This window comes from Sporolactobacillus spathodeae, from assembly GCF_016908935.1.
GTDB lineage: Bacteria > Bacillota > Bacilli > Bacillales > Sporolactobacillaceae > Sporolactobacillus > Sporolactobacillus spathodeae.
In genome coordinates this window covers 1-115,343 of the sequence record NZ_JAFBEV010000001.1, presented here as the reverse complement: position 1 = coordinate 115,343, position 115,343 = coordinate 1, and the positions used below count along the sequence as shown (strand labels likewise).

The 115,343-nt window shown below is 45.8% G+C and carries 96 protein-coding genes, 1 tRNA gene, 1 pseudogene and 2 riboswitches (1 of these 100 running past the window's edge); of the genes and pseudogenes, 29 read left to right on the top strand and 69 right to left on the bottom strand.

Annotated elements, in window-relative coordinates:
- The 9 genes from JOC27_RS00490 to JOC27_RS00450 form a co-directional block, all read right to left on the bottom strand.
- Nucleotides 1-225 carry the start of a YitT family protein gene (locus JOC27_RS00490; protein WP_205005129.1) on the bottom strand. The gene continues 639 nt to the left of window position 1, outside the view, so the window shows 225 of its 864 coding nt (coding positions 1-225); its start codon is at nt 223-225; its stop codon lies off the left edge, out of view.
- 367 nt (nt 226-592) lie between these two features.
- Nucleotides 593-3,826, bottom strand: coding sequence for an efflux RND transporter permease subunit (locus JOC27_RS00485; RefSeq protein WP_205005024.1), 3,234 nt, complete (start codon nt 3,824-3,826; stop codon nt 593-595).
- Nucleotides 3,827-4,044: 218 nt separating this feature from the next.
- On the bottom strand, nt 4,045-7,446 hold the full coding sequence (locus JOC27_RS00480; RefSeq protein WP_205005023.1) for an AAA family ATPase: 3,402 nt from the start codon (nt 7,444-7,446) through the stop codon (nt 4,045-4,047).
- The gene (locus tag JOC27_RS00475) at nt 7,433-8,635 is read right to left on the bottom strand and encodes an exonuclease SbcCD subunit D (RefSeq protein ID WP_205005022.1); all 1,203 of its coding nucleotides are present in this window, start codon (nt 8,633-8,635) and stop codon (nt 7,433-7,435) included. The genes JOC27_RS00480 and JOC27_RS00475 overlap by 14 nt, the downstream gene beginning before the upstream one ends.
- Nucleotides 8,632-12,381, bottom strand: coding sequence for a helicase-exonuclease AddAB subunit AddA (gene addA, locus JOC27_RS00470; RefSeq protein ID WP_205005021.1), 3,750 nt, complete (start codon nt 12,379-12,381; stop codon nt 8,632-8,634). The genes JOC27_RS00475 and addA overlap by 4 nt, the downstream gene beginning before the upstream one ends.
- Nucleotides 12,368-15,862, bottom strand: coding sequence for a helicase-exonuclease AddAB subunit AddB (gene addB / locus JOC27_RS00465; RefSeq protein WP_205005020.1), 3,495 nt, complete (start codon nt 15,860-15,862; stop codon nt 12,368-12,370). The genes addA and addB overlap by 14 nt, the downstream gene beginning before the upstream one ends.
- Before the next feature lie 342 nt (nt 15,863-16,204).
- The gene (locus JOC27_RS00460; RefSeq protein WP_205005019.1) at nt 16,205-16,498 is read right to left on the bottom strand and encodes a thiamine-binding protein; all 294 of its coding nucleotides are present in this window, start codon (nt 16,496-16,498) and stop codon (nt 16,205-16,207) included.
- 116 nt (nt 16,499-16,614) lie between these two features.
- Nucleotides 16,615-17,052 (bottom strand): peptidylprolyl isomerase, encoded by a 438-nt coding sequence (locus JOC27_RS00455; RefSeq protein ID WP_205005018.1) that lies wholly within the window; start codon nt 17,050-17,052, stop codon nt 16,615-16,617.
- A gap of 85 nt (nt 17,053-17,137) precedes the next feature.
- Nucleotides 17,138-17,773: a phosphatase PAP2 family protein gene (locus JOC27_RS00450; protein WP_205005017.1), complete on the bottom strand. Its 636-nt coding sequence runs from the start codon at nt 17,771-17,773 to the stop codon at nt 17,138-17,140.
- Between the two features lie 447 nt (nt 17,774-18,220).
- On the opposite strand from JOC27_RS00450, the gene JOC27_RS00445 reads away from it, so the two are divergent.
- Nucleotides 18,221-18,682 carry an OsmC family protein gene (locus tag JOC27_RS00445; RefSeq protein WP_205005016.1) on the top strand — a complete coding sequence of 154 codons (462 nt, stop codon included), beginning with the start codon at nt 18,221-18,223 and terminating at the stop codon, nt 18,680-18,682.
- A 24-nt stretch (nt 18,683-18,706) separates the two neighbouring features.
- On the opposite strand, the gene JOC27_RS00440 is transcribed toward JOC27_RS00445, so the two are convergent.
- Nucleotides 18,707-19,021 carry a hypothetical protein gene (locus JOC27_RS00440; protein WP_205005015.1) on the bottom strand — a complete coding sequence of 105 codons (315 nt, stop codon included), beginning with the start codon at nt 19,019-19,021 and terminating at the stop codon, nt 18,707-18,709.
- Between the two features lie 186 nt (nt 19,022-19,207).
- Here JOC27_RS00440 and fabL point away from each other — a divergent pair, with 186 nt between their 5' ends.
- Nucleotides 19,208-19,963: an enoyl-[acyl-carrier-protein] reductase FabL gene (gene fabL, locus JOC27_RS00435; protein ID WP_205005014.1), complete on the top strand. Its 756-nt coding sequence runs from the start codon at nt 19,208-19,210 to the stop codon at nt 19,961-19,963.
- Nucleotides 19,964-20,107: 144 nt separating this feature from the next.
- On the opposite strand, the gene JOC27_RS00430 is transcribed toward fabL, so the two are convergent.
- Nucleotides 20,108-20,662 carry a superoxide dismutase family protein gene (locus JOC27_RS00430; protein WP_205005013.1) on the bottom strand — a complete coding sequence of 185 codons (555 nt, stop codon included), beginning with the start codon at nt 20,660-20,662 and terminating at the stop codon, nt 20,108-20,110.
- A gap of 105 nt (nt 20,663-20,767) precedes the next feature.
- Here JOC27_RS00430 and mscL point away from each other — a divergent pair, with 105 nt between their 5' ends.
- Together mscL and JOC27_RS00420 are read left to right on the top strand one after the other, a co-directional pair.
- Nucleotides 20,768-21,229 (top strand): large conductance mechanosensitive channel protein MscL, encoded by a 462-nt coding sequence (mscL, locus tag JOC27_RS00425; protein ID WP_239529239.1) that lies wholly within the window; start codon nt 20,768-20,770, stop codon nt 21,227-21,229.
- A 220-nt stretch (nt 21,230-21,449) separates the two neighbouring features.
- Nucleotides 21,450-21,734, top strand: coding sequence for a hypothetical protein (locus tag JOC27_RS00420; protein ID WP_205005012.1), 285 nt, complete (start codon nt 21,450-21,452; stop codon nt 21,732-21,734).
- Nucleotides 21,735-21,740: 6 nt separating this feature from the next.
- Here JOC27_RS00420 and JOC27_RS00415 read toward each other — a convergent pair whose 3' ends face one another.
- Complete coding sequence (locus JOC27_RS00415; protein WP_205005011.1) at nt 21,741-22,247, bottom strand: NUDIX hydrolase; 507 nt, start codon at nt 22,245-22,247, stop codon at nt 21,741-21,743.
- Nucleotides 22,248-22,578: 331 nt separating this feature from the next.
- On the opposite strand from JOC27_RS00415, the gene JOC27_RS00410 reads away from it, so the two are divergent.
- The 3 genes from JOC27_RS00410 to JOC27_RS00400 all read left to right on the top strand — a co-directional run bounded on the left by JOC27_RS00410 (nt 22,579) and on the right by JOC27_RS00400 (nt 25,185).
- The gene (locus tag JOC27_RS00410; RefSeq protein WP_205005010.1) at nt 22,579-22,875 is read left to right on the top strand and encodes a YdbC family protein; all 297 of its coding nucleotides are present in this window, start codon (nt 22,579-22,581) and stop codon (nt 22,873-22,875) included.
- Between the two features lie 370 nt (nt 22,876-23,245).
- Nucleotides 23,246-24,160 carry a 1,4-dihydroxy-2-naphthoate polyprenyltransferase gene (locus tag JOC27_RS00405; protein ID WP_205005009.1) on the top strand — a complete coding sequence of 305 codons (915 nt, stop codon included), beginning with the start codon at nt 23,246-23,248 and terminating at the stop codon, nt 24,158-24,160.
- Nucleotides 24,161-24,220: 60 nt separating this feature from the next.
- A riboswitch (FMN riboswitch) is annotated at nt 24,221-24,349 on the top strand.
- Between the two features lie 230 nt (nt 24,350-24,579).
- Nucleotides 24,580-25,185 (top strand): ECF transporter S component, encoded by a 606-nt coding sequence (locus JOC27_RS00400; RefSeq protein ID WP_239529237.1) that lies wholly within the window; start codon nt 24,580-24,582, stop codon nt 25,183-25,185.
- Nucleotides 25,186-25,331: 146 nt separating this feature from the next.
- Here JOC27_RS00400 and JOC27_RS00395 read toward each other — a convergent pair whose 3' ends face one another.
- Both JOC27_RS00395 and JOC27_RS00390 read right to left on the bottom strand, forming a co-directional pair.
- On the bottom strand, nt 25,332-25,427 hold the full coding sequence (locus tag JOC27_RS00395) for a YjcZ family sporulation protein (protein WP_205005008.1): 96 nt from the start codon (nt 25,425-25,427) through the stop codon (nt 25,332-25,334).
- A 104-nt stretch (nt 25,428-25,531) separates the two neighbouring features.
- Entirely contained in the window at nt 25,532-26,047 is a 516-nt protein-coding gene (locus tag JOC27_RS00390) for a hotdog domain-containing protein (protein WP_205005007.1), read from the bottom strand.
- Between the two features lie 385 nt (nt 26,048-26,432).
- Between JOC27_RS00390 and JOC27_RS00385 the strand changes: the two genes are divergently transcribed.
- On the top strand, nt 26,433-27,368 hold the full coding sequence (locus JOC27_RS00385; protein WP_205005006.1) for a 3D domain-containing protein: 936 nt from the start codon (nt 26,433-26,435) through the stop codon (nt 27,366-27,368).
- Nucleotides 27,369-27,683: 315 nt separating this feature from the next.
- On the opposite strand, the gene JOC27_RS00380 is transcribed toward JOC27_RS00385, so the two are convergent.
- From JOC27_RS00380 to JOC27_RS00370, 3 genes are all read right to left on the bottom strand, one after another.
- Complete coding sequence (locus tag JOC27_RS00380; RefSeq protein ID WP_205005005.1) at nt 27,684-28,784, bottom strand: D-alanine--D-alanine ligase; 1,101 nt, start codon at nt 28,782-28,784, stop codon at nt 27,684-27,686.
- A 406-nt stretch (nt 28,785-29,190) separates the two neighbouring features.
- Complete coding sequence (locus tag JOC27_RS00375) at nt 29,191-30,450, bottom strand: M48 family metallopeptidase (RefSeq protein ID WP_205005004.1); 1,260 nt, start codon at nt 30,448-30,450, stop codon at nt 29,191-29,193.
- A gap of 219 nt (nt 30,451-30,669) precedes the next feature.
- Nucleotides 30,670-31,659, bottom strand: a complete 990-nt coding sequence (locus JOC27_RS00370) for a lipoate--protein ligase (RefSeq protein ID WP_205005003.1) — start codon at nt 31,657-31,659, stop codon at nt 30,670-30,672.
- A gap of 217 nt (nt 31,660-31,876) precedes the next feature.
- On the opposite strand from JOC27_RS00370, the gene JOC27_RS00365 reads away from it, so the two are divergent.
- On the top strand, nt 31,877-32,533 hold the full coding sequence (locus JOC27_RS00365; RefSeq protein ID WP_205005002.1) for a histidine phosphatase family protein: 657 nt from the start codon (nt 31,877-31,879) through the stop codon (nt 32,531-32,533).
- Nucleotides 32,534-32,797: 264 nt separating this feature from the next.
- Here JOC27_RS00365 and JOC27_RS00360 read toward each other — a convergent pair whose 3' ends face one another.
- The 7 genes from JOC27_RS00360 to JOC27_RS00330 form a co-directional block, all read right to left on the bottom strand.
- On the bottom strand, nt 32,798-35,236 hold the full coding sequence (locus JOC27_RS00360; RefSeq protein ID WP_205005001.1) for a YhgE/Pip domain-containing protein: 2,439 nt from the start codon (nt 35,234-35,236) through the stop codon (nt 32,798-32,800).
- Nucleotides 35,237-35,348: 112 nt separating this feature from the next.
- A complete protein-coding gene (locus JOC27_RS00355; RefSeq protein ID WP_205005000.1) occupies nt 35,349-35,930 on the bottom strand; it encodes a TetR/AcrR family transcriptional regulator in 582 nt (193 codons plus the stop codon).
- A gap of 96 nt (nt 35,931-36,026) precedes the next feature.
- Entirely contained in the window at nt 36,027-37,421 is a 1,395-nt protein-coding gene (gene hemG / locus JOC27_RS00350) for a protoporphyrinogen oxidase (RefSeq protein WP_205004999.1), read from the bottom strand.
- Nucleotides 37,414-38,361 (bottom strand): ferrochelatase, encoded by a 948-nt coding sequence (hemH, locus tag JOC27_RS00345; protein WP_205004998.1) that lies wholly within the window; start codon nt 38,359-38,361, stop codon nt 37,414-37,416. Before hemH ends, hemG begins: the two co-directional genes overlap by 8 nt.
- Before the next feature lie 13 nt (nt 38,362-38,374).
- Nucleotides 38,375-39,406 (bottom strand): uroporphyrinogen decarboxylase, encoded by a 1,032-nt coding sequence (gene hemE / locus JOC27_RS00340; protein WP_205004997.1) that lies wholly within the window; start codon nt 39,404-39,406, stop codon nt 38,375-38,377.
- 370 nt (nt 39,407-39,776) lie between these two features.
- Nucleotides 39,777-42,005: a transglycosylase domain-containing protein gene (locus JOC27_RS00335; RefSeq protein WP_205004996.1), complete on the bottom strand. Its 2,229-nt coding sequence runs from the start codon at nt 42,003-42,005 to the stop codon at nt 39,777-39,779.
- Between the two features lie 330 nt (nt 42,006-42,335).
- Nucleotides 42,336-43,748, bottom strand: a complete 1,413-nt coding sequence (locus JOC27_RS00330) for an amino acid permease (RefSeq protein WP_205004995.1) — start codon at nt 43,746-43,748, stop codon at nt 42,336-42,338.
- Between the two features lie 298 nt (nt 43,749-44,046).
- Between JOC27_RS00330 and JOC27_RS00325 the strand changes: the two genes are divergently transcribed.
- A tRNA-Ala gene (locus JOC27_RS00325) sits at nt 44,047-44,119 on the top strand.
- Nucleotides 44,120-44,398: 279 nt separating this feature from the next.
- On the opposite strand, the gene JOC27_RS00320 is transcribed toward JOC27_RS00325, so the two are convergent.
- Together JOC27_RS00320 and JOC27_RS00315 are read right to left on the bottom strand one after the other, a co-directional pair.
- A complete protein-coding gene (locus JOC27_RS00320; protein ID WP_205004994.1) occupies nt 44,399-44,692 on the bottom strand; it encodes a YggT family protein in 294 nt (97 codons plus the stop codon).
- 415 nt (nt 44,693-45,107) lie between these two features.
- The gene (locus tag JOC27_RS00315) at nt 45,108-46,463 is read right to left on the bottom strand and encodes a glucose-6-phosphate isomerase (RefSeq protein ID WP_205004993.1); all 1,356 of its coding nucleotides are present in this window, start codon (nt 46,461-46,463) and stop codon (nt 45,108-45,110) included.
- Nucleotides 46,464-46,713: 250 nt separating this feature from the next.
- Here JOC27_RS00315 and JOC27_RS00310 point away from each other — a divergent pair, with 250 nt between their 5' ends.
- Nucleotides 46,714-46,944, top strand: coding sequence for a DUF378 domain-containing protein (locus JOC27_RS00310; RefSeq protein ID WP_205004992.1), 231 nt, complete (start codon nt 46,714-46,716; stop codon nt 46,942-46,944).
- 56 nt (nt 46,945-47,000) lie between these two features.
- On the opposite strand, the gene asnB is transcribed toward JOC27_RS00310, so the two are convergent.
- Together asnB and JOC27_RS00300 are read right to left on the bottom strand one after the other, a co-directional pair.
- Nucleotides 47,001-48,887: an asparagine synthase (glutamine-hydrolyzing) gene (asnB, locus tag JOC27_RS00305; RefSeq protein ID WP_205004991.1), complete on the bottom strand. Its 1,887-nt coding sequence runs from the start codon at nt 48,885-48,887 to the stop codon at nt 47,001-47,003.
- 144 nt (nt 48,888-49,031) lie between these two features.
- Complete coding sequence (locus JOC27_RS00300) at nt 49,032-49,271, bottom strand: helix-turn-helix domain-containing protein (protein WP_338062745.1); 240 nt, start codon at nt 49,269-49,271, stop codon at nt 49,032-49,034.
- Between the two features lie 145 nt (nt 49,272-49,416).
- Here JOC27_RS00300 and JOC27_RS00295 point away from each other — a divergent pair, with 145 nt between their 5' ends.
- Nucleotides 49,417-49,797: a helix-turn-helix domain-containing protein gene (locus JOC27_RS00295; RefSeq protein ID WP_205004989.1), complete on the top strand. Its 381-nt coding sequence runs from the start codon at nt 49,417-49,419 to the stop codon at nt 49,795-49,797.
- A gap of 304 nt (nt 49,798-50,101) precedes the next feature.
- On the opposite strand, the gene JOC27_RS00290 is transcribed toward JOC27_RS00295, so the two are convergent.
- The 5 genes from JOC27_RS00290 to JOC27_RS00270 all read right to left on the bottom strand — a co-directional run bounded on the left by JOC27_RS00290 (nt 50,102) and on the right by JOC27_RS00270 (nt 53,940).
- Nucleotides 50,102-51,319: an NAD(P)/FAD-dependent oxidoreductase gene (locus tag JOC27_RS00290; protein ID WP_205004988.1), complete on the bottom strand. Its 1,218-nt coding sequence runs from the start codon at nt 51,317-51,319 to the stop codon at nt 50,102-50,104.
- A 560-nt stretch (nt 51,320-51,879) separates the two neighbouring features.
- Nucleotides 51,880-52,245, bottom strand: coding sequence for an iron-sulfur cluster insertion protein ErpA (erpA, locus tag JOC27_RS00285; protein WP_205004987.1), 366 nt, complete (start codon nt 52,243-52,245; stop codon nt 51,880-51,882).
- A 141-nt stretch (nt 52,246-52,386) separates the two neighbouring features.
- Nucleotides 52,387-53,253 (bottom strand): diaminopimelate epimerase, encoded by an 867-nt coding sequence (dapF, locus tag JOC27_RS00280; protein ID WP_205005126.1) that lies wholly within the window; start codon nt 53,251-53,253, stop codon nt 52,387-52,389.
- Nucleotides 53,254-53,282: 29 nt separating this feature from the next.
- Nucleotides 53,283-53,516, bottom strand: a complete 234-nt coding sequence (locus JOC27_RS00275) for a hypothetical protein (protein WP_239529235.1) — start codon at nt 53,514-53,516, stop codon at nt 53,283-53,285.
- Nucleotides 53,517-53,622: 106 nt separating this feature from the next.
- Complete coding sequence (locus JOC27_RS00270; RefSeq protein ID WP_205004986.1) at nt 53,623-53,940, bottom strand: DUF1462 family protein; 318 nt, start codon at nt 53,938-53,940, stop codon at nt 53,623-53,625.
- A gap of 291 nt (nt 53,941-54,231) precedes the next feature.
- Between JOC27_RS00270 and JOC27_RS00265 the strand changes: the two genes are divergently transcribed.
- The gene (locus JOC27_RS00265) at nt 54,232-54,453 is read left to right on the top strand and encodes a NifU family protein (protein ID WP_205004985.1); all 222 of its coding nucleotides are present in this window, start codon (nt 54,232-54,234) and stop codon (nt 54,451-54,453) included.
- Nucleotides 54,454-54,478: 25 nt separating this feature from the next.
- On the opposite strand, the gene JOC27_RS00260 is transcribed toward JOC27_RS00265, so the two are convergent.
- The 5 genes from JOC27_RS00260 to JOC27_RS00240 all read right to left on the bottom strand — a co-directional run bounded on the left by JOC27_RS00260 (nt 54,479) and on the right by JOC27_RS00240 (nt 57,304).
- A complete protein-coding gene (locus tag JOC27_RS00260; protein ID WP_205004984.1) occupies nt 54,479-54,631 on the bottom strand; it encodes a hypothetical protein in 153 nt (50 codons plus the stop codon).
- The gene (locus JOC27_RS00255; protein WP_205004983.1) at nt 54,607-55,563 is read right to left on the bottom strand and encodes a protein kinase family protein; all 957 of its coding nucleotides are present in this window, start codon (nt 55,561-55,563) and stop codon (nt 54,607-54,609) included. The genes JOC27_RS00260 and JOC27_RS00255 overlap by 25 nt, the downstream gene beginning before the upstream one ends.
- Before the next feature lie 110 nt (nt 55,564-55,673).
- The gene (locus tag JOC27_RS00250) at nt 55,674-56,441 is read right to left on the bottom strand and encodes a TIGR01457 family HAD-type hydrolase (RefSeq protein WP_205004982.1); all 768 of its coding nucleotides are present in this window, start codon (nt 56,439-56,441) and stop codon (nt 55,674-55,676) included.
- Nucleotides 56,442-56,473: 32 nt separating this feature from the next.
- Nucleotides 56,474-56,923 (bottom strand): DUF86 domain-containing protein, encoded by a 450-nt coding sequence (locus JOC27_RS00245; protein ID WP_205005124.1) that lies wholly within the window; start codon nt 56,921-56,923, stop codon nt 56,474-56,476.
- Between the two features lie 69 nt (nt 56,924-56,992).
- Nucleotides 56,993-57,304 (bottom strand): YutD family protein, encoded by a 312-nt coding sequence (locus tag JOC27_RS00240; protein ID WP_239529234.1) that lies wholly within the window; start codon nt 57,302-57,304, stop codon nt 56,993-56,995.
- 135 nt (nt 57,305-57,439) lie between these two features.
- On the opposite strand from JOC27_RS00240, the gene JOC27_RS00235 reads away from it, so the two are divergent.
- Nucleotides 57,440-58,447, top strand: coding sequence for a M23 family metallopeptidase (locus tag JOC27_RS00235; RefSeq protein ID WP_205004981.1), 1,008 nt, complete (start codon nt 57,440-57,442; stop codon nt 58,445-58,447).
- Nucleotides 58,448-58,568: 121 nt separating this feature from the next.
- On the opposite strand, the gene yunB is transcribed toward JOC27_RS00235, so the two are convergent.
- The 3 genes from yunB to JOC27_RS00220 all read right to left on the bottom strand — a co-directional run bounded on the left by yunB (nt 58,569) and on the right by JOC27_RS00220 (nt 61,268).
- On the bottom strand, nt 58,569-59,384 hold the full coding sequence (gene yunB / locus JOC27_RS00230) for a sporulation protein YunB (protein WP_205004980.1): 816 nt from the start codon (nt 59,382-59,384) through the stop codon (nt 58,569-58,571).
- Between the two features lie 76 nt (nt 59,385-59,460).
- Nucleotides 59,461-59,766, bottom strand: coding sequence for a YunC family protein (locus JOC27_RS00225; RefSeq protein ID WP_205004979.1), 306 nt, complete (start codon nt 59,764-59,766; stop codon nt 59,461-59,463).
- 104 nt (nt 59,767-59,870) lie between these two features.
- Nucleotides 59,871-61,268 (bottom strand): bifunctional metallophosphatase/5'-nucleotidase, encoded by a 1,398-nt coding sequence (locus JOC27_RS00220; RefSeq protein WP_338062744.1) that lies wholly within the window; start codon nt 61,266-61,268, stop codon nt 59,871-59,873.
- 260 nt (nt 61,269-61,528) lie between these two features.
- Here JOC27_RS00220 and JOC27_RS00215 point away from each other — a divergent pair, with 260 nt between their 5' ends.
- The gene (locus JOC27_RS00215; protein ID WP_205004978.1) at nt 61,529-61,960 is read left to right on the top strand and encodes a DUF4395 domain-containing protein; all 432 of its coding nucleotides are present in this window, start codon (nt 61,529-61,531) and stop codon (nt 61,958-61,960) included.
- A 273-nt stretch (nt 61,961-62,233) separates the two neighbouring features.
- Here JOC27_RS00215 and sufB read toward each other — a convergent pair whose 3' ends face one another.
- The 12 genes from sufB to JOC27_RS00155 form a co-directional block, all read right to left on the bottom strand.
- Complete coding sequence (gene sufB / locus JOC27_RS00210) at nt 62,234-63,637, bottom strand: Fe-S cluster assembly protein SufB (RefSeq protein WP_205004977.1); 1,404 nt, start codon at nt 63,635-63,637, stop codon at nt 62,234-62,236.
- 47 nt (nt 63,638-63,684) lie between these two features.
- A complete protein-coding gene (gene sufU, locus JOC27_RS00205) occupies nt 63,685-64,143 on the bottom strand; it encodes a Fe-S cluster assembly sulfur transfer protein SufU (protein WP_205004976.1) in 459 nt (152 codons plus the stop codon).
- Nucleotides 64,133-65,353: a cysteine desulfurase gene (locus tag JOC27_RS00200; RefSeq protein WP_205004975.1), complete on the bottom strand. Its 1,221-nt coding sequence runs from the start codon at nt 65,351-65,353 to the stop codon at nt 64,133-64,135. Before JOC27_RS00200 ends, sufU begins: the two co-directional genes overlap by 11 nt.
- The gene (gene sufD / locus JOC27_RS00195) at nt 65,353-66,660 is read right to left on the bottom strand and encodes a Fe-S cluster assembly protein SufD (RefSeq protein WP_205004974.1); all 1,308 of its coding nucleotides are present in this window, start codon (nt 66,658-66,660) and stop codon (nt 65,353-65,355) included. Before sufD ends, JOC27_RS00200 begins: the two co-directional genes overlap by 1 nt.
- A 29-nt stretch (nt 66,661-66,689) precedes the next feature.
- The gene (gene sufC, locus JOC27_RS00190) at nt 66,690-67,472 is read right to left on the bottom strand and encodes a Fe-S cluster assembly ATPase SufC (protein ID WP_205004973.1); all 783 of its coding nucleotides are present in this window, start codon (nt 67,470-67,472) and stop codon (nt 66,690-66,692) included.
- A gap of 532 nt (nt 67,473-68,004) precedes the next feature.
- Nucleotides 68,005-68,832, bottom strand: coding sequence for a MetQ/NlpA family ABC transporter substrate-binding protein (locus JOC27_RS00185; protein WP_205004972.1), 828 nt, complete (start codon nt 68,830-68,832; stop codon nt 68,005-68,007).
- A gap of 54 nt (nt 68,833-68,886) precedes the next feature.
- Entirely contained in the window at nt 68,887-69,552 is a 666-nt protein-coding gene (locus JOC27_RS00180) for a methionine ABC transporter permease (RefSeq protein WP_205004971.1), read from the bottom strand.
- Nucleotides 69,549-70,538: a methionine ABC transporter ATP-binding protein gene (locus JOC27_RS00175; protein ID WP_205004970.1), complete on the bottom strand. Its 990-nt coding sequence runs from the start codon at nt 70,536-70,538 to the stop codon at nt 69,549-69,551. Before JOC27_RS00175 ends, JOC27_RS00180 begins: the two co-directional genes overlap by 4 nt.
- A 168-nt stretch (nt 70,539-70,706) precedes the next feature.
- Nucleotides 70,707-70,814, bottom strand: a riboswitch (SAM riboswitch).
- Nucleotides 70,815-71,188: 374 nt separating this feature from the next.
- A complete protein-coding gene (locus JOC27_RS00170) occupies nt 71,189-71,911 on the bottom strand; it encodes a hypothetical protein (protein WP_205004969.1) in 723 nt (240 codons plus the stop codon).
- A gap of 100 nt (nt 71,912-72,011) precedes the next feature.
- Complete coding sequence (gene sigI, locus JOC27_RS00165; RefSeq protein WP_239529233.1) at nt 72,012-72,773, bottom strand: RNA polymerase sigma-I factor; 762 nt, start codon at nt 72,771-72,773, stop codon at nt 72,012-72,014.
- Nucleotides 72,774-73,387: 614 nt separating this feature from the next.
- Nucleotides 73,388-73,774 carry a glycine cleavage system protein GcvH gene (gene gcvH / locus JOC27_RS00160; RefSeq protein WP_205004968.1) on the bottom strand — a complete coding sequence of 129 codons (387 nt, stop codon included), beginning with the start codon at nt 73,772-73,774 and terminating at the stop codon, nt 73,388-73,390.
- Nucleotides 73,775-73,865: 91 nt separating this feature from the next.
- Nucleotides 73,866-74,237 carry a Spx/MgsR family RNA polymerase-binding regulatory protein gene (locus JOC27_RS00155; protein WP_205004967.1) on the bottom strand — a complete coding sequence of 124 codons (372 nt, stop codon included), beginning with the start codon at nt 74,235-74,237 and terminating at the stop codon, nt 73,866-73,868.
- A 362-nt stretch (nt 74,238-74,599) separates the two neighbouring features.
- On the opposite strand from JOC27_RS00155, the gene JOC27_RS00150 reads away from it, so the two are divergent.
- The 4 genes from JOC27_RS00150 (at nt 74,600) to JOC27_RS00135 (ending at nt 77,147) form a co-directional block, all read left to right on the top strand.
- Complete coding sequence (locus JOC27_RS00150; RefSeq protein ID WP_205004966.1) at nt 74,600-74,872, top strand: hypothetical protein; 273 nt, start codon at nt 74,600-74,602, stop codon at nt 74,870-74,872.
- Nucleotides 74,869-75,204, top strand: coding sequence for a spore coat protein (locus tag JOC27_RS00145; RefSeq protein ID WP_205004965.1), 336 nt, complete (start codon nt 74,869-74,871; stop codon nt 75,202-75,204). The genes JOC27_RS00150 and JOC27_RS00145 overlap by 4 nt, the downstream gene beginning before the upstream one ends.
- Nucleotides 75,205-75,437: 233 nt before the next feature.
- Nucleotides 75,438-76,262, top strand: a complete 825-nt coding sequence (locus JOC27_RS00140) for a CAP domain-containing protein (protein ID WP_205004964.1) — start codon at nt 75,438-75,440, stop codon at nt 76,260-76,262.
- Between the two features lie 231 nt (nt 76,263-76,493).
- The gene (locus tag JOC27_RS00135) at nt 76,494-77,147 is read left to right on the top strand and encodes a GDSL-type esterase/lipase family protein (RefSeq protein ID WP_239529231.1); all 654 of its coding nucleotides are present in this window, start codon (nt 76,494-76,496) and stop codon (nt 77,145-77,147) included.
- Nucleotides 77,148-77,196: 49 nt separating this feature from the next.
- Here the strand turns inward: JOC27_RS00135 and JOC27_RS00130 are convergent, their stop codons facing one another.
- The 8 genes from JOC27_RS00130 to gltB form a co-directional block, all read right to left on the bottom strand.
- The gene (locus JOC27_RS00130) at nt 77,197-77,832 is read right to left on the bottom strand and encodes a YpjP family protein (RefSeq protein WP_205004963.1); all 636 of its coding nucleotides are present in this window, start codon (nt 77,830-77,832) and stop codon (nt 77,197-77,199) included.
- Nucleotides 77,833-78,209: 377 nt separating this feature from the next.
- Nucleotides 78,210-79,190 (bottom strand): class 1b ribonucleoside-diphosphate reductase subunit beta, encoded by a 981-nt coding sequence (gene nrdF / locus JOC27_RS00125; RefSeq protein WP_205004962.1) that lies wholly within the window; start codon nt 79,188-79,190, stop codon nt 78,210-78,212.
- A 193-nt stretch (nt 79,191-79,383) separates the two neighbouring features.
- Complete coding sequence (gene nrdE, locus JOC27_RS00120) at nt 79,384-81,489, bottom strand: class 1b ribonucleoside-diphosphate reductase subunit alpha (protein ID WP_205004961.1); 2,106 nt, start codon at nt 81,487-81,489, stop codon at nt 79,384-79,386.
- Entirely contained in the window at nt 81,452-81,835 is a 384-nt protein-coding gene (gene nrdI / locus JOC27_RS00115) for a class Ib ribonucleoside-diphosphate reductase assembly flavoprotein NrdI (RefSeq protein WP_205004960.1), read from the bottom strand. Before nrdI ends, nrdE begins: the two co-directional genes overlap by 38 nt.
- 864 nt (nt 81,836-82,699) lie before the next feature.
- Nucleotides 82,700-84,856 (bottom strand): RNA degradosome polyphosphate kinase, encoded by a 2,157-nt coding sequence (locus tag JOC27_RS00110; protein ID WP_205004959.1) that lies wholly within the window; start codon nt 84,854-84,856, stop codon nt 82,700-82,702.
- A gap of 7 nt (nt 84,857-84,863) precedes the next feature.
- Nucleotides 84,864-86,381: a Ppx/GppA phosphatase family protein gene (locus JOC27_RS00105; protein ID WP_205004958.1), complete on the bottom strand. Its 1,518-nt coding sequence runs from the start codon at nt 86,379-86,381 to the stop codon at nt 84,864-84,866.
- Nucleotides 86,382-86,685: 304 nt separating this feature from the next.
- Entirely contained in the window at nt 86,686-88,143 is a 1,458-nt protein-coding gene (locus JOC27_RS00100; RefSeq protein WP_205004957.1) for a glutamate synthase subunit beta, read from the bottom strand.
- A 69-nt stretch (nt 88,144-88,212) separates the two neighbouring features.
- A complete protein-coding gene (gltB, locus tag JOC27_RS00095) occupies nt 88,213-92,757 on the bottom strand; it encodes a glutamate synthase large subunit (protein WP_205004956.1) in 4,545 nt (1,514 codons plus the stop codon).
- Between the two features lie 193 nt (nt 92,758-92,950).
- Between gltB and gltC the strand changes: the two genes are divergently transcribed.
- Nucleotides 92,951-93,874, top strand: a complete 924-nt coding sequence (gene gltC / locus JOC27_RS00090) for a glutamate biosynthesis transcriptional regulator GltC (RefSeq protein WP_205004955.1) — start codon at nt 92,951-92,953, stop codon at nt 93,872-93,874.
- Nucleotides 93,875-94,168: 294 nt separating this feature from the next.
- Here gltC and lipA read toward each other — a convergent pair whose 3' ends face one another.
- Both lipA and JOC27_RS00080 read right to left on the bottom strand, forming a co-directional pair.
- On the bottom strand, nt 94,169-95,080 hold the full coding sequence (gene lipA, locus JOC27_RS00085; protein WP_205004954.1) for a lipoyl synthase: 912 nt from the start codon (nt 95,078-95,080) through the stop codon (nt 94,169-94,171).
- A 21-nt stretch (nt 95,081-95,101) separates the two neighbouring features.
- Nucleotides 95,102-95,920: a lipoate--protein ligase family protein gene (locus JOC27_RS00080; RefSeq protein ID WP_275587752.1), complete on the bottom strand. Its 819-nt coding sequence runs from the start codon at nt 95,918-95,920 to the stop codon at nt 95,102-95,104.
- 350 nt (nt 95,921-96,270) lie between these two features.
- Here JOC27_RS00080 and JOC27_RS00075 point away from each other — a divergent pair, with 350 nt between their 5' ends.
- The 5 genes from JOC27_RS00075 to thrB all read left to right on the top strand — a co-directional run bounded on the left by JOC27_RS00075 (nt 96,271) and on the right by thrB (nt 103,590).
- On the top strand, nt 96,271-99,318 hold the full coding sequence (locus tag JOC27_RS00075; RefSeq protein WP_205004952.1) for a DEAD/DEAH box helicase: 3,048 nt from the start codon (nt 96,271-96,273) through the stop codon (nt 99,316-99,318).
- Nucleotides 99,319-99,879 carry an SWIM zinc finger family protein gene (locus JOC27_RS00070; RefSeq protein WP_205004951.1) on the top strand — a complete coding sequence of 187 codons (561 nt, stop codon included), beginning with the start codon at nt 99,319-99,321 and terminating at the stop codon, nt 99,877-99,879.
- A gap of 438 nt (nt 99,880-100,317) precedes the next feature.
- Nucleotides 100,318-101,604 (top strand): homoserine dehydrogenase, encoded by a 1,287-nt coding sequence (locus JOC27_RS00065; protein WP_338062743.1) that lies wholly within the window; start codon nt 100,318-100,320, stop codon nt 101,602-101,604.
- A 4-nt stretch (nt 101,605-101,608) separates the two neighbouring features.
- Nucleotides 101,609-102,673, top strand: a complete 1,065-nt coding sequence (thrC, locus tag JOC27_RS00060; RefSeq protein WP_205004950.1) for a threonine synthase — start codon at nt 101,609-101,611, stop codon at nt 102,671-102,673.
- Nucleotides 102,670-103,590 (top strand): homoserine kinase, encoded by a 921-nt coding sequence (gene thrB / locus JOC27_RS00055; protein ID WP_205004949.1) that lies wholly within the window; start codon nt 102,670-102,672, stop codon nt 103,588-103,590. The genes thrC and thrB overlap by 4 nt, the downstream gene beginning before the upstream one ends.
- Nucleotides 103,591-103,832: 242 nt before the next feature.
- Here thrB and JOC27_RS00050 read toward each other — a convergent pair whose 3' ends face one another.
- Nucleotides 103,833-104,675 carry an SIS domain-containing protein gene (locus JOC27_RS00050; protein WP_205004948.1) on the bottom strand — a complete coding sequence of 281 codons (843 nt, stop codon included), beginning with the start codon at nt 104,673-104,675 and terminating at the stop codon, nt 103,833-103,835.
- A 536-nt stretch (nt 104,676-105,211) separates the two neighbouring features.
- Between JOC27_RS00050 and hisC the strand changes: the two genes are divergently transcribed.
- The 3 genes from hisC (at nt 105,212) to serA (ending at nt 109,570) form a co-directional block, all read left to right on the top strand.
- Nucleotides 105,212-106,294: a histidinol-phosphate transaminase gene (gene hisC / locus JOC27_RS00045; protein WP_205004947.1), complete on the top strand. Its 1,083-nt coding sequence runs from the start codon at nt 105,212-105,214 to the stop codon at nt 106,292-106,294.
- Nucleotides 106,295-106,815: 521 nt separating this feature from the next.
- Nucleotides 106,816-107,973, top strand: a complete 1,158-nt coding sequence (locus JOC27_RS00040) for a pyridoxal-phosphate-dependent aminotransferase family protein (protein ID WP_205004946.1) — start codon at nt 106,816-106,818, stop codon at nt 107,971-107,973.
- The gene (serA, locus tag JOC27_RS00035; protein WP_205004945.1) at nt 107,966-109,570 is read left to right on the top strand and encodes a phosphoglycerate dehydrogenase; all 1,605 of its coding nucleotides are present in this window, start codon (nt 107,966-107,968) and stop codon (nt 109,568-109,570) included. Before JOC27_RS00040 ends, serA begins: the two co-directional genes overlap by 8 nt.
- 323 nt (nt 109,571-109,893) lie before the next feature.
- Here serA and JOC27_RS00030 read toward each other — a convergent pair whose 3' ends face one another.
- The 4 genes from JOC27_RS00030 to JOC27_RS00015 form a co-directional block, all read right to left on the bottom strand.
- Nucleotides 109,894-111,039: an HAD family hydrolase gene (locus JOC27_RS00030; RefSeq protein WP_205004944.1), complete on the bottom strand. Its 1,146-nt coding sequence runs from the start codon at nt 111,037-111,039 to the stop codon at nt 109,894-109,896.
- Between the two features lie 42 nt (nt 111,040-111,081).
- A complete protein-coding gene (locus JOC27_RS00025; protein ID WP_205004943.1) occupies nt 111,082-112,032 on the bottom strand; it encodes a hypothetical protein in 951 nt (316 codons plus the stop codon).
- Nucleotides 112,033-112,124: 92 nt separating this feature from the next.
- A complete protein-coding gene (locus JOC27_RS00020) occupies nt 112,125-112,919 on the bottom strand; it encodes a TIGR00266 family protein (RefSeq protein WP_205004942.1) in 795 nt (264 codons plus the stop codon).
- A 250-nt stretch (nt 112,920-113,169) separates the two neighbouring features.
- The gene (locus JOC27_RS00015) at nt 113,170-113,955 is read right to left on the bottom strand and encodes a methyltransferase domain-containing protein (RefSeq protein ID WP_205004941.1); all 786 of its coding nucleotides are present in this window, start codon (nt 113,953-113,955) and stop codon (nt 113,170-113,172) included.
- 161 nt (nt 113,956-114,116) lie between these two features.
- Here JOC27_RS00015 and JOC27_RS00010 point away from each other — a divergent pair.
- Nucleotides 114,117-114,710, top strand: a pseudogene (locus JOC27_RS00010) (manganese efflux pump); the annotation flags it as partial.
- A gap of 83 nt (nt 114,711-114,793) precedes the next feature.
- Here the strand turns inward: JOC27_RS00010 and JOC27_RS00005 are convergent.
- On the bottom strand, nt 114,794-115,072 hold the full coding sequence (locus tag JOC27_RS00005) for a hypothetical protein (RefSeq protein WP_205004940.1): 279 nt from the start codon (nt 115,070-115,072) through the stop codon (nt 114,794-114,796).
- Nucleotides 115,073-115,343: the final 271 nt, after the last annotated feature.

Here is a 115,343-nt window from a genome sequence, read left to right as displayed (position 1 = left end):
GACATATGCAACAGGAATATTAAAGAGAAGCAGCAAGATACCTGTGCCTACATGCATCGGCGTTTGCTCCAATAATGTTGAAAGCAGCTGAGCAATACCGGTGACGCCACCTGAAAGAACTTTTGCTGGTATCAAAAAAATATTCAGCGCTGCGGCATTCAGCAAGGCCCCAAGGGTGACAATTGTCAGCACTTTAGAATCCTGATAAAACGAGTTCCATTTTATTTTCAAAATTTTATTGCTCCTATCGATAACTTTACGTATAAATTACCATATTTAAACGGAAGGCTTCAACTCTATAGAAGAATTCTTTAACTTATTTGTTTGATAAGATGAACTTGGCGTAACAAAGTCCTTCTTAAACAATTGCGCTTCGGCTGCTCATTTGCCGCGGGTGCGGTGTATCTCCTTAGACGGTTGGATGGTTGGATCTACGGGACCCATCTGGCACGCTATTCTCGCAACGTGTCAGAACAATTGTGCTATGTTTTTCAGGAATAGCATTTTCTTTATAGCTGAAATAAAAACCCTGAAGCGGCATTTTCACCGCATTCAGGGTTTTTGTTAAGCTTATTCATTATTTTTCAAGAGATTAAGCTTCGATCTTTTTTCTTCTGAACTTTGATCGAATTTTCATTAATGTCTCATAAACAATTGGAACAATAAACAAAGTGAGTATTGTCGAGCTCGTAATGCCACCAATAACTGTAACGGCCAACCCTTTGGAGATCAAACCACCACTTCCTTCCATGCCACTCGCGAGTGGCATTAATGCACAGATAGTGGCAATTGCCGTCATCAGGATTGGACGGATACGCGTTCCAGCTGCCTCGAGTAATGCTTCACGTGTCCCATGCCCGGCTTTTTCACGGTGAATCACGCGATCGATCAGCACGACCGCATTGGTGATGACAATGCCGATTAGCATCAGAGCACCGATCATCGATGAAACACTGATTGTTTCACCGCTGATCAGAAGTGCGATAAGGCTGCCAATAATCGCGAACGGGAGCGAAAAGAGAATCGCAAACGGCGCGAGACCGCCACCGAATGTCACAACAAGTACGAAATAAACGATCAAAATAGCAGCCAACATCGCCATACCTAATTGGCTGAACGAGTCATTCATCTGCTCAGTGACGCCTGAGAAAGAAACGCTGGCACCATCCGGTTTAGCCACACGGTCAATTTTTTTCTGTAATGTCTGAGTCACAGCGGAAACATTCTTCGCCGTCACTTTTGCGGTCACTTCCGCGTACAATTTTCCATCGCGTTTGGTTATCGACTGCGGCGACTGTCCTTTTTCAACAACGGCAATATCGCTAATTTTCACTTGTTTGCCCATCGGCGATTGAATCGTCTGTTTCGTCAGATCCTTAATACGCTTCAAATTATTGTCTGATACCTTGACGAAGACATCTAAATCTTGACCATTACGTTTAATGGTTGTCAGCGCATCATTATTTGCGGTACTGCTTGAGGTCATTAATTGCTGAGCAATCTGTCCAGCAGTTATACCGCTTTCGCCGAGCTTTTTCTGATCGGCCGTAATCGTATATTGAACATAACCTTTTGAGATGCTTGAGGATACCTGTGCCAGACCAGATTCCCTCTTAGTCAGCGCAAGTACTTTATTCGTCAATGTTTTCAATTGACTTTGCGTATTGCTATAGACATATAAAGTCAGCTGATTGCTTGAGCTACCCGATCCGAAATTCTGAATCGCCCATTTACCTTTATATCCCTGTTTATTCAGCTTATCCAACGTTTTATTCTGTAAATCTGTAAAGTTCGGTGTACTGTCTTTATAAGAAACAAAGAACATCGCTTGATTATCCGCAGATTGGAACATTGCCGATGTACTCGATCCACCAATAGAGTATTGAATTTTATTCAAATCCTTATTGGCTTCAAGCAGATGTTCCGCACGTGCTGCTGTTTTTTTCGTGTCATTAACCGTCTGTCCCGGATTCGGATTATAGGTGAAAATCACTTCTTTTTGCTGATCATCCGGTAGGAAGCTGGCACCAATATGCGGCACGAGGAAAAGACTTGCGACAAATATCAGAACTGCCAGTCCGAATGAAATCAGTTTGTGATTAAGGACACCATTCAGGGCGCGCCGATAAACCGCTGCAAGTTTTCCTGCCTGTTCCTCAGCATGCTTTCTTTTCAAACCATTCGGAAAGAGACTGTTTGCCATCATCGGTACAATTGTAATGGCTACAAGAAGCGAAGCCAGCAGTGAAAAGACAATTGTCATGGCAAAAGGCAGGAAAATCTGGCCAACGACACCCGTTACAAGCGCCATTGGCAGAAAAACAGCGATTGTGACAATCGTCGATGACATTATTGGAAGAAACATTTCGTGTGTTGCTTCGCGGATCAATTCTCGCCCGGACAGCTTTTCATCAGAAAGTGACATACGTCGATATATGTTTTCAATAACAACGATTGAGTCGTCAACCACACGTCCAATTGCAATCGTCATTGCCCCGAGCGTCATTATATTCAGCGTGACGTTCATTTGCTTCAGAACAATAAGTGCGATAAGCAGCGATAAAGGAATTGATAGAACGGAAATTAACGTCGTCCGTATATTTCTCAAGAAAAGCAGGATAATCAACATGGCAAAAAGAGCGCCTAAGATCGCTTTTTCAAACATTGCCGAGACAGATTGCTGAATCGGCTTGCCTTGATCATACATCGAGACAGCATGGATGCCGGTATGCGATTTTTCAAAGCTTTTTATTACGCTTTTTGCACGATTTACTACATCAACCGTGTTCGCATCCTGACCTTTGACAACGGAAAGACCGATGGATAATTTGCCATTTGTACGTGAAATGGATTCTGCCTTTTTCTGAATCGTGACATTCGCTACATCTGATAGCTGAACAACCGTCATCCGAGATGGAATAAGCTGCGCACTTGACTGACTGGAAGACGCAGTCTGGCTCGTGGATGAAGCAGACGAAATCGAGCTACTCGCTGAGGCAGATGGCATCGTCTTTAGTTTGGCAGCAGACGCGGATGAAGCAGTCCCGGCTTGAGACAAACCTTTTTGTGACGTTGCGGCTGTCTCAACAGGAATCCGCATGCTCTTCAAGTGATTGATTGAATCGATATGACCGCTAACAACGACCGAACGCTGATTCTTGCCAATGGTGTAGAGTCCAAGTGGCGTCGACACATTATTCGCCTTGATCAAAGCGACGACTGTATCTTGGGTCAATCCATATTTTTTAAGTTTGTTTGCTTTAAAAGCGATCTGAACATTTTCTTTCTGCTGCCCTGCAAGCGTGACAGAAGAAACACCGTCTATCTGTTCTGCTTTAGGAAGCAAATCATCTTTAACAGCTTGGCTCAATTTGTCCAGATTCATTTGTTTCGATCCTGTGATGCTGACACTGTATACTGGCATCGCATCCAGGCTGATCCGCATGACGGATGGCTTTTGTGCATTATCCGGAAGAGTTACTTGGTCAAGCGCTTGTTTGATATCATTGACTGCTTTGTCCATATCCTGGCTATAGTCGTATTCAACAACTACCGAGGATATTCCGGAAGCGGATGTCGAGCTGACATCTTTGACACCGGCAAGGGATTGAAGCTTCTGTTCGATCGGTTGCGTTACCTGATCATCTATCGCAGATGGCGTGCCGCCTGGATAAACAGTCGTTACACTAACAACCGGAATCGTGAAGTCCGGCATCGTTTCCATCTTCATATGCGTACCAGCATAAAGACCGCCGACGACAACAAGCAACGTCAACAGCCAAACCGCCAGCTTATTATGCATTGAGAAGGAAATAATTTTTCTCATTCTTTCAACTCCTTTTCATCGATAAAAATGATGATCTAATAATACATCTTCACAATCCTAAATAAAATCTGACAACTGTCATTTTAAATGGCTAATATGTACAACGTGTGAACGCATTTTGTAGCAATAAAAAATTTTTCATTTTCACCTACTTGTATCGACCATTTTCCGAAGAGATGTACCCAATCGATGAATGGAAGCTTAAATCGATCATTGCATTAAAGCATTTCAAGATGCAAATGGCTTCCCGTTCCCGAGGGTTCTGCTGGCTCGACAATTAATTGACGCGGCAGGCGTTCCCTCATTTCAGGAACATGACTGATCACGCCGATCGCCAAGCGGCGCATATGCAGTTTCTCAAGAGCGGTTAAAACGGTATCCAGAAGTCCCGGATCGAGCGTTCCAAACCCTTCATCGAGAAAAAAGAACTGCAGCGGCACATTGCCGTTTAGTTGAATTTGTTCGGAAAGTGAGAGGGCCAACGCCAACGAAGTCAAAAAAGTTTCGCCACCTGAAAGCGAGGATACCGGTCGACGCACACCGCCATTGCCATTGTCGCAAATAAAAAAATTTCCATAAGTATCGGATTCCAGAGCGTAACGACCGTGTGTCAGATCGCCAAGCCGATCTGAGGCGGCGATACAGACTTGCTGCAATTGTTCGCCAGCGACATAGGCGACAAAAGCATTACCACGAAAAACACGCTGTAATTTTTCAAACTGATCCGCCGCCTTTTCTGACTCGCGGCGCTCGGTTTGCAGCGTTTGATAAATCTTATGGCGTTGCCGCAAGTCAGTCAACTGATTCGCCAGAGCACCTGATTCCTCAGTCAATGTCTGAACGCTTTTTTTCAATGCTTCAACTTTATCTCTGCTATATCCAACAGCTTCTTTGTCTACGTGTTGCCCCGCAAGCTTTTCCTCAAGAGTCCTGATCTCGGTGATCAGAGCTGCCTCCCTTTCTTCGAATCTAGCAACGTCTGATTTGAAGTTTTCACGTAATGCAGGTTCCATCACTGCATCTTTTACCGCGCCCGAGCTCACAAAATTTGAAGCCCTCAACTTTTCTGTCCACTGGTTGGAAAGCTGACTTAACGTCCCCTTTGCACGTTGAAGCCGTTGTTTGGCGCTTTCCAAAGCCTTTTCTAATTGAACAAGGATGCGCCAAGCACCGCGCCACTCGCTTTCCGAGTTATCCTTTTTTTCACGAAGCTGGCGAAGATGCGTCTCTGTCTGTTTTAAAATTTCATCGAGGTTGTCCGCAACAGAAAAACCTGATAAAGTCCATTCGTCGACTCGGCGATTGTACTGCTCCTCATCAGTTTCGTTTTGTCCTTGCAAACGATTCAATTCTAAAGCCATTGCATTGTTCTTATTGTGGCAGGCGCTCCGCTTTTCATCTAAATCGCTGCAAACCTTACGTAAATCTTGAATCGCTTTCTCGAGTTTTTCCCGTTGCCTATCTTTTTGCTGTATCGTTTGAAAAGCGGATTCGGCCTTTTCAATCGGCGGATACGCTTCCGGCCAAGCGTTTCGCAGCGCATCGTACGTCGTCTTTAACTTCATTGCTTGGCGCTCAATTTCCTCTTTTTGTTCTTGATAGAATGATAGACGTGCTTCCTGATTCGATTGTGACAATTTCAGCTGCTGCACGCGTTCATGGTAGAGCTCGATGACGCGACAGGATTCGATTATATCTTGTCTGAGCGCTTTGGCATTGGCGTTCAACTGATGCGCCCTACGAGACAAGGCGCCTTCTTGCTGTATGGCATTGAAGTTTTCTGACGGGTCATACTGTTCAATCGCATCGGAAGTCGGCTCGGAAACGATGAGATCTGCAAAGTTACGGGCAAGTTGCTCCATTTTAGATAAATCAACGCGGCATTCCTGTTCTGCTTTGCTCATCGCTTGTTCGGCATCCTGATAAATAGATAGTAGGAGGTTCCAGTCGTCTTCGTCCAAATCCGTCTCATGCGACAGATCCGGATGATGCAAAGAACCGCAGACGGGACAAGGATCACCGTCTTTTAAATTCATCGCCAAGGTATATGCGAGCGACTGAATCGCCTGCTGCTCATGTGATTTGCGATCCCGTTCCTTCTGTAAGGCTAATTCTCGCAAGGAGCGGCTTAGCTCATCGAGAAGTGCAGACACGCGGAAATAGTCGCGTTCGAATCGAGAAAAAACTTTTTTCGTCTCATCACCATTTGGATTCAAACTAATTTTCAGCTGTTCGATCGATTGCTTGCTTCTCAGCCATTCTTTATGACTCGCGCTCCACTCGCCTCGTTTTGTCTTGATCTGCTCCTCGAGATTTTCAAGCTCTTTTTTACAGTCGCGGGCCTTTTGAAGCCTGTGCCGCTCTTCCGAAGAAAGGAAGAGGGACTCCCTCTGTTTTTCAGCAGTTTTCAGATCCGCGCCATTTTCTTCTATCTGCTGGGTGATTTGTTGCTCAATCTCTTTGCCTTCTTCGATCTGCCGGGTAAGAAGCTCTGTACGCTGGTGCCGCTCATGAATTGAAGTCTCCAAGTCACGTATCTGTTGCTGCAAACTTAAGCTGTTTTGAATTTTTTTTACAGATTCATTAATTAATGGTTCCTGTTCATCAAACTTCTGAACATTTGCGTCAAAAATATGCTTTTTGGCTTGTTCATCCTCTTTCGCTTTACGGTAGCGTTCACTCAAATTCTCCGCTTCTGATGCGGCATCACTCTGTTCTGTCTCGGCGCGATTCAATGCATCGAGATAAGGCATAAGCTGTTCAGCGGCCTGATCCAGAAGCAACTGTTGCTTCTTCTGCTGAATCGAACCACGCCTTGTCTCAAGCAATTTTCGATCATCTTGTTTCTCATCCCGTTCCTGCTCCATCTCCGATATTCTGAGCATTGTGTTATAAACCTGCTGCTCTTTTTCCATCGCCACACGTTGTGTCATGAGTGTTGCCTTTGTCTGCTGCGTCTGTTTGCTCAATGCGTCAAGCGCTTCCCTCGATGCATCGCCAAGAAGCGTTTGTCTTTCAAGAATCGATTCAAGCTTCTGTTTTGTTTCTTCGGCGTGCGCTTTCAACCGTGCATTCAGCGCATCTCCGTACTTCTCTAAGTGAAACAAACGCTGAAGCATCTTGCGGCGCTCATTCCCCTTCAATGATAAAAATTCAGCAAATTTGCCTTGTGGAAGGACAACCGCACGTGTAAAATCGTCATGCGTCAATCCGAGAATTTCCTGAACTTTTTGCGTCACGTCACGTTCTTTATCGGCAAGCACTCTTGTTTCTGTATCAAGCCGCAGAAGCCGGCAGGAAGCAAGACGTAGGCCATTATTTTTCACCCGCTTGTAATTGCGAGCCACTTGGTAACGCCTCGTACCAGCACCGTTTAATTCAAATGTAAAACTTACAGATAATTGATCTTCCAATTGATTGAGAATGCCTTGTGTATTATTAGCCGCTCTTTCGACTGTGCCGTATAGTGCGAGTGTAATCGCATCAAGAATCGTTGATTTTCCGCTGCCGGTCGGTCCAAAAATACCAAAAATGCCATCAGCGCACAGTGTTTCAAAATCAATATGTTGCTCTTCACGAAAACTGTTCAAGCCTCGCAGTGTCAGTTCAATCGGTTTCATACGGAATACCTCCTGCCGCAGCTTCCGACATTGCATGTTCTTCCTCGATCATCTGTAAAAACAAATGAATTAAATCAGCGCCAGGCTCCGCCCCCTGAGTCTGTTCTTTATAGAAGCGGATAAACAACTGATCGATCGGAAGACGACTGGCAGGTGTTTCTTCTACGGATGAATCTTTTGCGAAGATCGGTCGAATCGTCACGAAATGATCATTACGTCTGCGCAGTTCCTGAATGTCATGCATCGATAAGGCTTCATCAAGTGTCAGCTCAAGATCAATCCAAGCATCTGCATCACGTCCCTCATCGAGCCAACGTTGTACCTGTTCCACACCTTGATCTGCTTGCCAACGGACGAGCCGACGTCCTGCCGATAGTGGCAGTTCTTCAAGAAGCGGTCTTTCCCCTGGTGAAACATCGATCACAGTAACAGACTTGGCTTGTCCCGCCTCGGAAAAGCTGTAAGCAAGCGGTGATCCAGCATAGCGTGCTGGAGAAGGCGCATGACCAATCGTCTGCGGTCGGTGCAGATGTCCCATGGCAATGTATTGTGCTGTTTTCGGGAAAGATGAAGGAAATACCGTGTAGGCACCACCAACTTGAATCGGCCGTTCTGAAGCAGACTCTTGCCCCCCTGCGACAAATAGGTGCGTCATCAATAAATTGACTGTGTCACTTCGAAAAAATTGTGCATGTTGCTTAAAAAGAACGGCGACTCGCGCATTATACGCACTTTGAATCGCTTCTTCCTCGTTCATCTCGCTCAACACTTCATTAAGCCGTGATTCGGATGGATAAGGGATACAGCCAATGACAAGTTTCTCGTCAGTCCTTGGTACAGGCAAGACCAAAGGTTGCGGAACAGGTCGTCCAATAATATCAATCCCTTGTCTGCCCGCGAGCGGTTTTGATGCTTCGAGTCGATCAGGACTATCATGATTACCGGCAATAACAAGTAGCGGTCTCTTTCCTCCTAAAGACAAACGTTGGGCAGTTTCATAAAAAAGGGCTTCAGAACTTGCCGGCGGATTGACTGTATCAAAAACGTCACCGGCCATCAGAACCGCATCGACCTTTTGATCCTCAGCAATGCAGCAAATTTCATCCATAACAGCGATCTGCTCGTCTTCTCTTTTCCGCCCTTCAAGAGTCCGGCCCAGATGCCAGTCGGCTGTGTGCAGGAGTCTCATTTCAGAATCCCTCTCTCTCCGCTAAAATCCACATATAAGTCGCAGTCAAACGCATAAAGTCCTACTTTATCGACCTTCTGCTTCCAAATACGCTCGATTGCTGTTCGATACAGCGACAATTGAACTTGGTATTTTTGCTTCAGCTCTCGAGCCGCTTCGCGTGGCTCGGGATAGAGATGGCGCAAATGGTCGGTTTTATAATCGATCAGTATCAATCCCGAATGCGTTTCTATGATACAGTCAATAACTCCCTGAATCAGCACCTTGTCTTTTTCACAATTTTTCATGTGATCCCCAGAAGGATAAACGGATGCGGCATCTACAGACAAACTAAATGGACATTCGCGAATAACTTTATCGGCGCGCAGCATTTCTTGACCAATCGCCGATTGAAAAAAGCGAGTAATCGCTAGATAAGGGAGCTCCTCTTCCTGCTGCGCGGTCAAAATCTCCTTATGAACGAGCAGCTGTCCTTGCTGCCGAATGGACGCCTCGGACAACACCGCCTTTAAATCCAAATGCTGCATCAGCAGATGAACCGCTGTTCCGCGCTCAGCCGCTGTCAGTCCATTCTGTTGAAGAAAACGTGGACGTTCACCGCCAATCATGGAAGTATCTGCGTGAAGCAGACGATTATCCTGCCCTTCGCTGAAATAATCCTGTTGTACTTTGATTTCTGTGACCGTTTGCTTCGCCATCGAATAGGCAGCTGACTCAAACGGATAAGACCAATTAAGACGCCGGACCACCTCGTCTTGATAGCCTGAGAAGGAAACGACCGTTTTCCACTGTTTGATCCGGTCGATCCTTCCCGCATCCCGCTCCGCTTGAACCGCTTCAGCCGGTTGAATGGATTCAGCGGACACACAACTGATCAACCATGCGGACGGATCACGCGTGATCGCCGTCTTTTCAGGCGCATCAGCGCGCGCCTCATGCAGCGACCCTGCCGATGCATGACGGATCACTGCCGGGCCAAGCCAATCGATAAAGGCAGAAGTTGATCGACGCATAGCATCAGGCAGTAGCCATTCCGAACGACTCAGCACACGCTGCCATTTAGAAGCAGACTTTTCTAGGTCGCGAACGGTTCCGATCAGGATAAGTTTTTCTCGGGCTCGTGTGAGCGCGACGTAAAGAACGCGCATTTCTTCTGCAAGCGCATCGGCGCGAATCCTTTCCTTGATTGCTAAGTACAACAAAGTTGGTACGCTGATCCGCTGCTTCGGATCGATCCACCGTGTACCAAAACCCATGGATTTATGCAATAGCGCAGGTGCTACTGTGTCCCTCATGTTGAAATGCTTCCCAAGTCCGGCGACAAAGACGACCGGAAATTCAAGTCCCTTACTTTTATGGATCGTCATGATTCGAACGACGTCCGCCTGTTCGCTTAGCGCGCGCGCTTCACCCATATCGCCGCCTGTTTCTCTCATTCGGTTGATGAAGCGAAGGAAGCGGAATAGTCCCCGGAAAGAAGTCTGCTCATATTGTCTCGCGCGATCATACAGCGCACCAAGGTTGGCTTGTCGCTGCGTGCCGCCTGAAAGACCGCCAACATAATCAAAATAGCCTGTGTCTCGGTAAATCTGCCAGATTAATTGAGAGACGGATTGTTTCTTAGATAAGGCGCGCCAATCGTTTAGTTTTTCCAAAAAATATAAAATGCGTTCAGCTAATGGATCCTTTTTCTCTAGACTATATTTCTTTAACGCTTCGAAATAACCTGAATGTTGATCGGCGATACGAATAGCTGCTAGCTCGTCACCGCTGAGACCGAATAACGGCGAGCGGAGTACAGAAGCCAGCGGAATATCCTGATAAGGATTATCAATAATCTGTAAAAGAGAAAGCATGACGGTGACCTCGATCGTGTCGAAGTAACCACTGGATATTTCTGCGTACGCAGGAATATTTCTGACCTGCAGCGCTTCTTTGACGACTGCCGCCGAACCGCTCGTCGCTCGCATTAGAATAGCAATGTCGCGATACCGTAGCGCGCGCATTTGCCCACTGCTCTTATCGCATACCTGATAGGCACCCGTTTTTCCGTCACCAATCATCGCCGCAATTCGATCGGCGATTGCTGTCGCCTCGATTTCAATACTTTCACGGCTATCATCCGAATCGTCCTCGTTATCAACTGTTTTTTTGTCGATTATCTCCAATTCGACCGGCGATGGATACTCCGGATAAGTTGCACCATATCTCAACTCAGCAGCCGGGTCATAAGCAACACCGCCAACCGATTCATCCATAATCTGCCGGAAAATAAAATTTGTGCCATGGATAATTTCCTGTCTACTTCGAAAATTGCTCGATAAATCAATTTTTTCACCTGACGTGGATGCTTCGGAAAACAGTTTATATTTGTCAAGAAAGAGTCCCGGTTCCGCTAAACGAAAGCCATAAATACTCTGCTTAACGTCACCAACCATAAACCGATTGCCACCGCGCGATGCATCCCTTGAAACAAGCGAGAGGATCGACTCTTGAACCCGATTGGTATCCTGATATTCATCGATGAGAATTTCAGAAAACTTCGTCTGATAATACTGAGCTGCCTCTGAGGGAATTTCACGTCCCGGCACTGAATCAACACTGCGCAGAACCGCCAAACAATTATGTTCCAAGTCGTTAAAATCAAGCAACCCTTTCTTCCGCTTTTCTGCCTGATAAGCCTTGGAAAAATCAGCAATGATTGCACGCATCATCTTGACTGATCCAGCCATATCCGCTAAATCCGCAAGGCTTTCATCTGCAGTACGGCGAAACCAGTCGTTCTGCAAGTCGGCGATTATTGTTTTGACCCGATCTCGCGCTTTTTTGACCTGTTCTTTCAGCACCTCATCAACAGATTTATCGCGGCATATTTTTAATTTGCCAAAGGTAAGCGCTAGGACTGCCGAGCGGATGTCTGACCATTTTGACATGGCGACATCTGGCAAACTACTCAAATTCACCAAATCCGCTTCGATTGTTTCCGCATAGACTGCAGGACCTTGCGGATCATGGCAGAGATTAAGCGCTTCGCGCAGTTCAGAAACGGCTTCTTGCAAATGTATCGCTGCTGATCGTTTTAAATCTTGTGCCCAGCTGAAATCGTCGATTAAGCGTTCTTCATTCTGACGATATGCTGCTGCCATTTGGTCCAGCCAGTTCTCTGGCCATGGATCGCTGCGCGAAAAGTCATAGAGCCTGAAAATCAAGCTACGAAGCGCATCATCGCTCCGATCACCTGAATAACGTTCCACCAACCGGAAAAATTCAGTGTCACCTGTCTGATAGTAATTCTCCAAAGTGGTGTCAAGGACTTCTTCGCGAATTAATGCGGCTTCTACTTCATCAACAAGCCGAAAATTTGGATCGATTTCTCTTTTATAATAAAAACGACGAATCACTGAGCTACAAAATGAATGGAGCGTCATGATTGACGCTTTTCCGAGCAATGCCTGCTGACGGCGCAAATAAAGATCGGCAGGGTTTTCACTCAGTTTCCGATCGATTGCCCGACTAATCCGCTCCCTCATTTCCGCTGCCGCTGCTTTCGTAAACGTTACAACGAGCAAGCTGTCCAAACTTGTCCGCTGCTGCTGATCCATGATTTTACGGATGATTCGTTCCACAAGAACAGCCGTTTTTCCCGATCCGGCAGCTGCGGCAACGAGCAGATCGTGCCCTTCAGCGGTTATCGCCCGCCACTGCGCCTCGGTCCAGTGGCTATTTTCCGGTTTACTTTTCGTCATCTGCTCGTGCCCCCTCTTCTATCTGCCGCATCAGCCATTCATCCGGTTTCTGCTGCAAGTTACGGTAACCACTGCCGTTCTGCGACTGATCAAACTGGCAGACAGCCCGGAACGTACACATCGTACAAGGCACCTGCTGTTTGAGCCGATAAGGCGCAATTGAAATATTTCCTTCAGTTATCTGATTACCCGCTTCTTCGATTTTTTTCTGCGTATAGCGCTGCATCGCCTCGAATTCATCAGACGTGGCGACCGAGGAACTTTTATACAGATCACCGCTCTTTTTAAAGCCAAAGGGGGCAATCATTGATGTCGCCCCGTCAGCAATTTGATCCATCTGAAGCAGGGTCGCGCGGTCGGCAAGAAGCAAGCCTTTCATTTTGAAAGACTTAAATAATTGATCCTCAATTTCGGTCTCACTCATTTTCTCTGTCAGACTAAGGAATGGATTGTGGACATGAAAATAAAGGATACCGGCCGGATTTGCTTTCTTCCCTAGCCATTTCTCGGAATTGGTAACCACAACATCAAGATAGGTAAGCATTTGCAGAGCAAGCCCATAATAAACATCGGTCAGGCTTAAATCTCTTGTGCTTGATTTATAGTCAACAATCCGTAGCATCAGCCGGTCGTCCACTTCAGCCTTATCCACGCGATCAATCCGTCCAACAATTTGCATTGTGCTTCCGTTTCGTAGTTTAAAAACGAGCGGCGGAATCGGTTGACCTGGGCCAAAAGGCATTTCGAGACTGAGCGGCGTAAAGCGACTTGTCTCTGCCTGGCGCTGCATCACGCGAGCAACGCGGGCAATCACTTGCTCCAATTTATATTCAAGATATTGATAGCGGCTCGAGCTGTTTAGAATCTGACGCTGTAGTTGTGGCGCAAGGCGTTGCACCGTGGCTCGTGCCAGCTGATCGCATAATTCAGGCGTTAAATCTGCCCAACCGTTTGCACGCTCCATGACTTTCTCCGTCATTTGCTTGATTGCGAGATGGAACAGTTGACCGATATCTGGAGCAGCGAGCTGATACACTTCCCGCTCGCGAAGCTTCAATCCGTAAGAGGCAAATTGTGAGAATGGACAAGCATTGAATAATTCCAGCCGCGAAACACTGCCTCTAAGTGAGTCACCGTACAATTCCTGCGCGGTCGCTTCGCTTAACTTCTCATCATTTGTCGCAAACAGGCTCGATAAAACCAAGCGGCTGATCGTCGCCCACTCACCGTGCGCGTTCAGCCAATTATAACTGTCCCACCAGATATCCGAAATTGGATAGCCACGCTGCCATTCGCGGATTTGGGCGGCAAGATAACTGAGTGTTTTTCTTGGCTGGTTGATAAACATGATCTGTTCTTTTTCATCAAGCATTCGCGGCTCTGAAAGCGCAACGTTAACTGCCAAATCGGGGAACAACCTTTGGATTCTTCCGATAAGTGGCGAAGGTTTGAGCGACTCACCGTCTTCGGATGCCAACGGATAGGAGAGAAAAAGTGCGGCGGATGGCAAGGTGAATGCACGATATATCCATTCATTTTCCAATGCCATTTGCTCCTCATCACCTTCTGCCACATGCATGCCGCTCGCTTCCAAGAGGTTGCGATCCTCATCGGAAAACAACCCTTGCTGCACCGGTTTCGCAGGTATAATGCCTTCATTAATTCCCAAGACAAAAACCGCCTTCCAGTCGGCGGCTCGTAGACGATCCATCGTGCTGATCTGCACCTGATCGAGTGCCGGGGGGACCTGGGCAAACTGCAACTGATCGAGACCTGTGTCCAAAACGTCGCAAAACCATTGCAGCGGCATCGCTTCTTCGCCTGCGCCTTCGACGCATTGATCAAGAAGATTCATCAATGCGTTCCATGCCTGACGATGCGCTTTTGCGTCTTCTAATCGGTTCTGCGCTTCCGCTTGATGCGCCCAAAGACTCAGCTTTTGCGGAACCGCTAAATCACTCAGAAACTGATAAACTGCGGCGCATTGATCGCTTACTGACGTTGCCTTTCGCAGTGCATCTTCAAAAGCAGCTAGTGGTTTAGCAATAAGGCGTCGCGCGCGATTTAGTTCATTTTGCATCGCCCGTTCTTCTGGCGTTTCCTGACGCTGCTTTTCCTCAAGTCCACGGTACTGCCGGCAATTCCAGGTTTTTGCCCCGTTCCATCTCTTTCTTCCATAGATACCGTAAGCCATCACGTAATTCTCCAGACGATCAAAAGCTTCCCGTTCCTCTTCGTCACTGCTGCCCGCAGGAATAAATAAATCAGTTTTGATACAACGGAATACGGGTTCATACCGCCAGTTCTGTTGAATCACTTCAAGTGCGGAGCGAACGCATTCAATTAAAGGATGATGGTGCATCGGTTTCTTTTGGTCGATAAACAGCGGAATGCGATAATCTGAAAAGACAGTCTCAACCAAGTCACGGTAATCTTGTAGATGGCGGACGACCACGGTCATTTCCTGATAGCGGATAGCTTTATCACGGGCAAGGCGGATGATGGCGCGCGCGGTCTGTTCCACTTCTTCGCGACGGTTGATCGCTTCTGTCAGTGTCAGTCCAACCGTCTGGTAGACTGGTTTTCTGGAAAAATTACCGAATGCTGTGTTCAAATGTTCCAAAGCAGAATCTTTGCCCCGCAAAATCTTAGTTTTCAATCGGATCGGCTCGATGGCTATACCGTCTGATTCGGCTCTTTCTTTTAAACTGAGAAAAAGTTTTGCAGGATGACGGAAAGGGGAAAAGTGATCAGGGGCTCGATCATATATCTGGTCGCAGCCAAGCAGAATCGTGACGCGCGGTGCGGCCGTCATCAGACATTCAACCGCCAATTGTTCTTCGGGCGTCATTGTCTGAAAACCATCGATCCAGATTTCTGCATTTTTCAGAAACGCAGCATCAGGAATCTTCTCACACATCAGTTTTATATAGTCTTCACCATCTACATATTTGCCGAGTAGCGACTGTTCAAATTCCTGATAAATGAGCGACAGATCATAAAGTTTATCCCGCACGTCTTGATTGCCGCTTGGTGCTTCCAACGTTTCAGCGTGTCCATGCACCTGATCCGGTGTTAAGCAATATTGTTTGAATTCGGCTAATGTATCTGCCAGCAGCTTAAAAAAGCCATTTTGTTCAGCCGCATTGCCGAAAAGGCGAAAATCGTTGCCGCGTTTCATTACAATTTTGCGTAGTAGCATAGCAATACCGGCTTCATCCAAATGCAAACGCGTCATACCACCCGCGTGTTGAAGGACGCGTAGCGCGAGACGCGGAAAGCTATAAACATTTAGCCGCGTCATTCCGCCTAAATCCGGCGTCGACGCAAAGCCATATTCTGCAGCAAAGGTCATATGTTCGGGAACAAGATAAATTAGTGGTGAACCCGTTGGACGATCATGCAGCTTTTCGCGAATTTCATTCATGCATTCGCTCGTTTTTCCGGTTCCCGCTCTGCCAAGGATAAAGCGCACCGACATAACTCTCTCCTCCGTTCATTGAAATGATGTATCATTATTATAGCATACAAGAACATTTGTTCGTACAACGGCATTCATTTTTTATTTCCTTGGCTTTGCTAAAATCTGCTGCTGTGTTTAATCGTTTCTTCCCCATGTGTTCGCTTGCCGCAGGCGCAACGCGAACCTCCTCAGACAAGCTAGAATCTGCGGGGCTTCGCTGGCACGCTATTCCCGCAGGTGTTTGGTGCCTTCGCTACAGTTCTTGCGCAAGAGCTTATCCATTATTATCCTTGAACAAAAGCAACGGCTCCCACCAGTTGAGCGTTTTCAACAATAGGAGCCGTATTAAATCCATACTTATCAATTCTTGCGATATTTCCCCACTTTTTCTTCAATCGATGTTCCTTGCGGACGATAGTGAATTTTTACCTCAGCCGCGACTTCATCTGCCCCTGCTGCTACCGTCGCCAGCACCGTTTGTTTCACAACGTCCAGTAGCGTGTCCAGCTCTCCTTCAAGAATGGTTTCCAACGCCGTAACCTCATATTTGACACCGGACTGTTGAATTGTTTCGATCGCCTTATCCACGAGCGCGTATGTATCTTTATTCTTAGAAAATGGCAGAATCTGCAAACCGACATTACAAGTTGGCATCGTATCACTCCTCATCAATATATTTATAGTTCTAGCATACCTGATTCGGCGCTCAGGGTAAAAAAAAAGAGCCTGCTCGGCTCTTTCCTCAGGCGAAAATAACGTTTTGAATTCTATCAGTCATCAATGACTTCGACTTTTTCCATAACATCGCCGTTTTTCATTTCAAGCACTGCTTCCATACCACTTGTAACCTGTCCAAAAACCGTGTGAACGCCATCAAGATGCGGCTGCGGTTCATGGACAATAAAAAATTGGCAGCTGCCTGTATCTCTACCCGCATGGGCCATCGAAATGGCACCTTGAATATGCTTATGCGGATTGCCCTCTGTCTCGCATTTGATTGTGTAACCTGCATCGCCTGTTCCATCACCGCGCGGACAGCCCCCTTGGCTGACAAAGCCCGGGATTACTCGGTGAAAGGTTAACCCGTTATAAAAACCGGAGTTTGCCAATTTCTCAAAATTTGCCACAGTGTTCGGTGCTTCATTAGGAAAGAGGTCAAATTCAACCTTCTTGCCATTCGCTAAGAGAATATATCCTTTTTTACTCATTTTAATCACTCCTGTAATTGGCACGACTAGATATCTATTTTATCATATTGAAAATAAAAAAAGCCAGGAAGCGTCTACCCGAATTTCAGTCAGCTAAGTAGAGAACAATCATTGAAAATCCGATCAGGACCGCGCTCACCGCGTAACCAGCGAGAATATCTGTCAGAAAGTGAACCCTCAAAAACGGGCGGCTGAATCCGATAAGCAAAATGGTCAAGATGCCCGTTGCCAGACAAAGTCTTTTCATCCACTTCTTGTGAAGATGCGGCAGAAGCAGCAAGATAATCAGTCCAAAAGTTGTTGCCGCATTCATCGCGTGACCGCTTGGGAAGCTATAACCGGTCGCATGAACCAAATGTGTCAAATCGGGTCGGTCGCGCATCACCTGGTTCTTCAGAAAATCGTTGAGCCAGCTTTCCAGAAAAAACATCAACGGCAAGACAAGCGCCGCAATAAATCGCTTCTTAATTAAAAAAAAGAGCGAAATAGCGAAAATCAAAGGCAATAGAAAATTTGCAGATCCAAATTGTGTCACATGTCGCATCAAAGGTATCATCCAGCCAACGCGTAGCGGATCTAGCGAAACGAGAAATCCTCGATCAAAGCGGTTGACGGACGGCCAATGGATGACTATCTCTAAAACAAGATAAACCAATAGCCCACTCAGAATAAACCATAGACTTGTGAGAATGGGTTGCGGCGTGTTCCGTTTCTGATTCAAAAGATCAGATCCTCTCAGCTTTTTCTTCATAGAACCATTGTATTATTTGTCCTATTTCCGCATACTCATTTTTTCAACTGCTGAACTTGAAACAAGTGGAAAAAATTAATTTCGTAATTCTTGCCGACATTTTGATAATTTGCTAATCTTTGGATTGATGAAATGTGTGCTGCCCCAAAAGAGACATAGTATAATAAAGTCAAGCAAGCGCATACAAGTAATTGATATTTCTCTATTTTTAAAGCCTTTGCTAAAATATGCGGTTGTTTTTAAACGTTAATTGCCATGTGTTCGCTTGCCGCAGGCGATCCGTGAGCCTCCTCAAACAGGCTGGAATCTGCGGGGGCTCACTTAGCTCGCTTTTCCCGCAAGCGTCTCAAACATTGCCATTGGTCAGAAAAACAACATTAAATTTAAACTTAGTTTTTCTAAAGAGGAGGCATTCTCATGAAGGATTTCACGTTTACGACAAACGGTTCTTGGCATGGATCCTGGAACGGAAGCGGACAAATCCAAACGAAAAGTTTCGCGACCGGTCTTGCGGTTGATTCCGCCATGGGCGGTACAGGTGCGGGCACAAACCCGGATGAACTCCTGTTAAGTGCTCTTGCTTCATGTTATGTCATCACGCTCGGCATCGGTCTTGACAAAGAAGGCATCGATTATCATCATATTTCAATCCACTCCAGAGGAATCGTCACAAAAATGGGCGGTCTCCATTTTGAAAAAGTAATTCATTATCCAGTCATCCATTTAAACAGACAACCAAGCGAGCACTTGCGCGAAAACTTGCTCCGATGCATCCATCATGCAGAACTGAACTGCATGATTGCGAAAGCTGTTCATGGAAACCTAAAAATCGACATTGAACCCACATTTGAAGTCGTCCCTACTCGTGATACTGAATAGAGAAAGCATGAACCATAAATCGATTCATGCTTTCCTTTTTATTGCTTTCTTCAGTTTGTACACATCATCATGTGTTAAATTGGTAAATTGCTGCACCTGCCGGGACGTCCGCTGCATCTTCTCTTTATCGGAAACCAGATTCAATTTGATTAATGAAAGTGTATGATCCAATCGGTTCTTTTCTTTAGCAAGCGCTTCGCCCTTCTCTCGAAACTTCTCCGTTGTTTTCGATAAATCAGCTAAAGTGCCATTCAGGCGCTTCGCAATCTGCGTTAATGAGAAAATGAAATAGAAAATGGCACAGACAACAAGTGCCAAGCTGAGAGAGACAATTACCATTTGAAACGCCTCATTTCCGTCTTGACTTCCATTCAATCCATACGATTAGTCGACTTTATCATACCCCATTCACCAGGAAAAATCACTAAAGTTCCTTTTTCCATACAATCTTCCCGTAAAGATTGTCGCCTGAACTGTTGATTTGCTATACTGGGTGAAGCAAGTCTGCTGAGGAGGAACCTTTTCATGGATCAAAAAGTTGCGCTGATAACCGGGGGAACACGCGGAATTGGCAAAGCAATCGCTGAGAAATTTGCACAAAACGGCTATCATCTTGTGCTTAACTTTGCACGCAAAGCAACAGCCGCGGAAGAAACAAAACGTGAAATTGAAAATAAATATAAGGTGCGTGTCCTACTTGTCAAAGCAAATATAGGTGAAATGACACAGATTGATTCGCTTTTTCAAGAAATCCAAAATGAATTTGGACGCTTGGATGTATTCATCAATAATGCCGCGTCAGGTGTTCAACGGCCATTGATGGAAATACAGGAGAAACACTGGGATTGGACGCAGGATATTAACGCCAAGGCCTATCTCTTCGCTGCGCAACGAGCAGCGAAGATGATGGAAAACGTCGGCGGCGGTCATATTGTCGCCTTATCAAGTCTTGGTGCTGTGCGTGCTTTGCCAAACTATGTCGTCGTAGGTGTTTCAAAGGCTGCAGTGGAAGCAATCACACGTTATCTGGCTGTCGCTTTGGCTCCAATGAATATAACAGTGAACACGGTTTCTGGCGGTGCCGTTGATACCGATGCGCTGAAGCATTTTCCGAACCGAGAGGAATTATTGCAGCAAGCTGCCGAGCACAATCCCGCCGGGCGAATCGTTGAACCTGAAGATTTGGCGGAAGCTGTATATTTTCTATGCACGCCCGCCGCTTTTATGATTCGCGGACAGACGCTGACTGTTGACGGCGGGCTGTCCTTGCTGGCTGACTGAAATCTTTGACAGAAAGAGCAAACAAGGCCGCCCGATGCGAATCATCGCTCGGTGCAGCCTTGTTTGCATCAGAAAGCCGCTCAAGTGCACGTCTGGCATCAAAATTCGTTTTTCCCGATCTGGCGGACACTCGAGGAAAAGCGTTTATTTAATGACCCCGCATAGAACGCGTGCGCCTGAATTACCTGCCGGATCGCTGACTTGATCATCACCGTACTCGTGTATAATCAGAGCAGACCCATCTGCATCACGCAATGAATTTTTTTGCCCTTCCTCTAGCGTGACCCGTGAATTAAAGATAACTGTGTTGACTCTACCATGGCTATCCGCAAAAATATTAGGCATATCACCCGCATGCGGCCCATTAGGATTTTCAAGACCGTGTTTCTTTTCATCTGGATTAAAATGCCCGCCTGCGGACATAAAATCCGGTGGTGTGCAAACACCATTTTCATGAAAATGAATGGCGTGAATGCCCGGTTTCAAGCCTTCAACTTTTAAAGCAATTCGTACGCCCTTTGCTGTCTGTGTGAGCACAGCTTCACCCATCTGTTCATTTTTCGCATTGATCAGCGGAACAATTATCTTCTGAGATTCTCCTTCTTTAGCCGCCACATGATGATTGGACTGGTGTTCATAAGCAACGACAAAAACAAGTAGCAAAGCAGCGATAATATAGATGAATTTACCATTCTTCACCCGGATCACCCCCTTGAAACGTAGGGTGCACATCCTTGCTAATCTTATTCAGACTTGCTCTTCCACAGTGCCTGGTTAAGAAATCATTTTTTAGGAGGAAGTTTAATGAAGATATTTGATGAGTTTAAAAAATTTCTTGCACGAGGCAATGTCATCGATCTCGCTGTCGGCATTATTGTTGGTACAGCATTCGGTCAAATCGTCAGTTCGCTCGTCAAAGATGTTGTTATGCCACCAATCGGCCTACTTCTCGGGAAAGTGGATTTCAGCAATCTTTATATCAATCTAACCGGACATCCCTATCCCAATCTCGCCGCCGCTCAAAAAGCAGGGGCGCCGACCATCAATTATGGCTTGTTTCTCAATCATGTGATTAACTTCCTGATTATTGCTTTTGTTATCTTTTTTGCCGTCCGATTGATTAATAAGTTCAGTTTAAAAAAAGAAGACCCGGCGACAACCAAGTCCTGTCCTTATTGCTTCTCATCCATCCCTATCCAGGCGACAAAATGTGCGCATTGTACTGCTGATTTGCCGGAAACTACTGTTCATGCAGAAAAACAGTAACTGGTTGCCTTTAATACTGTAAATTGCAGCATACATTCCAAGCTCATCGATGAACATGTATAATAAGAAAAACTTGGCTTAGCCAAATCATTTTTGCGACTAACATGCTTCGGCTGCATTTTACACATAGAATCTTTTACATCAAGCTTTTAAAAAAAACTTGACGTAGCCAAGTCATTTTTGCAACAATGCGCTGGCTATTCGATCGGAGTGATCGTTTATGCTACTTTCTTATCCATCATTTGCCGAAGGGGTCATTTTAATCGCAATTGGTCTTTTTATCTTGATTGGCACCATACGCTTCCATCCATTCGTTTTCCAGCCGAAAGTTCGACGACTGAGCCGAAAATTTTTCATTTCTGCCGCAGTAATGATCATGCTTGCCGGTGTTTATTTGTTACTGTTACCTTGGTTGCTGGGTATGATGGGCGCCGATTACTGGATTCTTTTTGCCATGGGCATCTTCGCCTGTTTCATGTTACTTATCCGCTTACTGATGTTGTGAATGCAGTCAATTTGAATGACTGAATAAAAAATCTTCAGGCAAAGCACGCTTTTCTGTACTGCAAATCACATCCCCTTCAAAATCAAAATGAAATTCTGCCGCTGGATAAGTGTCTGGATCAAGGATATCGGGCATTAAATAGCGCAGTGTTGGGACCGCGCCGAAATTTTCCTCAGCGACTATCCAGTCGATCGCTTTCCAGTCCAAAATGCCCTCGCGGGTCGCAACCGGAGAGGCTGGCCGATCACAATCCTGCAAATCGATAAGATAGAGATACATCCCTTGTAACGGTTCTCCCGTGGGATTCCAGCTGGCAATTCCACGATAAAGCGGTTCATTGACTTTCAAGCCAGTTTCTTCCCATATTTCACGAGTAACGCAAGTAACAGGCGACTCGCCAGGTTCCAACTTGCCACCGATTCCGTTCCAGCATCCCTGCCAAGGTGCTTTATTGCGATTGATCATAAGTACTTCATTCCTACTGCGAATTATTGCCAAAGTATAACGGAGCATGCAAACGCCTCTCCCACCACGGATTTTACCCATATGATTTTTTTTACAGCACCCGGGAGCACTCTTCTTGCAAACTATCGAGCGCTGTCTTTTCATATAAATAGTATAGCAAAACACTTTTGCCTTTTGGCCAAAGATCGCTGAAATTATAGCAATGGTCTGGATAAACATTCATTTTTCATGAATCGTAACATCGATGAGAAAGACTTAGCTTCGCCGGGGCCTCGAGTCAGGAAAGAAAGCGAATTCATTTTCTTGTTGACAGAACATATGTTTCTATATATACTATTTACAGAACATTTGTTCAAATTAACTTACAGAGGTGATTGGTATGGCTTCAAATCCAGATTCAAGTGTTCATTTTTCAATTCTTAAGCACTACGGCATTCTTTCAACCGAAAGCAGCAATTGGACTAAGGAACTTAATCTTGTCAGCTGGAATAACCGGGAAGCAAAATATGATTTGCGCAGCTGGGCGCCCGACAAGAAAAAAATGGGCAGAGGCATCACGCTCAATGACGATGAATGCGCGACGCTACGCTCCTTGCTCAATTCGAAGTTTCCAAATGAGTTGCCGCATCCCGAAACGTCGACATCACCAACAGCTGCTGCAGCTCCGAGTATTTAATCATTCTGTTTTTAGCCGTTCCCCTTATTCTCATTTTTGATTTTCTTCTCCGCCTACCGCTGTCAAACCCTTGAACGATTCTGTTCCGATCAATAGACCATGAAGAACTGCCTTTTCACATCTCTTATTGATGCGGAAAAGGTAGGACTTCATGGATACATAAAGCGGCAGATCTGCACGCCGCTTGATACATCTACTCAGACTTGCCCAGTATTTTCTCATTGACACACTTTGGCTCTTTCCATAAACTAAAATTGTACTTATTTTGTCGATTTAAGCCAGCAACTGATTATTTAATTTAACAGAATTATTCTTTGAATCTATGATACGACACAGCGCTGCTTATAATCGGTCGGGGGGAAACCGTCATATGGGCGAAAAGTATCTTGAAAGAAATACAGGGTTTAGAAAGTGGTGGCTAATGATGCGGCCGCATACATTAACGGCCTCCATTGTACCGGTGGCACTTGGGACAGCTATGGTTCTGCCACTGAAACACCCAGACATCCCACTTTTTATCGCGATGCTTCTAGCATCAATTCTTATTCAAATTGCAACAAACCTGTTCAATGAATATTTCGACTTCAAACGCGGACTTGATACAGCGGAATCGGTCGGCATTGGTGGTAGCATTGTCCGTGACGGATTTCGACCGAAAACAATTCTCCATCTTGCCTTCGTCCTTTGCTTTACTGCGATGCTCATCGGGATTTATATCTGCTGGCGGAGCAGCTGGTGGATCGCGCTTGCCGGCATGATATGCATTCTAACCGGCTACCTCTACTCAGGAGGACCGCGTCCAATTGCTTATACACCGCTTGGCGAACTGGTTTCCGGATTATTCATGGGTGTTTTTATTATCTGGATTTCATTCTTTATCCAGACAGAGAACCTGACACTGAATTGTATCTTGCTTTCCTTGCCAATCGGCATCCTTGTCGGTAGCATCAATATGGCAAATAATATTCGCGATCTCGACAGCGATAAAGAGAAAGGGCGCAGAACTTTACCAATTTTACTAGGGCGTAGCCGAGCGATCAATGTTCTAGCAGCTCTCTTCGCTTTTTCCTATTTGTGGATAGTCGGCCTGATGATCTTACAGGTTGATTCTGCCTGGTTGCTGATCGTTTTTGCCAGTCTTCCAAAAGCCATTCAAGCAACAAAATTGTTTCGTGGTAAGACAAAATCGATTCAACTGATGCCTGCTATGAAAGCGACCGCACAAATGCAAACCTTATTCGGTATCCTTCTATCGGTCGGTTTGCTTCTCGATTATTTTATTTAAGGCACTTTGTTTTGCATTTTTACCACCAGTAGGCTATACTGAAAGCGTCAGTTGAATAGTAAATTCCTTCAGGGCAGGGTGAAATTCCCGACCGGCGGTATCGGACAAAAGTCCGGAGTCCGCGAGCCGTAAGGCAGATCCGGTGAGAAACCGGAACCGACAGTACAGTCTGGATGAAAGAAGGATGATGTGAGGCACAGCTTTATTCTTGCATGGCTGTCTCTGCATTTTCAGAGAACTGTTTATTTTGTGATGCAGTTCGATTTCAGTTTCGAGAAAAAGCCCAAAGGAATCATTCCTTTGGGCTTTCTTATTTGCTGCAACATTTATTTCTCAGAAAACTGTACCTGAAGTCGCAGACCACCGTTCAAAACGCCACCAAACATCATCCCCAAAAACAATTTGTGGGGTGAATCATTTTGAAGAAAGTATCTTTGAAGAAATTAGTATTGGTTTCACTGCTCTCAACGATTGGCTATCTGATTATGTTAATTGCTTTTCCCGTACCAATGCTCCCAGGATTTCTGACGCTTGACTTTAGCGATCTTCCGGCGCTTATCGGCGCCATTCTGCTCGGACCTGGAGCAGGTATCCTGATTGAGGCCATCAAAAATGTCTTGCACGTACTTCTCTCTAGTTCACTGACTGTTGTTCCGATTGGTGAAATGGCAAATTTCGCTGCAGGATCAATATTAATTGTCATCTCATGGCTTTTCTATCGACGCCATTATTCTTTACTCTCGCTCAGCCTCGGAATGATCGTAGGCACGCTTGTTATGACAGTAATCATGTCTGTTGCCAACTATTATATTATTTTCCCTGGCTATGCCTTTTTCCTTGGTTTTAGTGTCAATGCTGCAGTTGGTGCCGCGCAGGCAGCAAATCATAGCATTCACAGTTTGATCACGCTGATCGTGTACGGTGTGATGCCTTTCAATCTTCTGAAAGGCGTGGCGCTAACCCTATTAATTCTTCCGGTTTGCTTGCGGCTGAAGAGTTTTATTGGCAAAAGGACCGCTGCCTGAGCACGTTTTTAATCCCTTTGAAATATTTTCTATTTTATTGTTAATATTCAACTGAACAAAAAGCATCCGACTGTAAATCGGATGCTTTTTTTGATCTTTATTACCTTTTGCTGATCGTGTTCCTCAGGTCAAGGATTTTTGTTTGATTAATAAACGTAAGCCGTCCCTACAATAATAAGCAAAATGAACAATACAACGATTAACGCGAAACCGCTGTTCAGTCCGCCAGTAGTTGCACCCATAGCGACAATCGCTCCTTTTCCGATATTTTGAACAGGGATACTGTTCAAGCACTATATCATATGCGGCGATCGACTATTTGTGTGGACAGAAACGGAGACGCTTTTTAACGGTCCCAAGGCCTTTCCAACGAAACGTTGGACGCAAATGTTTTCGTTTCACTTCTTCTTGATTTTCGATGCAAATAACGTTTCTCCGCGCTATTGTATAAAAGTTTTTCTTCTTCACTTTCCGGAATGACTTTCGGAACAGACACAGGCTTACCATCGTCGCCAAGCGCAACAAACGTGAGAAAACACGTTGTGCATAGCGTGCGTTCTGAAGACATTAAATCTTCGGTAATAATTTTCACGAAAACTTCCATTGATGTGTGATGCGTCCATGTCACAATCGCCTCAAGGCAAACGGAGGAACCCACCTTGATTGGATAGAGAAAATCGACAGAGTCTATTGAAGCGGTTACCACTAACTGACGTGCGTGACGCATCGCCGAAATGGCCGCAATATTGTCCACATACATCATCAATTTACCACCAAAAAAGGTCCCATGATTATTCGTATCGCTGGGCAAAACATGTACGGATGTCACTGCCCTGGATTCGTTTGCTCTTTTTGCTTCCACTTTGCTGCCCCCAATAGGTTTGTCCGAATAAACGGGCGAATTCAGTTCCTTTACTTTTTCCATCATAAAGCAATTACCGATTGTTTACCAAGCTGAACCACATTTCTTTAGTCAAATATTATTTTTTCTGTATACAGTGTGGCTCATTCGCAATGAGACCACGCGCAGCGTCACGATCCGCGCGCATTTTCTGAAATACAACATTTTTCGTAAAAAAGAGGTAAAATTCCGTCGAAAAACCCTTGACAAAATCGAACGATTCTATCTTGCTGTTACAGAACTGTAATCCTGCTTCAATCCAACTGATATATTCAACGCTTACAATTACGTTTGGACATAGAGAACGAATACGATTCTTTTGTGCATCCAAAGGAGGTTTACCCGAATGAATATCATTAAAGGGCTGACGGCCATGACAAGTTTGACGGTCTTCATGGGAATGATGACGCCAACGGCAATTGTCAATGCAAAAACGAGCAGTACAAATGATAATCACGAAGTTAAAACGAACGATCTTCAAGATTACACCCAGTCCGCCGGATTCTCGATCGTCCGTCCGTCCAGTCTTTCCGTTCGTCATGCAAATGAAAATATTTTTGGTAATGGACTGCTGCAGCAAGGCGCGTCGAACGGTTCTGTAGCCCGATTACAGGGTGTACTTCATCAGTTGGGGTATTATAATGGTAGCATCAACGGCTTTTTCGACAAAAATACTTTTGCTGCAGTTAGCGCCTTTCAAATTGATCGCAATATTACTGATAGCGGAATTGTCGGCGCAGCGACGAAGACCGCGCTTTTTGATGTTTTCCGAAATACCTCTGAATACAAGGCGTATCAAACACAGCTCGCATCAATTAAAGCTGAGGAATTAAAAGTAGAGAAAGAAAAAGCGCGCGCCGAACAAGCCAAAAAAGAAGCTGAAGCGAAAGCCGCCGCAGAAGCCGCTGCTAAAGCAGCCCGGGAGAAAGAACAACAGAAGAAAAATCAGCCTGCTGTTCAAAATGAATCCTATCAACCGCAAAGTAATGCACCGGCTGCTAAAACCGGCCGATCAATCACCGTTCTTGCGACTAGCTACGCGCTAAGCGGGAGAACGGCAACCGGCTTTGACCTCGGTAGCAATCCCGGCGCTCGCGTTATCGCTGTGGATCCATCCGTTATTCCGCTTGGATCACGCGTCATGATCCCCGGTTTTGGCGTTTATCTGGCTGCCGATACCGGTGGCGCAATAAAAGGGAATCGAATTGATGTTCATTTTGCAACACAAGGTGAGGCATTGAATTTCGGCGTCAAAACACTGACTGTTCAAATACTTAATTAGTCTCTTCTGCATCAATTGCGCTTCGGCTGCTCGCTTGCCGCGGGCGATCCGTGAGTCTCCTCAAACAGGCTAATCTGCGGGGTTCACTTGTCCTGCTCTTCGGCGAGCACGCGAAAGCTTATGTGTTTACGTGCAATCTGTTCAATCCGTACACGACTAAATATATTCTTAAGCGAATTCACAATCATATACAATCTTTATGTGTTAGAATATCCAGAAAAAAAGCGCCACTTGAAGTCATTTCTTCCAGCTTCAAGCGGCGCTTTCTATCACTTATACACACTTTTTATTCGTTTGGTTTAGAGAACGGAAAACTCACGGATTGATACGGTATTGAATTGTCTGCTTATCTGCATGGCGCTCAAGTCCCAATTCGATCAGTTTCTCGATTAACTGATCATAAGGCAAACCTGTGTGCTTCCAAAGCAACGGGAACATACTGTATTGCGTAAATCCCGGCATTGTGTTGACCTCGTTCAAAAGAACACGCTGATCCTTCTCGCGAATAAAGACGTCGCAACGGGCAAGTCCGGACAAATTGAGCGCTCGGAATGCTTTCTTAGCGACATCTTCCAGCTCTGCTAGTACTTTTTCGTCTAGCTCCGCCGGAATGATCAACGTACTTTTTCCGTCTTGATACTTCGATTGATAATCATAGAAATCCGCCGAATGGGTTTTAATCTCGCCAGGCACAGAAACAGCCAACTTGTGATTACCAATAACGCCGATTTCCACTTCGCGACCGTTAACCTGTTCCTCAATAATTACTTTTGTATCGAAGCGAAATGCTTCATTAATTGCCGCTGATACATCGGTCTCACTGACGCAACGGCTGATGCCAACACTAGAGCCGCAATTAGCCGGTTTAATGAAACAAGGGTAACCGATCAATTCTTTAATTTGCTGAATAATGGTAGGCGCATCTTGCTCCCAATCATACTTCGCAACCGATAAATAATCCGGTCCAGGAATATCGTGGGCGGCAAAAACGTCTTTCATCATCACTTTATCCATGCCAGCGGCTGATCCGGCAACACCCGATCCGACATAAGCAATATTCAGCAATTCAAATAATCCTTGAACCGTTCCGTCTTCGCCATTTGGTCCATGGAGTAGTGGGAAAATAATATCCGGCCGTTTAGTTCCTGTTGTCTTGGCAGAGGGTGCGAGCCAATGCTCTGCTTGGTTTTCCAAGGCGGGGTTATCGCCAAGCAGCAGTTGACTTTTATCGGCTAATTTATCTTTCAATACTTCTCCAGCAATCCAACGTCCATCCTGCTGAATATGGACTGGAAGAATATCATATTTATTTCTATCCATCGCGTTAATTACTGAGAATGCTGTTAATAGTGAAATCTCATATTCTGTTGACTTGCCGCCATAAAGCACAGCGACGGTTTTCTTTTCATTTGCCATGCGTTCTTCCTCTATTCTCTTACAGTATTTACGGCTTTGTTATGATTGGCCGTTGTTTTTTGCGCTTAATTTCATCCAGCTGGCTTTGTCAGGGCATCGCTTACCGCGGGCAGTCCACGAACTTCATCAGCCTGCTTTTCCTTGAAGCACGCTCACCCCTTTCGAGATTCAGCTAGGTGCTTTAAAAACAACATTCGTTCGAAACAAAAACCTTACGACTAATGGCGGTTTGACACTCCCGCTTTCCCTAGTTTAGCACAATCTGAAAGTGAAAAAAGGGGTTCAATAAATTTCTGCGTGAAGAATATATCATATTTCAACAGAATGAGGGACAGAATATCGATTCCCTTAATTTCCGTCACCGAACGGTATGTCGTTTTTATAAACGAATGCCTGTCTTTCTGGACTATTTCTTTAACTTGACCTTCTCCAGAAACTGAATGCGTTCCATCATTGGTGGATGATCATACTGAATCCATTTGACAAGCGTTGGTGGATTTATTTCACCGAGACTAGCAGCTGATAAACGCTGAAACGCTGTAATCCCCGATTGGCGATTCTGAGTCATCTGGATCGCATAATTGTCAGCCTGCCTTTCAAAATGACGGGAAACAGCATTCTGAGCCGGTTCGCCAGCAAAGGAAAGCAGAGCGAAAATCAGCAAAACGAGTGGCAATGCAGCGAGGTCGCCCGGATGCTGCAGATTGAGACGCGCGCCCCACTTTTGGGCGGACCATAGCAATAATTTTGCCGTGAGAAAAAGTCCAATGAATAACGCGGCAAGCGCGGCAAACGTCCCCCAAACGATATGGTGCATCACGTAGTGGCCCATTTCATGTGCCATAATAAAAAGCACCTGCTGATGTGTCAGTTGTTGTATCGTTGTATCCCACAAAACAATACGCAGATGGGAACCAATGCCATTCACATATGCATTCATTGCATGCGTCTGCGTCGACATGTCTACCTGATAGACGTTATTCGCCGGGATCCCCGCCTGTGCCGCCATATTTAAGATCTCACGCTTTAACGTGCCGTCTTGAAGGCTTTGAAAATGATTATAAAGCGGGTCAATGACCACAGGCTGAACATACATCATAAAAATAATAAAAGGTACCGATAAAAGCCATACCGGGAACCACCAATGTCTCGGACTGCGGCGGATAAAAAAGAACACTGCCGTCATACTGATAAAACCGATCAAACCGTCGACGCCGATGCTGATCGCTTGATCTTTCAACCAATCTGACAAAGGTTGAACAGAAATTCCATAAGCGAGCGAGATCTGATAGGAAACAAAATCAATGGGTAGGAAAATAATCGCCGAAACCAATGTCAGCGCAAGAAAGCAGATGAACATTTGAACAATAAAAAAGCGCGACAGATGTTCGGCCAGATTCCTCAGCCAACGGGAGAACCCGGATAGCAGGACAAAAAAATAGATTGCCCACTCAAGCGGAATCGATGCGAATGAAATGAAATGGCGCCACGGATTAATCTGACTGCTTTCAGCAAGCTGATGTGCATTCATGAAATAGGACGGATCGGCCGGTGAGCCTTTGACACTGCTTGGAATTCCGGAACGTGCCCCAATAAAAAAATAGAAACCGATGAATAATAGATAAATCACGTAGCTAATCGAAAAAATCGAAACTGCTTTTTTCAAGGAAATCCTCCCTCTCGCTACCAGAAATGCAGCCGCCCTCTCCGCATGCGGACCGTTTATTCTAAATGTAGTTTGTCCGCAAGTGTTTTAGAACAAGCTTCATCCTACCACTAGCAAGCTTTCGGATAACAGGTAAACAAAGTATGGCACGATGCGCTTGAACGACGCTTATGTCCGATTTTTCAAAGCGATATGCTGCACAAAACCGCAACGGGTAGATTAAACAAACGCAGAGAGCAGTTCTTCTTTACTGATTTTACCGAAATAAAAGGCCACATTGATTGTATTAAGAAACTTTTCGATTTCTTTTGGTTCATAGCGAAGGCCCTTCAGCTGCGCTGCAAAATCTTTGACATCGCCTTGCCCGAAAAAGTCGCCGAATATCACAGCTTGTTCAATTAAGCCGTGCTTCACGTCAAGCCGCAGATCGATTCGTCCGCCAGTAAACCGCTGAGCTTTTCGGACGTTGAAGGCCGGAGATTTTCCGAAAACCCAGTCCCAATTACGATAGCGCGCTCGCGCCGTCGCGACGATTTGTGCCCAGTCCTCATCAGTAAACACATACTCGGGCACCTCTTCTTTGCCTTCAAACAAGTAATGAAGCAGTGTCTCGCGAAATTCATGGATGGTCATATCCTGATTCAGATGCTCACGAATATTGGTCACTCGGCTGCGCACGGACTTAATTCCTTTTGATTTAAATTTCTCAGCATCTGGATGCAAAGCGTCTGCCACATGATCCAAATCGACATCAAAAAGCAACGTTCCATGACTGAAAATACGTCCTTTGGTGACAAATTGAGCATTGCCGGAAATCTTTTTCCCGTCGACCACTAGATCGTTGCGTCCTTGAAGCGAAGCATCAACACCCAAATGATGGAGCGCACGGATAACCGGCTCGGTAAATTTTCGATAGTTGTTAAAACTGTCTCCGTCATCCTTTGCAATGAAACTAAAACTAAGGTTGCCCGGGTCATTATAAACGGCACCACCGCCAGAGAGCCGCCGCGTCACCGCCACACGATGGTCGCGCACATAATCCATATTGACTTCCTCAAGTGTATTCTGATTGCGTCCGACAATAATTGTCGGCGTCATTCGATAAAACATCAAATAGGTTTCATTAATATCGAGATGTGTCAGGGCATACTCTTCGATGGCAAAATTCAAAGTCTGATCCAGTATGTCCCGATTATTAATATATATCATTGCGAAGTCTCCTTTTTCTTTGAAGGTTTGACCCTCTTTTTATCTTAAAACGCCACCGTCGAAACGTCCATTTTTTGCTGAGCAGCAAAATTCCCTTTGCACAGCTGACTGCTATCGTTTAAGCTGATAACGTAGACATCTTGCCTACTTCGCTTTTATTACTCATTTAGCTTCCAATTTTACACTTTCTTAACGTACGATGAAAGGATGATCAGAGTTGAAAACACTCTATTTAATTAGGCACGGCCGAACGCTCTTCAATCACCTGTACCGGATGCAGGGTATATCGGATACGCCACTCTTACCAGAAGGTGAGCGGAAAGCCTTAGAACTTGGGCAGGCATTCAAACAAAAGCAGATTAGCTTTGATGCTGCCTTCTCAAGTGATCTTGGCCGGGCACGCAAAACCGCTCAATTGATACTAGCCAATAGTTCGCGTCCAAGCCTAACGCTGACTGAATTGGAAGACCTCCGTGAAGTCAGCTTCGGCGCATTCGAGGGGAATCCATCTGCTGCGACATGGGAAAAGGTACGCGAAGTCTCTGGCATCCCTGGTCTTCGTTCAGATTCTCCCGATAATATCCGTGTCAAGGCACTCGCGGCGATTCAGAAGATCGATCCGACCGGGCTTGCTGAAAGCTATGAAGCGGTTCAAAAACGCGTGCACCGTGCGCTTACACAAATTTTCTCAGCGCATGGCCAGACGATTATGGCAGTCAGCCATGGCTTATACATCAATTGTCTGCTGCTTACTTTACTTGGTGCCGAGAAGACGCTAGCCATCCTACCAAATACAAGCGTCACAAAAATAAATTACGATGAAGAAGCGCAGCACTATCAAGTCGTCTATATTGGCAGAGAAAGCGACTTTTAACTCATCGATGAAGGTGAGATCTGCGCCGATAACTGCGTAACAATTCGTTTATGAATTTCCTACATAGAGAAGCGTACTGCAAATTATCATGAAGTTCCCAAACTCAGTCTTTTCCGCATATTTTCCCTGCAAAGCCCGCCCCTGAGCGCCTTGCCCTTTTGTCAAAAAAAACTACATTAAGATTGATCGTTGTCTCTATATAAAAAGCACCGGAAGAACAATTTTGTCTTCCAGTGCTTTCTTATTATTTGAGCTAATTAATCCTTAAGATTCTAACGGTGTCTGTTCCTGATTTCTGCTTTCCGCAGCCTTGAGCTTATGGTTGAATTTAATCGAAAAAGTTACGATACTCAGGCCAAGAGCGACAATGATGAATACCCAAAGAAATGATATGTTGAATGCGAGCAATGCGGGCTGATGACCGTCAATGATGTTACGAAATCCATTGACACTATAGGTCATTGGCAGGAAATGGGCCACACCTTGCAGCCATTTCGGAATCAATTCGATTGCATACGCGCCGCCACTAGATACTAGCTGTAAAATCAGAATGACAATGCAAACAAACCGGCCTTCGTTGTCGAATGAACCAGCTAGCCATTCGATAATTGCCATGAAACTCATGCTCGTCAGAATTGTAAAACCGATGAAAAGCGGCACATTTGAGACGTGAAGCCCAAGTCCTTTCAACACGATGATATCGATCAACAGCGACTGGCCAATCGACATCAACAATGTCACAAAGAATTTGCTCAGTGCTATATTCCATCCGCCTGTCGCGAGTCCCGCTGGTCGTCCCAAGTCATAGATAATCGTCAGGAGGAGCGCACCGACATAGAGACCGAGTGAAATAAAGTACGGTGCGAATCCGGAGCCAAAGGTGTCAACCGCTTGGTGCGACTGATTCGAATTTTGCACCGGCGCGGCGAACTGATTCGCGTGCTGCTTATCCGTCGGCGTCTTGGCAAGCTGCGCATGTGCCTCGCTCAAGCTTGTTCCTAAATCACTGTTGCCCTGATAAATTTTCTGTGCACCGTTTGACAATTGGCCCGCACCTGCAGCCAATTGGTTCTGGCCAGTAGCCAATGTTGACAGGCCGCTGTTGAGCTGGCTAGCCCCTGCAGCCAATTTTCCAGTACTTTGCGCAAGCATCTCTGAACCGCTAGCGAGCGATGCTGAATTGTTGTTCAACTGATTCAAACCACTATTTAATTGATTAGCCCCCTGAGCTGCCTGGCTCACACTCGAAGCAATCAGAGGAATGCCATTGCTTCCCGCAAGCTGTTGCGTCCCTGCAGCCAGCTGCTGCGCCGCACTATTCAACGTTAGACCCGTTGATGGATCTTTCTGATTTAGGCCAGATATGATGCCGTTTTTAATCTGAGAAGCTGTTGAAACTGCTGTGCTATTTATGGTATTTTCAGCAGATCCCTGTAGCGTTTTTTGAAGCTGAGGCGCGTTGGATACTAATTGACTTCCAATCACTGCTGTCGTTTCCTGGGCAATGTTTCCAGCGATTTTTTCGATTTGTTGATTCGCGTACCCCTCTGCTTGAACTGATGTCATCCCCTGTTGCATTGCTGATTGCATCAACAATTGCTTTAAGGGTTGGATGCTCTCGTCTTTCTCAATACTTGTTTCAATCTGTTGTTTCGTTGTCTCTGAAGTTACTTGACTTTGAATTGTTCCAGCTATTAATGTGGCAGCATCTGAACTTTGCTTTGCAAGGCCTTGAGATTGAGCACTTTGAACAGCCTGTTTTCCGATAGATTTTGGATCAATTGATGCACTGAGTTTCGTTTGCAAGCCACTAATACTGGATGCAAAAGTTTGCATCCCAGAATTCAATTGATTAACCTGGCCGACAAGGTTTTGGCCTTTGATTCCGCTGTTGAGCTGATTCAAGCCGTTGGTCAGTTGAGATGAACCGGGCACAATTTGGCTACTGACAGCGCCAGTATATTGTTTCACGCCGGTATTCAGAGCAGATGCCCCGCTATTCAATTGCGCGGTGCCGTTTGCTAACTGACCCGCTCCGGTTTTCAACTTACTTGTGCCACTTGTTAATGTTTTAAAGCCGTCTTTCAACTGATTCAGTCCAGCAAGCTCTTTCTTACTTCCTTTGGCAAGTTTATTTGAACCTTTGGAAGCCTTGTTCAAACCACTCGTCAGTTTGTCGAGCTGCTGATACATCGATTCCGCATAGGTCTTTGTGATTTCACTCGACACGCGGCTTTTCAATTCCTTGACGCCAGCGTCAGCCATTCGAGACGCGATAAAATTATAATCAGCGTTCAAACGATAAATCAGATGCGCCGGTTTGACTTTGCCATCAGCGAGTGTGGTCGCATTTTTTGAGAATGATGACGGGATGCGGACAATCATAAAGTAGCGGTTATTCTTGAAGCCGCTCTGTGCTTCCTTCTCACTGACGAATTGCCATTTGAATTCCTTGTTCTTCTTCAAATTCTTTACTAAATCGCTGCCGGCATTAAGCTCCTTGCCGGCTATCTCCGCTCCCCGATCCTGGTTAACCACAGCGACCGGCAGTTTACCGGTTTCACCGAATGCATCCCAGAAGCTGTAAAGAAACATCCCCGCATAAAGGAGCGGCACGCACATGACGGCCAGCATCACAACAATATTGTGTGGCTTAGCTACAATCGCTTTGAGCTCAGCCACGATAAGATGAATCACATTCATTTGAAAGGCGCTCCTTTTCGCAAAAATTAATGTAGCCAGGATGTCTGTCTGCAAAATAAACTAAATGACTAATTTGGTCGTTTGGTCATTTATATTGAAAAAAAATAACGTTTCAGTCGCTATTTTTTTTCAGTCCATTCAAAAGGTATAGCTCAAATAAATCGGCAATTTCTGTACTGGAAAGCGGCGCATGCCGTAATTCCCAATCAAAAACAAGTGCGATATAGAGTTTGAGTATAACAAAGGCTGTGACTTTCGGATCGCAGGTCTGAATTTCTCCTCGCTCCATCGCCTCACGAATAAACCCCTGAAGAAAATCAAGAATGGCGTCTTCGACTTTTGCTAAGGCTTCCTGAGCCTGGACTGTCCCTGCTTCCTTAATCTCTTGCGTCAGTTTAATCGTCAGCTGATGCTCTTTGCGAAACTCAAGCACACGATAGAGCGCGCCATGGAGGTTGTTGAAAAAGCCATCCTCTTCATGAATCGCACCCATCGCGACCTTTTTCAAATTATAAATAAACTGACCCATAATCTCTGAGAACAATTCTTCTTTATTTTTGAAAAAGGTATAGATCGTTCCCTTGCCAACATTGGCGATTCGGGCGACAGAATCCATTGTCGTCGCTTTATAGCCGAAAGACGCAAAAGATTGCTCAGCCGCTTCAATGATCTTTACTTTACGATCGATAGCCATCATTTATTCACCACAATCTGACCGTTTGACCAATTTAGTCATTTTGTTCTAGAGAGAATTTTAACACAAACCATTTTAGTCTTCAAGCCTAAAATATCAATCGATCAATTCCTGATTGAAGCAAAAGCTGAGTGCAGACTGAGCTGCTTGTTTGCCTTGGCGGATGACGTCGGGAATACCGACCCCGTCATAAGCCATACCGGCAAAATAGATATTCGGGTATTTGCGGCTGCGTTCTGCCTCAAGTTGTTTCAGCCATGCTTTTTGACCAACTCCGTATTGTGGCATCGAATCCGGCATATGTGTGACCACAAAAAAATCCGGCTTACTGCTGACAGACAAACCGTCTATGGCATTCAAGTCGTGGATTGCTTTCTGAGCCAATGCTTCGTCGCTGATTGTCTGCGGATTCCAGTCTGGATAATGCCCGTAAAAGACGCGTAACAACGCTTTTCCTTGAGGCGCCGTATGCGGCCATTTCAGATGCGTCCACGTGGCTGCGGCAATGTGCCCGGCGCCGCGGTCGCTTGACACAAAGCCTGTCCCTTGCTGATTGATTTGAACCGCAGTCTGATCATAAGCAAGCGAGAGCGTGGTCATTCCCGAATCAGCATCCCGTGGCGCAAGGCGAAGCGTCTGCAGTTCCGGCAGCAGATCCTGTGCCTCGCGAAGCGGAGCCGCAAAGACCAAGGCGTCCGCATCGATTGTATACCCGGCGGCGTGTAGCCGTATTGTCTTCCCAACCTGTTCAATGGAATCGATCGCAGTGTTCCGCATCAGCTTGCCATGAAGACTGGCCACTATTTTTTCGGTAAAAGTGGATAGACCTCCGGACAATGTGGCAAATTGGCTTGTACGCTTTCCTGATGCTTTGCCGTGCACTGCCTGCAGCAAATGACCATGCTGTGTCGCGATCGCTTTGAATTGCGGTAGAGTCGCCTCGAGACTGAGCCGATTCAGATTACCACCGTACACTCCGGAGAGTAGCGGTTCGATAATTCGCGAAACAAGCTCACGACCAAGTCGCTTTTCAAAAAATTCACCAACAGAAATATCCTCAAAAGCTTCCATTGGTGGCAGCAGCAATTCTTCAAACACCCGTGCCTTCCCCTCATCGCTAAGTAGATCAGACGCCAGAAAAGAAGTGAAGTCGCCTGGCACGCCCATCACCGAGCCCGGCGGAATCAGGTGCAGCTGTCCTTTATGCAAAATATAGGATTTGCCGGTTTTGTTTGCAACCAGCTGAGGTTCAAGACCGAGATCTCGCGCGAGTTCAAGTGCAGCCGGCTTACGCTTTAAAAAAGAATCGGGTCCGCGTTCTATTACAAACCCATCATGGCGTAGTGTATTGAATTTTCCGCCCAGACGATCCGTCGCTTCGAAGATAACCGGGGCGGCATCAAGCTGTTTTTCATCAGCAGCTTTTTGAACATAAAAGCCGGCGCTGAGTCCAGCAATACCGCCGCCAATAATCGCAATCTTCTTAGTCATCCACACTTGGCTCCTTGTCGACCGACTGCAACACGGTGGAAGCGAGCGCTTCAATAAATTGCGGGTCCGTGTCCGGCATCGGCGGACGATGATAGACTGCACCTAGCGTGGCGACAAGATTGCGGCATTCTGTGTCGTTATCATAAAGGACTTCCAAATGTTCAGCAACAAAGCCGATCGGACAAAAAATATAATGTTTATAACCTTTTTCACGATTGAGTTCCTTGATTTTCTCAAGAATATCCGGTCCTAACCATGGATCCGGTGTCTTCCCGGCGCTTTGCCATGCGCGTGCATAAGTATTGAGCCCAGCGCTTTCAGCGATCATCCGCGCCGTCTCTTCAACCTGATCAGGATAAGGATCGCCATGAGCAAGGATTCGGGTCGGCAGGCTGTGCGCCGAGAAAATAACGATCGACTGTTTTCTTTCTTCAGCCGGTATTGTGTCAAATACCAACTGAATCTGGCGCGACCAGTAACGAATAAAGTCCGGTTGTCGATACCAGCTATTAATCGGAGTGATCGTGACGTTGCCATCTGCCGCGGTTAAAGCTCGATCCGCATAAGACTGGACACTGAAGCGTGAATAATGTGGGGCAAGGACGAGTGCTAGAGAGTGGTTGATGCCGTCCGCCTTCATCTGCCCAACTGCATCTTCAATGAACGGGTGAATATATTTCAAGCCAAGATAGTGTTTAAATGTCCATTTATTTTGTTTCTCGTTCAGCCGCTTTTCAAGCGCAGCAGCCTGAGCAACGGTCAATTTAGCAAGCGGAGATGATCCGCCGATTGCCTCATATCGCCGGGCCAGATCATCAATCTGCTGCGGGCTCGGCTTTCTCCCATGACGAATCGCTGTATAGTACGGTTCGATATCTTCTTTTGAATATGGCGTTCCATAAGCCATCACTAATAACCCAATCGTCTGTTTTTCTCCCATTACCCACATTCCTTTACTTTGACGTATAGTGATGAACAAATTCTGTCAACCGAAGTAGCGTCTCTTGTTTGACTTCCGGGAAGACACCGTGACCGAGATTGAAAATATAGCCACTCCGTCCGTTCATTTGATCGAGCAACCTTTCCACCCTCTCCTGAAGCAGTGGCCAAGGAGCAAGGAGTAGCGCCGGATCGATATTCCCTTGAATCGCTTGCGGTACCTTCGCGTTCGTCAATCCTTCAGGTGCTGTCCGCCAATCGACAGAGAGAACATCAACCGGTAATTTAACCCATTCCGGCAGTAAATGGCCAGCGCCTGCAGAAAAATACAAGGTCACCGCATCCGTTTCCCGTAACGCTTGAAAAATGTGCTGCATCGTTGGCGCAATATAACGACTGTAATCCTCACATGAGAGACTGCCAACCCACGAATCGAAAATCTGTACAGCCTGGGCACCTGCACGAATTTGCGCCGATAAATAAGTGATCGTCATTTCGGCAAGATCGTTCATTAGGGCTTGCCAATCTTCAGAATGGGTATACATGAACGCCTTGGTCAAATGATAATTTTTTGAAGGTCCCCCTTCGATTAAATAACTTGCCAATGTGAACGGGGCACCTGCAAAGCCAATCAGCGGAACCGTCAACTGCTGATGAAGTGTTTCAATGGTTTCTAGAACAAAGGGAAGATCGCGATTCGGTTCAAGCTGATGGAGCTGTGCGAGATCGCTCCCCGTGCGAATCGGATGCTTGATAACCGGTCCGACATTTTCAACAATCGACACATCCAGCCCGCGCGCTTTCAGCGGTGTCATAATATCTGCGAATAAGATCGCAGCGTCTACTCCCAAATTATCAACCGGCATTTTGGTAACTTGTGCACAAATCTCAGGGTGGTGACTGATTTCAAAAAATGAATATTTTTCCCGAATTGCCCGATATTCAGCTTGATAGCGTCCTGCCTGACGCATAAACCAAACGGGGGTGTGGGGCACACTTTCATTACGGCAGGCTCTTAGAAAAATGTCATTAAACAGTGGACTCATTCCTTTTTCACACGTCATGTAAGCGTTATATTTTAATAGCAACAGGAAAACAATTACTTAGCAAATAAGATAAACTTGGCATCGCCAAGTCTTTTTTGTAACAATACGCTTTGGTGCCTTGCTTTTCCCGCAGGCGTCTCGCGCCTCTGCTGCATTTTTCGCGTGCAACATCTTATCCAATTACCATCTTCTAAGAATAACTTGGCTTTGCCAAATCTTTTTTTGCAGCTAAACTGATCATCTTTCTGACAATTTATGGCGCCTATTACCAATATTTTACGCGAAAACGGTCGAAATTTCACCCCTTCTTGCTTTATTTTGTGAGTCATTAGACATTTGCTTCATTCTGCCATTATCAGTTACACGTACCCTATTGAGCCAGAGACAACTGCGTAATCCAACGAACCGAGACTTTTTGCGATGCGATACCTGTTTTTCCAGTTTGCGGGTTATAAGGAACTACATAATAAACCTCTTTTGACATCGGATTAACAAAATTGATCTGATACTCATGTTTGCCTATCACATGCCCCCGGTAAATCGTCTTGCCATCAACCTCTGAATAGACGCGATAAATAATTCGCTGATCAGTAGGGCCATCCCAAGTCAACTTAAGCGCTGGTAAGGCGAATTTACCAATGGTTCCGCTCGCCGTCAAATTGGCTATTGACGCGAGATGAATCGGATGAGCCAGATCCGCAACGCCTTGCGGTTTGGTAAAGGCAGTCATGCGCGCTTCTTGCGGCATTTGGTTGATCACGGATTTGAACAGTAGAACTGCGTCGTTGCTCGATCCATTCAAATATTGACTATTTGTTGTTTGATCATAGCCGAGCCAGACTGCGCCAACAATATCTGGCGTATAGCCGACAAACCAGGCGTCACGCAACCCATGCTTCGTATAAGCCGTCGAACCTGTTTTCCCCGCCAAGGCTGCCCGCGTAAAACCCGCTCGAGCCGTTCCGCTGTGGACTACCGATTCCAGCATTCGCGTCATATACCACGACGTTTGTGCCGTAAAGACTTTCTTCGTCTGTGGATGCGCTTCACCAATTTTTTTACCGTCGTGCGTATAGATGGCCTGAATAAAATATGGATCAGCTTTTTCTCCTTGATTATCAAACGCTGTATAGGCTGAAGCCATCTGTAGCGGTGTCACACCGTGACGCAGCCCGCCAAGCGCTATCGCAAGCCCATTATCTGGAATTGAGATACCCAAATTTTTCAAATAAGACTTACTGCGCGGAATCCCTATCTGATTCAGTAGCCAGACAGCCGGTGCATTCTGCGAAATTGTAATCGCATCGTACATCGTCATCTCCCCGTTATAATGACCGCTATAATTTTTTGGCGCATAATTATTGAAGTTTTTATACGTTACCTCTTTATCCTGAAGGAGCGAAAACGGCTGGTAATGTCCCGAGTCAAGCGCCGGCCCGTAAACAGCGAGCGGTTTGAAAGATGAACCTGGCTGACGTGGATCAATCACTCGGTTATAACCGCCAAGCACATAATTGCGCCCACCTTGTACCGCAATAACCGCGCCATCCTTACGCATCAGCACGAAAGCCCCTTGCGGCGACACTTTCGGGTTGGTGCCGTGAAAATAATTATTATTCTTAAATGCTGTATATGATGCGTTTTGCGCGTCGCGGCTGATTGGTACAACAATCTTATAGCCGCCTCGAATCAGGTCATCCGCTGAAATGTGATAACGCTCTTCAGCTTCATTTTTGACCATATCTAGATAGGTGTCGTACTGCGGATGCGTCTGAATCTTATGCACGTGCAGCCCGAGACCATAGCGTTTCATATTCGCTACTTCATTTGCGGATAAATAACCATTTTTTTGCAGTAGATCCAATACAAGATTTCTTCTTTCCAAAGCCTTTTGAGGATGAAGAATCGGTGAATAGCCGTTTGGCCCTTTTGGTAACGCCGCAAGCAAAGCCCCCTCATCCTCAGTTAATTGGCTAACATTCTTGCCAAAGAAAAATTTAGACGCCATCTGCACACCATAAATGCCGTGGCCGAAATATAACTGATTCAGATACATAGTCAATATTTCTTTTTTGCTATAGCGCCGTTCCAAATCTATCGCAATCGCCGCTTCTTTGAATTTACGGAACCACGTTTTTTCATCAGAAAGATATGCATTGCGTGCGAGTTGCTGTGTAATCGTACTGCCGCCTTCTTCTTTATGCCCCGCCACAATATCCGTTACAAGCGCGCGCACCGTTCCACGGATGTCGATGCCTGAATGTTTGTAAAAACGGACATCCTCCGTCGCAATAAAAGCGTCTTGTACTCGCTTTGGAATTTGTTTTAAGGTGACCGGATCACGGTTTTCTGCATAAAGTCGTGAAATTTCATGACCCTGTAAGTCCACAACAGTCGATGTTCTGCTGAGTACCATTTTCTCGTTATCGACATAGCGGTTGCCGATAACCAGGATAATAAAATAAAATAATAAGCCGATAATGACGGCTCCTAAAATAAAATAAGCTGCCTGAAAGAGCCGCATATAGAGCCATTTTTTATGATCATTAGTCACTGTGCTGCCGCCCTTCCAAGCTTCCAGCCATTGCTTCCATTTCATTGTGTCTTTCATCCTTTGGCATAGTCTTTGCTTTCTTCATTCACCTTACCAAAAAAAAGATTATCTTCAATGGATTTAAAAAATTTTTGACCGAAAAAGTTGGGAAAAGTTCTCTTGATTAGCTAAATCAGGTTATGTAAAGTCGCTATTTTGCATCACATCTACGCCGTTCGCTCGCTTGCTGCATTTTTGTGCAAAAATCCTTATACTTTCTTATCTCTTCAAAAAAAACCTGCTGAAAACCAAATTACGGCTCTCAGCAGGCATAAAAGACAGTCCTATTATTTTAGACAAACGCGATACAAAAAGATAAGGCTATGAATGACGGGCTCAAGCCACATCTTTGTGTTCTTTTTGTAGTACGCTGTGGTGAATGCTGTAAGCAAAATAAACGATCAAGCCAAGAACGAACCAAACAGCGAAACGGATCCAAGTCACTGGCTGCAGACCGCTGATCAGGTAAGCACAGGAGAGAATGCCGAGAATCGGCACAACTGGGAAGCCTGGTGTTTTAAATGGACGTTCCATATCTGGTTTTTTGTAGCGGAGTACAAGAACACCGGCACAAACAATGATGAAGGCGAATAACGTACCGATATTGGTCAGCTCGGCCACAATGCCAATTGGGAAGAACCCAGCAGTCAGTGCGCAAACGATCGAAACGATGATCGTTGAAAGCGCTGGTGTTTTCCGTTTTTCATCAACTTTACCGAAAGCCTTAGGAATCAAACCATCACGAGCCATCGCAAAGAAAATACGCGACTGGCCAAACATTAGTACAAGCAATACGGATGTAATACCGCAAATCGCACCAACAGAAACAATAATCGATCCCCAACCAATACCAATTTGATCAAGAGCATAGGCAACAGGAGCAGCAGAACCAGCCGGTGTCCCATAAGCGGTAAATTTAACAACGCCTGTCATAATTGCTGAAACAATAATATAAAGTACGGTACAAATAAGCAGCGAGTAGATAATACCTTTTGGCATATCCTTTTGTGGATTACGTGCTTCTTCAGCCGCTGTAGATACAGCGTCGAATCCTATGTAAGCAAAGAATACATAAGCTGCCCCAGTGACCACGCCATTAAAGCCGAATGGCATAAACGGCACCCAATTATGCGGTTTAATGAACCAAACAGCCAGGAGAATGAAGAGCACAACGGCGGCAGATTTAATGATAACAATCGTACCGTTTACGTTTGACGTATTACGAACGCCGCTGATCAGAAGCCAAGCAATCAAACCAATGATGAGAATTGCCGGCAAATTAATCACACCGCCGTCAAAAGGCGATAGCGTAATGGCTGCCGGGAGGTTAATTCCAAAGTTTTTCAGCAGGTTTACAGTATAGCCAGACCAACCAATAGCTACGGTTGCAATGCCAACGGCATATTCAAGAATCAAGTCCCAGCCGATAATCCAAGCCCAAATTTCGCCGAGACCAGCGTAACCAAAAGTATAAGCACTGCCGGCAACTGGAACTGCCGCAGAAAATTCCGCATAACAAAGTGCAGCAAACACGCAGGCTAATCCTGCCAAAATAAACGAAAGAACCAACGCTGGTCCAGAGAATTTTGCTGCCGCAACACCGGTTAGAACAAAAATGCCTGTACCAATGATACAGCCGATACCTAGTAAGGTCAGATCAAAAGCGCTCAACGCTTTCTTCAGGCCTTGCTTGCCTTCGGTTTCCGAAATCAATTCACTGACTGGTTTCGTACTAAAGATGTTACTCATTAAGTAAGCCTCCTGTTTAAATATTTAAAAATGTTTTATAAAAACAAATTCAATTATACCCATTGAATTATTTTTTTCAACTCACAAAATTGAGATTATTGTCTTAAACATTGCTCTTTTTTCTGTAAATTAAGCATTTGATAGCGTATCCAAAAAAAATAAAAAAATTTATTTTCATGTAAGAAAATATAACACAAACATTGACGTTTTCATTATTACTTTATCGATAAATTATATCTTGACTAACTAATGCTCCTATTATACAATTATTGTCGTTCGCAAATTGTATACACGATTTGGGGCATTAGCTCAGCTGGGAGAGCGTTGCCTTCGCATGGCAGAGGTCAGGGGTTCGATCCCCCTATGCTCCATAAGAATCAGAGGATGATGCAAAGTTGAAATATCTTTTTCGACTGTGCATCATCCTTTTTGCTATGCGCCGAAAGCACCGTGCTAATCGTATTAAATGAAACTGGCGTCTGGAAGTCCCAAGAAATTGTGCAGCTACGGCGTTCCTCTAATTGTGTCCAATACACCCATTTCCATTCATCAGTATTGCCCACAAAATACATAAAGAGACTGCCCGATTTACTCGGTACAGTCTCTTTTATAGAATAATTATCGATACATGCGCAAATACCTATTGCTTATCAGTGTTTCATCATTGAAAAAATTTTTTGTAGGCCGAACCCGATGACACTATAAACAATCAGAGCAAAAACAGCAGACAAATCAAGTGTACGTGCATTAAATACAACCGGATGAAATATTCCTTCAAACGGTTGGAGCAACGGTTTTGCGAGATTATTCAGCAAATGAACAAATGGTGTTACATTAGCCGCAAAAAATTTCAACAAAATAAACAAAACGATGATTACTTGAACAAAAGTCAGCAGTATGCTGATCAGTTTCGGCAGCATGCCTCCCGAATGCTTTCCTTTCACGAATGACTCTTCCTTTCCCTTTGTCCGCTCTATTCCCTGATAATCATCTTACGGGATCTCCAGTTTAGAGTCAAACGGAATTACTACTCGAGAGGCAGTCCCAGAGCCGTTTCAAACCGATCCCGATAAACCGTACCTACGCTTCACACCACAGTCATCTCAGCATTAGGAAAACTAGGCTTCGCCCAAGTATGTTTTGTAATAATGCGCTCTGGCCGCTCGCTTGCCACAGGCGCCGCGGGTCTCCGCAAACAGGCTGAAAGCTGCGTCCCTTAAATTTAAACATAATTTTTGAAAAAAAACGCGTGTCAGGCCATTTTTCCTGACACGCGTCGATTATAAACCCCTAGAAAGCACAAAAGCAGTCGCTTAAAGAACGTGGCTTTGCTCCAGATTCTCCGAAGCTGTCACGTATTTAGTGATTCAGACGCTTCTCGAGCGCTGCCTTTTCAGATTCATACCCTGGTTTGCCAAGTAATGCAAACATGTTCTTCTTATAAGCTTCCACACCCGGCTGATTAAAGGCGTTGACACCGAGCAGATAGCCGCTAACTGCTACCGCTTTTTCGAAGAAATACATCAGATAACCGAGATGATAGGCCGTTAATTCCGGCACGTTAACGACCAACTGAGGCACTTGTCCGTCTGTATGTGCGAGGCGAACGCCTTCGGCAGCTTTCTTATTCACGAAGTCCATCGTTTTGCCTGACAAGAAGTTGAGGTTGTCCAAATTACCATCATCAGACTTAAGGGTGACGTTGCTGCGCGGGTCATCAACAAGTACGGCAGTTTCAAACATCACTCGACGCCCCTCCTGGACAAATTGACCGAGCGAGTGAAGATCAGTGCTATAGTCCGCTGAAGACGGGTACAAGCCTTTGAAGTCCTTGCCTTCGCTTTCGCCAAACAATTGCTTCCACCATTCAGAGAAATAATGCAGATGCGGTTCAAAGTTAATCAGCATTTCCACCGTTTTGCCTTTGTTATAAAGCACATTGCGGACAACCGCGTATTGATATGCCTGATTCTTGCTCAGTTCCGGTTCATTAAAATCGTTCTGAGCATCGCGAGCGCCGTGCATTAGCGCATCAATATCAATTCCTGCCACGGCGATCGGCAGGAGGCCAACAGCTGTCAGTACGGAAAAGCGTCCACCGACGTCATCCGGAATGACGAAGCTTTCATAGCCTTCTTCATCAGCAAGTGTTTTTAGAGCACCTCTTGCTTTATCAGTCGTCGCATAAATTCGTCCTTTTGCTTCTTCTTTACCGTATTTGTTCTCAAGGAATTCACGGAAAACGCGAAAAGCAATTGCTGGTTCTGTTGTGGTTCCTGATTTTGAGATGACGTTGACGGAAACATCCTTATCCTTCAACACATCAAACAATTCACTGAGATAAGTTGAGCTGATGCTGTTGCCTGCAAAGAAAACTTGTGGCGTCTTACGATCGGTCGCTGTTAATTCGTTGTAGAACGAATGGCTCAACGTTTGGATCGCTGCCCGGGCGCCTAAGTAAGATCCGCCAATGCCAATGACAACGAGGACATCCGAATCTTTCTTGATTTTTTCAGCCGCTTTTTGAATCCGCGCAAATTCTTCTTTATCATAATCCGTCGGCAATTCCAGCCAGCCGAGAAAATCATTGCCAGCACCCGTTTTTTCATGAAGCGCTTTATGAGCGGCAGCGACTTGCGCAGAAAGATAATCCAATTCGTGTTCCGCAAAAAACGGAAGCGCATTGCTGTAATCGAATGAAACTTTATCACTCATATCTAATGCCCCCAATATGCAAAATTATTGCTTAACCTCCTTAACTTTACAAGACCGACTCGATAAATTCAAGTAAGCACGAGGGGATACAACCCCTGAACAACACTCACACGTCTGTTTTCACATGAATGACAAGAATACGTATCCCAATCTCTTATTTCAAAGTTGAATAATTTATTTAAAAAAGGTTCAAGCTAAAAATTGCAATGACCTTGCAAAAGCAGGTCCAGATAAAAGGAGGAAAGAGAACATGAGCGGTTTACAAAGAACGTGCCTGGCCCTGCTGATTATCGGCGGCATTAACTGGGGCCTGATCGGCTTTTTCAAATTTGATTTAATCGGTGCGATTTTTGGCGGCAGCACAACCGCATTGTCCCGCATCATCTTCGGTATCGTCGGGCTCTGCTCGCTTTATTGCCTCACCCTATTATTTAAGCCGAGCGAAGAATTCTCGCGTGAACGTGAACCAGAAGTTCGTTAATCGTCAAGACAAATAAAAGATCCCCTTAATGGGGATCTTTTATTTGTCTTGTGCTTTTAAATTTGTACAAGGTTTTCTCTTTCAATGTTAACGCTTTTTTCTATATAGATCTGATGCCAGAGCATGAACATGAGCACCGTCCAAATCTTACGGCTGTTATCCCGTAACCCTTGACGATGTTCATCGAGCAGTTTCATCAAATAGGATTTGTTAATATAGCGGTCGGTATCACTGTCGTGGATAAGTGTTCGCGCCCAATCATACATCTCGTCCTTTAACCAGATGCGTATCGGCACCGGAAAGCCGAGCTTCTTGCGGAATAGAATCGAATCCGGCACAATGCCGCGCATTGCTTCGCGAAGCGCGTATTTCGTCGTTCCCTCAGTAGTTTTAAGCGATGCAGGAAGAGTACGGGCAACATTAAAGACCTCTTTGTCAAGAAACGGTACACGGAGCTCCAGCGAATGCGCCATTGTCATCCGATCAGCGACAACGAGAATATCTCCAGTCAGCCACGTTTCAATATCAACGAGTTGCATCTGATCTAATTTACTCGTTGCAGCTGCACGTTCGTAGATCGGATTCGTAATATCTGTAAACTTTGTTTGATCAGAATATGTTTTAAGAATAAATTTCTTTTCGGCTTCATCGAAAATGAACGCATTGCCAACATAGCGCTCATTAAGCGGTGTGGTACCGCGCATCAGATAGCTACGCCCTTTCATGCCAACAGGCAGCCTAGAAGCAACCGCATGCATCAGAGCTTTGCCCGGTTGCGGAACGGCATCAAACCAACGTAGCGAAATCGGTTCACGATAGATATTGTAACCGCCGAACAACTCGTCCGATCCTTCCCCGGATAGCACGACCTTAACATGTTTACGTGCTTCACGGGCAACAAAATAATTCGGAATCGCTGCCGGATCAGCAACTGGTTCATCCATATGCCAGACGATTTTCGGTAGTTCCTGCATACACATTTCCGGTGTAATTTCTAGTGCGTGATTTTCAACGCCGAGCTTCTCCGCGGAGTCTCTGGCGATATCAATTTCGTTATAACCTTTGCTGGCGAAACCGACTGTAAATGTTTTGATGTTTTCGTTGAACCGCTTAGCCAGCGCGACAATGCAGGTTGAATCGATGCCACTCGATAAAAAGGCGCCAACCGGAACATCACTACGCATGTGGATTTTTACTGAGTCAATCAGCGCATCGCGAATTTTATTTTTCGCCTCGTCTATGGTCTCGGCAACGGGAGTAAATGCTGCTTGCCAATATGTTTTATTTTGCAGCGGCTCACCGTTTTTCTTAATCAAATAATGACCGGGTTCAAGCCGTTTCACTGCCTTGGCGAGTGTTTGCGGTTCCGGTACAAACTGGAACGTCAAGTAATGCTGCAGCGCTTTTTCGGAAAGCGGCTGCTTGTCCTCGCCAAGTAGCAGACTCTTTTCTTCAGAAGCAAAGAAAATCCCGGACTCCGTTTCCATATAATAGAATGGTTTGATACCAAAATGATCACGTGCGGCAAACAACGTTCGCTCCTGCTTATCCCAAATGATAAAAGCAAACATGCCACGGAAGTACTGCAGACAGTCCTCACCGCGATCAGCGTACATGGCAACAATTACTTCTGTGTCAGACGTTGTCTTGAATTCATAACCCTTTTCCAGCAATTCATTTCTTAGTTCGACATAATTATAAACTTCACCATTAAAAATGATGTAATAGCGTTCATTCTCAAAAGGAAGCGGCTGATGCCCCCCAGCAAGATCAATAATACTGAGACGCCGAAAAGCAAGCTGAACCTGATCATCTGTATAGTAGCCGGCGTCGTCAGGTCCTCGATGATCAATGATATCCGCTCGTGCGGTTATCGCATTTTGTTCATGTCTTCCCGGCTCAAGGTCCGCATTATCCGCAATATAGCCGCAAAATCCGCACATATAATTTATTGTCCCCTTCCCAAAAATAAACTGAGCAATCGGACGCAGCAAATCTTTATTCCGATTGCTGCTTCTTTCGATACCTTAGTTTATCATTGCCATACCAAAATTAATAGCCGAAAACCGTCTAAAATAACCAGTATCTCATTTGTTTTCGTTTTCATTTTTAAGTGGCATGTCATCGAAAAAATTCTGTATTGGGACCTCAAGTATATCTGCAACTTTCGCCAGTATTTCCGCGGAGATTTTGTTACGACCGGTCTCCAGATAGTAATAGCCGTTCTGACTCTTAAAACCGAGTTTTGCCGACATCTCGCTCAGGGTCATCTTCGCTTTACGAAGCTTTTTCAATCTTTTCAAATTTAGGATAAGCAAGAGAATCACCTTTTTTCATTTCCATATTGGAAATTCAGACTGATTATATCATATATTTTCTATTTTAATTACCCATTTGGCAATAAAATCTGAATCGTTCAAAAGACATGCTAAACTTTTTTAGGAAAGCATTTGAATCAACGGAGGCACAGGAATGGGAAATGTGCTGGGCAGCAGAATTCGTTTTCTTCGTGAGGAGCGTAATCTCTCACAAGTCGAACTGGCAAAAAAGTTAACATTAACAAACGTCCAGCTGAATCGGTACGAGACCGGCAAACGCAATCCTGATCCGGAAACATTACTGTCTATTGCTGACTTTTTCAATGTGCCAACCGATTATCTGCTCGGAAGAATTGCCCAACTCCGCGAAGAATCGCCGGAATACATCAGCGGCGAAGACTTTTTGATCCTCAAGCAACTTAAAGAAAACCCCAATCTCTATGCCCTTGTTCATGAACTGCTTCAGAACAACAGAGATTCAGAGCTACTCATTCGAATATGGCACGCGATTCATCGCGATACGAATGAACACTAATTTATTTTTTCCCAAAAAACGATGAATAATAAGGTTTCCGATCAATCTTTGTAAAAGGTGTCCGATGACTAATCGTGAATTTTAAACAATGCAAATTTTAGAAAAACTTGGCATAGCTTCGGCTGCTCGCTTGCCGCGGGCGCACTATTGCTACAAACCGGATGTGAGTCCGCAATAGTCAGCAAAACAATATTAAATTGATATAGCCAAAAACCGGAGCAAACGAATTTATAGATTCGTCTACTCCGGTTTTTTTGCCGGTCTCACGGCTTATGAAAAATTCACCCAATCGGATAATGCAGAATTACAGAAAATGAAATTTGCCCTTCTTTAGAACGAGACCAACTCCGCCGAGTTCCATCAGGTATTTGTCATCAATAACTTTCTTCATAAATGCAGCTGGTTTGCCTGTTAGTTTCTTATCAAGGACCGTGCCGATACCAACTTTATCGCCAAGCGATGCCACGGTGCCTTGGGACTTGTATACAAAAGTCTCTGTCGCTTCACCTTTCAGCAGATGTTTCAGGTTTTTGGCAATATAGAAAGCTTCCTGAACTGCAATTTGCGCTGTTGGTGGATACGGGCGCTCGCCTTCTTTCGGAAAAATTACAGCAACGTCGCCAACCGCAAACACATGGTCATCTTCTTTGGCACGCAAATCCGGATTGACTTCAATCTTGCCGCGGTTGGTCGCAAAACCAGAATCTGCTGGAATATGGCTCGCCTTGACACCACCGGTCCAGACAATCGTCCCCGCTTCGATCGTTTCCATTACTTCGCTGTCTTTTTTCTGAACCATAACGCCGTCTTCTGTCGCTTCTTTGATGAAGGTGCCAAGTTTGAAAATAACACCTTTGCTCTCCAGATACTTCTGTGCGTATTCTGCTAAATCGCGCGCAAAAGGAGGCAGAATCATCGGAAGACCTTCGACATTGATGATTTTAACTTTTTCTGCCGGAATATCGTATTCCTTGCAGAGTTCCGGAATACGGTTGACCAATTCACCGAGAAATTCAATACCGCTCAGTCCGGCGCCGCCGACAACAATCGTTAGATCACTGTCTTTTGCATCCGGATCATTATTGTAGCTAGCAAATTTATATTCGATATGTTCGCGGATTTTACGCGCCGTATTCACGCTGCGGATAGCAAACGCATTTTCTTCTAGCCCTTTAATTCCAAAAGTGTTGGATTCAAAACCGAGGCCAATAACGAGATAATCATAGGTCAGTTCACCGTTTTTCAGAATGACTTTTTTATTGGCGCGATCAATCGAACGAACCGAATCTTGAACGAAATGGACGCGGTTTGTATTTATCACATTCTTAATCAACATACGTGTCCGATCATGATGGATCGTTCCAGCGGCCGCCTCATGCAACCATGTTGTCTGATAATGATAATTGTGTTTATTCACTAATGTGATCTCAGCATCTTCTGCATGCAGTTCTTTTGTTAGACGGACAGTAGTCATCATCCCGCCATAACCAGCGCCTAAAATTAAAATCTTCGGCTTACCCATATTTATTCCACCTTCATGTTTGAGATTTATATCACAAATTCATTGCAATATAATATTATGTCTTTTTTGTTAACATTTCAAGAAAAATGATCTAGAAAAAACACCCATTGAAGAAAACGATAGTTATTCAAAGAAAACCTGAGATAATTAAAAATTATAGCAAAAAAATTCACGTATATATTGATCAGAATAATCAAATTGGTACCATTTATTCTTGACAGAGTGAAATAAATGACAGGAAATATTTGTTTTGTTAAAAATCATTATTGGAATAAGGGATCGGAACACTTTTGCTGTTCAAATCGATAATTGAAAAATTTGCTGACGCCAAGTCTTATTTTATTATAATTGCGTCCGGTTGCTCGCTTGCCGCGAGCGCCGCGCGTCTCCTCAGACAGGCTGGAATTTGCGTGGTCTCACTTGGCTCGCTTTTCCCGCAAGCGTTTCGCTCCTTCGCTGCATTTTTAAGCAAAATCATATACATTCCTAATGTACAAAAAAACCATCTCCCCAAAAAAAGGTTGGAAAGATAGTTTTTTATCATATTGATTTGAATCGAATCAACAATCGCAGTGTTTCGCTGGTTCGCCCGCGTTTTCAGCGGTTTTAAACGAGTGACCGCAGCCACAGGTAGAAATCGCATTTGGATTGTCGATGGTGAAGCCACCGCCTTCGAGATTTTGTCTGAAGTCAATGGTCACGCCATCAAGCAGCGGAGCGCTGTTCGCGTCGACAACAACTTTCAAGCCCTCTTGTTCAAAGACTTGGTCGTCTTCCATAACTTTATCGTCAAATCCCATGCCGTACGACAGTCCGGAACATCCACCGCCGCTGACACCGACACGCAAGAAAAGATTTTCTCCGGGTTCGTCATTCAGCATACTTTTCACACGGAAATTTGCTGCTTCAGTGAGCGTAATCTGCACACACGTCAACTCCTTTTCATTTTTCGTCTGTCCGATTCAATTGTGATCAAAAGCACAGACGTTATCTGTTTTATTATATCGGGAACAGGCCCATGTTTACAAATAAATTGCTTAATTAATCATTACCGTTTGGAGGGAGACTTAAACCTGAGAATCATAATAAGTGCCGGTACAAATGACTTCGGCTGATCCGGTCATCAACACATGGTTTGTCGTTGCGTCCCATTGGACCGTCAAGTCGCCGCCGGCGAGATGGACGGTAATCGGATGATCCTTGGGCAAACGTTGTTCCAGAATCGATGCAACCACTGCGGCGCAGGCACCTGTTCCACACGCCTGGGTTATACCTGAGCCGCGTTCCCAGACCCGATAATCGATGGCGCTCTCTGAAATCGGATGAACAAAACCGATATTGGCTCCTTCAGGAAACAGCGGGTAGGTATCGGCTAGCAGCGGCCCGAGCTGATCAATCGGTGCATCGGCTACATCGTCGACAAAAAACAGCGCATGTGGATTTCCCATTGAAACTGCGGTAAATTGATAGTCCGTCCCAAAAACCGTTAACTTATCGCGGATGACCTTCCGATCGCCATCTCCTCCGGCTACCGGGATCAGCCGACGCTGGAGTATCGGTTGATCCATGTCGATCGTCACACCCGTCACAACAGAATGTTCTGTATGGACAGTGGCGTGTCTATTGCCGGAAAGGGTTTCAATCTCGAATGCTGGCTTATCGACTAATTGGTGTTCAAAACAATAACGGGCGACGCAGCGCAAACCGTTTCCGCAATTTTTCGCTTCTGAACCATCTTTGTTAAAAATTCGCATTTTCACATCCGCACGATCTGAAGGCAGTATCAAAATTAGTCCGTCTGAACCGATGCCAAAAGCCGGGTCGGATACCCTTCTGGCCAATGCCGCCATATCTGGTATATCCAACGGACGTGTGATCCCGTCCATGTAAATATAGCAATTTCCGAGTCCGTGCATTTTCGTAAACTCATACATCTTGCCCAACTTCGTTCATCTCCTGTTTCCTAACGCAACGTCTGATCCGCCCAAATATAATCCTTATCCATTGTTTCGATCACGATCCGCTCATGACAACATGGCATAACGACCGGTGTCTTGATCGCTTCAAAAGCCCGTTCCACAGCTTCCCGCTTCAATGGCAGAAGCACCGGAGATGCATGGCAGAAGGGGCACTCTTCAAAATAGATATCGCTGGCCACGCGTTCATACGGCCAGCTATGATGGAAATCGAGCATCATTTTCCCTCTCCCCGGTTTAAAATCTTTATTTAATTCAACAGTTTATCACGGGCTGTTGATTTCGTCACATCTCTTTTTCAATTTAGTTATTTTACCCTTTATTGCATCACTTTGATTCGATTCGCGCCTGTATGCCATTGTTTATCAAATACTGAACAACCGGTTTGAGTTCGATATATCCTTCGCCGATAATTGTTTCGCCGGAAACGAGGAGCGGATAAAAGAATTCATCGGCAAGAATTCGCGCGCAGAATTGTCGATCTTCTTCATTTTCTGGCTGCTCAATTGGAACATAGCGAATCATGATCTCGCTTCCGAATTTCCGAAGCAACGCGGCTTGAAGCCACTCTGCGGTAGCCTTGGAAGAAGGCGCTTGAACACAGCTTGCACAACGTGTTTCCGTACCGTATACCGTTAATATCATTTGAAAGTCCTCCAAAAACCCTTTTTCTTTTGCTTCGTTAAAATCTGCTGTTGCTATTCATCGTTTATTGCCATGCGTTTGCTTGCCGCAGGCGCCATCACACATTGCTTTTGCGTCAGAAAAACAACCTTAAATTTAAGCATCGCTTCTTCTTTAACTATACCATGCATACTGAGGGGTTTGAAAAGAACAGTCCCGATCGATTGGGATTCTTCGATCCTTGAAAATAGATTTTTAGCCGCAAACAAGATATAATGGGCGAAGATAGCCATGGGAAAGGAGTGTTTTTGAATGTACGATCAAGTGGTAGAAGTGCTTGATAAACTTCGCCCGTTTTTGCTGCGTGACGGCGGCGACGTGGAATTGATTGGTGTTGAGGAAGGGATTGTCCGCGTCAAATTGCTTGGCGCCTGTGAAAACTGCCCGAGCTCTACACTCACGCTGAAAGCCGGTATTGAACGCGCTTTGTTGGAAAATGTTCCTGGTGTTAAGGAATTGGAACAAGTTTTCTAAGTTTTGTCTGGAAAATAATGTTTGCTTAAATTTCCGGACAGGCTTTTTCAAAGTGACTGTCCGCAAAGCTTTGCGAACCCTTCGCTGAATAGAGATAAGGCTGCTCCGCTTGACCGAAGAATCGTGTCAGGCGGGGCAGCCTTTTTTCAATACTTAGGAGGACACAGCGGTCAGCCATTCCGGTTTCTCCAAATCCGGGTAACGCGTCCCCAGATAATGCAACACGCGCTGATTGTCCTCGATTTTTTTCTCATTCATTGCTAACATATCATCAAGCAATGCGCGATCTTCAAAGCTCGAGCCAAATAAATAGCGTTCGCAGCATTCGACATAAGAGAGTGGGAAAAGCAAGCGACCGTACATTTTTCCAGCAACCGAAAGCGAGAGCGGAAAAATGGACTCATACGCATCGAGAAATTGAGCGACATGACCAACCAGTTCATTTCCGCCTTGCGTCCAAACCGTTAAACGAATCCATTCCGCCAAGTCACGGGAACGGTCATCGGCGACCCATGTCGCCGGATTTTCAGGGTACAATGACTCGGAACCGGCAAAACGGAAATGGCTCAACGTTAACGGTTCTGCCGGATAATTGAGTGCACAATCAACAAGGTACTGAACCGCATTTTCCCCGCATCCCGAAAAATAGGGGAAATTGCGGATAAAACTTTTTTCAAAAAAGTTACTGCCACGCTGATTGCCGACTTCCGTATACTTCTTACCGAGCGCGTCAAGACTTTTCGCTAAGCCTTCCGTTTTCTGATAGACGAGTGCCTCAGGAAACGAGCCGATGTCAATCCCTTGTGTCCAGCGATGCAGCAAAGCGAGATCAGCGCCGAGCGGGTGCTCTGGTTGCTCCGGCTCTGGCAAGGTGGTCAGAACAGAGGGAACCCCGTTGATTTCCGTATCAAAATGCCCCTCACGATTCGGGACTAATCGACAGATGCCCAAGGGCGACTCGCGATCGAGATAATCCGCCAGGATCGCAAGAGCTTCCAAATTTTGATGATAAAAGTGGTCGAGCGGCTGAAAGAAAAGGCGAAGCGGCTGATCGGAAAATGTTTCCAATGAATAATGGCGGCTGACGAGTGCCTGAAAATCCGTTGACACGCGGATCACCTTCTCGAACCTTGATGGTTCTATTCTATGCACCACTTCGTTAATCTTGCGCGCTTCGCAAACAGAATTGCTTAATTAATCCGGAATCGATTTATTCTCGGTCAGAATAGCCAATCGCTCAGTGAATCAAGCACGTAAGTCGGCTGCTGCGCTTTGGCCCGCAATGCCCGCTTGCTTGTCACACCCGTTAGAACAAGCAATGAATCAATACCCGAACGAATGCCTGCCATAATGTCTGTATCGTAATTATCCCCGATCATCAAGGTCGTTTCTTTATCCGCATCAAGCATCTCCAGCGCTTGTTCCATGATGATCGGTTCCGGTTTGCCGATAAATACCGGTGTAACGCCGGTTGAAACGGAGATAACCGAAGTAAGCGAGCCGTTACCAGGTACCAGTCCACGCTCATTCGGTAGCGCCACGTCTGGGTTAGTGGAAACAAAGCGCGCGCCCGCACGGACGGCGAGACTGGCTTTGGCATACTTCTCATATGTAATTTCACGATCCATGCCGAATGCGACATAATCAGGATTCTCTTCCTGATAGGTAAGACCCGCTGCTTCCATGGCCTGTGTCAACCCTTTTTCGCCGATATAATAGACCGTGGCATCCGCTTTTTCACGTTTAATGAACTGCGCGGTGGCCATGCTCGTCGTCAATACATTATCCGCCGTACAGGGAATCCCGAAACTCGCCAATTGTTCCGCAACCATTTCTTTTGTACGCGTCGAGTTATTGGTCACGAAAAGATAAGTCAATCCTTTTTTCTTCAAATTTTTCACAAAGTCAACCGCTTCCGGTATGCTTTCTTTGCCGCGGTAAACCGTTCCGTCTAGATCCAGTAAAAATGTCCGATAAGCCTTACGCATAGCTGCTCCCCAACTTTCTTCTCTCAATCTTGTCAAACCCGATTCTTATTCGGCGCAAATGCAGACACCGGTCCGAGCTCCTTTTCCAGATAATCGTTCACGCGCTTGGAAAATCCGCTGAGTGCCGACTGATTCTCTGACACAATGGCTGCCAGCTGTTTGTGATCCAACCCGAGATAATTGCGGACAAGCTGCTTCCGCCAGGCGACCACATTTTTAATACGGACCGCTTCCTCCTCGGGAAGCACCGATTCATCCTGAAGAATGTCGATAATGTCCAGATAACCGCCTGGATCGCGCATAATAAAGCCATCAATCATTTGATTGCCCACATCAATGATCGACTCAATCAAATTCTGTACGATCCGCTCGAGTGCCAAATGCTTTAATTCCGTATCCCACGCCTGGTCCTGGAACAGACGGAGCAGACGATCCATATAATCCAATTTATCGGTTAATTGCTGACGATCAACAAAATACATCCCCTGATCCCTCACTTTCCAATCTCCTGTTATCAAAACAAACATTCCGTGCACAATAAGAAAAACAAATTACGGTTCCGTGAAACCATGTTTTGGCTTCGGGATTTTTTTCAAAACGAAATAGGCACAGCCGAAACTACAGTATTCCATGATGTAATCAACAAGCGTGCTGATCTTCGTGTCATACGTTGACTTTTGGTTTTTATCCTCATAAAAACCACGCAGCCGTAGTTGCTCATACCCCCAGTCGCCAACAATATAGTCAAATTTACTTAGTATATCACTGTATCTTTTTTGAAAAGCTTCGTCATTCCATCCATCGCGAACATTCTCAATTAGTTCATAATGCTGATGGTCGACAGAAACAATGGATGCTGTCAAAGAAAAACCTCCTATCGTATCGAGGGGCCAATTACTTGCCTGCCTATGCTTTTTATTATAGCAGATCAGCAAAGCGAACCCGAGCCTGACACAATGTGCTTGTGACATTATTAAAGAAAGGACTGAATAAATACGATGCTTGATCGAAAGTTTCTTGTCCTGCCACTGCTTTTCATGGTTCTTTTTTCCTCTCCATCCTTAACTTCTGCAAAAGAGGATTGGCAAGATGCTTCAAGTCGTAAGGCACTCTACCTGAAAACAGCTGCAATCACTGGCGTTCCATGGACGCTTATTGCTGGATGCGATCAATATGCGCATAATATTGCCGCACTCAGGATTGGCGACGCACGCCGTGACACCTATCTGGATACACCGTTTCATCCGATCGAATGGACCGGCATTCCTGCTCCAGACGCTCAAAATAAGAACGCGTTGCTTCTGTCTTTCTTTGGCGGTACAGGTAGGGACGGAAATGGAGACGGGCTAGCCGAACGAGCCAATCCAGAGGATCGTCTTTTTTCAATCGCCGAAAAAATCGCCGAAGCTGGCCCTGGCGAGCAAAATCATCGAATCGGACTTTGGCAGATTTATCATCGCGGCAAAGCGGTTGAGATGATCGAGACTTACGCCGCTATTTTTGCCGCGTTCAATACTGTCGATTTATCGGGGCATTGCTTTCCACTACCACTAGGCGCCAATTATGATTATGAATCCACGTGGGGTGCGCGGCGCGGCTGGGGCGGACTGCGAATACATGAGGGCACAGACCTGTTTGCCAATTATGGAACGCCAGTGTTTGCTTCTGCCTACGGTGTCATTGAAATGATCGGATGGAATAAATACGGCGGCTGGCGAATTGGTCTTCGCGATATTGAGGGCAATTATCATTATTACGCACACTTAAATGGTTATGCGCCGCGCATACATCGCGGTACCGTTACTGCGCCAGGCGAAACGATCGGTTACGTCGGTAGTTCAGGATACGGACCGAGGGGAACGATGGGTAAGTTTCCGCCACATCTACATTACGGTTTCTACAAAGATAATGGCCGCACAGAGTTTTCCATTGATCCCTATCCCTATCTCCGTGCTTGGGAGCGCCAGACACTGCAAAAAAAGAAGCAGACAAGCCGTATTTATTAATTTCCAAGACGTATCATCCACTGGAGAAGGTTCCGAGCATTGTAAGCTGATATACTTTTAATGGACAACGAAAGGGATGCCTCACGGTCGACAAATCGACTCATGAGGCATCTTATTTGAGTTATTTGGTTTGCCCAGATTTTTTCTGCGGATTATCGAGCGAGATCGACGGGGACAGGCTGCTGCCCCCCGAGCTGTAATAATAAGGCACATTGAGCGGGAGAATTTTTGAGCCGAGTAAGAGATGCTGGCTGATCGTTTCCGATTTCATAGCGAAGGGAACGATCACATTAACTCTGACTTTTACGTCGAGATAAATCATAAAAATCACATTGTTAATCCCGACATTTTTATAGCTCCAACGCACGTCTGTCTTCACATTACTGACAACATCCATCTCAACAGGTATCCGCGGCCCGTAATTACTAAGCAGCGCGTTATTGAGTACCTGGCCAAGTGGAATATCAGCAACCACTGCTTCGCCTTTCGGATGTTTGTGAAACGCCAGATCCTCCACAGGACCGTTCGTCATCGAAATTTGGCCTTTTTCCGTGGCACGCAGAAACCATAGGATGCGATTGCTAATGATTCCTTTGACTTGATTGACGGCCTGGGGGTCAGGCGAATAATCAATAACCTGTTTCTTGCTATTCAAGTTTGTAACAATGAGTTTATTCATATTGATTTTCGGATACGGATTGGGATCGGTTTTGCCTGAGAGATTCGTCAGCACGTCTTCACCCTGCCCGTAGTTTATCGCATAATTACCCAGTTGCTCCGCCTGAGTCAGCGCGATAGCAATTACAGCCGGCTTCATCTGTTCATTAATGGTCCACAGTCCAATCGCAGTAAACAGCGCAAATAAAACGACTGTGATAAGTATTACCCGTTTGAAAGGCATCGTTCGGCGTCTCAAGCGTCTATCCGGCTTAAACATGACAACCCCCCTCGTCTCATCTATATGCGTAAACAAAGGGGGTTAAAAGTATTTTTATCTTCTTTTTCTCAGGCACTCACCGGTGCATTTGAAGCAGCGCGTCACGACCCGTCATTCCTGGATAGACACCGACTCTCTCTGCTTCATGGGTGATTTCCGCAAGCGGGGCGCTCAGCAAATCGGCGAGCGTGCGGACGCCCTGCGCCTTGCCCGCGATTATCGCGCGATCTGAAAGTTTCTCATTTAACAGACGGACATCCAGCGCGCCACACATAATATAGCCCTTATCCCCTGCCACTGCCAGCAAAGTGGTCTTTGGCAGAAGCACTGTGACACCTTTAAATAAATGTCCGTTAATCTCAATTGGTTCCAATGTGATCAAAACATCCGCCTCCTTATTGCTCATCTTATGGGCGGATGCTGTATCCTGTGACAAAGTTATTTTAGAATCACTTGGAAAGAAAATGGTGTTCGGTTGCGAGCACTCTATCGTTTTATCGATTGCTGTATTTGCCAAGCGAGCAGATCACGGAGTGTTTCAGGCAGAAAGAACTGCTGTTTGGCGCGAACGATCGGCGGCAAAAAATGGCCAAGTGTGAACATATCAATGGTACCCAGTGTATAGCGCCGCTCAGGAATTAGAGGAGCGCCACTGACGGTAACCTCGCTGATCAACAGGCGTCCGTCTTGAAACGCCGTGTGATAGTCTAAATGGCTGAATACGAGTTTGCCGAGCATTTTACCACGGAAACCAAACCCTTTAAGTTCATAAGTTTGAAAATTCCGGTCAAGTCCCCGCTCAATTATTTCAATCAGTTCCTCGCCAGTGACCGTCACTTTGCACGGATTGATCGGATGTGGGCAGATACGATGAATCATATAACGCGTCACATCCCCTGCCGGAAGTCCGTTGAGAATAACGCCTGCATTGACAAGTCCGATTTCAGCGTCGCACCAACGACGCAGTGCCTCGGCCATCGATGTGGTAATTTCACAATCCCTGAACCAATCGGCCGGCAGCGCATGATCCAACTGGGCGATTTTCTGCTGCATTCGACTGATGCCTAAATCGTTCAGTTCACGAAGCATCTGATCAGTCTCTGGATCAGCTGGTTCGCGCAAAGTGACCAAGTCCGCGCCTTTATAAACCACCTCTCTCGAATCTGGATCGAAGTCAATCGTGACGTGACCGACATATTTGCCCCATTTTCCGGCCTGAGCAATCAGTGTTTGATCGATGGTTTTCCCTTGTTCGAGCACATGATGAGTATGCGCCCCAATGATCACATCAATGCCGGTTATTTCTTCAGCCACATGTTCGTCAAACGGCAAACCAACGTGCGACATGAGGAGCAAAACATCGACGCGATCCCTCAATTCTTTCACAAGCGGCTTCAACGTTTCATAAGGATCATGAATATCCCAGCCAAGTAACTCGTAAAATTTCGGGAAGGCTGCAGTCAGCCCGATTATGCCGACTTTGACGCCTTTCATATCCTTGATAATGTATGGCTGGCACCAATCTGGGCGCGAGCCGTCTAACTGAAAGAGATTGGCTAATATGATTTTGAATTTCTTTTCCTTGTAGGCCGCGTCAAGCTGTTCTTTAGTAAAAGTAATCCCTTCATTATTTCCGATCGTTGTAAAATCGTAGCCTGCTGCATTGAGCAAACGCACATTGCCCTTTCCGAGCAAGCCTTCCGTCATCGGATTGACGCGATCCATGTGATCACCTAGATCCACTGTCAGATACGGCTCACCGTTACGATCCAAGTGTTCTCTTTCAATATGTAAATAGCTGATTAAACTGCCCCAATGTTCAAAATGGCTGTGCCAATCATTCGTGTGAAAAAAATGAAGCGTAATCAAATAGATGTCCCCCACTGCTTGTTGCACCCAGCTCAAGCGAACACTTGCCGAATGCAACCATTATCCACTATATTGTAGCCCTGCACGAATCGACCGGCAAGCTGCAAGCGACTGATGAATCGTATTCTTATCGAAGCATTGCCTTATTATCAGAACAACAACATTAAATCGAAAATATTGCTAATAAAAAAATTCTATTTTGAGATTCTCTGTTTCACAGATTACGATCAATCCGTTAATATATACTTATTCATATATGAAAGGTGTGATTTGATTTGTCAGAAAAACCCGCATTCATTCCGCGACCGCTCGTCCGTACGAATCAATGGGTCATCGTATTAAGTGTAGTAGCGTCACTGGTAACTCAAACGTATTGGTTTTTGCTTTTGCCGCTTCTCTCAGGTCTTTCCGGCCTCTTTTTCCGCTATAATCCCGTGATGAAAGTTGCAAAAAAATTTTTACGAAAACCTTTCTCTGCATATACCCCTGAAGATCCAGCGGATCAGCGGTTCAATCAAACCATTGCTGTTTCGCTTCTGTTTATCAGCTTTTTCAGTTTTCTTATTGGCTGGCATCTAGTAGCTATTATCACGGCACTTCTCGTAGGTACAGCTGCTTTTGTTGCGATACTCGGCTTTTGTGTCGGCTGTTTTATTCACTATCAATGGACGCAATATCGTTACAGGCAATCCGTTGCCAAAAAGTGAACGCAAGAGTAAGTGACCGCTCCTATTTCACTCAAAATTATATACATGCTTAAGATAAACTTGGCTACGCCAAGTCTTTTTTTGCAAAAATCGCGCTACGGCTGCTCGCTTACCGCGGGCGCCGCGCGTCTCCTCAGACAAGCTGGAATCGGCGGGCTTCGTGGGCACACTATTCCCGCTGACGCTTGCGTTACCTATTCACTCAAAATTATATTTATGCTAAAAAAACTCCCTGAACTGCTTCAGTTCAGGGAGTTTCAGTGATTGGGCGAATCAGCCAATCGATCCTTCCATATTGAATTTAATCAAGCGGTTCATCTCTACTGCATATTCCATTGGTAACTCCTTGGTAAAGGGTTCGATGAAGCCCATGACGATCATTTCGGTCGCTTCCTGCTCGGTCAATCCACGGCTCATCAGATAAAAGAGCTGTTCTTCTGAAACCTTGGAGACTTTAGCCTCATGCTCCAGAGAAATATCTTTATTCAAAACTTCATTATATGGAATCGTATCAGATGTCGATTGTGCATCCATAATCAACGTGTCGCATTCGATATGGGCACGCGAGTTCTTCGCTTTTTTACTGAAATGCACTTTACCGCGATAAGTGACATTCCCACCATTTTTCGCTATCGATTTCGAAATGATTGTTGACGACGTGTTAGGGGCTAGATGAATCATTTTCGAACCGGTATCCTGATTCTGTCCACGCCCACCGATTGCAATCGACAGCGTATTGCCACGCGCACCTTCGCCTTTAAGCACAACCGATGGATACTTCATCGTCACCGCAGAACCGATATTGCCATCGACCCATTCCATTGTCGCATGCGCTTCGCAAATCGCACGTTGCGTGACCAGGTTGTATACATTATTTGCCCAGTTCTGAATCGTCGTGTAGCGACAATAAGCGTTTTTACGCACATAAATTTCAACAATTCCGCTGTGCAGCGAGCTGCTGGAATAAACTGGCGCCGTGCAGCCTTCGACATAATGGACCGAGGCGCCCTCATCGACGATAATCAGTGTCCGCTCGAACTGCCCCATACTTTCCGAGTTGATTCGGAAATAAGCCTGAAGCGGTGTCTTGCATTCCACACCCTTTGGAATGTAAACGAAGGAACCCCCTGACCAGCATGCCGCGTTCAAAGCAGAAAATTTATTATCAGCATAGGCAATCACTTTTCCGAAATATTCTCGAAACAGATCCTCATGCTTCTGAAGCGCCGTGTCCGTGTCGAGAAAAATCACGCCTTGTTTTTCAAGCTCATCTTTCATGCTATGATAGACGACTTCCGATTCGTATTGCGCAGACACGCCTGCCAGAAATTTACGCTCTGCTTCTGGAATACCGAGTTTATCAAAAGTGTCCTTGATTTCGTTCGGCACTTCATCCCAGGAGCGCCCCTGATTCTGCACTGGTTTAACGTAATAAGTCAAATCGTCGAACTGCAGTCCGCTGATATCGGCTCCCCATAGCGGCATTGGCCGTTTATAGAAATGTTCCAGACCCTTCAAACGGTAATCCAGCATCCATTCTGGCTCATTTTTCTTTTTGGAAATTTCACGGACAATCTCTTCAGTCAGACCACGCTTGGTCCGGAACACGGAAACGTCTTTTTCGCGGAAACCATATTTGTATTCATCAATTTCCGGTAAATGCTGTTCGGTTGCCATCGTAAATTCCTCCTTCTGAAAATTTTCTTGCGCAATTTATGTTTCAGTTATGGCTTTTCTTTTTGTTCCTCAATCGCTTCGCGTAGGCCTTTTTCCAACGCCTTCCACGGAAGCGTCGCACATTTGATCCGTGCCGGATACTGCGCAACGCCTTGCAGTGCTTCAGCATCGCCAAGATCGAGATCGTCTTCATGCTCACGTCCTTGAACCAATTCAGAGAAGTCATAAATTAATTCATGAGCCTGTTCAACGCTCAGCCCCTTGATAGCCTCCGTCATCATTGATGCCGAAGACTGACTGATCGCACAACCGCTACCTTCGTATTTAACAGCTGCTATTTTTCCATCTTCAATCTTCAGCGACACATGAATTTTATCGCCGCAGGACGGGTTGTTCATACTCACCGTCACGCTCTCCGGGTCGTCTAGTGTGCCGTGATTTCGCGGACTTTTATAATGATCCATGATGACCGACCGATAGAGCTGATCAAGATTATTAAAAGACATGACCAAAGAACTCCTTTGCGTGCTTAATCCCATTTGCCAAATACTCGATTTCTTCCATTGAGTTATAAAAATAGAAGCTAGCGCGGACCGTTGACTCGCACGCCAGTTGTTTCATTAGCGGCTGCGCGCAATGATGGCCCGCTCGAACGGCAATTCCTTCCATATCGAGCGCTGTTGAGACGTCGTGCGGATGGATCCCGTCAATATTGAAGGAAACAAGACCAGCCCGCGCTGCCGGACCATAAACCGTCACGCCTTTAATCTCCGATAACATCTTGTATGCCGCATCAGACAGTTTTTTTTCTTGCTCATGTATCGCTTCCATGCCAATCGCCGACAGATAATCAATTGCCGCGCCGAGTCCAATGGCACCGGCAATATGCGGCGTGCCAGCTTCCAATTTCCATGGCAGATCCGCCCAAGTCGCATGAAAAAGACCAACTTCATCGATCATTTCGCCGCCTGTTTCCATCGGCTCCATTGCTTCAAGCAACGCTTCCTTGCCATAAAGTACACCGATGCCCGTTGGTCCAATCATTTTATGACTGGAAAATGCGAAAAAGTCGCAATCGAGATCCTGGACATCTATCGGCTGATGGGGTGTACTCTGCGCCCCATCAACAACCATAATTGCGCCTTTATCATGAGCTATTTTCGCAATAGCTTTGACCGGATTGACCGTGCCGAGCACATTCGAAACATGGGTGCAGGAGACAATTTTCGTGCGATCCGTTATTGTCTTTTGGACATCGTCAAGATCAAGCGTACCGTCTGGCTGCATGGGAAAATATTTCAGAGTGGCTCCGGTCGCCTGCGCAACCTGCTGCCAAGGAATCAAATTGGCATGATGTTCCATCGGCGAAATGACAATCTCATCACCTTGGCCAAGCCGCGCGCGTCCGTAACTGTACGCGATCATATTTAGCGAATCCGTTGTGCCGCGTGTATAAATAATTTCCTTCGTGCTCTTCGCGTGAATGAAATGACGAATTTTTTCACGCGCTTCCTCGTAACGATTGGTCGCGACTGTGCCCAGTGTATGCACCCCGCGATGCACGTTGGAATTATAATTGTTATAGTAATCGACCAGTGTATCAATCACAGCTTTTGGTTTCTGCGAAGTCGCCGCATTGTCGAGGTAAACGAGTGGATGACCATTCACCTGCTGATTGAGGATCGGAAAATCTGCCCGTATCGCTTGAATGTCCATCAGCCAACCTTCCCTTCGATTAGTGCAGCCAGCTGAACCCTTACGCCTTCAATAGGTAAAAGATCAACAACAGGCTTGAGGAAGCCTTCGACAATCAATTTTTCAGCTTTTTCTTTCGGAATGCCTCGGCTCATTAAATAGTAGAGCTGATCCGGATCAACGCGTCCGACCGAAGCAGCATGACCGGCAATGACATCGTATTCGTCAATCAGCAAAATTGGATTCGCATCACCGCGCGCTTCATCGCTTAGCATCAGCACGCGCTGCGTCTGTTCCCCGTCCGCTTGCGACGCACCCCGTTCAATTTTCGTTCGCGCGTTGAAAATTGAATTGGCTGCGTCTTTTTGCGCCCCGCGGACAAGTAGGCGACTAACGGTCGCTTTGCCAATGTGACGGATGTAATTATCAAAATTCTGTTTCTGCGCGCCGCTGCCAATGCTGACGGCTTTCGTGTCACAAGCTGCGCCGTCACCTTCAAGCAACGTAGCGTTTTCGGAAAGAGTATTGCCATCATTCATCTGCCCAAGAGCCCATTGTAAGTTGCCATCTCTTGCAACTTTGGCGTGCCGGTTGACATACGTCACAATGTCCTTTGTAAAATGATCAACCGCCCCAAATTGCACACGTGCATTGGCGCCGACAGTCACTTCGCTAAGCAGATTAGCCGTGCCTTCGCCGACAGATGGAGCCGCTAAATAGTTTTCCACATAAGTGACTTGACTGTTTTCTTCCGCGGCGATGATTGTGTGTGCAACGAGTCCCGAAGATGGCGCATCCTGATAGTAAATACTCTGCACAGGCACAGTAACGGTCACATTTCTCGGCACATACAAAAAAGCGCCGCCATTGACTAGCGCGGCATGCAGCGCAGTCAACTTGTGTTGATTCATCGGTGTAACCTGAAAATAATATTTCTGCACGAGATCACTATGTTCTTTAATGGCCGTCGCCAGATCGGTAAAAATCACACCTTTGTCACGCAATTCTTGTGAAAGGCTACAGTAAACAGGTCGACTGTTGCGAACAACAAGCACATTGCCTGCTTTCTCATTCTTCCCGAGCAGCTTCTGCAGCTGTTCCGGAAGTTCTTCCAACGTCTGTACAGACGTTGCAGTTGTATCATAATTAAAATTGGTAAAATTCCAATCAGTAATTCGTGTTTTCTCTGGTTCGGGCAGCGCAAGTTTCTCCGCAAGCGCCAAAGCTTCAAGACGTTTTTCAGTAAACCATTTTGGTTCCTTACGCTGTTCCGCAAATTTTGTCAGATCTTCCTTATCAAATGGAAGACTTTGCACCTGAGTCAACATATTCTCCCTCCTATCCGACAGATTTCAGTTTAGGCTTCCACCGTTTCGTCATCTTTTATGCCAAGTTCGGCCTTCATGCCGTCGTAACCTTCCGCTTCCAGCTGAAGGGCTAATTCTGGACCGCCTGTTTTCACAATCCGTCCATTCATCATCACGTGTACCACGTCTGGTTTAATATAATTCAGCAGACGCTGGTAATGCGTAATAATTAAGCAACCAAAATTTTCTGATCGCATCGAATTGACCCCTTTAGCCACCCATTTCAAAGCATCGATATCGAGCCCGGAGTCAATTTCATCAAGAATAGCAAATTTCGGTTCAAGCATCATCAATTGCAGGATTTCATTGCGTTTTTTCTCGCCACCGGAAAAGCCTTCATTAACGTAACGTTCGGCAAATTTCTGATCCATCTCAAGCATATCCATCTTCTTATCCAATGTCTTGAGAAATTTCATTAAAGGAATTTCATTGCCTTCGCCGCGACGACCGTTAATCGCCGTCCGCAGGAATTCGGCATTGGTGACACCACTGACTTCGCTCGGGTATTGCATCGCCAGAAACATACCCGCACGAGCACGTTCGTCAACCGCCATATCGAGCAGATTGGCTCCCTCAAGCAACGCGCTTCCGCCGGTCACCTGATACTTTGGATGCCCCATGATCGCTGAAGCAACAGTAGATTTACCTGTGCCGTTCGGTCCCATCAACGCGTGAATTTCTCCGCCTTTAATAGTGAGGTCGAATCCCTTGACGATCGACTTACCTTCAACGGAGACATGCAGATCTTTTATTTTCAATTCCGGTACTGTCATCTCATTTACCTCCAATAAAAATTATCACTGCAACCTTTTGATAAAACAAAAGGTTTATTCTCATTCTATTCTCATTATTATCTTAAATCTTTTGTAAACAGTTGGCAACCACAAGCGCTTTGCCCTTGTTTTCCGATAAAGATGAGATTAAGTATCATTATAACGCTGTTTGAAAAAATTAGTAAGCAAAGGACATGCGTATCGTAAGCCCTTCATATTCTCATTAGCGCATACGGGTCAAAACGATATGGCGATTATCCTTATTCTTTCATATTGGCTTTTTTCAATCCCAATTCTTAAAAAATAAGGCGCTGTTAAAGTGCGCTTGCCGCGGGCGTACGGCAAGCCTCCTCGACCAGGCAATAATCTGCGGGGTCTCTCTGGCACGCTATTCCCGCAAGGCGCCAGAGCACCTCGCTGCATTTTTGTGCGAAAAACTTTCTTATCTCTTGAAAAAAAAAGCAAACCGTCCGTTGCCTGGAAGGCAGCGAACGATTTGCACAGGATTATCTGAGTCTATGAAGAGTAACGTTTATTTGACCGGCAGTACCGCGCCTTTATACTTCGAAAGAATGAAATCCTGAATGGTTTTCGAATGCAGTACTTGAACAAGTTCTTTGATTGCTTTTTTATTTTGATCGCCCTTACGCACAGCGATAATATTGGCATAAGGCGATTCTGCCCCTTCAAGAATCAACGCATCTTTTTTCGGATTCAAATGCGCCTGAAGTGCAAAGTTCGTATTGATTGCATACAAGTCTGCCTGGCTGTTTTCATAAGCCTTTGGCAAGATGGCTGGATCAATCGGTGTCAAAAATTTCAAGTGCTTAATATTATCAATATCTTTCAGTGTCGCCGAAACGCCATCGACACCTTTTTTAATTTTCACAAGGCCCTTGGATTGTAAGAGCAGAAGAATACGTCCCTGTTCTGCTTTATTATTGCTAATCTGAATCGTTGCGCCATCTTTAATCGCACGGACAGTTTTATATTTTTTTGAATAGATACCAAATGGTTCAATGTGAATTTTTCCAGCACTAACAAGATCTGTATGATGCTGCTTATTATAAAGATCAAGGTAAGGAATATGCTGAAAATAATTAGCGTCTAATTGTTTTGAAGCGAGCGCCTGGTTAGGCAGTACATAATCCTGGAACACTTTAACTTTCAGATCGATTCCCTTTTTCTTTAGCAATGGTGCCGCCTTTTTCAAAATTTCCGCATGTGGAACCGGGCTTGCACCGACCGTCAGTGTGACTGTTTTTTGAACGGATGTTTTATTGCTGGATGAAGTGTTTCCGCAAGCAGCTAACACAAAGACGAGTGCTGCAATAACGACTAATAAAATTGATTTTTTCATTTGTTTTCCCCCTAAATTTTTGATGTAAGATTTTAATTTAGCAACCATCTTTTTTTATCTCTTGTCAATCCATCGTGTTATTTGATCGCCGATGATCTGGATAATAAACACAATGAGAAGAATGATTAATGTGGCGATCACCGTAATACCGTTATTATTTGCCTCAAATCCTTCATTATAAGCGATGGTTCCCAGTCCACCGGCGCCGATGACGCCAGCCATCGCCGTATTGCTTATCAGCGCGATAAGTGTAACGGTCATTCCAGAGACAATTGCCGGCAATGCTTCCGGAAAAAACACTTTATAAACAATCTGCCAGCGACTCGCGCCCATTGATTGTGCTGCCTCAATCACCCCTTTGTCGACTTCGCGCAGACCAATTTCAACGAGTCGCGCATAAAAGGGCGCCGATCCAATAATGATCGCCGGCAATGCCGCTGTGCTACCAATCATGGTTCGTAAAATAAGAACAGTTAGTGGAATGAGCAAAATAATTAATATGATGAACGGAATCGAACGAAAAACATTGACAAATGAAGCTGTCAAGCGATATATCAAACGATTTTCATAAAGACCATTCTTCGCTGTCAGAAAAAGAACAAAACCAAGTAATAATCCGAATAAAAAGGTGAACACCGCGGATACCAGTGTCATATACAAGGTTTCACCAGTTGAAACAAGCATCGCTGACCAATCGATATTCAAAATAAGTGCATTCATCCGTTCAACACCTCGATCAGGACGTCTTTGGCGCGAAGTGCTGCAACAGCATGCTGAATCGCTTCATTGTCAGCGCCCGTCTCAAGCACTATCGATCCGCCGTCGTCTCCGAATGTTTCTGCCTGCACAATTCTTCCAAATAATTGTTCGGACCGTGCCAATTCAGTGATGATGGCACGCTGAGCCGTGCTTGATCGAAACACTGCGCGCAAAAGCACATGTTTTGGCTTCCTTATCTGTTCTAAAGGCAAACCTGTTTTTCCGACAAATTCGCGAGTGATTTCTTGTTTCGGGTGGCCGAATACCTCAGACACTGCGCCCGATTCAACAATGATCCCTTTGTCTAGAACGGCTACGCGATGACAGGTACTACTAATGACCTTCATCTCATGCGTAATAATCACAATTGTAATACCAAGTTTGCGGTTAATTTCCCGTAACAATTGAAGAATCGACTCGGTCGTCTTCGGATCGAGCGCAGATGTTGCTTCATCGCAAAGAAGTATTTTCGGCCGGCTTGCGAGCGCACGTGCGATGCCAACCCGCTGCTTCTGACCCCCACTCAGTTGAGACGGATAGGCTTTGCCACGTCCCTCCAAACCGACGAGCGCAAGTAATTCGGAAACACGGGCATCACGCGCCTTATGGTGCACTCCTGCTAGTTCTAGCGGAAGTGCTATGTTTTGAGCAACATTTCGTGACCAGAGCAAGTTAAAATGCTGAAATATCATGCCAATTTGTTTCCGCGCGTCACGAAGCTCCCGTTCGCCAAGTTGCAGCATATCGCGATTGTCAACGATTAACCGGCCCTTGGACGGACGCTCGAGCAAGTTAATGAGACGGATTAATGTACTTTTTCCCGCGCCGCTGTACCCGATAATACCGAAAATTTCACCGTTTTGGATGGTTAAGTTGATATTTTCCAACGCTATAACCGATCCATCCTTTGTTTCATACGTCTTCCCAACTTCAATTAATTCGATCAAAACGTTACCTCACTCTCCTGTGCTATTGTTCAGTTTTATATAAAACTTATCACATTCGTTTAATGTGATTTAAAATAGAACTGAACACTTTATATCCCCCCTTTCTATGAATTGTTTTCTGGCAATAAAAAAGCCCTCGCATAAGAGAGGGTGGGTGAATATTAGCCTCTCTTATCTCTCAGAATAAATTCTGAAGGATTTAGCACCTTTCCGGATAAAGAATCCAGGGGTTGCCGGGCATCATTGGGCCAGTCCCTCCGCCACTCTTGATAAGAGTAAATCTCGCTTATGCAATTGATCAAAGGTTATCATGACCTAAAAAAAGTGTCAAAGCTTTTTTTGGATAGCCAGCTAAAAATGCGTTCTTGAAAAGCACATAAAAGTTAATCATTTCTCTTATAAAGTGCGTGGGAAGATGCGCGGCGCCTACAGGAAGTGATTACTATGATAAATGCGAACGAAGGTTATCTGATAAAAAAAATCAATCACGCTCCTAAAAGGAAAAGTGATTGATTGACCGCTTCTATGGTTTGATGAAAAATTCATTAGGAAAGGCATTGCTAGGAAAGTAATGGGTTGGTATTTCTTTCGATATTTCTGCGATCCATAGGGATATTTTGCACCGCGTCTACAGAAATCTTTTCTTGCATTTAATGTGCCCTTGCCGCTTGAATGTCTAACTGTAGTTTGTCCAGCTTTTCCACGGAAGGCAGCTTTGCTGCATCCAAATGAATCAAATGTTTTGGCGATAGTTGACGGGCTTGGGCTAACGTCAAAGACGCCCCTTTCTGAATTGCTTTTTGGTAAAGCAGGTACCGCCCCACTGGCAAATCAAGTGCCTCTGCCTTGTTTCTCGAAGCCATCGTGGTCAACATCCATTCTGCATGAGACGGTACGCCCTGAAGCTTTGGACGCATCGCATGATCAAAATCGCGGATAAGGTGTTGCGAGAGCCGTTTCTTTTGCAATTTCGTCAGATTGCCTGAAAAAGAAATAGTCATCAAATAATCAAGCTTGTTTTGCTTCAACCCGTGTGCTTCTGCTTTGTTTACCCATTCAGAACTGAACTTGCCAAACGAAACGGCACGCGAGATTTTCATGCCGAACGCATTCATGTTGCGGCCGTTACGTACAGAAATCACTCGAGCTTCACTATCAATACCAGTCTCGATCGGCGCATCCAATCCGATTGTGACATACGCTGCAATCCGTTGTTCTGGTTCGCTACCACTTTGTGGATTGAGACTGAGACAAAAAACCGACACACCAACGGCAAGAATTGTTGCAAAAAGATGCTTGAGTGAAAGCCGCACAAGATCTGCCTTGACGATAAGCGCGCCAACTGGTGAATGCACGTTTCGTTTTAATTTCACCGACCGAAAGCCGCCGTCTTGGGTCAGAATAACTGCTTGTCGTCCTTTTTTTGATACAAGGACTCCCTCATGCTCCAGTTTCCTCCCCACCTTTCACGCGTTAAAGAGCCGTTTCCATCTCCGGTTCAATATACGACATCAATGCGCTGAAGCCGCCGATATAAATCAAGGCGAGCGCTATTATATACTTTCGATTCCGTTCAATCGTTTTGCGGCTACAAGCGACAAATTGCAATAATTCTTTTATCGGCAGTTGTTTCTTTTTCTTTAAAAACCGGACGAGTTCCGGGTGTTCAACCAATCTTTTGGCTGCAATTTTTGCGTTTTCACGCGCATCCGCGTGTTTCGGGCAATGATGGCTCAGCACATCGAATGTGATGCCATAATTAAGCAATAATTCCTGGTAGCTTGAAATCTGCTCCATCCGTTCATTAATCCTGCATTTTTCCTCATAATAATCAATTGCTGCCTGCTGTTCAACGTAACTCTCATCCGTATTATTTTCCACATCCGTATTCACTTGATCCAGATAAATATGCCGAACCTGACGCGTTTCTTTACGGATAAAATCAATAATCCGACGACGGATCACCATATCGGCAAAGGTCAGAAACTTGCTGCCCTGGCCTTTCTGATACTGGTTAATGGCTTCGTTGAACGCGACCAATCCAATGCTGAACTCATCCATCGTCTGATCGATAAAACGATTGCATACTTTCGAAACCACTTTTTTTATAAAAGGTTGATAAGATTCAATAATCATATTTCTCAAGGATTCATCACCCTGTTGTACTCTGAAGATATTCGTTTCAAGCGGCAGATTAAAGATCCCGCCCATAGCAAGCTGATTTGCGTTGATCATTTTTTGATTCACCTCTCGCATTTTTGCTGAGAATTGTCTTGGACCGGTCGTTCCGGCTGACAGGCTTTTTGCTTTGCTGTGCCGCAGAACATCTACGGCATCTCTGAACGCTTTCTGAAACTAACATAACATGTCCGGATCACACATTTGTTTAATGTCAAATATTTTTGTTAATGTATGGATAATCTTGATATTTTTATGGGAAAGCCTGCATTTCTGAACCTAAGCTTGACTCATTTATACCATGCCGGACCAACGAATTGAAAGAGACAATCCGGTAACAAAAAGATGACATCTTGTCATAAATGGAAGCGAGCCGCGAACGGACGCTGTGTTTGCATGTGGCGAATCATCGATTAATAATTTCTGGAAAATGAGCAGGGTGAAATACAATTCAGGAGGAAAGTCACAAACTTTTTTATGCGATTCATTAAGATGGGGTAAAAATCAGAAAAACTTGGCATAGCCAAGTCCTTTTTCAACAATTGCACTTCGGTTGCCCGCTGCATTTTTGTGCAAAAATCTTTCTTATCTAACTAGAAAAACCGTTTCCTGCGATCAAAAAGCAATCGCGGGAGACGGTTTGTGTTTTTTCACAGTCGGATTGTCCCGTGTTAGGCGTTTTCGCCAATCATCTGATTATAGGCTTCAGCCGTCAGCAAATCGCTGAAATCAAACTGATCAGCCTCCAATTCAATCATCCAAGCTTGATCGTACGGCGATTCATTAACTAATTCTGGTGAATCTTCCAAATCCGTATTCGTTGCACTGACTGTTCCGGCAACTGGAGCATAAAGTTCCGATACGGTTTTCACCGATTCCACACTGCCGAAGGAATCGCCAGCTTCGAGCGTTTCACCGATTTCAGGAAGTTCAACAAAAACAATATCACCGAGTTCCTTCTGTGCAAACGCTGTAATGCCTATTTGAACTTTGCCTTCCTCTGTTTTTTTGACCCATTCATGATCTTTTGAATAAAATAGTTCTTCCGGTACGCCCAACTTCATTGCCTCCATTCAAATGATCGGCATCGTGCCGCCGTTGTTGCTAATTCCCAGCATTATTATTATAGCTTAAATTATTCTCTGCGTATTAATTTTTAGATGTCTTTCTTCCCCAAGATTTTTCAAAAATGGCTTCGTCAAATCCAACAGTCACAAGCCCATCCGCTACTGCAAGCGGACGTTTTAGCAACATGCCGTCTTCCGCCAGCCAATCGAGCCACTTCTCCTCCGGTTCAACTTTTAATTTGTTCTTAATGTCTTTATCACGGTAATGTTTGCCGCTTGTATTAAAAAATTTTTTCAAAGGCAAGCCGCTTGCTCGCTGAAATTGCCGCAGTTCTTCTTTCGTTGGCGGATTATCAGCGATTTGAATCTCGTCGTAGGCGATTTTCTTGGCATCAAGCCATTTTTTTGCTTTTTTGCATGTCCCGCAAGTCGGATAACAATATATTTTCAACATGAATTGTTATGCCCCCATTTATTCATTTCTACAATTCAGGATAGCGAACGAATACCATTCAAGCAAGTGAAAAGTCGAGCCGTGAAAACCGATTACACCAAATAATTTTAACAGGCACGGACATAATACGAAAGACCACCATCTTAAACTTAAGGCTTTGTTAAAGTCTGCTGTTGTTTTTATGCGTTTATTGCCATGTGTTCGCTTGCCGCGGGCGTACCGCGAGCCTCCTCGGGCAGGCAAAGGTCTGCGGGGTCTCGCAAGCATGCTGTTCCCGCTGGCGTCTCACACATTGCCCTTTGGTCAGAAAAACAACATTGAATTTAAACAGAGCTAAACTTAAAAACAGGAGTGTGAGCAAGATGCAGCAACAAGGTGGACAAATGCCAATCGTTTCTCCGCAACCGCCGGATATTCTTACGAACAAAGACTTGCTTTATATCCAGGACATGCTTTCCTGGAATCTTGATGCGATTAAAAAAGCGCATCATTTCGCATCCGTCTGCCAAGACCGCGATGTCATCCAGGCAATGAATCGGGTCTGCCAATTGCATATTCGCCACTATCAGAGCATTCTTGACCATCTGGGCAAGCATGCGCAAACCGTTAATCAATCAGGAGGTGTGGTGTCATGATGCAGCAACCGGTTCAAGTCACGCCGATACAAAACACGGAAACACAGATTCAGAAAACACCCCAGCTAAACGACCGAGATTACCTGAATGACATGCTTTTAACCGAAAAATACATGTGTGTTTCCTATGTCCATGCGCTTCAGGAAGCAAGTCATCAAGCACTCTATCAAGACATTAAGGCCATTTTCGACCAAGAAGCCGACCTGCAGCGTGATCTCTATAATGTGATGTTTAATAAAGGTTGGTATAAGCTCGAATCTCAGGAGCCACAGAAAATTGTTCAAACCCAGCAACAATTCAAGCAGTACGCTGAGCAGCAGTTCCCTCAATAAACCATTCAGACAATTGATAAGAACCGTTTAAAAGAGAAGCATCGGCGCAAAGAATCGTTAGCGATTTTTGTGTGCCGATGCTTTTTTGTGTTTTCTTTATAACCTTGTTACTATTCTTTCAGCTTCGTCGGATTTTTTTCCCATTAATCTGGTAACATCATGTAATTGCCCGTCCCACCCCTCCAGCAATCTCATAATCTCGAAGATTATGACCACAAGGAGGGAGTTACACCATGTACAAAAAAATTCTTGCACTAACCTTGGCCGGATCCCTGGCAATTCCATTTGCCTTCGGCCACCAAGCAGATGCAGCATCCCAGTCCCGGCCTTCACAAATCACGATTGCCGATTGGCTCAATCCGATGAAGCTAAAGGATGAGCAAAGCTCCAAATTGAGCGAAATTCTTAAGAGTCTCGGCATCTCGATTGATTTCAATCAGCTGTTGGCAAGCAATTCACCTGCCGCCACAGCGAAGAAAGCAACAGCAGACAATACCAAGGTGAACTGTCCAACAGCGGCAAAACAGAAGAACAATGCTCAGGCAGCAAGTGCCGCTCCGAAAGCTGTCCAACCGGCAGCTTCGTCGCCAGCAAAGCCGGCGGCCAAACCATCCGGTTCATCATCATCGGCAGCTAAGCCGGCTAACCCGCCTGCATCCAACAGTCAAATGAACGCTTTTGAAAACCAGGTCGTCACGCTAACCAATCAACAGCGTGTCAAAGCGGGATTGAAACCATTGAAAGCAGATAATGCAACACTTTCTCGAATGGCTCGTGACAAGTCAGCAGATATGCGTGATAAGAACTATTTTGATCATCAATCGCCGACATTCGGATCACCGTTTGACATGATGAAAAAATACGGAATCAGCTATTCATATGCTGGTGAAAATATTGCAGCTGGACAAAAAACACCTGAAGACGTCGTCAATGGCTGGATGAACAGTCCCGGACACCGTGCCAATATCCTTAATCCGAATTTCACAACAATCGGAGTTGGCTACGTTAGCGGTGGTTCTTATGGCTCCTACTGGACCCAGGAATTCATCGGAAAATAAATCATTGTGATCATTGAACGGCATCTGCCTTTTTGAGGCGAGATGCCGTTTTTTACTATCCTTTTTTGAAACCACAAAACTGTCATTCTTCAAAAAACACGCGCATATTCTGACGTTTCAGATACCCACCCACTATTCATTTACACCTAAATAGGTCTCATGATCTCTCTCCGGTGACGGACACTTTTGCCCATCTCGAATAGACTGTAACAGGGAGAAAATATGCCGGAGATGATGTCATTGATGGGCGATAGGCCTTTATATGTCGCGTTAGGGGATTCGCTGACAGTCGGTATTGGTGCCACATTCTTTCAGCCGAATTTTGTCAAACTTTATCAGCACAGTATCGAGTATTATTTTCGCCAACCTGTAGAGCGACTCAGTTTTGCTAAAAATGGAGCAACATCGGAACAGATTTTGGAACAATTATTACATCCAGAAACTACCCATGCTGTGGCAAATGCCTCATTCATCACATTGACCGCAGGCGGCAACGACATGCTCCACGCAAGCAGAAAATGGCTGAAAACAGGCAATCAAGCCGAACTTTCCGAGTCGATTCAGAGCTGTGTCGCAACGATTGAAGAAATTTTGTGGACTATTTTTGAGATTCATGCGAGTAATCCTCAAAAATTTTGCGTACGCGTACTCAATTTATACAATCCGATGCCACAAATCCGTGAGACGTATTTTTGGTTGGAACAATATAATAAACAGCTCGCTTCGCTGGAGCGAGCACCCGATGTCAAAATTGCTGATGTCTACCATGCCTTTCTCGGCAACGAGCCCATGCTGCTCACGCTTGATCATACCCATCCGAATCCGCTCGGCTATCGGATTATGGCCGATACTGCGGTTCACCTTGGTTTTGAGCCAGTCAGTTGACATACCCTATCAATCCGCTACAAGCCTTGACGCATGGTCAGGGCTTGTTTCATGCGGTCCACTTCGGTGGTGTATCTTTTCCCCAATAAATCCTTTTCAAGGGATGATGCTTTTGAAAATGATCCGCAATTGTATGATAGTGAAAATCAAACCAGAAACCATCCTGAGGTGGATGATCGCGTCGTACATGTAGCTTGAGCAATTCCTGACCGCTTTCTCTCTGATAAACATGAAGAATACGTTCGCCCATGCCGGATGCCGGTTCATGCGTCACCGCTAACTGACCAACCCATGTCGCATCGTGTCCGCTACTTATTTGTTTAATGGCGGGTAAAAAAGCAGGGACAATTTCATTGACATATTGATCGCCGATTTTTGTGCGAATCCGCGCACCAAATTTTTGCAATCCCTGTTCGCGCAGTTCACGAGATACATAGATTGAAAACAAAAGAATCAGCTGTCGTTGGTTTGCCAGATCCGACTGATCGACCTCTGACCAAGCTGGCGATTGCGCCTCGTTGGTTCGCTCTTTTTTCAGACCGGGGGCTTGTTCTTTTTCACTTTGAAAATTTCCCTTGTCGCTCGGCCTTTCGACCGTATGTGACGGCATAAATGGCAAGGCAACGCCTAATGTTAGGATAGCTGCCAATGTCATTAATGACTTGCGTAGAAAGACGGGTATCACAAAGTCACCTCCCGGATTTTCAGAATCATTGAAGCTTTTCCGAAGCAATATGCGAATAAGCGTGATTATTCGCTCTCTATTTTTGAGTATAACAGATATTCTGTCGAATTCATTTGTTTTTTTGTTAAAATGAAATTTTTCAGAAAAGATGGTCTAGCCTGTCCTTTTCGTCATTAATGCACTCTGGACACTCGCTTGCCGCGGACGCACCGCGAGCATCTTCGAACAGACAATAATCTGTGAGGCCCGTGACACGCTGTTCCTGCAAGGCACCAGCGCAGCTCGCTGCATTTTTGTGCGAAAATCTTTCTTATCTCTTGAAAAAAGATGCCTCGTAGGCAAAATGGCCATTGAGACATCCTTTTCTGATTATTTTTTTATACATCATCGAAGTTAAAATCATCATCCGTGAGGGGTTCAATATTCAGCGGCACAACATAATCTCCTTTTGTTGAGAAGAAGTCGTGATTGATTGTACCCGTGTCGATTCCATTCAACACAGTCTGGCTCACCGGATCGTGCGCATATTTATCGTCACGTCCAAGATTCTGTAAGGCGCGATTGGCGTTGTAATACACATAATCCATGACCTCTTTAACAAGATGAATTTTTGTGTATATTTTGGTTGTGTAGGTTTCCTCGATCGCAACCAGTTGATCGAGCAAAGTATACATTTCCCGATCCGCTGTCTGTTGCTGCTCATCGGTCAGTTCCTCACGGAAGAGACGCTGGGCAACCATTCCGGTGAAACTACCGTGAATGGATTCATCCTGAATGATTTTGCGGATAATTTCACCGCTCGCAATCATCCGCCCCTGACCTGACAAGAAAACCGGGTAAAAGAAGCCGCTGTAAAACGAGAAGCTTTCAAGAAAAACCGAGGCGACCATTGCCATATACCGTTTAAATGGTGTGACATTTTCCTTTTTATCGTAGAGCTGATTATACCAATACGAAATCATCCGGTACTTCTCCTGAAGTTCCGGCTGCTGATCCACCCAATCATTTAAGTAATAATTCGTCTTAGATGAAGAGATGAGCGTCGAAAAAATATGCGAATAGGATTTAGCATGGATATGTTCCATCATTCCCATCCAAGCGAATACTGCCTGTTCATGCATATTATCATGGTGGATCGCAATCAGCGGCATACCGTTATCGCCTTGTTCGCGGTCAAGACCTGTCAATCCCGACAATACCTCGACATATGCGGTCTGCTCCTCTTCGCTCATTGCGTCCCAATCTGACAGATCACGTGAGACTTTGAACGCTTCTTCTGTCCAGAATTGGTTGATATTTTGTTTCCAATAAACCTTAGCAATTTGATTATCGTTTGAATTCCAGTTAATTGCCTTCATTATTCGCCCGCCTTGCCATCTTATTCGATTCTTTTATTTGTTCTGTTTTGTTTTTGAGAAAAGCTGGGCACTAGAATGCCCATTACTTCTTTTGTATTAAATGTACTCCGGTTGCTCGCTTGCCGCGGGCGCTTGAATGCCTGGGTTTTTTAATTATTCTTTCTTATCTATCATGATCGAATTGCTAATGCCGTCAGACGGAACAAGCTGTGCATTCCTCGGGAGAAAGCAGCTGCGTCCGTGTATAATAGAGCGATTTCAGTCCTTTTTTATGAGCGTAAACGTAGAGTCTAGCCAGTTGACGCGTGCTTGTCATGCTGTCGACATACAAAATTGTCGAAATGCCCTGATCGACGTGTTGCTGAATTTCTGCAATCATATCAACGACACGATACTGATTGGTCTGATACGCTGATTTATAATACCACATCGTTTGCGGCGATAGGAAAGGCATCGGATAAATGGTTTCACTGTTGCCATATTTGCGCCGTTCAATCACATTGACAACCGGCATCACTGAACTGGTCGCGTTCTGCACATAACTGATCGATTGCGTCGGCGCAATCGCCAGCCGATATGCATTGTACAGACCGTGGCGCTGCACTTTTTCCTTCAGCAGAGCCCAATCGGCTGTTGTCGGAATTTCAATGCCTGCAAATAGACTTTTTACCGTATCCGTCTGCGGCGCAAAATCTACGACTTCATAATTTTTGAAATAAGACCCATCAGCGTAATCCGATTTCTCAAATCCCTTAAATGATTCGCCGCGATCCTTTGCGATCAGCATCGATTTCTCAAGCGAATAAAAATTCATGAGCATAAAGAAGGTGCGCGCAAAGTCACGAGCTTCCGCCGACTCATAGGCCATTTGATTCTTAGCCAGATAACCGTTCAGGTTCATCGCGCCAAGACCGACTGAATGCAGTTCGCGGTTGGCAAGCTTAACGCCTGGCGCATTTGCAATCTCCGTCATTTCGCTGACCTGTGTCAACGCCTCGATACCACTGTGAACAGAGTCTTGAATTTTGCCGCTTTCCATGACGTTGACAATATTCAGCGAACCGAGAATGCAGGAGACGTCTCTGCGAATCGTATCTGGCTGATCATAATCCGTGATCGTCGACGTCTCCTGAAGCTGAAAGATTTCCGTACAGAGATTTGACATCTTCACTTGACCGAGCGCATGAAGTGGATGATTTCTATTGGCATTGTCCTTATAGAAAATATATGGATAACCAGACTGCATCTGCATTTGTGCGATCAAGTTGAGGAATTCGCGTGCATCAGCCTGCTTCTTTTTCACTGCCGGATTGTTGACGAGTTCGTCATACATTTGATCCATATCCATGTCATCAAGATGACGCCCGTATGCTTTATAGACGGTATACGGCGCAAACATATAGAAGGGTTTTCCCTCCTCTGCCAATTCAAAAAATTTGCCCGGCACAATCAATCCGATAGAAAGCGTCGAGAGGCGTATATCCTCATCGGCATTTTCCTTCTTCGTATCAAGGAATTCCGGTGCATCCCAATGGAAGATATTCAGATAGGCTGCGCCGGCACCCGGACGTTGTCCTAACTGATCCGCATAAGCAAAACCAAGCTGCAATTTGCGCGCAACTGGGACCACGCCCTTGGCTACACCCTCAACACCTTTGATCGCCTCACCGCGCGCGCGGATTTTGGACAGGTTCAGTGCAACACCGCCGCCGATTTTTGATAATTGCTGCGATGTACTTTCTATGTAGTTAATCGAGTTCAGCGAATCATCAGCTTCAATCAGAAAACAGGAGACCATTTCGCCCCGGCGCGCTTTGCCTGCATTCAGGAATGTCGGTGTTGCCGGCTGATAGCGCTGTTCCATCATCGCCTGCATAAAATGCACAGCCTTCTCAAAACTGCCGCCGGCAAGAAACAGTGCGGCAATCGACACCCGCTGATCATAATTCTCCAAATACTTTTTCTTATCATTTGTTTTCAGCGCATAATCCCGGTAGAACTTGCTGGCAGCCATAAACGATTGAAAGCGGAATTGGTAGGCTGCTGCCATCACGTGTAGTTTTTCAGCAGCGTCCTCGCTGTATTGCTGAAAAAGATCATAGTAGTAGTTATTATCGACAAGGAAATGCAAGCGCGCCAGAATCGTTGGAAAATTGACTGTTTTCTCCCGCACTTCTTCTATAAATAAACGGATCGCTTCTTGATCCTTCTCTAATTGATAAAAACCGTCCGTGCCTCGTGTCAGCACTTCATTATTTAATTCAATATATGACTTTGACTTGGTTGCTTCGTTCGTCAAATACTTTCACCCTTTCTCGAAATTTGATCACGTCTTCTTCGGTGCCACCGAGCTCAAACTTGTAGAGAATCGGGACATGATACTCTAAAGCGATCGTGTCGGCAGCGTGTGCGAAATTTTTTCCCCAATTCCGATTGCCGCTAGCGGCAACAGCCGCAAGCTGTGTTCCATTTTTTCGTAAGAAATAGTGAACCGATTCTGGAGCTTCGCCGAAACCGATTGTATTCGTGACCAGAATAAATGGTTCGCTGACCAAGTCAACAGATTCGATTGGCTGATGGTCAAGTCCAGTTTTCGCTAAAAAGCGACGGACATTGCCAGTCATTGTCTCATAAAGGATGAGCATCAAATCGCCTCCTTCTTTTTATTCACCTGTACCTGTGGTATGGGCGTTTGTTTCTACAACCCTGATCCACGCAAATTTCAGAAGCGAGGTGTCGCCCGCGCCCCCTATCGCTACAGAAAAGATTCTATTTTCCCTAATAAAAAATATTTCGCTGTTTCTTTCGAACGGATAACAAACGGGGGAAACACAATATATTGTTTTATGCAATTAAGTTTAGCACAATATATAGATTGAGTCTATGGAATTGTTTCTTGAGGCACTTGATAGTTTATGACAAAAAATGATTTCTTTCAACATACATTACCGGCTAAAAACAAAGGCCTATCCGCAAAATCCAGGGATTATCGGCCGGATTCGCGGCATACGCCTTTATTTCGAAATTGAAATTTTTATAAAAAAATATGATATAAATCACAGGATCTAATTTAATTTTTTTGACCCTCATCCATTGAGAAGGGCCTGACCCCATTTTGTCAGAGCAATACGTATGAAACTTAGCGTAACTAAACCCGTATTTACAAAAATCCGTTTTGGCTGCTCGCTTGCCGCGGGCAGGACGGGAGCCTCCTCGAACAGGCAGTTACCTGCGGGGTCTCCCCTGTCCTGCTCTTCCCGCTGGCGTCTCGCGCCTTCACTCCATTTTTTGTGCAAAATCTAATACATTCTTGCTTTTTTGAAATAGCTTGGCGTAACCAAACCCGTATTTACAAAAATCCATTTTGGCTGCTCGCTTGCCGCGGGCGCCGCACCACGGGACTCCTCGGACAAGCTATGATACTAATTCCTTTGATCATTTATATATTCAAGCGCACAAAAAAAGGACGCCAACAGCGCTATCCTTTTCACTATTTTTCCCAACCAGTTTCAATCGTTGGTCGGATCATTACCGATGTATTCTTCCTCATTTCGGCGGATCGGCGTGAACGTCTTTTTATCTTCTAACGCCTTATTTCGATCCAGCGACCTTCTTTCCGCGAGTCGCGCGAAGAATTCCTGAGCGTTTACTGCTGGTTTCCCGCGTCGACTCTTTTTTTTGTAACTTCCATCTGCTTCGAGGATACGTGTCTTTACATTGTCATTTATCATAATTTCAAATGCGTTGACAATTGTGGACTGGATCGTCTCGTCTTCAATCGGAAACATCAATTCAACACGGCGGTTCAAATTGCGCGACATCCAGTCAGCGCTTGCAAGAAAAACCTTATCTTCGCCGCCGTTCGCAAAAATATAAATACGACTGTGCTCAAGATAGCGTCCGACAATGGAATGGACTTCAATCGTGTCGCTAACGCCGGGAATGCCCGTTTTCAGGCAGCAAATACCTCGCACGAGTAGCTTAATTTTCACACCCGCGGCCGATGCGCGGTAGAGCGCTTGAATCATACCTTCATCCGAGAGGGCGTTCATTTTGGCGTGGATATATGCCGGTCGACCAGCCTTGGCATTCTCGATTTCATTGTCGATTAATTCCATCAGTGTATCGCGTAGACGGAGCGGCGCCATAACCAATTTATGAAAATAGGGGGGTTCGGAATAACCAGAAAGCATATTGAATACATTCGACGCATCAACGCCCATAAGTTCATTGCTCGTCAGCAAGCCCATATCCGTATAAAAGCGGGCGGTAATATCATTATAATTTCCTGTTCCGAAATGCATATAACGCTTGATCCCGGTCTGTTCGCGGCGAACGACGAGGGTCATTTTGCAATGCGTCTTCAGTCCAACAAGCCCATAGATCACATGACAACCTGTTTTTTCCAATTTTTGCGCCCAGTTGATATTATTTTCTTCATCAAAACGTGCCTTCAATTCAACAAGCGCCGTGACCTGTTTGCCATTCTCCGCTGCCTGTTCCAGATAACGAATAATTGGTGAGTTGCCAGACACACGATACAATGTCATTTTGATCGCCAATACATTTTTATCGATTGCCGCTTGGCGAACGAGTTCAATCACTGGATCGAAGGAGTCAAACGGATGGTGAAGGAAAATATCGTGCTGCTGCATCGCTTCAAATATGGCGTGTTCCATCAATTCGTAATGCACAAAGGGGCGATGCGCTGGATAGCGTAAATCCTCAGACGGTCGTTCAACCATACCGGTTAACTTAGATAAGAACGTTAAATCAATCGGCCCGTTTACCTTATAGACATTCGCTTGATCAACATTCAAGCGCTTGACTAATTTTCCAATCAATCGGTCGCTAATCCCTTCTTCAACATCAAGATGAATGACATTGCCGCGTTCACGCAGGCGCAGCTGTTTTTCAATTTCTTTCAACAAATCCACTGTGTCTTCTTCATCGACTTCAAGATCCATATCGCGCATGACACGATAACAGGAAGCCTCATCAATCTCATAGCCAATAAACAATTCATTCAGATGTTGCCGAATGATATCTTCAAGCAGAACAAAGCTTTCTTTCCCTTTTTTATCAGGAATTTTAACAACACGAGGCAACACGTTTGGCACTTGGACCGTGACAAATTCCAGATGTTTGACGGTCTTCCCCTTTCGATGAATCAGTGCGGCAATGTTGAGACTTTTATTTAAAATTAGCGGGAACGGACGCGATGAATCGACGGCCATCGGCGTCAGAACCGGATAGATTTCTCTTTTAAAATACTGATCAATAAAGTCGATCTGCTTATTCGACAACGCGTCGCGTTCCAAAATATTAATTGACTGTTCGTGGAGCAGCTTTTTCATCATTCGATTATAAACGGTATACTGTTCGTCGATCATTCGATGCGCGGCTTTGCTGATCGCCGCCAGCTGCTCGCTTGTCCGCATGCCGGCCGGATCCGCTTTTTCATAGCCGACGTTGGCCATATCACTGAGCGAAGCCACACGAACCATGAAAAATTCATCCAGGTTGCTCGCCGTAATCGAAAGAAATTTCACTCGCTCAAGCAATGGATTCTCTTTGTCACGTGCCTCCTCAAGCACACGTTGATTAAAAAGCAGCCAACTCAACTCGCGATTTGTGAAAAATTCTGTTTGATTAAAATCAGTCATCGGCATCTCACCCCTTCAGCTGTGGCATAATCCCGTAAACTTCTTCGAAATAAGCCGCTTTTTCTTCAAATGTCAAACGTTCGAGCGAGAGATCATCAGCTGACTCAGCTGTGATCACAACCCGGTCATGCGCGAGCGAAACTCTAATCTTATCGACTTTTTGCTGCCGACTGTCATCAAGGGCGTCAGCAATTCGTAAGAGAGCTGCGAGCTTTGCGACCACTAACCGGTACTCCGTGGGGAGACGACGAAAGGAACGTGCGTCCGTCGTCGGTGTCTCCGAACTGTGATACCGGGCAATATTAGCAATCATATCGCGATCGGTATCGGAAATACCGATAATCTCCGACGACTGAATGATATAGTACGAATGAATATAATGCGCATTCATATCGATGTAGCTACCGGCATCTTGAAGGATGGCTGCCAGGCGTAAGAGTAGCCGCTGGTGTGCATCGAGTCCGTGCAGCGGTTTCAAGCGATCAAAAAGATGCAGCGCAAATTTCTCAACCGCACCGATATGGCAAATGTCGCAATTATAGCGAAACGCGATATTTCGTGCAGAGGTCACAATATCTTCGCTGAACGTATGATCAATTTCACGTTTATGATTTTTCAGTTCATCGCTGATTAAGAGTCCATCGGCTAAATCCGCCTCGGATAAAAAAATACTGCCTGCACCAGTCATCTCCAGCATTATTTTTAAAATCATACACGAAGGGAGCAGCTGGCTTGCCGAATCATAGGGCACATTATATTGTTTGGCCAAAACCTGGACCGGGATATTTAGAATATGGCCGTATAATTCATCGAAGCGTTTGCGACTGATCGTATCACTGGACGATTTGATAAAAGCGCGTTTAAAAGCAAGCAAATCGGTGCCGACCAGAATAAAATGTTCATATTTCACGTTTTTCGGTGCGAATTGTTGATAACCGTTAATCTTGCTCATAATATAGTCTTCCATGATATCGACATAATTCGCTGACTGGCTCTCGAGATCGCCCAACATTTCACGGACGCGCAGCGGTCCTAGCTTTATATTTCGCGAAAATATAAATTGTCCCTCATTGTAGACAGTTAGCTGCATGCTTCCGGAACCAATATCGATCAACATCGTGCCCTTTTGAATATACTCTTTGAAACCGTCCGTTTTATAGGCGACCGCCTGATTATGTAAATAACGCTCTTCAGCATTATTTAGCCACTCCAGGGTCAATCCCGTCTTAATTCGTATCTGTTCTTTGACATAGACCGCATTGGCCGCCTCCTGGACCGAACTGGCGGCAACCGCTCGGTATTCAGTCACCCCATAATCTTTCATTATTTGCACAAAACCGGCGAGTGCCTTGCAGACTTCGCCAACTGTTTGAAAATCAATCATTTGCTGATTATAAATATCTTCGCCAATAGTCACATCCGCTTTTACGTCCTCCACGATTGACAGACGCGTCATATCGGCGATTTTCAGAACAACAACCTGAAGTCCAACCGTAATCGATGCAAATAACCGATGCCTCGCCATCACGTTCACCCCATTATCCGATCAAAGACCCGTTCGTTTCTCTTTCTTTTTTAGCATAACACTCTTTATTATAATGCAAAATCAATCCAGAAAATCGCACCGTAACATCTTTACAAAAAAACAACAATGCTTATGTGCGTCAGAAAAACTTGGCATAGCCAAGCCCTTTTTCAACAATTGCGCTTCGGTTGCGCGCAGGCGTCTCGCGCATCCGCTGCAATTGGGCCACAAAATCGGATACATCCTTATCGTTTGAAAAACAGCCGGCAGTTTTCCTGCCGACTGTTTTATAAAGCTATAATTATTATTTTTGCGATAAGGCCTCTTTCTTATCCAAATAAAGATTTACGGATGCGGCTGCGCGCCGACCTTCCTCGATCGCCCAGACAATCAGTGACGAACCGCGACGGGCATCGCCAGCAGCAAAGACGCCAGGCTCACTCGTCTGATAATCCAATGCGTTCGCCGCGATGACGCGTCCGCTTGAATCCCGCTCAACGCCGAAAGCATCAAAAATACTGTCTTCAGCACCTTGGAAACCGATCGCAATCAGAACAAGATCTGCATCCCATGTTTTCTCGGCAGCATCGTTGTCTTCCTTGAAAGAACCCGTCACAAGACCGGTCACGTGACCTTCCTGATCGCCAAGGAAGCGACGCGTTTGCACGTAATAGGCACGCGGATCTTTACCGAACAATGTCTCTGCTTCTTCATATGCGTAATCGACTGAAAAAACATTCGGGTGTTCTGGCCACGGATTACTTTCCGCGCGCTGCGCCGGCAATTTTCCGTGTTTACCAAACTGAACGACGCTCTTGCAGCCTTGGCGAATGGCTGTCGCCACGCAATCTTCTCCGGTGTCGCCGCCACCGATTACAATCACGCGTTTCCCCTTGGCATCGTAATCCGCTTGGAGCGGTTCATCATAGAGCAGATGGCGGTTGCTTGCAGTCAGATAGTCCATTGCTGGCGCTATTCCTTTCAATGTTCGCCCTTCCAGAACCACTTCCCGATGTTTACCCGATCCGGTACAAAGAACAACTGCATCGAAAGCCGTCTTCAGTTCTTCATAGCTCCGATTCTTGCCAATCTCCACGTTCGTTTCAAAGATAATACCTTCTTGTTCGAGAAGGCTGACACGCCGATCGACCACGTCTTTCTCAATTTTCATGCTCGGGATCCCGTACATGAGCAACCCACCCGGACGATCAGAACGTTCGAACACAGTGACCTCATGACCGATCTTATTTAATTGATCGGCGCAGGCTAGGCCAGCCGGACCAGAGCCGATAACTGCGATCTTTTTCCCGGAACGGCGAAGCGGTGGTTTCGGAACGACCCATCCTTCATCAAACGCTTTGTCAATAATTTTCCGTTCAATCGTTTTAATCGAGACCGGATCGCTAACAAATCCAGAAGTACAGGAACCTTCGCAAGGCGCCGGACAAGCTCTTCCTGTAAATTCAGGAAAATTATTTGTTTTGGAAAGCCGTTCGTAGGCTTCTTTCCAAAGGCCGCGGTAGACCAAATCGTTCCATTCAGGAATCAGATTGTGAATCGGACAACCGCTTGTCCCACGGTTCAAGATCATACCGATCTGACAATAGGGTGTCCCGCAGTCCATACAACGGGCGGCTTGTTTCTGTACATCTTGATCTGGTAGATTTTCGCGATATTCATTCCAGTCCTTAATTCGTTCAACCGGCTGTCGTTCATGCTGGTTTTTCTTCTCTATATTCAAGAAACCCATTAATTGACCCATGGTCCATGCTTCATCCTTTCATGACTCATTTTCAGGTAGAGAGACTTCAGACTTAAAGAAATGATCCCTTCAAACAGGCTGGTAGGTTGTGTGTTTGCTGCTTAGCTTCCCCGCCTTTTTCAAATAAAAGGCTTTTTCTTCCGCCTGATCCTTATCGATTCCTTCAGCTTTATACGCCTCAATCTGCTCAAGCATCGCCTCATAATCTCTCGGAATCACTTTGATCAGCCGTTGAACGGTCTCCTCCCAGTTGAGCAATGCCTTTTTGGCTCTCGGACTATCCGTGTAACGGACGTGATTTTCCAACATCTGCTTCACAATATCCTGTTCAGACTCTGAATGAACCGTGTCGATATGAACGAGTTCCTTATTAATTCGTTTATAAGTCAGATCCGGCGTCCCATCAGGCAAAATATAAGCCACTCCGCCGGACATGCCTGCCGCAAAATTGCGTCCAACTGTGCCGAGTACAAGCACGCGACCGCCTGTCATATATTCACAGCCGTTTTCGCCAACCCCTTCGACAACAGCGGAAGCGCCACTGTTGCGGACGCAAAACCGTCCACCTGCCGTGCCGCGTACATAGGCTTCACCACTAGTCGCGCCAAAGAGTGCCACATTTCCCATCATTGCCTGAGAATCTACAGAAACACCGTCCACTTTCTCTGACTTGATAATCACTTTGCCGCCAGAAAGTCCTTTTCCTACATAATCATTGGCGTCTCCAGTCAATTTCATCGTTACACCCTTCGGAATGAAGGAAGCAAAACTCTGTCCGGCGCTTCCAGTGAATGACAAATTAATTGTATCCTCAGGCAAGCCACGTCCAGCCGTTGATTTGGAAATGACGTAGCCAAGAATGGTTCCGACTGTCCGATCGGAATTTCTCAACTTAAAGGAGAGATGAATTGGCTGCTTACTTTCAATAGTCGGCAGGCAATTATCGATCAGATTGCGTTCATCAAAACGCTTTTCAATATGATGTTCCTGTGGCCGGGCAAAATGGCGTTTCGACACATCGCTCTCCGCCTGGTAGAGAAGATCACTCAAATCAAGGAAACGCGCTTTCCAGTGATTATTTACTTCTTTTTTAATACGCAAGAGATGCGCCTGGCCAACGACTTCATTCAATGAACGGTAGCCGAGATTAGCCAGTTGTTCGCGTAAATCCATGGCGATAAAGCGCATGAAATTAACAATATAGTCGGCTTTTCCCGTAAAATTCTTTCGTAATTCCGGGTTCTGTGTGGCGATGCCGACTGGACATGAGTCCAAATGGCAAGCGCGCATCATCAGGCAACCAAGCACAACGAGCGGTGCCGTCGCAAAACCATATTCTTCGGCGCCAAGACAAGCTGCAACAAGTACATCACGACCCGTCATCAATTTCCCATCTGTTTCCAAATGTACACGGTCGCGCAAACCATTTTTCATCAGTGTCTGATGTGCTTCCGCAAGTCCCAATTCCCACGGCAGACCAGCATGTTTGATACTCGTCTTCGAAGCTGCTCCAGTTCCGCCGTCATGACCACTAATTAAGATGACATCAGCTTTTCCTTTGGCCACGCCCGCAGCAATTGTGCCGACACCGCCCTTAGCAACCAGCTTGACACTGATCCGTGCTTTCGGGTTGCTTGATTTCAAATCATAGATCAGCTGCGCCAAGTCCTCAATTGAATAAATGTCGTGATGCGGTGGTGGCGAAATCAGCGCCACTCCTGTTGTTGCGCGACGCGTGTTTGCGATCCACGGGTAAACTTTTCCAGCTGGAAGCTGACCGCCTTCACCTGGCTTGGCGCCTTGCGCCATTTTGATCTGCAGTTCGGCTGCCTCCGATAGGTAATAACTCGTTACGCCGAATCGTGCGGAAGCCACCTGCTTAATTGCGCTTCGCCGCCAGTCACCGTTTGCGTCACGTACAAACCGGTCCTTGTCTTCGCCACCTTCGCCGCTATTGCTCTTACCACCAATACGGTTCATCGCAATCGCCATCGCTTCATGCGCTTCCTTGCTAATCGAGCCATACGACATGGCGCCAGTTTTAAACCGCTTCAGAATGGTTTCAACCGATTCAACTTCATCAAGAGGAATCGGATCGCGATCGCGTTCGAAGGTCAACAGACTGCGGATGGTTGAAAACGGAGCATTATCAACCAGTTTGGTATATTCTTTGTAGCGCTTATAATCATTGTCGCGTGCTGCTTGCTGCAACATGTGAACAATCAGCGGATCAATTTTATGCTGCTCGCCGCCTTTGCGCCATTGCAGCGTGCTCCCTTCATCGAGTGTCTGCATCGTCCCGTGCTGCAATTCTTCCACAGCCTTCTGATGGCGAATGATTGTTTCAAGCGCGAGTTCATCGGGACCGATGCCACCAATTTGCGATACCGTTCCTTCAAAATAACGGTTGACCATTTCGTCCGACAAACCGAGTGCTTCAAAGGTTTGTGCCCCGCGATAGCTTTGAATTGAAGAGATGCCGACCTTTGACATGATTTTCACGATACCAGCGACAAGTGCCTTTATATAGTTGCTGACCGCATCGCTCACGCTCAGTTTGATATATCCTTTTTTTACAAGTTCGTTGACCGTCTCTATTGCGAGATACGGGTGAACTGCATCAGCTCCATAGCCGAGCAACGCCGCCATTTGATGGCTGTCGCGCGGTTCGCCGGAGTCGACAATCAGGCTGACCTTTGTTCGCGTGCCCTGTTCAATCAAGTGATGGTGCAGTGCGCTGATGGCAAGCAGCGATGGAATCGGCAAATGTGTTTTATCGACTTTGCGGTCCGATAAAACAACCAAAACAGCCCCTTCATGGATCAGTTGATCCGCCTGATTAACCAATTGATCGACTGCTTTAGCCAATCCTTTCTTGCCTTGTGCAGCGGGAAACAATGTATCGATTGTTGCCAGCTTCAGTTCGGTCTGTTCATGTAAAGCCTTGAACACCGAACGATTCAGCACGGGATGCGGCAAACGAATCTGTTGCGTAATATGCTCGGTCGGGTTCAGCAGGCTAACTTGCGATCCAAGCCAGGTGATTTCCGACATGACACCCGATTCGCGAATCGCGTCAATCGGCGGATTGGTGACTTGAGAAAACCATTGCTTAAAATAGTCAAATAATAGCTGAGATTTATTCGACAAAACAGCCAATGGTGTATCATTTCCCATTGATCCGGTTGGTTCCTTGCCTGTCTCCGCCATCGGCTGAATTAATTTTGTTTCATCTTCATAAGTAAAACCTTGCACCTTTTGCTGAAAAAGGCGGCGATCGTCAGCTATTTCTTTTTTAACATCTTCGCTACCAACTTGCAGCGGGATCACGCTCTTTTCCAAAAGTTCCCGATAAGGGGCAGCGGTGCAGATCTCTTTTTTCAGTTCATCGCTCGGAACAATCCGTCCTTTTTCCGTATCAATCAACAGCAATTGACCTGGCTTTAAGTGACAACGTTCACGAATATTGGAAGGATCAAGATCCGCAACACCGACTTCGGAAGAGAAGACGACTTTATCATCATTGGTTATATAATAGCGGGCAGGACGTAGTCCGTTGCGATCAAGAATCGCACCGATTTGCTTGCCATTGCAGAAACCAAGTGCCATAGGACCGTCCCATGGTTCCATCAGACGGCTATGGAATTGGTAGAAATCGCAAAGATAATCCGGCAATTCAGCGTTCGCTTCCCAGGGTTCGGGCACCATCATCATGACAGCATGCGGTAGCGAGAATCCATTGAACGTCAGGAATTCGAGTACATTATCAAAAATGGCCGAATCACTGCCATCCGTATCAATAATCTGAGGCATTCGCCCGTCGGACAATTGTTTCGCCTTAGCTGTAAAGGAATTCACATTACCGCGAATGGTATTGATTTCGCCATTGTGAACGATCATCCGGTTCGGATGCGCCCGCTCCCAGCTCGGAAACGTATTCGTACTATAGCGGGAATGCACTAAAGCGACAGATGAAACAAATCGCTCATCTTGGAGATCAGTATAGAATGCGGAAACTTCCTTCGCCCGAAGCATTCCTTTATACACAAGCGTCTGACTAGAGAGACTCGCCACATAGATTTCGTTTTTTAATTTGGTTTCAATTGCTTTTCGCAGCAAATAAAGTTCAATATCGAGCTTTCTTCCAGAATCTTGAGCGGCTGTGCCGATAAACATCTGGTACATATAAGGAGCCTTACGGCGCGCCAGACGGCTAATCTCATTTTCATCGACCGGCACATCGCGCTCACCATATAGACGTAGATTACGTGCGGCAATACAGGCCTTTATTTTGCCAATGGCAACCAATCGACTCGCCCGATCCTGGGGTAGAAAGAACATACCAACTCCGTAATGACCGAATTCAGGCAAAGAAAAGGGGCAAACCGCCTGAAAAAACTGATCCGGTACCTGTACAAGAATTCCAGCACCGTCACCTGTTTTTCCATCAGCAGCTTTGCCAGCTCGATGATCAAGACGCGCCAACATTTTCAGTGCTGTTTTCACCACATCATTCGATGCACGCCCTTTAATATCTGCGTAAAGTCCGATGCCGCAGGCGTCATGTTCAAATTCTGGACGATAAAGTCCCTCGGCATAGTTCTTGTTATCCATGTTAAGCCTCATCCTTCCTTCTGTTTGCAGTTAACCCTTCCATATTTTGTACTTTTCAGAAAAATTGTTTTTCTCTTTTACACTTTCTTTTTCCGAAAAGTATGGTAATTATATTTTACACTTTGTTTATCAATCTTTACAATATATTATTAAGAATGAATTAATCTCATTTTGAGATAGGTAGGTAACGACAATGGAATTAAGACAGATTGAATATTTTATTGAAGCAGCAAAAAGAGAACATATCACGAAAGCAGCTGAAACGCTGCACGTCGCGCAATCAGCGATCAGCAGGCAAATCACATTGCTTGAAGAAGAACTTGGTGTCTCACTTTTCACACGGCGTGGACGCAATATTCAGCTGACTTTGATGGGCAAAATTTTTCTTGAACATGCCAAACGCGGAATGATGGAATTCAGCAAAGCGCGTCAAAAAATCGATGAATACCTGAATCCCAACAGGGGGTTGATTCGGCTTGGTATTTCCACAAGTCTCTCTGTCCAGATCTTGCCGACTATTCTCAATGCGTTCTATACAAGACATCCGGGTATCCGCGTCCAGCTGCAACAGGGATCCGTCCCCTATCTGACCAAATTGATTAGTCAAGGCAAGATTGATCTTGCCTTTGCCTCGCCGCTACCAAAAACCGACCACCAAATCTGCAGCCGCAGTCTTTTCAAAGAGCGTATGGTTCTCCTCATGCAAAAAAATCATCGTGTCTCAGGCAAATCGCCGGTTTCCTTTAGTGATCTTAAAAATGAGCATTTTATCACATTTCGGAGTAATCTCTTTCTGCAGGAACTTTTTATTCATGCGTGTCGTGAGTCGGGATTCCAGCCCAATATTGTCTTTGAAGGCGAAGATATGGACTCGATCAAGGGGTTGGTTGCTGCGGATTTCGGCATCGCGCTCATGCCGGAGCATGCGGTATCCTATAATTTAACTGAAAATCTCATCACGGTTCCGTTACGGGATCCGCAGATATGCCGGACAGTCGGTATCATTCAACCGAGTGATCGCGATCTTGCGCCTTCTGAAAAATTATTTTTCCGCTTTGTTGACAAATTTTTTATCCAGCGACTTACTTCAAATCATGAGACAACTGCAGATGAGTAAACACATGCAACCAAGGTGCTGCTCATTGTTTTCGTAAGGCGCCAGCGCAGTTGTGCTCCATTTTTGTGCAAAAATCCTTATACTTTCTTGTAACAATTACGCTTCGGTCGCTCGCTTGCCGCGGGCGCCGCGCGTCTCCTCAAACAAGCTGGAATCTGCGGGGTCTCACTTGGCTCGCTTTTCCCGCAGGCGTCTCGCGCCTTCGCTCCATAAAATCTTATCCATACTTATCTCTAAAAAAATCAGCCGGCTTTCCTTATTACGGGAACGCCGGCTGCGTGATCAGATCATTAGTTAATTTTCCGAAGCCATCCGTGCATCATGGAGCTGCCTGGATTCCTCGCTGACCTGCTCATCGGCATGATACGAGGATCGAGCGAGCGGACCTGCTTCGCAATGTCTGAATCCTTTTTGCAACGCAATTTGCCGCAATTCTTCAAACTCTTCCGGGCTGTAATAACGAACGACGTCTAAATGTTTCCGTGTCGGCTGCAAATACTGACCGATTACCATAATGTCTACTTTATTATCAAGTAAATCATCCATGGTCTGAAGAATTTCTTCTCTTGTTTCACCCAATCCAACCATAATACTCGATTTTGTTGGCGTATTCGGACTCAGTTCTTTAACACGTTTTAAAACCGCAAGCGAGCGATCATATTTGGCAATCGCACGTACACTGCGTGTCAAACGCCGGACTGTTTCGACATTGTGATCGAAAATATCCGGTTTCGCATCCATCAGCGTCTGAATGCTCGCGTCGTCTCCTTTTAAATCAGAGGGTAGCACTTCAATGGTGCAATACGGGACCTTGCGTCTTATCGCACGAATCGTTTCAGCGAAAACAGAGGCACCGCCGTCAGACAGATCATCGCGAGCAACAGCAGTTACGACTACGTGGCGAAGCTTCATCTTTAGCACAGAATCAGCCACGCGTTCCGGTTCGCGTAAATCGAGTTCGGTCGGTCTACCTGTTTTTACAGCGCAGAACCGACAGGCGCGTGTGCAGATGTCGCCGAGAATCATAAAAGTAGCGGTCTTGCGATCCGCCCAGCATTCATGAATATTGGGACATTTCGCCTCTTCACAGACCGTATGTAACCGCTCGGTCCGAACGAGATCTTTGATCCCGCGGAAATCCTGATTCATATTTAAACGAATTTTCAGCCATTCTGGTTTCCTGACATAGTCGTGACGCTCGCTCATTCTATAATCCTCCTGATTGCTTCAGCGGCTGTAATTCCAGGAATCTGCCGCATATTTTTCTCTTGCTAATTGTTCTACAGCGCATTCATCTGCTTCACTTAGTTGAAGTGAATGGAACGTGATGCCAAGTCCCGTTTCGAAGCCATGATAAAAAGCTTGTTTCACTTCATCAATAGAAGGTTTGCGTCCCGCGGCCTGATCGATCGCAATCGCCTTGTCGCTAAATGCCCGTTTGGCACGTTGCTGAATTGCTGCGCTTGGGTATTGAAAACAAGCAAACAGTTCATCAGAATCCGTATGCAGTGGAATTGAGCCGTGCTGGAGAATCATCCCTTGGTGACGCGTCTGAGCACTTCCAGCCGCTTTCTTTCCTGCAACAACGAGCTCATACCAGGATGCTTCCTCAAAGCAAACCGGCGAATGATCGGCCGCTTTCTTTTGGTCCGGGATAGCCAATTCTGCTTTAAGACCGAGATTGTGGAACCCTTCCAACAACCCTTGAGACAACACACGATAGGCACCAATAACCGAATGTGGCATCGCTGGATCATGTTCTGAAATAATGATGCTATACGTCAATTCATCGTGATGCAGTACCGCCTGGCCGCCGGTTAACCGCCGAACCATTGCAATGCCGCGCTTTTCCAAGGCGTCTTGATTAATCCGGCTCTTTGTTTTTTGAAAATAACCGATCGAAAGTCCCGGGGGATTCCATCCGTAAAAACGCAGGACCGGTGCCTGGCCAATCCGTCTCCCTTGCTCCATCAAGTATTCGTCCAATGCCATATTATAGGATGGCGTATGAACGCCTGAATCAATAAAATACCATTCATTTGCCAAGATTCTTTTCACCATCCAAGAATCAAACTTATTTTGTCAACGCTATCATGGGAAACAAAGACGCGTGACAAGCGGGCACCGACACCGCTTGGTCACATTTTATTACCACTCTAATCATAACAGGATTTTTGTTTTTCAGTAACCAAGAACACTTAATTATTCGCATTAACCCATCTGATTTCTTTGCCTGTCTGGATATGGTAAACTGTAAAGATGGACGAAACCGCACGGAGCCTCAAAAAATATCAATATATACCGATCCTTTGTGAAGAAAATCGCTCTGGATTTAAAGTGGCGGAATGCAGCAGCCGGCCCAAATAACATGGTGAGCGATGAGAAGGAGAATCTTTATGGAACGCTGCCTTCAGATGACTTTTGTACCTCAAATTGAAAAAGGATGGAATTTCTTTGTTTGGGTGACCGATGAGAATGGGCAAAGTCTGCCTTTGCCTAAAATAGAGAATGAAGCTGCGGGCCTCCCCTCCTGGCTTGGCCCGCAATCTCCCTATCGGATGATGCCTACGTCCGCTGCGTTTATCACCGATTCGAGTGATAAAAAAGTGGACGGATGGATCATGACACTGGCAAGCGGTTACCAAATGCTTCAAGAGCGTTTCCAAACGGAAGTAGCAAGTGAACTCATTGCTGGTGAAACACTTCGCTGGTTCGGCCAGATTGCCGCCTCTCTTGAGATCATCCTTGCCGACGGTCATTTTTACCCATTGCTCTATCATCTGGAACGTGGCAATCACGAATGGTGTGTTTTCTGTCAATGGATGCCGGACGCGCGATCGTTTGCCGCAAGCCGTCTCTTCTCTGATTGGCTCAGCAGACTCCCTGAACTTGCCTTCGCCATTGCGGATCTGCAAGATGAACGCGTGCGTCAATGGTTCTACCTCGTGATTATTTATTGGACAAACGCATTGATTCACCAAATTCTCCCTGACCCCGCCACAAATTATTTGCCGCAGCATTCTGAAACTCTATTTGCTGAAGGACAGCCATTCGGCCATGATGAATCACCTTGGCTAACGACACACGATGCGTCCTTGATCCGCCAGATCGAGCAGTTAGAGGGCGAGTGGGCGGACTGGCTGAAACCAATCATAACGTCTGACTCTGAACCCTGGATTGAGGCACTAACCACATTTAAGAAAAATCAGTTGAATAATCGCTTTATTCCGGACCGGGCGCAGCTTGTACTTTCCCCAGAGGATGAAGAAGATCCATTTTCTCCCGCTGCAAGTTGGCTGTTTGACGTGCAGATTAGTGGCTGGCAAGGCGATCGGTTATTATTACGTCCGCTTAAAGAGTTGCAGCGTAGTGCGTTGCTCGGACGGGACCGTTGGTTCGATGAACAGCTTGCCACGCTTGAAGATGTCCTCTCTCCTGCATTGTTGAAAAAAATAGCTGCGAAAACAGAAGGACGGTTCAGTGCGGCCGAATTAGGCGAAATTTTTCAATTGAGTGACAAATTAGCCGATCAATCGATCGACTTGATTTTCCCGGAGAATCTACGCATTGAAGGAAACGCCGAGCCAATTTCTCTTGAGCTTGATCTGACACCGATTTCCACGGAGTCGTCTTCGCTCTTCAGCCTAAATTCGCTGATCAACTATAATTGGCGAATTGCAATTGGGGACATTCCGCTCAGTGCTGATGTGTTCCGCCAACTTGTTCGCGAGAATCAGTCGTTCATCCGTTACAAGAACAAATGGATTCATCTGCCAATGCAGGAAATGCGTAAGGCTTACGATGAAATGGATCAAGCAATGGATTATTTAGATCATAAGCCAAGCATTGCCGGTTCTCTGAAACTGGAGGCCGTGCAGCGACGAAAAAGAAAGAGCAGACTGTCAGTCCAGCTGGCACCGGAGCTTGCCGATTACCTCGGTCAGCTGATCAAGAAACCGGTGAAAAAACCCATGCTGCCGCCGACTTTTCAGGGGGATCTTCGCGCGTATCAGTTTAGGGGGTTTGCCTGGATTGTCAATCTACGCAATTGTCATGTTGGTGGCTGCCTGGCAGACGATATGGGCCTCGGAAAAACCGTCCAGGCGATTGCCTATCTCGCCTACTGCAAAGAACATCCGTCTAGCCAAATTCCTGCCGATTTTACCAATGGGCCTGCTTTAATCATCTGTCCAACATCGCTCGTTGCCAATTGGCGTCAGGAATTCAGTAATTTTGCTCCGGATTTGTCTGTTTATATTCATCACGGAACCGGCCGGCTACATGGTGCGGCTTTGCATGATCGGTTAATCGCAAGCGATGTGATGGTGACTAGCTATAACCTCTTCACGAAAGAATCCGAACAGCTGAAGCCTATCTTCTGGCAAAGCGTGATTCTTGATGAAGCACAAGCAATTAAAAATCCGCAGGCCCAGAAAACGCGGGCGTTGCGGAAAATAAGCTGCGCGCATCGACTCGTCCTGACTGGTACGCCGATTGAAAATCATCTTGAGGAATTGTGGTCGATCATCGAATTTCTCAATCCCGGTTATCTCGGATCGCTCGAACGGTTCCGCCGTCGCTTCATTCAGCCGATCGAGAAGAAAAACAGCCGAATCAAAACACGCGAGCTGACGACGCTCATTCAGCCTTTCTTGTTGCGGCGTGAAAAAACGGATAAGAAAATCATTCAGGATTTGCCCGATAAATTTGAAGAAAAAAAAGTTTGTTTTTTGACTAAAGAGCAAGCTTCGCTCTACCAATCGATTGTTAACCGGCTTGCTGAAAGTGTGGGACTTGCCGCTGGCATCCGACGCAAAGGTCTGATTCTCTCGACACTAACAAAACTAAAACAAGTCTGTGATCACCCAGCGCTTGTCGGCAGCCCCGAAGCAGACGCAAATGCCTCAGGTAAAATGGAACTCTTTTATCAACTGCTCGACCCACTGTTTGCACGTAATCAGAAAGTGCTCGTTTTTACTCAGTATGTACGCATGGGCAAACTTCTTGCTGAAGAAACGGCAAACCGCTATCCCGATGCCGATGTATTCTTTCTTCACGGCAGTCTGAGCGGCGAGCAGCGTGAACAGATCATCAACAAATTCCAGACAGCCGGTGCGCGACAAACACTGTTTGTGCTCTCGCTTAAAGCGGGCGGTGTCGGTATTAACCTGACAGAAGCTGGTTATGTGATTCATTACGATCGCTGGTGGAACCCAGCGGTAGAAGAACAGGCAACCGACCGAGCCTATCGAATCGGCCAGACAAAGAACATTTACGTTTATAAGCTAATTTGCGAAGGCACGCTTGAAGAACGGATTGACCAACTGATTGAGCGAAAAAAGAATTTGCAGAAACAAATTCTCGGCCACGGCGATGCCTGGCTGACCGAAATGACTGATCAGGAAATTTTTCAGCTGATTCAGTTACGTGAAGGGGCTATTTAAATGATCCAGTTAATAAAGCTGCACGATCGCAAGCTTGCCGGATGGTTGAGCAGCTATATCGAACGTCTTGATTCAGGAATGGCGGAACGTGCACTTGCAATCTGTACGTCCAATCGCGTTTGGGATTACCACCAATCTCGTAGCAGCGTGGGTGCCAATATTGAAGGCATTCAAAATATTTTCTATCACGTTTCCATAGAATGGCCTGCTGAAAGTGCTCTGCCCGACCCGCATCGCGATTTCAAGAGCTCCTGCTCCTGCGACAGTAAAAAACAACCTTGTGTTCATGCCGCCGCACTCGCCATTTATCGAATCTTGGAAGAAGATCGCCAAACGTTCATGAAAGGAACACGCATACTTGGAAACGATGCGTTAGATGCTCGATTTCAAGCAAATTGGTCGACTTTTGTTAAGAAAAGCAGCGATACACCGCCAGCCTTTCAGCAAGTGTCCGGCAACAAATTTTCCCTTCGTCCCGATCTCCAGCCGCTTATGGAGAATTATTCAAGGCAAATTATGGCACATTTTCGTGCGTCGCTAACAGGCAAAAATCAGAATTGAAACCATCGGCAATGAAAGGCAACTTGACCGCTCTTTCCGTTCAAATCGCCCCCTCCTTTGACACGGGAACAACGTACTGGACGAGCCTCGCAGAAGTTAACAAAGCCAATATAAAAAATCGATAAATCTGAAATTACAGCTACATTTTCTGTCAAGGCTTAAAATTTTCTCTCCCCACAGTAGTACACCCTTAACATGTGTTCATTCGTTGAATAATCTGTAAAAAACGCCATTCCGTTTATTTGTTTAACAAATCTAATCTTGTTGTCATGAAAACTTCGGGTTATAATGGCAAATACATAAATCTATTCGAATTTTTTGAGATCTGCCTGAGAGAGAAGCAGACAGCCGGCTGAACAAGAAGCAAAGACAAGACAAAACCGGCCATGTCTGCCGTACTTTTCTTATCTGTTTGAAGTCTTCTGAGGAGTGATGGTTTTGAAGAAGGTGTCTGTTGGTTTGCTCGGCTTTGGGACAGTCGGAACCGGTGTGGTTCGCCTGCTCACCCAGGAAAAAGAACGACTGGAAGCACGCATGGGCTGTTCCATAGAGCTAAAGAAAGTGCTCGTTCGCAATAAAAACCGTCCACGCAAAGTCTTGATTGACAGCCGGATATTGACCACGGATGCTTCTGATGTTCTCGATGATCCGGAGATTGATATTATCATCGAATTAATCGGCGGCGTTGATAAGGCATATCGTTATATTCTGCGCGCGTTGCAGAATAAGAAGAACGTTGTAACGGCCAATAAAGACCTGATGGCTTCCTATGGGGAAGAACTGCTTCTTGAAGCACGAAAAAGCAAAAAGGATCTCTTTTATGAAGCGAGTGTGGCAGGCGGTATCCCGATTCTTCGGACCCTAACTGACAGTCTCGCCGCCGATCGGATTGTCAAATTAATTGGAATTGTCAACGGTACGACGAACTATATCCTGAGTCAAATGAGCCACGAAGGACTCTCCTATGAAAAGTCGCTCCAATCGGCGCAATCGCTCGGCTTTGCCGAAGCCGATCCAACTTCAGATGTTGAAGGGTTGGATGCTGCGCGAAAAATGGTCATCCTCAGTCATCTTGCTTTTTCCATTCCCGTGCGTATGGATGACGTTAAGATTACGGGGATTACCGATGTCACGCGTGAGGATATCGTCTATGCACAAAAACTCGGCTATACGGTTAAACTTGTTGGTGTCTCTGAAGTTAATAACGGTGCGATCGATGTCCGTGTCGAACCAACACTCCTACCGAACGGACACCCGCTCGCCTCGGTTGACAATGAAAACAACGCCATTTATGTTTACGGTTCAACACTTGGCGAGACGATGTACTACGGACCGGGCGCTGGTGAAGGACCGACAGCTGTATCTGTTCTCTCCGATCTGCTCGCAGTGATTCGCAATATGAATCTCGGCGTTACTGGCAACCACATCTTCCTGCCACGGCGAGAGATGCACAATCGCGAAGAAAATTCGATTGAGAGTCAGTTTTTCGTCCGCCTGCATATGAAAGACGAACCCGGTTCTTTCTCGCTGTTAACCGACCTGTTCAAAGAGCAGCGAATCAGTCTAGAGAAATTGTATCAAGAGCCGATCGTCGGTAAGGATATCGCCGAGATTTCAATTATCACCCATACAACAAACAAAATTTTGTTTGAAAGCTCTTTTGACGTGCTAAGAAAAATGGACGTCGTCTTGAATGCCAAATATTATCGTGTGGAGAGGGGTTAAATTCATGGTTTGGAAAGGTCTTATGGACAAGTATCAGGATGTACTGCCAGTAACAGAAAAAACACCGCGGCTGACGCTGCTTGAGGGTAATACACCGCTGATTCCGCTCGACCGCTTATCCAAGGAAACAGGTTGTACCATTTACGCCAAATTCGAAGGACTGAATCCGACGGGTAGCTTTAAAGACCGGGGTATGTTTCTTGCCGTCGCTAAAGCAAAGGAAAGCGGCAGCAAAGGCGTCATCTGTGCGTCGACAGGCAATACATCGGCCTCGGCGGCTGCATATAGTGCGCGTGCTGGCATGGACTGCCTGATCGTTATCCCTAAAGGAAAAATCGCACTCGGAAAATTGGCGCAATCCGTAATGTACGGCGCGCAGATTTTCGAAGTTGACGGCAATTTTGATCAAGCGCTTGATATTGTTCGCTATACTGGACAAAACTCCGACTATACAATCGTTAATTCGATCAACCCTTATCGACTGGAAGGTCAGAAGACCGGCGCTTATGAAATTGTCGAGCAACTCGGTGGCGCAGCCCCGGATATTCTCTGCATTCCAGTCGGCAACGCCGGCAATATTTCTGCTTATTGGAAAGGGTTCAAAGAACTGCGCGACAAGCAACAGGTCACTCCTCCTGAAATTCACGGTTTTGAAGCGGAAGGCTCAGCCGCCATCGTTAAAAATCAAGTGATTGAACATCCAGAAACGATTGCAACCGCGATTCGTATCGGCAACCCGGCGAGCTGGAAGCTTGCCGTTGCCGCCGAAAAAGAATCAAATGGCGAAATTGATTCGGTGACAGACGACGAAATCTTAGCCGCTTATAAGCGAGTGGCCCGCACGGAAGGTGTTTTTGCTGAACCCGCCTCCTGCGCCTCGCTCGCCGGCCTGTTCAAACATATCGAACAAGGGAAAATCCAAAAAGGATCACGTGTCGTTTGTATACTAACCGGCAACGGACTCAAAGACCCGACAACGGCAATGGATATGCTAACAATTGAACCAACGATCATTTCAGCTGACAAATCAGCGGTCGTGGATCACTTTAACAACCAGGTTACGCGATGAGTGAATTCCAGGTCCCTTTGTGCATAAAGGTTCCCGGCAGCACGGCAAATCTCGGCCCAGGTTTCGACTCAATCGGCATGGCGATTGATCGCTTTCTCACTCTTGACGTGGCACCGGCAGAAAAATGGTCTTTTCAGTACATCGACCAGCCAGACTTTAATCCGCCGGTCAGCGGCAATCTAATCTATCAAACCGCATGCGGAGTGGCAGCGCGCGCAAATCGGCAACTTCCAGCTTGCTCGGTCACTGTTCATAGTGACATTCCACTCTCGCGCGGTCTGGGTAGCAGCGGCGCCGCGATCATTGCCGGAATTGAATTAGCCAATCAGCTGCTTCGTCTGCGCCTGACGCTGGCGGATAAGTCTTGGATAGCCTGCCAGATTGAGGGCCATCCGGATAACGTGACTGCCTCGCTGTACGGCGGTCTCGTTGTCTCGCATCAGACGGAAACCTCGGTAGATTCAGTCTGTCTTCCGTCACCTGACTTTGATTTTGTCACACTGATTCCCAATTTCGAATTGAAAACAAGCGACGCTCGGCGCGTGCTCCCGGAATCGCTGCCCTATAAACAGGCGATTGAGGGTAGCAGCGTGGCTAACGTGCTGATCTGCGCCTTATTAAGTCATAATGGTGAATTGGCCGGCAAAATGATGGAAAGTGACTGTTTCCACCAATCCTTTCGAGCAGGTCTTTTACCACACTATCCTTTGACCGCGCAGCTTGCCCGCGCGTCTGGCGCTTTTGGGACATTTCTGAGCGGCGCGGGGCCGACGCTAATGGCACTTTCACGACGTGAGGACAGCAGCCGTATCCAACAAGCGCTGCAAGAGGCTTTCCCTAATTATGAATGCAGTGTTCTTCATCCCGTTTCGCCTGAAGATATTGGTCGTTTCAATCCGCAGCCCGACCGCGATTAAAAAACGGTACATAAAAACCTCCTTTTCAGCAGAATCTATTGCTGAAAAGGAGGTTTTTTCTTTGCGTCTCCGCATCGGTTGGGGGTTTTTCTTCTTCTTTACCTTGCTTCTTGTTCTCTTATACGTCATTTTTCTATTTGTCCACTCGCATTGAGATGAATAGTGAACGTGCAGGAATTTGGCATCAGCGCCACGTGTCTCACCATCTTCACCATGCAAAAATCTTTCTATTTCTCAATAAATCACAAAATGGCGCGTGCCAGATCGTGGTTTTCCGGTGCCTGCGGACGATTGCTCTTCTTTTGCAACACATTGACAAAGAGCGCGTCAATCAGCGTGATTTGTGCCGCGCGAGCAACATAAGATTCCGAGCGATAATCTGTCGGCACCGACACGGTATGCAGCGAAACATCCATCAAATCACTTAGTGCAGATTTCATAAATCCGGTCAGACCGATGACCGGGCAATCCTTCGCTTTAACCATTTTAGCGATTTGCAGCAAATGTTTATCAGCAGCGGAATAGGAAAGAAAGATGGCTGCGTCGCCCACTTTCATACCTTTTGCAGCAAGTAGTTGAAATTCACCATCGCTTGGTGCAAAAGCCGACAGACCGGCACGAATGAACTTGCGGTTTGCTTCCTGAGCGATCATCGCGGATCCGCTGCTACTGAAGAACGCAATACGCTCGGCCTGGCTCAGAATTGAAACGGCTTGCCGAAACAAATCGCTGTTTAAAATTTGAAATGTATTTTCCAAAGTACGAATATTATCCTGAAAAACATGCTGCGCCAAATCCATCACATCATCATTTTTAAAACGGCTCTGATTCGGTGCATCCACCTTTTTTTGAGCAATATCAGCTGCGAGAATAATTTTCATCTCCTGAAAGCCCTTAAATGAAAGGCGTCTGCAGAACCTGAAAACCGTTGCATCGGCAACATTAATTCGCGCGGAAAGCTGGTTTATACTGCTGTGAACCGTGTCTTCCGGATGTTCGAGAATATAATCGGCAATTTTCTGTTCTTTCTCGCTTAAATGTGGATACGCGGATTGAATCCTTATCAAACACTGATCTTCTGTCACCTGAATTCCCTCCCCTTCTTCATATTTTTATTGTACATCAAACGCTTTCATTTGAAAATAATTTTCTGTAATCGCTTTCTATTTTTTTAAAAAACAAATTTATTTTTCTAATCCGTCATTCATCAAGAAATCTATTTCCAGTGATTTAAGGCGTGATAATTCTTACAAATTGAGCACGCCCTTCGCTTCAGGAATCAATTCGTCTCTTTACCTTTTCTCTTGTTCGTGTTTTAATTAAGAAAGATTCTGATGATTAATTTTTTTATGTTAAATCAATATATTAGATAATTCAAATATTTAAGTGCCGAAGAGTCATGAGAATAAGGCCTCGCGCGTCAATTTAGAGACGTGTTCCGGATATCTATCAATGCAATTTGGAATAATCGGATCTTTGGCTCTCGCAGCATCCCACTGTCTCCGTGCGATTTCATGCGACCAAAGTGTAAAAAAAACTCTCTGCTTCGGCAGGGAGTTTTTTTACACAGATTTCATCGATTTATCACAATGAAGTTTTAAAGTGAAAGGGGAATCTTTATATGTTTAAGAAAAATCTTGCACAGCTCAAAGCTTTTAATCCTGGTCCCTCTCTAGATGAAATAAAAAAGAAATATGGTTTGGAACAGGTGGTCAAGCTCGATTGTAACGAAAATGTATATGGTGCTTCACCTCTTGTCACAAAGGCTTTGACTGAAAGCTTTCTGAATCCTTCACTCTATCCTGATTGTCGAAACAGCGCGCTCAGAACCGCGCTCAGCGCCAGACTCGGGGTTGAGGAAAATAGTTTCTTGTTCGGACTCGGTCTCGACGAGATTATTGTGTTGATCAGCCGTACCTTTCTCGATGCCAATAGCAATATTGTCATGGCTTGGCCGACATTCTACGAATATTACAGTCATGCACTGATTGAGGGTGCGGCCACGCAAAAAATACCTTGCAATGCAGAGGGTAGGCATGATCTAGACAGTATGCTGGCAGCGATTAATGACCAGACAAAGCTTGTCTGGATCTGCAACCCGAACAATCCAACCGGTACTTGTTTAAGCGATAGTGAATTGCGCCGCTTTATTCAGCATGTGCCGGAGGATGTGATTGTTCTCCTGGATGAGGCCTATATGGACTTTGCGGACCGTAACGATTTTCCGGATGCCCTGGCGATCATGCGTGAGCACTCGAATGTTCTTGTCCTGCGCACGTTCTCAAAAGCCTACGGTCTTGCCTCCTTCCGGGTAGGCTATGCGATCGGCGATCCCAAAATCATCAATGAACTTGAAAAGGTACGCCCGCCATTCAACAACCCTCAGATCTCCCAAATAGCCGCAGTTGCAGCGCTTAATGATCAGAAATTTTTAAAGGAATGCGTACGCAAAAATCAGGAAGTTCGGCAAATGACTATCGATTATCTGAGTGAAAAAAAGATCGATTTTTATCCGACGCAGGCGAATTTCATCTTCGTCAAGACGGAAAAGGCGGCAGAAATTGCAGAACAACTACGTGCTGGCGGCTTTCTTGTTAATCCGTTTCCTACTGGCCTACGGATCACGCTCGGTACAATGACGGATATGCGCCGACTACTGCCGCTTTTAGCAGATGCATGGCAGAAAAACGCGAAAAATATTTGATAAAAAATAGCCATTTTTATTATCTTTCAGAAAACATTAAAAAATTTTTTCTTTACAAAATAAACGGAACCTGCTACAATTTGGTCACAATATTAAATCAATAAAAGATGCATGTGATGATGAAGACAAGAGCTTGGGAGCGAACGTCCTACAGAGAACCGGCAATGCTGAGAACCGGCGCCTGTTCCTTCCGATGCTTAGCACTTCAGAACAGATTGACTGAACCCGCGTCCATGGACGGCAATAGGTCAATCCGGGCAGCGCCGTTATCGCTAATGAAGGCCGGAATCATTGATTGATTGGTCCGGCGAAAAAGGGTGGCACCACGTCAGCAACGTCCCTTGCAGTATGAAGGCATACTGCAAGGGACGTTTTTATTTTTTCCGGAAATGGCGAAAAATACGGGTACAGATACCGCAGCCTCGTCAGCTTCCTAGAAAGTGTCGAAGTCTCAGTTTCTTATTGTTGCCTGCAACCTCTATCTTTGCGAAAGATTTAGAGAAACGGAAGGGATGAATCACATGTTTTTAGATCAGAAATATCTTTTCACACCAGGACCAACGCCTGTACCGGCCCGCGTCAACGCTGCTATGGCCGCTCCGATGATCGGTCACCGCAGTCCTGATTTTTCAGTGTTAATCGAAGACGTTGCCACGCGGTTAATGCCGGTATTCGGAACCCGTCATCCGGTGATCACGCTGACCAGCAGCGGGACATCGGCACTGGAAGCCGCTGTAGTCAATACTGTTTCCGAAGGTGAGCATGCTGTCGCAATCGTTGCCGGTTCTTTCGGTGACCGTCTCGCTACGATTGCTGAAACATATGGGATTCATGTGCACCGATTAAATATTGAATGGGGCAAATCATGCACGCCTGATCAGCTGGAAAGCTTTTTGAAGACGATGGACAAGCCGATCAAAGCTGTTTTTGCGACATTTAACGAAACCTCAACCGGGGTGCTCAATCCAATACATGAACTAGGCAAAGTCGTTGCCGAGCAATCGGATGCATTGTTTCTTGTTGATGGTGTCAGCTGTATCGGCGGCGTGTCCGTCGACATGACAGCCGATCATATCGACCTGCTCGTCACGAGTTCACAAAAAGCACTCATGCTACCTCCTGGTCTTGCGTTTGCTGCTTTCAGTGATCGTGGTCTTGAAGCGATCCGCAAAGCAACAGCGAAACGCTTTTATTTGGATCTAAACCGTTATGTCCAAGCTTACGAAGAACAAAAATCCACGCCATTCACGCCTGCTGTTTCGCTGATTGCCGGCGCGCAGGAAGTCTGCGCGATGTTTGAAGAAGAAGGCTTCGCAAATGTCGTTCGCCGCCATTACCTGCTGCGCGACATGATTCGCGCGGGTATCCGTGCACTTGGCCTGCCGCTTTTGACCAGCGATGAAGATGCTTCACCGACGGTTACTGCCATTTGTTCCGGAGCCGTTGAAGCATCTGTTCTGCAAAAGGCGCTGAAAAAGAATTACTCTATTACTGTTGCCGGTGGCCAGAAACAGTTGAAAGGAAAAATTTTCCGAATCGGCCATATGGGCTACTGTACACCATTCGATATATTGAAAGTGCTCAGCGCGCTCGAGATCGAACTTGTCCGCCAGGGTGAAGTCAATCACTTAGGCGTTGCTGTGCAAAAAGCTGAGGAGGTTTGGCTCAAGCATGTATAAAGTCATAGTTACCGATCCAATTAGCCAAACAGGGATTCATGCCCTAACGTCAAACAGCAATTTTCAGGTGACGCAGTTAACCGACCTTTCAGAAGCTGAATTAATCAGTCAGATTCCTGAATATGACGCGTTGATCGTTCGTAGCCAAACTCAGGTCACACGGGCCATCATTCAGGCGGCGGACCAGTTGAGAGTCATTGCCAGAGCCGGCGTCGGCGTTGATAATATTGATTTAGATGCTGCGACTGAGAAAGGAATTATTGTCATTAACGCGCCATCCGGAAATACGATGGCTGCGACCGAGCATACGCTAGCAATGATGCTCGCGCTCGCTCGCAATATTCCTCGGGCATGGCAGTCGCTCAATTCCGGAAAATGGGAACGCAAGCTTTTCAAGGGGGTTGAGCTCTACCAAAAAACACTTGGTGTAGTCGGCATGGGCCGTATCGGCACCGAAGTGGCGAAGCGGGCTAAAGGCTTCGATATGAAAATTCTCGGCTATGATCCATTCTTGACCGAGGATCGGGCAAAGAAGATGGGCATTATTAAGGCGGACCTGGACACGATTGCCCGGGAAGCAGATTTCATCACCGTACACACCCCACTGACGCCGGAAACGCATGGCCTGATAAATGCCGAATTTTTAGCGAAAACCAAGCCAGGTGTCCGTTTTATTAACTGCGCCCGCGGCGGTATTATTAATGAACAAGATCTCGTCGACGCTGTCAACAGTGGTCATGTTGCCGGCGCAGCGATTGACGTTTTTGAACAAGAACCACCGCAAAACACTGGCCTGACGCAGAATCCGAACATTATCGTCACACCGCATCTCGGCGCGTCAACAGCTGAAGCTCAAGAAAAGGTCGCTCAGTCAGTCAGCGAAGAAATTGTTTCTATCTTCATGACTGGCGGTGTGCAGCATGCAATCAACCTACCGCGTATTTCGGCAGCGGTTCAGCAGAAAATCCAGCCCTATCTGACGCTGAGCGAGCAAATGGCGGAATTACTCATGCAGCTCTTTAAAAAAGCGCCACAGAAAATTAAAATCAATTATTACGGTGAGCTATTCCTTGAAGACACCGGACTACTGACACGGCAAATGATTAAGGCACTGCTCTCGTATTACCTCGACACATCAATTAACATTGTTAATGTGATGCAGGTGCTCAAGGCGCATAGTCTCGCCTATAGTGTTCAAAAAAATGCTGCTCATAAAGGCTTTACGAATTTTATCGAACTAGAAATCATTCATGATGATGAAAAAGCGACGATTGCCTGCACCTATCTGCCTGGCTTCGGCGGTCGAATTGTTTCGATTAACGGCTATCGTATTGATATGGAGCCGGAACGCTACCTGCTCTATATCAGCCATGCCGACGTTCCTGGCATGATTGGCAACGTTGGTTCGACGCTTGGTCAAGCATCGATCAATATCGGTAGTATGTATGTTGGCCGACAGACGATTGGCGGCGAAGCGGTAATGATTCTAACGGTTGATCGTGCCGTTCCGGAAGCAACGCTAAAGCAGATTAAGGATCTGCCGGATCTGCACGATGCGCAGTTTGCCGAAATTGATATGCCGCAAGCCGAAAAATAAACGAAACGCGGCGCTTATTGCTGCCTTTCTTATTGAATAGGCTCTGTTAAAGTCTGTTGTTGTTTTCAATCATTTAATTGCCATGTGTTCGCTTGCCGCGGGCACCAAGCGTATCCTCCAACAGGTTAAATCTGCGGGGTCTCACTTGGCTCGCTTTTCCCGCAGGCGTCTCGCATTTCGCTGCATTTTTGTGCGAAAAACTTTATTCTTTCTTATCTCTTGAAAAAGCCCCCTGAAGCTAGCAACTAGCTTCAGGGGGCTTTTTATGATCCATTCATCAGGTCTCAATGCCTTTTCTCGAAGATCAAGGCTTTTTCAGACAATCATCCATTCAATTTTTCAATTAAATCCGGCACGTCAGCGATCGAATCCAATATGTAGTCTGCTCCGTTGGCCTCAAGTTCGCTCCGCGCCTCTTTGCCCGAGAGTCCGGTCAAAACACCGGCAAAACGGCAACCAATTTGGCGGGCGCAGAGCAAGTCAGCAAGCGAATCGCCGACAATCAGCGTCTCTCGGTCGTCCGTCAAATGTTCCGGTACACGTGCGGTCCAACGTTTGACCTCGCTAGCCTTTCCGTGATACGCCAATAAATAGGTAAACGGATGCGGTTTGGCGAGTGGTGCGGCATGATAGTGTTTTTCTGCCTGAAGGACGTCATCCGCAGTTGCGATATGTTCCTGGTCGATTAAATCGAGCCAACCCAGGTAGCGGAAAGGTTGATAAGTTTCCAGAGCAGGACGTCCGGTCGCAATACCAACCGAGATTCCTTGATCCGAGAAGGATTGGAACATAGTCTGAACCATCAAAGGACTCACCAGTGTTTCTTCGGCGGCAAGGAATCCTTCCTTTCCTGGCTGTACGGAAGGCGAGCCGGTCGACTGCAACACGTTTGCATCGCCGACATACCATTCCTGTGAGCAATGTTCACCAATATGCCAGAGCTCGCTTTTCGGCTGAAACACATCTGTAGCAATGCCAAGTTTATGACGAGCGATCGTATTTAAATAAAGGATAATATCCTGTTTCATAACATCGGTGTCTTGATAAGCAGCAAGAACGGCTTGATAATCTGGCGTCACCGGATTTTTACGAAACATTTCTCGCAGGGTATCTAGCGTCGCACGCGTCAACGGCTGACGGAAAAGCAGTACCGCCTGATTTCTGACCGGCTCCGGCAGCTGAGCCGTTAACTCCAGCAACTGAACCGAAATCGTTACATAGATCATGTCCCAGTTTGCATTCATGCCGCGTGATTTTAAATGATTCAGGATTTTATCATCCACAAAAACCTTAGAGCGGATCGATGCAATTTGTTCCTTAGCATAGTGTGTCGAAAAACTGTCTTTGCCGCTTAAACCAAGATAATTCGGGCTATTCAATAATTCCCAGACCGTCAATGCGGAAGCGTCAAAATAATGCTCCTCGCTTAAGAAAACCCCATCCACATCAAATAAAATTGTACGAATCATCAGCTTTTTTATCCCTCGCCTCTTAACAAATTCATCATACGATTACTTTGAAGCCAGTCCCCGCCCATTATGGGCAATGATTATCCAATTGTTTCCATAATTATTTGTCAGGTATGCATCGTTGTTGCTTGTCCGAACAATAATCTCATGCGGGTGATTCGAACGGGTTACCACTTGAGTCACGCGATCACTTTCGACAGTCGCTAAATCGAGATTATTGATGGTGTTCTGATGACTAAGATACACGGTGTATAACGCTGTCTTTTTGCTCTGTTTATCAAATAATGCGGCATAAATCAGCGGTTGTTTCGCAAAGCCGAAGGCAACGCTGGTTACGTCTTTCCCTTTAAAAAATTTTTTAAAGTGTACGCCGCCGTCTTCAGTCACATAGAGTCCATCACGCGTCGCGACTGCCAGGCAACGATTGTTGGTCGGGTGCAGCGCGATACTTTGCGCTTTGCCTTGAATTGAGCGAAGGTGCAATGTCTGTTTGACGGTTCCGTCCGGCGCTATCTGGTCAATCGTGTAGTGTCCAGAATCTCCGGTCAAACGGACAACATATGCTTGCTGATAAGACGCGGCCCAAAATCCTTTTTGTGAATTTGCCAGTGAGTAACTGCCAATACGTCCCCCTGTCCAATTTCGAATAATAACCCGATTGCTTACCGGATCCACTTCAAGCCATCCTTGTCGAACAGGCAAAAATTGTATCTTCCCGTTTGTTTCTCTCTTGGATACTCTCTGCCATGTACCGCCACTGTACCGATATAGGCCCGAAGACGATGCGATCGAGAACGTGTCGCTCCGCGGAGCAAACCCGCTCCCATAAATTCGTCCAAAGGAAACCGCCTGTTTGTCCGACTGCGCGGTATGGGTCACAAGATAAATGACCCAAATACCGGCAGCTACAGTCAGCAATATAAATGCCAGTTTGGCAGCAGTCAGCCAGAAAATCAGCTTGAAACTCTTCTTTCTTGATGATGCATCATCCATAGCATACAACTCCCGGTGCAAGGTGCAGCGAGTAAACCCTGCGTCATTTATAGGTGTTACGGACTGCTGTTCACATTGCGGCTTTCACTTCATCAGCGTCCGTCAAATAGATCGAAAAGCCCACCAGTAATGCTACCTTCATCGCGGCTTCTGCCAAACGGATTACCCGGCGCTGCACTGAAGACGCGGCTTGCCAGCCGGCTGAAAGGCAATGACTGTACCAATACACGGCCCGGCCCGCGCAATGTTGCGAAAAACAAACCTTCACCACCGAACAATGCTGTTTTAACACCGCGCACAAATTCAATGGAGTAGTCGACATCGCTTGTCATTGCAACGAGACAGCCCGTGTCAACGCGTAGTGTTTCCCCCGCCTCAAGGTCAATCGTCTTAATCATGCCGCCGGCGTGAACAAATGCCAAACCATCGCCTTCCAACTTCTGCATGATGAAGCCTTCTCCACCAAAGAATCCGGTACCCAATTTCTTTTGAAATTCGATGCCAACTGAGACGCCTTTTGCCGCGCATAAGAAAGCATCTTTCTGACAAATCATTCGACCGCCTAGCTGATTCAGGTTTAGCGGAATGATTTTTCCTGGGTAAGGCGATGCGAACGAAACATGCTTTTTACCGGCAGCTTCATTAGTAAAGGCGGTCATAAATAAACTTTCACCGGTCAGCAGCCGCTTGCCGGCGCCGAATAATTTCCCCATCAATCCATCATTTTGACTGCTTCCATCTCCGAAAATCGTTTCCATGGCGATACCGTCATCCATCATCATGAAACTGCCGGCTTCAGCGATCACTGTTTCACCCGGATCAAGTTCCACTTCGACGAATTGCATTTCTTCGCCTTCAATTTTGTAATCAATTTCGTGATTCTCCACTGATACGCCTCCTCGTATTATTTGACTCTGTTAAAGTGTGTTGCTGTTATTAATCAATTTATTGGCCAGTATTGGCTTGCCGCAGGCGTCTCACACAATACCTTTTGTCATAAAAATCAACATTAAATTTTAACAGTGCCTATTATTCAAAAGTTTTTGGATTCAGCCATATTTGATGCCATCACTGCGCTTACAGCGTTCACTGAATTCAGTGGCGTGGCCATCTAGCCTCAGATTCTAATTCCAATTTTTAGCCCTTCTTAAAAGCAATGATATAATATTCTCTCACGGGCTCAATAAAAACACCATCCGGATTTATTTCTTTGAGCCGCTCCGTTAGTTCCCTTTCAAACTGGGGTGCCTTATTGCCGAGATATTCCTTATGGCAACCGGATGTGGAGTAAAGATAGCCGATAATCGAATGAATATCGCGTTTTCGCGTTGTGTAGATGTTGCCCGATTGTATTTTTTTAAACGCCGATCGGGCGAGCAAATGTTCATGCGATTCTTGAACTTCGACGGGACGCCCGGCTTTATCGCCAAACCATTCAGTAATGACTGTTTGAACCGTTTGCTGCCATAGTTCTGAATGGTTGCCGAGCATATGCCCCTGTCCGACGAGCGCCAACGCACCGCCTGGCGCAAGCAATTGATAGCTGAGCGACAGTACCTTTTCTCGATCCATCCAGTGAAACGCATCCCCGGATGTGATCAGCTGATACGGTCCGGATGCCGGATCCAAATCCTCGGATTGCATCCGAACCCAACTGGATAGCGACAAACCCAGTAGTTCTGCCTGGCTCTCCGCTTTCTGCAGCATATCAGAACTGATATCAATACCTATGGACTCTTTAAAATACGGAATCAGCGGAAACGTTAACTTACCCGTTCCACAGCCTAAATCCAGCAGCCGACCGCTCCCATTCAAATGGCAGATGTCAGCAATCATCCGAATTAGCTGTTTGCTGTACTGTCCTCTGTATTTTAAATAATAATAGGCTGTGCCGTCATAAACTTCCTGATCGCCGATTTTCACTTAATCACCCGTTTTCAACAGAGTACTGTCGGCCGCGCGAACGTCGCAGCCTAAATGAATCCCACTCTTTTTCGCCGCGAACCACTTTTTTATTTTAACATACTATGCCTTTTAGACGGTCTGTTAATCTTCAGGAAAAATAAAATCATGAACGAGCGGAAAGGATGACTGACATGCACTGGCTGATGATCCTGTTCATCGGAATCGCTTCAAGTATTGACAATTTTGCGGTCGGGCTTTCATATGGAACGAAGGGAAAGAAAATAACGTATACCGCCAATTTATTTATTGCCTTTATTGCTTTCATTATCGCCGATGCTGCCTTGATTGCTGGAAAATCGCTCGGGATGGCATTGCCAAAAACGTTGCCAGAAATCCTTGGCGGTGCGATTATTTTGCTAATTGGTCTCTGGTCGCTCGGTGATACAATAAAAAATCGCAGTGCCGCCGCTATGCCTGAAGCTGAAGACATCGACAGGAACCAGGATAACTTGATTGAAATAGGAGAAGTTTTTTTTCTTGGCATCGCCCTGTCGCTGAATGCAATGGGGACAGCTTTTGGCGCAGGTATGGGCGGACTTCCACCTTTGCTTGTGGCCGGCTTCGTGAGTATTCTATCATTTCTATCCGTCGGTTGCGGCCAGTGGTTGGGATTGAAAGGAATGCGTTCGAATATCGGCAAAGCATCAGAATACCTTGCTGCCTGCCTGATGATCACTATCGGAATCTACTCAATCGTTTCATCATCCATGTAAGCCAAAAGGTAGCAGGATACAAATCGAAGGAAAGAGCGCAGTAAAAGCCAAAGGGGAACGACGTCTGCGGGTCACTCAATAAGTCAGCGAAAAGATTCATTTTTATGATTCCGATACCAAACCATCATCGTTTTCAACGTTGCGTACAACCCAACAGCTGTGAGTGCGTGAAGCATCACATAGAAAATAAATACAAGCAACGGTTTTTGGCTATCAATGAAAGCGGAACAGCCGAGGCTGATGACGAATGCCGTAACCAGAGTCATCCAGCTATGTGTGCGAAACAGCACTTTTGTCGTTTGAGTGAGACCCAAGATAACGACAATGACGATTAGCTCCTGAATCAACCCCGTTCCGAACATTTCATCACCCGCTCTCTGTATCTTTCTTATTCATCATCCGCTTTGCTATTAATTTATGCCTGCAAATAACCGTCAAGAACTGTTATTTCTCTGTTCATGCCTGCATACTAGCGTTTCACTAATTTATTCAAACCATTCATAATACTATGAATGTTCAAAATTAATATGGTTTCTAGACAAAAAAATCCTTTATAATGGAAGAATAGGTGATTCCTATCCAAATCCAAAAATAAAGGACTACGCATGGATAAGAATACACAATTCTCTTCAT

Bases quoted from the DNA above. Each gene is read 5' to 3' on its own strand.
- hemE (WP_205004997.1), bottom strand. From the start codon at position 39,406: ATGAGTCCACTGTTTAATGACATTTTTCTAAGAGCCTGCCGTAATGAA.
- lipA (WP_205004954.1), bottom strand. From the start codon at position 95,080: ATGAGCGAGCGTCACGACTATGTCAGGAAACCAGAATGGCTGAAAATT.
- JOC27_RS00395 (WP_205005008.1), bottom strand. From the start codon at position 25,427: ATGGGTGCAACTACTGGCGGACTGAACAGCGGTTTCGCGTTAATCGTT.
- JOC27_RS00335 (WP_205004996.1), bottom strand. From the start codon at position 42,005: ATGAAATGGAAGCAATGGCTGGAAGCTTGGAAGGGCGGCAGCACAGTG.
- JOC27_RS00440 (WP_205005015.1), bottom strand. From the start codon at position 19,021: ATGGTAATTGTCTCTCTCAGCTTGGCACTTGTTGTCTGTGCCATTTTC.
- JOC27_RS00135 (WP_239529231.1), top strand. From the start codon at position 76,494: ATGATGTCATTGATGGGCGATAGGCCTTTATATGTCGCGTTAGGGGAT.
- mscL (WP_239529239.1), top strand. From the start codon at position 20,768: ATGAAGATATTTGATGAGTTTAAAAAATTTCTTGCACGAGGCAATGTC.
- JOC27_RS00235 (WP_205004981.1), top strand. From the start codon at position 57,440: ATGCTTGATCGAAAGTTTCTTGTCCTGCCACTGCTTTTCATGGTTCTT.
- addA (WP_205005021.1), bottom strand. From the start codon at position 12,381: ATGACGAAAAGTAAACCGGAAAATAGCCACTGGACCGAGGCGCAGTGG.
- hemH (WP_205004998.1), bottom strand. From the start codon at position 38,361: ATGGGAGAAAAACAGACGATTGGGTTATTAGTGATGGCTTATGGAACG.
- thrB (WP_205004949.1), top strand. From the start codon at position 102,670: ATGAGTGAATTCCAGGTCCCTTTGTGCATAAAGGTTCCCGGCAGCACG.
- JOC27_RS00460 (WP_205005019.1), bottom strand. From the start codon at position 16,498: ATGCCAACTTGTAATGTCGGTTTGCAGATTCTGCCATTTTCTAAGAAT.
- JOC27_RS00040 (WP_205004946.1), top strand. From the start codon at position 106,816: ATGTTTTTAGATCAGAAATATCTTTTCACACCAGGACCAACGCCTGTA.
- sufD (WP_205004974.1), bottom strand. From the start codon at position 66,660: ATGTTGACTCAGGTGCAAAGTCTTCCATTTGATAAGGAAGATCTGACA.
- hisC (WP_205004947.1), top strand. From the start codon at position 105,212: ATGTTTAAGAAAAATCTTGCACAGCTCAAAGCTTTTAATCCTGGTCCC.
- JOC27_RS00445 (WP_205005016.1), top strand. From the start codon at position 18,221: ATGAAGGATTTCACGTTTACGACAAACGGTTCTTGGCATGGATCCTGG.
- addB (WP_205005020.1), bottom strand. From the start codon at position 15,862: ATGTCGGTGCGCTTTATCCTTGGCAGAGCGGGAACCGGAAAAACGAGC.
- JOC27_RS00070 (WP_205004951.1), top strand. From the start codon at position 99,319: ATGATCCAGTTAATAAAGCTGCACGATCGCAAGCTTGCCGGATGGTTG.
- JOC27_RS00420 (WP_205005012.1), top strand. From the start codon at position 21,450: ATGCTACTTTCTTATCCATCATTTGCCGAAGGGGTCATTTTAATCGCA.
- dapF (WP_205005126.1), bottom strand. From the start codon at position 53,253: ATGTATGAGTTTACGAAAATGCACGGACTCGGAAATTGCTATATTTAC.
- JOC27_RS00370 (WP_205005003.1), bottom strand. From the start codon at position 31,659: ATGATATATATTAATAATCGGGACATACTGGATCAGACTTTGAATTTT.
- gltB (WP_205004956.1), bottom strand. From the start codon at position 92,757: ATGGATAACAAGAACTATGCCGAGGGACTTTATCGTCCAGAATTTGAA.
- JOC27_RS00180 (WP_205004971.1), bottom strand. From the start codon at position 69,552: ATGAATGCACTTATTTTGAATATCGATTGGTCAGCGATGCTTGTTTCA.
- JOC27_RS00025 (WP_205004943.1), bottom strand. From the start codon at position 112,032: ATGGATGATGCATCATCAAGAAAGAAGAGTTTCAAGCTGATTTTCTGG.
- JOC27_RS00270 (WP_205004986.1), bottom strand. From the start codon at position 53,940: ATGATATTAACGGTATACGGTACGGAAACACGTTGTGCAAGCTGTGTT.
- JOC27_RS00260 (WP_205004984.1), bottom strand. From the start codon at position 54,631: ATGGCTGACCGCTGTGTCCTCCTAAGTATTGAAAAAAGGCTGCCCCGC.
- fabL (WP_205005014.1), top strand. From the start codon at position 19,208: ATGGATCAAAAAGTTGCGCTGATAACCGGGGGAACACGCGGAATTGGC.
- JOC27_RS00380 (WP_205005005.1), bottom strand. From the start codon at position 28,784: ATGGCAAATGAAAAGAAAACCGTCGCTGTGCTTTATGGCGGCAAGTCA.
- JOC27_RS00155 (WP_205004967.1), bottom strand. From the start codon at position 74,237: ATGTTGAAAATATATTGTTATCCGACTTGCGGGACATGCAAAAAAGCA.
- JOC27_RS00275 (WP_239529235.1), bottom strand. From the start codon at position 53,516: ATGATGCTCGATTTCCATCATAGCTGGCCGTATGAACGCGTGGCCAGC.
- nrdI (WP_205004960.1), bottom strand. From the start codon at position 81,835: ATGCTCATCCTTTATGAGACAATGACTGGCAATGTCCGTCGCTTTTTA.
- JOC27_RS00475 (WP_205005022.1), bottom strand. From the start codon at position 8,635: ATGAGACTCCTGCACACAGCCGACTGGCATCTGGGCCGGACTCTTGAA.
- JOC27_RS00030 (WP_205004944.1), bottom strand. From the start codon at position 111,039: ATGATTCGTACAATTTTATTTGATGTGGATGGGGTTTTCTTAAGCGAG.
- JOC27_RS00185 (WP_205004972.1), bottom strand. From the start codon at position 68,832: ATGAAAAAATCAATTTTATTAGTCGTTATTGCAGCACTCGTCTTTGTG.
- nrdF (WP_205004962.1), bottom strand. From the start codon at position 79,190: ATGAAGGCAATTAACTGGAATTCAAACGATAATCAAATTGCTAAGGTT.
- JOC27_RS00295 (WP_205004989.1), top strand. From the start codon at position 49,417: ATGGGAAATGTGCTGGGCAGCAGAATTCGTTTTCTTCGTGAGGAGCGT.
- serA (WP_205004945.1), top strand. From the start codon at position 107,966: ATGTATAAAGTCATAGTTACCGATCCAATTAGCCAAACAGGGATTCAT.
- gltC (WP_205004955.1), top strand. From the start codon at position 92,951: ATGGAATTAAGACAGATTGAATATTTTATTGAAGCAGCAAAAAGAGAA.
- JOC27_RS00415 (WP_205005011.1), bottom strand. From the start codon at position 22,247: ATGCTCCGTTATACTTTGGCAATAATTCGCAGTAGGAATGAAGTACTT.
- JOC27_RS00245 (WP_205005124.1), bottom strand. From the start codon at position 56,923: ATGTATTTTGTTGATCGTCAGCAATTAACCGATAAATTGGATTATATG.
- asnB (WP_205004991.1), bottom strand. From the start codon at position 48,887: ATGTGCGGATTTTGCGGCTATATTGCGGATAATGCGGACCTTGAGCCG.
- sigI (WP_239529233.1), bottom strand. From the start codon at position 72,773: ATGATCAACGCAAATCAGCTTGCTATGGGCGGGATCTTTAATCTGCCG.
- JOC27_RS00330 (WP_205004995.1), bottom strand. From the start codon at position 43,748: ATGAGTAACATCTTTAGTACGAAACCAGTCAGTGAATTGATTTCGGAA.
- yunB (WP_205004980.1), bottom strand. From the start codon at position 59,384: ATGTTTAAGCCGGATAGACGCTTGAGACGCCGAACGATGCCTTTCAAA.
- sufC (WP_205004973.1), bottom strand. From the start codon at position 67,472: ATGACAGTACCGGAATTGAAAATAAAAGATCTGCATGTCTCCGTTGAA.
- JOC27_RS00455 (WP_205005018.1), bottom strand. From the start codon at position 17,052: ATGAGTAAAAAAGGATATATTCTCTTAGCGAATGGCAAGAAGGTTGAA.
- JOC27_RS00485 (WP_205005024.1), bottom strand. From the start codon at position 3,826: ATGAGAAAAATTATTTCCTTCTCAATGCATAATAAGCTGGCGGTTTGG.
- JOC27_RS00410 (WP_205005010.1), top strand. From the start codon at position 22,579: ATGGCTTCAAATCCAGATTCAAGTGTTCATTTTTCAATTCTTAAGCAC.
- JOC27_RS00355 (WP_205005000.1), bottom strand. From the start codon at position 35,930: ATGGCTATCGATCGTAAAGTAAAGATCATTGAAGCGGCTGAGCAATCT.
- JOC27_RS00290 (WP_205004988.1), bottom strand. From the start codon at position 51,319: ATGGGTAAGCCGAAGATTTTAATTTTAGGCGCTGGTTATGGCGGGATG.
- JOC27_RS00265 (WP_205004985.1), top strand. From the start codon at position 54,232: ATGTACGATCAAGTGGTAGAAGTGCTTGATAAACTTCGCCCGTTTTTG.
- JOC27_RS00360 (WP_205005001.1), bottom strand. From the start codon at position 35,236: ATGAATGTGATTCATCTTATCGTGGCTGAGCTCAAAGCGATTGTAGCT.
- JOC27_RS00385 (WP_205005006.1), top strand. From the start codon at position 26,433: ATGAATATCATTAAAGGGCTGACGGCCATGACAAGTTTGACGGTCTTC.
- JOC27_RS00310 (WP_205004992.1), top strand. From the start codon at position 46,714: ATGAGCGGTTTACAAAGAACGTGCCTGGCCCTGCTGATTATCGGCGGC.
- JOC27_RS00405 (WP_205005009.1), top strand. From the start codon at position 23,246: ATGGGCGAAAAGTATCTTGAAAGAAATACAGGGTTTAGAAAGTGGTGG.
- hemG (WP_205004999.1), bottom strand. From the start codon at position 37,421: ATGACTAAGAAGATTGCGATTATTGGCGGCGGTATTGCTGGACTCAGC.
- JOC27_RS00250 (WP_205004982.1), bottom strand. From the start codon at position 56,441: ATGCGTAAGGCTTATCGGACATTTTTACTGGATCTAGACGGAACGGTT.
- JOC27_RS00480 (WP_205005023.1), bottom strand. From the start codon at position 7,446: ATGAAACCGATTGAACTGACACTGCGAGGCTTGAACAGTTTTCGTGAA.
- JOC27_RS00100 (WP_205004957.1), bottom strand. From the start codon at position 88,143: ATGGGTCAATTAATGGGTTTCTTGAATATAGAGAAGAAAAACCAGCAT.
- sufB (WP_205004977.1), bottom strand. From the start codon at position 63,637: ATGGCAACCGAACAGCATTTACCGGAAATTGATGAATACAAATATGGT.
- JOC27_RS00200 (WP_205004975.1), bottom strand. From the start codon at position 65,353: ATGGACATTCAAGCGATACGGGCAGATTTTCCGATCCTCAATCAGCAG.
- JOC27_RS00150 (WP_205004966.1), top strand. From the start codon at position 74,600: ATGCAGCAACAAGGTGGACAAATGCCAATCGTTTCTCCGCAACCGCCG.
- sufU (WP_205004976.1), bottom strand. From the start codon at position 64,143: ATGTCTTTTAATAATCTTGATCAGCTCTATCGGTCGGTCATCATGGAT.
- JOC27_RS00110 (WP_205004959.1), bottom strand. From the start codon at position 84,856: ATGACTGATTTTAATCAAACAGAATTTTTCACAAATCGCGAGTTGAGT.
- JOC27_RS00075 (WP_205004952.1), top strand. From the start codon at position 96,271: ATGGAACGCTGCCTTCAGATGACTTTTGTACCTCAAATTGAAAAAGGA.
- JOC27_RS00315 (WP_205004993.1), bottom strand. From the start codon at position 46,463: ATGAGTGATAAAGTTTCATTCGATTACAGCAATGCGCTTCCGTTTTTT.
- JOC27_RS00105 (WP_205004958.1), bottom strand. From the start codon at position 86,381: ATGGCGAGGCATCGGTTATTTGCATCGATTACGGTTGGACTTCAGGTT.
- JOC27_RS00145 (WP_205004965.1), top strand. From the start codon at position 74,869: ATGATGCAGCAACCGGTTCAAGTCACGCCGATACAAAACACGGAAACA.
- JOC27_RS00140 (WP_205004964.1), top strand. From the start codon at position 75,438: ATGTACAAAAAAATTCTTGCACTAACCTTGGCCGGATCCCTGGCAATT.
- thrC (WP_205004950.1), top strand. From the start codon at position 101,609: ATGGTTTGGAAAGGTCTTATGGACAAGTATCAGGATGTACTGCCAGTA.
- JOC27_RS00005 (WP_205004940.1), bottom strand. From the start codon at position 115,072: ATGTTCGGAACGGGGTTGATTCAGGAGCTAATCGTCATTGTCGTTATC.